This window comes from Bacillus sp. 41-22, assembly GCF_025809295.1.
GTDB lineage: Bacteria > Bacillota > Bacilli > Bacillales > Bacillaceae_G > Bacillus_A > Bacillus_A mycoides.
In genome coordinates this window covers 3953287-4068629 of sequence record NZ_CP084035.1, presented here as the reverse complement: position 1 = coordinate 4068629, position 115343 = coordinate 3953287, and the positions used below count along the sequence as shown (strand labels likewise).

Below are 115343 nucleotides of genomic sequence, written 5' to 3'. Positions count from 1 at the left end.
CTAATTATCCTCTTGGCTTTATTGTTGCGCCAATTTATATGCATGAAGGGTGGGAAGAAGGGTACCGTGAATTGTTTGAACGATTGTACAATGAGTTAAAAGACATGACGATACCAAATTTAACGTTCGAATTAATTCAACATCGTTTTACGAAACCAGCCAAAAAAGTCATTCAAGAACGTTATCCGAATACGAAACTTGAAATGGATGAAGAGAAGCGGAAATATAAATGGGGACGATACGGTATTGGGAAATATGTATATCAAAAGGATGATGCAGAAGTATTGGAAGAAACAATACGAGGTTATATATATGAGTATTTTCCCGATGCAGAAATTCAATATTTTACATAAGGGGAATCTGGATTCTTTTTTTGTTTTATATATTTAGGCTCGTTTCCACCTTGTCACGTTATTCTTTCTGGTGTATCATTTTATTGATTGCTTCGTACGGAATAAGCAAAATGAAATTGGATGGAGGAAACCGATGCCTACCCCTAGTATGGAAGATTATATTGAACAAATTTATTTGTTGATTGATGAAAAGGGTTATGCCCGTGTATCTGATATTGCTGAAGCGCTTAGTGTACATCCATCCTCTGTAACAAAAATGGTACAAAAATTAGACAAAGACGAATATCTAATTTATGAAAAATATAGAGGGCTTGTATTAACATCAAAAGGTAAAAAAATCGGAGAACGTCTCGTATATCGTCATGAATTGTTAGAACAGTTTATGCGCATTATCGGTGTGGATGAAAGCAAAATTTATAATGATGTAGAAGGAATTGAACATCATTTAAGTTGGGAATCAATTGACCGTATCGGTGATTTAGTACAATACTTTGAACAAGATGAAGTTCGAGTAGAAACACTTCGTGGTGTTCAAAAAGCAAATGAAGAGAAAAGTAATTAAGGGGAACGTGTGGCGTTTCCTTTTTTATTTCAATCGAAAAGGACGGGAGAATCATGAAAGCGATTATTTTTGATTTTGATGGATTAATTGTGGACACAGAAACAATATGGTTTCACTCTTTCAGAGATGCTGTTCGTGAATACGGCAGCGAGTTACCTTTAGAGGAATTTGCGAAATGTATTGGAACGACAGATGAAGTGCTTTATGCATATTTAAAAGAGCAATTAAAAGAAAAGTTTAATGAGCATACATTAAAGGAAAAAGTAACAACTTTACATAAAGAAAAAATGAAAATACCGAAAGCACGTGACGGGGTAAAAGAATATTTAGAAGAAGCGAAAGAACTTGGATTGAAAATCGCATTAGCCTCTAGTTCATCTAGGGAGTGGGTCGTTCGTTTTTTAGAAGAGCTACAAATTAGAGATTATTTTGAAGTGATTAAAACGCGAGAAGATGTAGAGAAGGTAAAACCAGATCCAGCTCTTTATAAAGTTGCGATAGAAGAATTAGAAATTGAACCATCAGAAGCTGTTGTATTTGAAGATTCATTAAATGGATTGAAAGCAGCGGTGGCAGCAGGATTAAAATGTGTCGTCGTACCTAATGATGTGACAAGAAATTTACAATTTGAAAACCATCACCTTCGTATCGAAAGTATGAAAGATAAAAGTTTGAAAGAAGTACTTCAACATATAAAGTGAAACTTTAAACAGTCGGGGCTTTTCTCATCCCCACTGATTATTTGCCCATACTAATTGAGATAAAAAAGACCGTATTTCCTAAAAGGAAGCACGGTCTTTCTTTTTGTTTTTTTTACCTTCAATGACAGTTAAATGAGATTGTTTTCTTTTTCTTTTCAACGATGGAGAATTACCCTTTTTCCCCTTGTCATCAGAAGCATTTCGTTTCAAGAAAGAATTACTTAGGGGTGCTACATTTTGTTTCCCGTGTTTGCGGTTCGATTGTTTCGCTGCACGCTTATATGAGCTTTGCGAATTTGCAGAACCACTAGAGTTTGTAAACATTTTGTAGAGTAAGTAAAAGATACCGACGACAGCTAACATGATACCAATGTTTTTCAATACTCCCATTGGATCTGTAATAACAGATGAAACAAGGCCGAATATTGCTAATCCGATAATAAGCACAAATATAGCGAATGTAAACGAACGACCGTTCATAAGGGACACCTCCTAAAAACATATATTAAAATTAGTATATTAACGATGAGGAAAGGAGTTGAACACCATTTTTAAATAATTATTGTTTGTTTTCTAAACGTAATAATTCTTCAAACGATGCGATTGCAACTTCCGCTTGATCATCTGTTGGTTCTTTCGTTGTTAATAGTTGCAGCCATAATCCTGGATATCCAAGTACTCGCAAAACAGGGACATCTCGTAATCGATTGGTAAATTGTAATACTTCAAAAGAAATGCCGAGAACAACTGGAATTAATAAAATTCTGTTTACTACCCTTGCCCAAAGTGGATCTGTAGGAACTAGGAAATAAACAAACATTCCAATAATGACTGTAAATATTATAAAGCTACTGCCACAGCGATAATGGAGGCGAGTTTGCTTTTGAACATTTTCTACAGTCAGTGGAAGGTTATTCTCGTAAGCATTGATTACTTTATGTTCCGCACCGTGGTACTGAAATACCCGCTTAATAAGTGGGGTTAAAGAAATGAAGTATATATAGCTCAATAATAGCATGAGCTTAATGACACTTTCGACAATGATTTGCCCTGTATGAGATGGGAAAATCGGTCTCGTTAATTCAGCTAAAAGTGCAGGAACTGCTGTGAAAATTACTTTACCGAATATGAACGATAAAACGCCAACTGCTGCAACTCCTAATACCATCGTAAATTTTGATTGTTCTTCTTTTTTATTTGCAAGTTGTTCATCTTCTTCTGGGTGGACATCAAATCGTTCTGAAGCAAAGTTTAAATGTTTCGCTCCATTCGCACTTGCATCCACAATAGCGGCAATACCTCGTAAAAATGGAATTTTCTTTAGTAGAGATAATGCTTTATTACGAACGCGTGGTAAACGATAAAATTCAATCGATTTATCTTTACGACGAACCGCTGTAACAGTATATTCTCTACCGCCAAACATAACTCCTTCTATGACTGCCTGCCCGCCATATATTTGTTTTGACTCTTCTGCCATGTTAACACCAACCTGTATTTGTTTCTCTCTTATGTAGAAAAAGAGGCAATTGTCATACTTGGTTTTGTCATCTTGAAATAAGACAATCACCGAGTTTCCTTTATTTTATCGACAAATACAGGCAGATGACAAGGGAAAATGTTACGAGAGTCGGACATTTCTTATTCTTTTTATAGACAAATTTTGCAGGATTTAAACATGCCTCAAAATAGTTTCGGGCATACTAGTGAGCGGAGGTGTCAATGTGAATCAAGAACAATCAACAATAAGAAACTTTGTACAAATTGGTTTATTTGGTGGCTTATTTTGGGGAGGTATATGGTATTTCCTTCATATATTCTCATTTACAGAAGCTGGACCTAACTATTTACTTTTACCGTTTGCATTTGGAGATTGGAAAGAAGGGGTTTGGGGAAATGTACTAGGTATCGTTTGTATGGGACTTCTTTCAATTTTAGTGGCATTTCTCTATAAAGCCCTTTTTAAAAAGTTTGAAGGAGTATTCCCTGGCGTACTATACGGTTTGTTTTGGTGGGCATTATTATTTTTGGGGATGGGGCTAATGGCACCTGTTATTAAAAGTGCACTCCATTTACCGAAAGAAACAATTGTAACGACAATATGTATCTTTATATTATATGGTGTTTTTATTTCGTATTCTGTAGCATTCGAATCGAATAATACAAATAGAGGAGAAGGGGTCGAGAAGACAAACTATTCAAATAAGTGATTCCTATGTTAAAATGTCGTATAGACATTTTTTAATATTAAGGAGTTTTAAGAAAATGAAAAAGTTACTCCTCGTAAATGGTCCTAACCTAAATCGCCTTGGCGTTAGGGAAGTAAATGTATACGGAAAAGGAACGTTAGCGACGCTTGAAACAGATATGAAACACGAAGCAGAGAAAATGGGAGTGGAGTTAGAATGTTTCCAATCGAATCATGAAGGTGCTATTATCGATCGTCTTCATGAGGCTGAAGATATATATGAAGGGATCATTTTAAATCCTGGAGCATTTACGCATTATAGCTATGCGATTCGAGATGCAATTGCGAGCATTTCGATTCCTGTTATTGAAGTACATATTTCTAACATTCACCAGCGTGAATCGTTCCGTCACGAATCTGTGACGGCGGCTGTTTGTGCGGGACAAATTGTTGGATTTGGTTTTTATGGCTATAAGTTAGCGTTATTTGCATTAATGGAGAAATTGAGGGAGGCATAAAGTAATGGAAAAGATCGAGAGATTAAGAAGTGCGTTTGATGAGGCTGGTATTGACGGTATCGTATTAACGAATGAACATAGCCGTAGATATATGGCGAATTTCACAGGAACAGCTGGTGTTGTACTAATTTCAAAAGAGCGTGCTCTATTTATTACAGATTTCCGTTATGTAGAGCAAGCTAGTAAGCAAGCGGTTGGATACGAAATAGTGCAGCATGCAGGATTAATTCTTGATGAAGTTGCGAAACAAGTTAAAGAACTTGGAATTCAAAAGCTAGGATTTGAGCAAGATACTCTTACATATAGCTCTTACGTAACGCATAATGAAGCGATCGAAGCTGAATTCATCCCAACTTCTGGGCTTGTAGAAAAGTTACGCTTGATAAAGACTGATTCAGAGATTAAGATATTAAAGGAAGCTGCACAGATTGCAGATGCTGCCTTTGAGCATATTCTATCATTCATTCGCCCGGGAGTATCTGAAATTGAAGTGTCAAATGAACTTGAATTTTTCATGAGAAAACAAGGAGCAACATCTTCTTCGTTTGATATTATCGTTGCTTCAGGTCTTCGTTCGGCATTACCGCACGGCGTGGCATCTGAAAAAGTGATAGAAAAAGGAGATTTCGTTACATTAGACTTCGGCGCTTATTACAAAGGATATTGCTCTGATATTACTCGTACGATTGCAGTCGGTGAACCATCTGATAAATTAAAAGAAATTTATAATATTGTTTTAGAAGCACAACTACGTGGTGTGAACGGTATTAAAGCTGGTTTAACGGGTCGTGAGGCTGATGCATTAACGCGTGATTACATAACGGAAAAAGGATATGGTGAATACTTCGGACACTCTACTGGTCATGGAATCGGTCTTGAAATCCATGAAGCACCAGGTTTAGCGTTCCGTTCTGATACAGTACTTGAACCAGGTATGGCTGTAACAGTAGAACCAGGTATTTATATTCCAGGTGTTGGCGGGGTACGTATTGAAGATGATATCATTGTAACAAGTGAAGGTAATGAAGTAATAACGAAATCACCAAAAGAACTTATTATTTTGTAATACACAGGAGGATTTTTTTACATGATTTCAGTAAACGATTTTCGTACAGGTTTAACAATTTCAGTGGACAATGCCCTTTGGCAAGTAATGGATTTCCAACACGTAAAGCCAGGTAAAGGTGCTGCATTCGTTCGCTCTAAACTACGTAACCTTCGCACAGGATCTGTTCAAGAGAAAACATTCCGTGCAGGTGAAAAAGTAGAAAAAGCACACATCGAAAACCGTCGTATGCAATACTTATACGCGAGCGGTGAGTCTCACGTATTTATGGATAACGAAACTTATGAGCAAATCGAACTTGGTGAAAACCAAATCGAGCGCGAATTAAAATTCTTAAAAGAAAACATGGGAGTATCTATTATGACATACCAAGATGAAATACTTGGTGTTGAACTTCCGAACACAGTTGAATTAAAAGTTGCAGAAACAGAGCCTGGTATTAAAGGTGACACAGCTTCTAACGTAACAAAACCAGCTAAATTAGAAACTGGTCTTGTTGTACAAGTACCAATCTTCATTAACGAAGGCGAAATGCTTATCATCAACACTGGTGAAGGTAAATACGTTTCTCGTGCATAGTAGAAAAGCACTCGTGATTATCACGAGTGCTTTTTTTATAGGAAATAGGGCAGATAGTAAATTGCAGTTATAGCAAAACTAACTGTGACGAGTGAAAGGGTACCCATAATATATGGAGTCAAAACAATTTGAAACGGGCGTATTTCACCAGTTTCAATACCGGTAAAAGTTTTATTCGTTGCATGATCCATATTGTTATTTCTAAAGGTACTCATAATAATTAACCACGTAATTGCAAATATTGCTAGACTGCCAAGGAAAAAGCTCTCCATAAATGACCAGCCGACCATTTTTGAAAAAAGATAAATAATAGCTAATTCTACTACAATTGTTAAACTAATTTTCAATCCTTTCATATTTTCCCCCCTCATTTTGTACTTCCAACCAATTTGAAAATTTTTCGCATGATACAACATGCAGTACGCAAGGTGATTTTACTTCTTTCTCCAAAGCAGCGTGTACGTCTGGAAATTGTTTTTCCACATGTAATGAAATGTAAGATAGTTTCTCTTGTGCTTTTAAAGAGCGAATGTTATTCGTTTTAGCACCGGCAAATACGTATGTAAGTTGCAAGTCTAAAAAAGCGATTTTAAAGATCTCTTTTTTCGCAGATTCGTTATATCCTCTTCCCCAATATTGATAGCCGAGCCAACTTCCAATATGTGAGTGCTTTTGTTCGTAATTAATATGTTTAAGTGTCGTGAGGCCAATTATTTCATTTTCCTCACTTACAATCACTCTTGATAAGGAGTGTTTTTTTCGTTCCTCTCCAATTGCAAAAAGAATGAACGCCTTTGTATCTTCCACTGATTCTACTTTTATCCCTAATGCATTTTTTACATGTGGATTGCTTGATAGCTCAAAAAGCACATTTGCATATCGTAAATCGAGTGGTAGTAAAGTAACTTGCTTCATCATCTATGCTCCTTTTCTATTAAATATACCATATATTAATGAGAATATTCAGTTTTCTATAAAGTCGATAGAGAAAAATTATGTTTTTACTTCTGAAATAGACAACCTCTGCATATGGTTGTACAAATATATTCTTTTTCAGAATAAGGAAGTAGTAACTGTTATGGGAGAAGGTGGGAGAATGAAACAGTGGCTAGCGGCAATGGAAACATCCGTGCTTGTTATGGGGTTACTTCGGTTGTTTTCAGGAAGCGCGGAAATATTCGCCGCTCTGCTTATGCTTTACGTGAATGATGCGAAGAAAGCATTGTTTATAAATGGTATGTTGGCGTTTGTTGGACCGACCGTATTAATTTTAACAATGACAATTGGCATAGCGAGTGTAGCAAGTGAGATTTCTTTCTTGAAACTCTTTTTTCTAGCACTTGGAATTGGCTGCATTTTTATCGCGTTGTTGAAATAGTAAGTCGAGTATAGTGGGGAGAAGCTTATGAAAGAAGTATTAGAAGTTTTACCGAAAACGATAAAACAGTTAGTTGAAGGCTGTAAACAATACGATACTCTAGAGGAAATTCGCGTTCGAATTGGAAGGCCACTAGAGTGTATCGCACATGGAGAAGTGTTTTTCTATGACTATATCGCTACAGCGGAAGATGCGATCCATTTATTGAATAAATTAAGCCAATTCTCAATTTATACGATGGAAGAGGAATTGAAACGTGGATATGTGACACTACGAGGAGGACATAGAATTGGCCTAGCTGGAAAAGTCATTACAGAAAAAAGTGCAGTGAAAATGATTCGGGATGTCTCTTCTTTTAATATTCGTATTGCCCGTCAAAAAATAGGGATTGCTGAGCCGCTTCTGCCATATCTTTATGAATCGCGATGGTTAAACACGATGGTAATTGGCCCACCGCAAACGGGGAAAACAACACTTTTAAGAGATGTAGCACGCTGTATGAGTCAAGGTGTAAGTGCTTCGAAAATTCCTTCATGTAAAGTGGGGATTGTTGATGAACGATCAGAAATTGCGGGTTGTGTGAAAGGAATCCCGCAATATGACTTTGGCGTGCGAGTAGATGTATTAGACGCTTGTCCAAAAGCTGAAGGAATGATGATGATGATTCGTTCTATGAGCCCAGACATATTAATCGTAGATGAAATTGGACGTAAAGAAGATAGTGAAGCGATTATGGAGGCGGTACATGCAGGTGTTCAGCTTTTTATAAGTGCACATGGATTTTCTTATGATGACGTTGTGAAACGTCCATCGTTACAGGCGGTGCTGGAACTTGGTGTATTTGATAGGTTTGTGGAATTATCAAAAGCGAGAGGGCCAGGAACAGTTATGCAAGTGAAAGATAGAGATGGAAAACCAGTATTATCCCATAGAAAGGTTCAAGGCGTATGGTGAAAATATTTGGTGCGGTATTAATAGTTGCTGTTAGCACTTTTTTCGGATTTTCATACGCTAAAAGGTACAGTGAGAGACCGCGGCAACTTAGGTTATTGAAGGCAGCATTGCAATCATTAGAAGCTGAAATTATGTATGGACACACGCCGTTATCTGAGGCTGCAGAGCGTTTAGTCAAACAAATGCCGAAGCCGTTAAATTGGATATTTCAAAGCTTTTCGAAACGGCTAGAGGACGGGGAGCAAACAGTTAGAGAAGCTTGGATTGATAGTTTGAAGGAGAACTGGACGTTAACGGCGTTTAAACAAACCGAGTATGAAATCTTACAACAATTTGGTGAAACACTTGGACAACATGATCGTGAATCACAGCAAAAACATATTCGCTTATGTATTACACATTTGGAGAGAGAAGAAGGAGAAGCGAAAGCATTACAACTACAATATGAAAAAATGATAAAGAGTTTAGGGGTACTAGCAGGGCTACTTATCGTAATTTTACTGCTATAGGGGGGAGAAAGGCGATGTCCATTGATGTTGGATTAATATTTCAAATCGCCGGAATCGGCATTGTTTTAGCTTTCATTCATACTGTACTAAAAGAATTAAAGCGAGAGGATATTGCAAATTGGGTTATCCTTGTCGGTTTTGTCGTTATTTTGTTTCATGTTGCATTTTTAATTAATACTCTATTCGACAAGATTAAAAGTGTCTTTCTCTTCCAGTAAAGGAGGCGGTTCGAATCGAAATTATACAAATTGTCGGATTAGGCCTCGTTGCTACATTTTTAGCTGCTGTTTTAAATCAGCATAAGTCTAGTATTACATCGTTATTTATTGTGTTCATTGGTAGCATGATGTTTCTTCTCTTAATCGATCAAATTCATTCTATTTTACAAATGATTGAGAGAGTGGCGAGTGAAGCGAAGGTTAGCAACGTATATGTAGAAACGTTATTGAAAATTATAGGGATTGCTTATATCGCTGAGTTTGGTGCGCAAATTACAAAGGATGCTGGTCAAGGTGCAATCGCTTCGAAAATTGAATTAGCTGGGAAAATCTTAATTCTCGTCATGGCAATTCCTATTTTGACGGTTGTAATTGAAACAATTCTCGGTTTTTTACCTACGGGATAAGGGGGAGTGAATGTTGAGGAAGTTTGGAGCTAAGCTATTATTTGCTTGCTTCCTTTTCTTTTCTTTACCGATTGTTGTACAAGCTTCTCCTATAGAAACAAACGTCGTTGATCAACAATTGGATAAGCTCGGAATTGAAGATGTGAAGCAATTTTGGGACGGGCTTGTTACAAAGTATGGAGGCTATTTACCAGAGAGTCAAAAAGGAAGCTTTATGGAGTTTGTAAAGGGAGAAAAAGAGTTCTCCATAAAAGAGTGGATGATAGGTCTACTAAAATATTTATTTCATGAGCTTGTTGCAAATGGAAAGTTACTTGGAACGCTCATTATGCTCACGATTTTCAGTGCATTGTTGCAATCGTTGCAATCTGCTTTTTCAAAGAGTAGCGTGAGTAAAATCGCTGATGCAGTCGTATACATGGTACTTATTATTTTCGCTTTAAATAGTTTTTATGTCGTCATGACATATGCAAGAGAGACGATACAAACAATGGTAGATTTCATACTAGCGTTATTACCAATTTTACTCGCACTCATAGCAACAGGCGGCGGTGTTGTTTCTGTATCGTTTTTTCATCCGATTATCATTTTCTTAATGAATACGAGTGGGCTTCTTATGAACTATATCGTTCTACCACTTTTATTACTTGCAACTATATTAAGTATTGTAAGCACGATGAGTGATCAATATAAAGTTACGAAATTGTCCAAGCTTTTGCAAAACGTTAGTGTTGGGATTATTGGTATCTTTTTGACGGTTTTTTTAGGCGTATTATCTGTACAGGGAACAGCGTCAGCCGTTGCTGATGGTATAGCTGTGAAAACGGCTAAATTTGTAACAGGAAACTTCATTCCTGTAGTAGGAAGGATGTTTACTGAGGCGGCGGATACTGTTATTAGTGCATCTGGATTATTAAAAAACACAGTCGGAATTATCGGGCTCGTTATTTTATGCTTAATTGTCGCTTTCCCAGCGATTCAAATTTTTTGTATCGCGTTTATTTATAAATTCGCAGCAGCAGTATTGCAACCGGTAGGCGGAGGAGCAATTATTCAATGTTTAGATATCATTGGACGAAGTATCATTTACGTATTTGCTTGCTTAGCTATCGTATCATTTATGTTCTTTTTAAGTATCACAATTATTATTGCTGCCGGGAACATTACTCTCATGATGCGGTAGGAGGTGAAGAGTATGCAATTTGTTACAGAGTGGATTAGAAATATTATCGTTTTTTTACTCTTAGCGACAATGCTTCATCTTATTCTTCCAAATTCAAATTTGCAAAAGTACGTTAAATTCGTTGTAAGTCTATTGTTAGTCGTATTAATTTTAACGCCTCTATTTAAGTTGTTACAAACAGATGTAAATGAAGTTATCGCAAATTTCAATGAGGAAAAGTACGTAGCAGATGGATCTGTAAAAAATTCGATAGATTCGAAGAAAAAAGAAATACAAGCTCTAACACGTGCATATAGTTTAGAAGAGATGGCTACCAAAATGAAAAAAGACGTAGGAAAAGAGTTTGAGAAAAAGTATGGTATGACAGTCTCTGAAATACAAATAGTCGCAGTGGAACATGCAGAAGAAGTAAAGTCAGCGAAAGATATTCAATCTGTTGTTGTGACGTTGAAAGAAAAAGAACGTAGTAAAAATGATGCAATCGAAACAGTAAAGCCAATTGAAATTAATATGAAAGAACCTCCAAAAAAAATAGAAGAAACGAATGTAGAAATGAAAGATTTCTTTTCAAGCAGGTGGCAACTAGAGGATAAACAAATCCAAGTTCAGATGGAAGGGAGGACAGGTAGCGTAAATGGACAATAAAGATAAAAATTCGAGGTTCTCATTTTTTCGAAACTTATTAAATGGGGATGGAAAAGAAAGTAATGAGAAGGGGAAAAAGGTAACACCTAAGTTTTTGCTTGTCCTACTCATACTTGGGATTGCGCTTATGTTTTCTAGTAATTTCTTATCACCTAAAAAAGAAGAAGTGCCTGTGTTTAAAGAAAAGACAAGTCAAAGCCAAGATAAAGATGTACCAACTTTCGGTCAAAAAAACAATGATAATATGTCAAATGTAGAAAAATACGAAAAAGCGTATGAACAAGAATTGAAAGCTTCTTTAGAAGAGATAGCCGGAGTAAAAGATGTAACTATTAAAGTGAACTTAGATTCATCTGAAGAAAAAATACTCGAGAAAAATACAGTAAAACGTTCACAAACGACAGGTGAAACTGATAAAGCAGGCGGGAAAAGGGAAGTAGAAGACGAGTCTCTTGATGAAAAGACAGTCATTATACGTGAAGGTGATAAAGAAACTCCAATTGTTTTGCGAACAGAGAAACCGAAAGTACGAGGTGTTCTGGTCGTAGCAAAGGGAGTGGATAATATACAAATAAAAGCAATGGTAAAAGAAGCTGTGACGCGATTATTAGATGTACCAGCTCATCGCGTTTCAGTATCACCGAAAAATTGATAGGGAGGAAATAAAGTGTTAAAAAAACAAACGGTTTGGCTATTAACGATGTTAAGTTTAGTGGTTGTACTATCTGTTTATTACGTAACAACTCCTGATAAAATGAATACAGCAGCACCGGCAACGGGTGAAAAGATGGGACAAGAAAAGCAAGGTGTTGATAAAGCAGTTACAAAAGAAACAACGAAAGAAACTACAAATAAAGAGACAACAAAAGAAAATACAAGCAAGGAAACTACAAATAAAGAAACAGACAAAAAAGAGAATGACAAAAAAGAAACAAGTAAAAAAGAGGCTAGCGTAACAGTTCAATCAAGCGATGAGAATTTTACAGCGCTACGTATGCAAATGGAAGATCAGCGTAGTGTAGAGAAAGAAAAGTTACAAAATGTAATGAAGTCATCAAAATCTTCAGCAGAAGAAAAGAGTAAAGCGAAAGATAATCTTGATGCAATCACTACGATGGAAACGAAGCAACAATTACTTGAGACAGTGATTAAATCTCAAGGCGGATATAAGGATGCTCTTGTAAGAGCTGATGGAACGGACATTAAAGTAACAGTTAAATCGGCAAAGCATTCACAAAAAGAAGCGAATAAAATTATTCAGCTCGTAAGAAGTGAAGGTGGTTCAAAAGATGTAGGTGTGAAATTTGATCCATCAGTAAAATAAATTGAAATTATAATAGGTGTTGCTGCTTCAAATTAGATAAAAGAATAATAGAAAAAAGCTATCGTTTTCGATAGCTTTTTTCTATTTCATCTTTGCAGTTGTATTTAGTATTTTCAATTGGAAACGGGGAAATACGCTGTGAGTAAAAGATTAATGGTTCGTGATGATGGTGATTAGTTTTTCCAGATTTGACGTGAATGAAGAGGACCAATGTCCAAATCACTACGGCAGGCAAGAACAGGATGAGCCATATCATATGTCCGCACCTCACTACAATAAATTTGCTACACTTTGAACATACTATTCTTTTATGAAGGAAGAATGAACGGCGCGTAAACAAAAAAATAATATTTGGTAAAAATATGTTTTTTTACCGTAGATAAAATGAAGAATGCTGAGGGAATTACGTTTTTACACTTTGCAGTTTTGAAAAAGTAAAGAATGTTTTTTAGGAAGTGGTCTTGCCAATTTCGTGTGAAACTTGGTATTATTACTAGGTAATAATTTTTTAGTGGAATAATATTTTTACAGGAATTTCGATTTATAATAAAGAAATATAAATTGGAATGTTTAAAAAATTTAGCGTAAGATGGGAATAGTAAATGTCATAGGAATAAATTTTCTAATAGAATGCATCGTATTTTTACAGTAAATCAGTTTGATGCCAATCTGTAAAAACGGGACAAACAAGAGTATGGGAGTGGATTTTACATGTTTAAAATTCAAGAAGTTCGTGAATTAATTAAATTAATTGATAGCTCTAATATTGATGAATTTGAATACAAAAAAGACGGTACAACAATCAAAATGAAAAAACGTGGTAATGAAGTAGTTACTGTGCAAGCACCGGTAACGAAACAGGTAGTACAGCCAGCAGCATCTGTCGAAGTAGAAACAGCAGTAGCGGCAGCGCAAGTAGAAGCGCCAAAACAAGAAGAGAAGACAGCTGTTCAAAATGAAAACCTACATAAAATCACATCACCGATGGTAGGGACATTTTATTCCTCTTCTTCGCCTGATACACCTCAATATGTAAGTGTTGGGGACAGAGTATCGAAAGATTCTATCGTATGTATTGTTGAGGCTATGAAATTATTTAACGAAATTGACGCAGATGTAGAGGGCGAAATTGTTGAAATTCTTGTTAATAATGGACAGCTTGTTGAGTATGGACAACCGCTATTTCTTGTAAAAGCGTAATAAGGGAGTCTTTGTGATGATAAAAAAAGTATTAATAGCCAATCGTGGGGAAATTGCTGTACGAATTATTCGTGCTTGTAAAGAAATGGATATTGAAACAGTTGCAATTTATTCAGAAGCAGACAAAGAGTCACTTCATGTGCAAATTGCAGATGAAGCGTATTGTGTTGGACCAACGATTTCAAAAGAAAGCTATTTAAATTTGACGAACATTATTAGTGTTGCGAAATTAACAGGTTGTGATGCAATTCATCCGGGATATGGATTTTTAGCAGAGAATGCAGATTTTGCAGAATTATGCCGTGAGTGTAACTTGATTTTTATCGGTCCAAGCCCAGAAGCCATTTCAAAGATGGGCACAAAAGACGTTGCACGTGATACAATGAAAGAAGCAGGGGTTCCGATTGTACCAGGTTCACAAGGGATTATTAAAAATACCGAAGAAGCGATCGAGCTTGCTAATCAACTTGGATATCCAGTTATCATTAAAGCGACTGCAGGTGGCGGCGGAAAAGGTATTCGTGTTGCGCGCCATGAAGAAGAGCTTGTAAAAGGAATTCAAATTACACAGCAAGAAGCCAGTACCGCTTTTGGGAACCCTGGTGTATACTTGGAGAAGTACGTTGAAGATTTCCGCCATGTTGAGATTCAAATAATGGCAGATACACATGGAAATGCCATTCATTTAGGAGAGCGTGATTGTACAATTCAGCGCCGTCTGCAAAAACTATTAGAAGAAAGTCCATCACCTGCACTTGATGAGAATATTCGCAAGCAAATGGGTGAGGCAGCAGTTAAAGCGGCGGTAGCGGTTGATTATACAGGTGCTGGTACGGTTGAGTTTATTTATGAATATAAAACGAAAAGCTTTTATTTCATGGAGATGAATACGAGAATCCAAGTTGAACATCCAGTTACTGAAATGGTAACAGGGATGGATTTAATTAAAGAACAAATTCTTGTTGCTTCTGGAGAAAAGTTATCGTTACAGCAAGAAGAAGTACAATTTAATGGTTGGGCAATGGAATGTCGAATTAATGCGGAAAACCCTGCCAAAAAATTTATGCCATCTCCAGGTAAAGTAGAAATGTACTTACCACCAGGCGGATTTGGTATTCGCGTCGATTCAGCTGTATATCCGGGATATTCAATACCACCTTTCTATGATTCGATGGTTGCTAAATTAATTGTTCACGGAAAAACACGTGAAGAGGCAATTGCAAAAATGAAGCGAGCGCTCAGTGAGTTTGTCATTGAAGGCGTACATACAACAATCCCGTTCCATTTGCAATTGCTAGAGCATCCTGATTTTGTAAAAGGTGAGTTTAACACGAAATTTTTGGAAGAGCATGAACTTGTGACGCAGTGATACATTAAAGGAGGTTTTTTTCATGGCTGAACATATGTTAGATATGGGTCAAGATACAACTCTTGGAAAAGTAGAAATTGCACCAGAAGTAATCGAAGTAATTGCAGGTATTGCAGCTGCTGAAGTAGAAGGTGTAGCGGCAATGCGTGGTAATTTTGCTACAGATGTTGTTGAGAAGTTAGGTAAGAAAAATCATGGTAAAGGTGTAAAGGTTGAATTAGCAAACGAAGATATTATTGTTGACCTTTATGTTGTGATGTATTTTGGTGTAGCGATTCCGGTTGTTGCACAAAAAATTCAAGACAATATTCGCCAAGCACTCTTTACAATGACAGGACTTGAGCCAAAAGAAGTGAACGTTCACATCGTTGGCGTAACATTCGAAACACAAAAAACAGAAATCGAACCAGTGTAAGAGTGGAAAAAGGTGCCTAGTAAAATAGGCATCTTTTTTATCGTTTCATTTCTTCACAAATTAAAACCCTCTAATTATTATACTATTTCAAAAAAAAAGAAAAATAAAACGGTATGTTTCATTTTTCCAAAAAACGTACATTGTGATAAGATATGGAACTTGAAGTTAATCTTTTTATTATTTTTCAGCCTTGTACCCCGTGTGTGAAACGATAAATTGTGTTATTATCATTGTATTATAAGGTTGGAAAATCAATGAAAACTGCAAGAGTAAGTGAATTGACGGCTTATAAATTATAATAATATAACAAAACATAAGGAAAGACTTGAAGTATAAAGGAGAGTTACAATGAAACGTAGGACGGCTAGAGAAAGAGCAATGCAAGCATTATACCAAATGGATATTACAGGTGAATTAGAACCGAAAGTAGCGGTGGAAAATACGCTAGATGAAGGCGAAGAAACAAATGAGTTTCTAGAATCACTTGTTGTAGGATTTGTAGACAACAAAGAAGAGATTGACGCAGCAATTCGTCAAAATTTAAAAAAGTGGAAGCTTGAGCGTATTAGTATTGTTGATCGCAGTATTTTACGTGTAGCTGTGTGTGAGATGAAATACATGGAAGAAATTCCGCACAATGTAACAATTAACGAAGCAATTGAAATCGCAAAAACATTTGGGGATGAGGAATCTCGTCGTTTTATTAACGGCGTTTTATCTAATATAAAAGATACACTGTAATTTCTTTAAGGGGGAAACTTAAAATGGTAGCAGTAATCATCAAAGGAAATGAAGTTGCGGAGAAAAAACGAGCACAATTAAAAGAAAAAGTTGTGAAGTTAAAAGAGCAAGGGATTGTACCAGGATTAGCAGTTATTTTAGTTGGAGAAGATCCAGCATCTCGTTCTTATGTAAAAGGAAAAGAAAAAGGCTGTGAGCAAGTAGGAATCTATTCAGAGCTAATAGAACTTCCTGAAACGATTACTGAGGAGCGTTTGCTTGCTGAAATCGATCGCTTAAATGGAGACGACCGCATTAATGGCATATTGGTACAATTACCTTTACCAAAACATATTGAAGAAAAAGCTATCATTGAAAGAATTTCACCGGAAAAGGATGTAGATGGATTTCACCCAATCAGCGTAGGACGTATGATGACGGGACAAGACACATTCCTTCCATGTACACCGCATGGCATTTTAGAATTAGTAAAAGAAACGAATCTTGATATTTCTGGAAAGCATGTTGTTGTAATTGGAAGAAGTAATATTGTTGGTAAACCAGTGGGGCAACTGTTTTTAAATGAAAATGCAACTGTCACATATTGTCATTCTAAGACGCAAAATATAAAAGAATTATCGAAGTTAGCTGATATTTTAATCGTAGCCGTTGGACGACCGAAAATGGTAACAGCTGACTATATTAAAGAGGGTGCGGTTGTAATTGATGTTGGTGTTAACCGTTTAGAAACAGGCAAACTTTGTGGTGATGTTGATTTTGACAATGTATTAGACGTTGCAGGTTACATTACGCCTGTGCCAAAAGGAGTCGGCCCAATGACTATTACAATGCTTCTTCACAACACTGTGGAGTCTGCAAAGCGTGCAGGTGTTGTTTGTCAATAATTTGAATCGGCTATGAGGAGAGAGAAATGGAGAAACAATATTTAACCGTTACAGCATTAACACGCTATATTAAAACAAAAATAGAGTATGATCCGCATTTACAGTCTGTTTGGTTAAAAGGAGAAATTTCCAACTTTAAATATCATAGTCGTGGTCATATGTATTTTACATTGAAAGATGAAAATGCAAGAATTGCAGCGGTTATGTTTGCGGGTCATAATCGTAACATTAAATTCAGACCGGAAAATGGAATGAAAGTACTTGTAAAAGGAAAGATTTCTGTTTATGAGGCGAGTGGTTCTTATCAAATTTATATTCAAGACATGCAGCCTGACGGAATTGGAAACTTGCATTTAGCTTATGAGCAATTAAAAGTTCGTTTAGAGGAAGAGGGCTTGTTTTCTCAAGTTTATAAAAAAATAATTCCTCCGTATGCTAAAACAATAGGTGTAATCACGTCGCCAACAGGAGCAGCAATTCGCGATATTATAACAACAATTAAACGTCGTTATCCAATTGGAAATGTTATTGTGTTTCCTGTACTTGTACAAGGGGAGTCAGCAGCTCCCTCGATTGTACAAGCAATTCGTACAGCGAATGAAATGGGAGATATTGATGTTTTAATTGTTGGGCGTGGTGGAGGCTCTATTGAAGAATTATGGGCCTTTAATGAGGAAGTAGTTGCAAGAGAAATTTTCACAAGTGAGATTCCGATTATTTCGGCTGTAGGCCATGAAACAGATTTTACAATCGCAGATTTTGTCGCGGATTTACGTGCACCAACACCGACTGCAGCAGCTGAGTTGGCGGTACCTAATACTATAGAGTTACAAGAAAAGGTATTACAAAGAACTCTGAGATTGCAAAGAGCAATGAGAGAGAGAGTACATAAAAAAGAAGAAAAACTGCAAGTGTTACAAAAATCTTATGCGTTCCGTTATCCAAGGCAAGTGTACGAGCAAAAAGAAGAGCAGTTAGACAGGGCTCTTGAACAACTTGTTTTAGCGAAAGAGCGTTATATAGATAAAAAAGTAAATCAATTAAAGCAACTTTCATTTTATTTAGAAAAGCACCACCCATCTCAAAAAATTATACAAACGAAAACGGCAATTGAAACGTTGCAAAAGCAGTTGCAACGTGAAATGCAAACATTACTTCAAACGAAGGAGTTCGTATTTGTGAGAGCGGCTCAAAAGCTTGAGGTATTAAGCCCGCTTAAAGTAATGATGAGAGGGTATGGGCTTGTATACGATGAAGAGAAACAAGTATTAAAAAGCGTGAAAGATGTTAGCCTTGGAGATGCTGTTTCGGTTCAATTACAAGATGGAATACTAGATTGTAGTGTATCAAGCATAGAGGAGCGTGAATTGAATAATGGAAAATAAGTTAAGCTTTGAAGAAGCAATTTCGCAGCTTGAGCATCTCGTTTCTAAGCTTGAACAAGGTGATGTACCTTTAGAGGAAGCAATTTCTTATTTTAAGGAAGGCATGGAATTATCTAAGCTTTGTGATGAGAAATTGAAAGATGTACAAGAACAAATGGCAGTTATCCTTGGGGAAGATGGAGAGCTTAAACCGTTTACTGCTTTAGGAGATGAAGCATAGTGACACATATAGCTTTTGATGCTTTTTTGAAAGAGAGTAAAACTTTCGTAGAAGAAAAGCTTGTAAGCTATGCAAATGAATTACAATGTCCAAATGTGCTTCGTGAAGCGATGGCATATTCTTTGGAAGCGGGTGGGAAACGTCTCCGCCCGTTACTTTTATTTGCAACGTTACAAGCGTTTGGGAAAGAAAGAAATCTTGGAGTGGGTGCAGCTTGTGCCCTTGAAATGATTCATACATATTCGTTAATTCATGATGATTTACCTTGTATGGATGATGATGATCTAAGACGAGGAAAGCCTACAAATCATAAAGTATTTGGTGAAGCAATGGCAGTTTTAGCGGGAGATGGTTTGTTGACATATGCTTTTCAAGTTATTATGGCATATGAGCAAAAAGAAATCTCTGCTGAAAAAAAAGTAAGACTTGTACTTGAGCTTGCGAAAGCAGCAGGACCTGAAGGAATGGTTGCTGGACAAGTGGCAGATATGGAAGCTGAAGGAAAACGACTTACAATTAATGAATTAGAGTACATTCATAATCATAAGACAGGTAAACTGCTTGAGTTTGCTGTACTTGCAGGCGCGATACTTTCTGATGCTACAGAAGAGCAAGAAGAGAAGTTACTTGCATTTGCGAAATATATCGGTCTAGCTTTCCAAATTAGAGATGATATTTTGGATGTAGAAGGAACAGAAGAAGAGATTGGAAAACCGATTGGTAGTGATGCTTCCAACGAGAAGAGCACATATACGACGTTATTTACTGTAGATAGAGCAAAATCTATTTTAGAGGAGAAAATTGCAAAAGCAAAAGCTTCTATTAGCTCCTTACAATTACAAGATGAATATTTACTATCTATTTGTGATTTAATCGCAAAACGTAATAACTAATATAACAGCGTTTCCATTTGTTGAGTCATTCATCATTTTATGATATAAATGTAGGAAAAGGTTTTTCTTTTCTTGTTATTGGCAAAAATATATGTAGATTACATTGCCGTTATCACTTCGTGTTAGCGGCTATTTTTTTCATCACGTAAAGAAATATGATGTATAATATGATAAGTGAAAAAATGGAAGTGTTTTCTGAAAGCAGGACAAGATAAAAAGAATAGAAAAGATAATTTCTTGTGTTGTGTAAATGTTTCTTATAATATTTGACATGTTGACAGATTATGAAATGAAAGTGAGTGATCCATGTGGATCTAACGCAAATTCAAAACCCTAGTTTTTTGAAAGATATGTCTATCAGTGAACTAGAGGGGTTGAGTGAGGATATTCGTAAGTTTTTAATTGAAGAGCTCTCTCAAACAGGTGGACATATTGCACCTAATTTAGGTGTAGTAGAACTCACAATTGCTCTGCATAAATTATTTGATAGTCCGAAAGATAAGTTTTTATGGGACGTAGGACATCAATCCTATGTACATAAAATTTTAACAGGGCGTGCGAAAGAATTCGGCACATTAAGGCAATACCAAGGTCTATGTGGTTTTCCAAAACGCTGTGAGAGTGAGCATGATGTTTGGGAAACTGGTCATAGTTCAACGTCGTTATCTGCTGCAATGGGAATGGCTCTAGCACGTGATTTAAAGAAAACGGAAGAATACGTTATACCAATCATTGGCGATGGTGCATTAACAGGCGGAATGGCTTTAGAGGCATTGAACCACATTGGGCATGAAAAAACGGACATGATTGTTATTTTGAATGACAATGAAATGTCAATTGCACCAAACGTCGGTGCACTTCATAATGTACTTGGTCGTTTACGTACCGCAGGGAAGTACCATTGGGTAAAAGATGAACTAGAGTATATATTGAAGAAAATCCCAGCAGTCGGCGGGAAAGTTGCTGCGACAGCAGAGAAAATAAAAGATAGTCTAAAATATTTACTAGTATCAGGCGTCTTTTTTGAAGAATTAGGCTTTACATATTTAGGTCCGGTCGATGGGCATGATTATGAAAAGTTATTCGAAACGTTGCAATATGCAAAGAAAACAAAAGGCCCAGTACTTGTTCATGTTATTACGAAAAAAGGAAAAGGTTATAAACCAGCTGAAAGTGACGTTATTGGAACTTGGCATGGAACAGGATCGTATAAAATTGAGTCAGGTGACTTCGTTAAACCGAAAGAAGTTGCACCAGCATGGAGTGCTGTTGTTAGTGAAACAGTGCTTAAGCTAGCGAGAACGGATGAACGTATCGTTGCAATTACGCCTGCAATGCCTGTTGGATCGAAACTTGAGAAATTCCAAAAAGAATTTCCGGATCGCATGATTGATGTAGGTATTGCAGAGCAGCATGCTACAACAATGGCAGCTGGTATGGCAACACAAGGGATGAAGCCGTTCTTAGCAATTTATTCAACATTTTTACAAAGAGCATATGACCAAGTTGTTCATGATATTTGTCGCCAGAATTTAAACGTTTTTATTGGAATAGATCGCTCTGGATTAGTAGGAGCAGACGGTGAAACGCATCAAGGTGTATTTGACATCGCGTTTTTACGTCACTTGCCGAATATGGTGCTTATGATGCCGAAAGATGAAAATGAAGGTCAACATTTAGTATATACAGCGATGCAATACGAAGATGGGCCGATTGCTTTACGTTATGCACGCGGAAATGGACTTGGCGTTCAAATGGATGAAGAATTAAAGGCGATTCCAATCGGTACATGGGAAACGTTAAAAGAAGGCACACAAGCAGCAATTTTAACGTTTGGTACGACAATCCCGATGGCAATGGAAGCAGCTGAGCGTCTTGAACAAGCTGGAATATCAGTGAAAGTAGTGAATGCTCGCTTTATTAAGCCGATGGACGAAGCATATTTACATGAGCTTTTAGGGAAAAATATACCGATTTTAACGATTGAAGAGGCTTGTTTAATCGGTGGCTTTGGAACGGGAGTAGTTGAATTTGCTTCTGAGAACGGATACCATAGTGCTTTAATTGAACGAATGGGTATTCCTGATCGCTTCATAGAGCATGGTAGTGTAACAAAACTGTTAGAAGAAATTGGTTTAACAACAGATGCTGTTGTAGACCGTATTCATACAATGATTCCATCAAAACAAAAAAGGGCGTAACAAATGAGCGTAAAAAAAGAAAGAGTAGATGTACTATTAGTAGAGCGAGGGCTTATAGAAACGCGTGAGAAGGCTAAACGTGCTGTTATGGCAGGTCTTGTATATGCGAATGAAATGAGACTCGATAAGCCAGGGGAGAAAATCTCACAAGATACGGAGATTACGGTGAAAGGGCAAGTCATGCCGTATGTAAGCCGTGGTGGTTATAAGCTTGAAAAGGCATTAGAAACATTTCAACTTGATTTACAAGATAAGGTTATGATAGATATTGGTTCATCAACTGGTGGTTTTACAGACTGTGCGCTTCAAAATGGGGCGAAGTTATCCTACGCATTAGATGTAGGATATAATCAACTTGCGTGGAAATTGCGTCAAGATGAGCGTGTTGTTGTGATGGAACGAACGAACTTCCGTTACGTGACACCGGCAGATTTAGAGCGTGGTTTACCGCAGTTTGCAAGTATTGATGTTTCATTTATATCATTAAGGCTTATATTGCCGGTTTTAAAAACAATGCTTATGCCAAATGGTGATGTAGCTGCATTGATTAAACCTCAGTTTGAAGCTGGACGAGAACAAGTCGGGAAAAAAGGCATTGTTCGTGATAGAAAAGTACATGAAGCTGTCGTGGAAATGATTGTCGATTTTGCTCTTAAGGAAGGCTATAATATCGAAGGTTTAACATTCTCACCAATTACAGGCGGGGATGGAAATATTGAATTTTTAATTCATCTAAAGTGGCACGGTGAGCGTGAGAATGGCGAAAATCATTCTCCGGTTTCTATTGAGCAAGTTGTTACAGAAGCACATGATGTTCTAAAACAAAAAGGGAAAGGGGAATAACATATGTTGTTCCTCTTTTTGTTGTAATCGTATAATGATTATAAAAACAATTGTGTACAAGTAATGGATTATACGGTAACATAAATAAATGAAGTATACCAATGTTTAAACTATGGTAAGAGATAGTGTGAGGTGCAAATGTATGAATAAAGGTCAGCGCCATATTAAAATCAGGGAAATTATTGCTAACAAAGAAATTGAAACACAAGATGAACTAGTTGATATTTTACGTAATGTGGGGTTTAATGTAACGCAAGCAACAGTATCGCGCGATATTAAAGAACTGCACTTAGTGAAGGTGCCATTACATGATGGCCGCTATAAATATAGCTTGCCAGCAGATCAACGATTTAATCCGTTGCAAAAATTAAAACGAAATCTAGTGGATTCATTTGTAAAATTAGACACGGCAGGACATATGCTTGTGCTAAAAACATTGCCTGGTAACGCTCATTCACTTGGGGCACTCATTGATCATTTAGAGTGGGATGAGATTGTCGGAACCATTTGTGGTGATGATACTTGCTTAATTATTTGCCGTACACCTGAAGATACAGGTGTTGTCTCTGATCGTTTCTTAAATATGCTTTAACAGAAAAATCTTGTTTACTTTCCTCTGTAAAGTGGAAAGTAAACAAGATATTTTTATTGGCGAAAAATACGGATTTTCAAATACAATACATTATTTTTTTTGAATGAAGTTAGAAAATAGGTGGATTGACCCGTAAAACGAATGTTTGGTACAATGGAGCGGGTTAGAATAGTAATTTATACATACAAACATATAGTATAACTATTTGAATGAAGAATACTGAGAAAAGCCCTTAATAGGGGATTAGTTTATAACGAGGTGAATGGGGCATTGTTATCGGAATTATCGATCAGAAACTTTGCTATTATTGAGGCATTAAATATTTCTTTTCAAAAAGGTTTAACCGTTTTAAGTGGTGAAACAGGAGCTGGAAAATCCATTATTATTGATGCAATTAGTTTGCTTGTTGGTGGCCGTGGTTCAGCAGAATTTGTTCGATATGGAACAGAAAAGGCTGAGATAGAAGGCTTATTCTATGTAGAAGATGACAAACATCCATGTATCGCAAAGGCAGAAGAGTTAGATATAGAAATAGAAGATGGCATGATTATTTTGAAGCGTGACATCGCTGCGAACGGAAAAAGTGTCTGTCGTGTAAATGGGAAACTTGTTACACTCAGCATATTAAAAGAGATTGGAAAAACGCTAGTTGATATTCATGGACAGCATGAAACACAAGATTTAATGAATGAAGAGCGTCATATGTTTATGCTTGATCATTTTGATGGAAATCGCATTGTTAAACAATTGGGCATATATCAAAATGTATATACAGACTATGAGAAGTTAAAAAAACAGCTGAAATCTTTAAGTGAAAATGAACAACAAATGGCCCATCGTCTAGATTTAATTCAATTCCAACATGAAGAAATTCGTAAGGCGGATTTAAAAATGGATGAGGAATATGAATTGACTGAGGAACGATTAAAAATCTCCAATTTTGAAAAGATTTATAAAGCATTAGGAGATGCGTATCGTTCGTTAAGTGGAGACGGACAGGGATTAGATCACGTAAGAAATGCAATGGGACAAATGGAGAGTATTACGCACTTAGATGAAGCGTATCAAGAAAATCATGATTCTATTGCAAATAGTTATTACTTATTAGAAGAAGTTGCATACCAGCTTAGAGAAAAATTAGATATGATGGAATATGATCCGAAACGTCTAGATGAAATTGAAACACGTTTGAATGAAATCCGTATGTTAAAGAGAAAGTATGGAAATACTGTAGAAGAGATTTTAGCGTATGCTGATAAAATTGAACAAGAAATTTTTACGATTGAAAATAAAGACGTACATATTGAAACGACGAGAAAGCAGTTAACGAAATTAGAAGGTGTTATTGTAAAAGAAGCAACGTTGTTAAGTACTATGCGTCATGAGCTTGCAGATCATCTTACAAGCGCTATTCATCAAGAATTAAAAGAACTATATATGGAAAAAACGAAATTTGAAGTGAGAATTATGAAGAGGGTAGGAAATGTAGAAGAACCTCTCGTGGAAGGAACACCGGTAAAACTTACGGCGGATGGCTACGATCATGTGGAATTTTATATTTCAACGAATCCGGGTGAACCGTTAAAGCCACTTTCAAAGGTTGCTTCTGGCGGAGAGTTATCTCGTATTATTTTAGCTTTAAAAAGCATTTTTTCTAAGCATCAAGGTGTCGCATCTGTTATTTTTGATGAAGTGGATACGGGTGTGAGTGGTCGGGTTGCACAGGCTATTGCGGAAAAAATTTATCGTGTATCAGTAAACTCGCAAGTACTTTGTATTACGCACTTACCTCAAGTAGCTTCAATGGCGGACTCTCATTTATTTATTAGAAAACAAGTGGCGAATGATCGTACGATTACATCGGTTACTGTGTTAAGTACGGATGAAAAAGTAACAGAAATTGCTCGAATGATTTCTGGTGTTGAAATTACAGATTTAACGACAGAGCATGCGAAAGAGTTACTTACGCAAGCGCATCATTTCAAACAGACAGCAGAGGCTATCCAGTAATGGATAGCTTTTTTTTCTCAAATGACGATTTCTTAATTCTTCCGGTTATAAATAAAGCGCTGCAAGGAGAGATTAAAAAGTGAAGCCAAGAGGCTGAATGTGGGGTAGGAGCGAGGAGAGTGAACAAATTGAAATTAGAAAGATTTCGAAAAATAATAGGTCTTTGTCTCCTTGTTTCTCTAGTTTTTATTGGATGTTTTAAACCGCTTCGAACGTTTATTTCATCGCCGAAGCAACTTGTTGTTTTTGAAGGACAACAATCAGAAATAGCATCATTACCAGTTTTTAAGGCTGCATCTACAAATCGTAATGTATTTACTGTAAGTTCAAATGAACAAGAACTTATGGTAAATTCTCACCAAAATGGTGAAGCTGATATGGTGTTTCAACTTGCTGGTTTTCCAGTGAAAAAAGTAAATGTGAAAGTATTAAAAGATTTTAAAGTTATTCCAGGTGGACAATCGATTGGTGTAAAATTGAACACAAAAGGTGTACTTGTTGTAGGCCATCATTTAATTCAAACTGAAAAGGGTAAAGTATCTCCTGGTGAAACAGCTGGTGTACAGATTGGAGATATGATTACTGAAATCAATGGTAAAACAATTGAAAGAATGAGTGATGTAGCACCATTTATTCATAATAGTGGAGAAACAGGTGAACCGCTTAATCTTGTTTTATTAAGAGATGGAAAATATATTCGTGCTAAGCTAACACCACAAAAAGACAATGGTGAATCCTCTTACCGAATTGGACTGTATATTCGTGATTCAGCAGCTGGTATCGGAACGATGACATTCGTACATCCAGATTCCATGAAATATGGAGCGCTTGGTCATGTAATTTCCGATAATGATACAAAAAAGCCAATTCAAGTAGAAGATGGACAAATTATGCGTTCGACAGTAACGTCTATTGAAAGAGGAAGTCACGGGAACCCGGGAGAAAAATTAGCAAGATTTTCACCGGATCGTGAAGTGATTGGTAATATTACAATAAATAGCCCGTATGGTATTTTTGGGAAATTAAACACAGATATGACAAACGGCATAATGGATAAAGCAATGCCTATCGCATTATCCCATCAAGTAAAAGAAGGGCCAGCGAAAATATTAACAGTTATTGATCAAGATAAGGTGGAAGCGTTTGATATTGAAGTTGTTAGTACGGTACCACAAAAGTTCCCGGCTACAAAAGGTATGGTTATAAAAGTGACAGATAAACGTTTACTAGCAAAAACGGGTGGTATTGTACAAGGAATGAGTGGAAGTCCGATTGTACAAAATGGGAAAGTAATTGGTGCGGTTACACATGTATTTGTAAATGATCCAACGTCAGGATACGGTGTTCATATTGAATGGATGTTACATGAGGCTAGAATTAATATTTATGATCAAGAGAAAAAAGCGAGCTAATACATATTAGCTCGTTTTTCTTTTGAAAAATTCGTTGAAATTTTGTAAAAGCTCCGCAAGAGCTGTTTTTTGTTGTAAGATATAAGCAAAGGGTTGAACGTTTCGCTGTAATTCTATGATGGAATGTGTTGCGAAAGTAAAAAAATGAACGATAAACATATTTTTTTGTGATTTTATCGGAAAGTAAGAAACTTTAAAGGGAATTTTCACACAATTGTCGAACAATTCATGTAGCCTAGAAGCTTACACATGTCGGAAGAATCGATTCGGTAAGGGAGGAAAAACTGTGGAGAAAATTAAAGTATGTCTTGTGGATGATAATAAAGAATTGGTATCGATGCTAGAGAGTTATGTTGCTGCCCAAGATGATATGGAAGTTATCGGAATTGCTTACAATGGTCAAGAATGTTTAAACTTATTGAAAGAAAAGCAGCCTGATATACTCGTTTTAGACATTATTATGCCACATTTAGATGGTCTAGCTGTGCTAGAGAAAATGCGACATATTGAAAGGTTAAGACAACCTAGCGTTATTATGTTGACAGCATTCGGACAAGAAGATGTGACGAAAAAAGCGGTTGATTTAGGGGCATCATATTTCATATTAAAACCATTTGATATGGAGAATTTAACAAGTCATATTCGTCAAGTTAGTGGTAAGGAAAGTGCTACTATTAAACGTCCATTACCATCTTTCCGATCAGCAACAACAATCGATGGAAAACCGAAAAACTTAGATGCGAGTATTACAAGTATCATTCATGAAATTGGTGTACCCGCTCATATTAAAGGGTACATGTACTTACGAGAAGCAATCTCTATGGTGTACAATGATATCGAATTACTAGGATCTATTACGAAAGTATTATATCCAGATATTGCAAAGAAATATAATACAACAGCAAGCCGTGTCGAGCGCGCAATCCGTCACGCAATTGAAGTAGCTTGGAGCCGTGGGAATATTGATTCTATTTCGTCCTTATTTGGTTATACTGTATCCATGTCAAAAGCAAAACCTACGAATTCTGAGTTCATCGCAATGGTTGCGGATAAGCTAAGACTTGAACATAAGGCTTCGTAAACGCTGTAATATCAAGGTGTTAAGCGTATTTCATAACAAAATTTAATAACCAACGAATTACGTATGTAGGCAATAAAGTACATAGGTAATTGGCGGTTAATTTAAAAACCTTCTATTTATTGGATTGAAATTTTAATCCCAATAGCTAGGCGGTTTTTTTGTTGTATGAATAACTTTCAGATGAATGTTGAAAACTTTTTGCTTCATATTTAGAAAGAGAATTAAAAGTTACGGATGTTGATAAGGTAAAACCTCTTCATATTCGGACGTATATTAAATATTTAAGGGAACGTGGTAAATACACATTTACATCTAATACAGCTAGTGAACAAATTAATTATCCAACACGTAGAACTGATTATGGAAAGACCATTAGTGAAACAACGATTGCTAATTATCTTCGCAATATTATAGAACAGTATTGTGATAATACTGAAGCAAATTTAATAACAACGTATTTAGAAAGCCCACATTTATCATATAGAGATTTAGGATGTTTATACGGTATAAATCACCCTGAGAAAGTGAGGCGAATCCTTGAGTCTGCCAAGGAGAAGTTAAGGAAGGGTATATTTTGAAAGGACCGCCGTATATGTTCCTTTTATTTATATCGAAGAAAACTAGTTAATTCACCTCCTTTTTAAAGGAGGCATATTAAATTTTCATTAAAAAAACCAAGTATTTAGAACGGTGCAATAATTAAGCGTGGTATAATTTTCTTATGAAATACTAGGAAAATAAGGGGTATTATGGTTCAAATGAAAAGTGTCCTTTCCTATCAACAGCAACAATTAAAAAGGGAGGTCAATGCATGAGTTTAAATATGTATTTGGGAGAAGTACAAAACCAAACACAAAGCATGAACGCTGTATGTACCGCTACCATTCAAGGTATGGAACAAGTCATTCAGTCGATTGACACCTTTGCAATTGATACTGTTCTACAAGGACAAACTTATAGCAGTGCAAAATCATTTTTTGTACAAACCTTTCGTCCTTTAGCACAAGGAATCATTTATCTGTGTGAAGAGTTAATTCGTCAAAATGATGCTTTTCCAAGTCAATTTCAATCACAAGTCGCTTCCATAGATGTAATCGAACAAGAAATATTAGAACAAATTCGAGAAATTGACCGAATGAAAGCAAGTATGGAAGCCATCAGTCAAGCTATGCCAATCCCAGGTATGGACGCTATGGCGAATCTTTTTACTGTCATGAGGAAAAAACTGCAAGAAAAATTAGAACATCTATATGAATTTAATTATACTTCTAGTAATTGGACGGTAGTTTAAAACTAAATCAACCTAAATAATCTTAATTGTTTTACTAATTGAATTATAAAGGAGTAAAAGGTATGAAAATTTGGCAATTAAAAAGTTTATTTGATAACTATAAATCTTTTCAACTATTAAATTTGAAAGAAGACCGTAAAAAATATTTTGATGAAAAAATTGATTTGGCAATAAAGCTATCTGATTCATGGGGAGAAATTCTTGTTGAATGTGTAGAAGGAGATAACCATAGTGATTGTCCTATGTTCTGGGGGGAACTTGGCACGCCAATGGTTAGTAGAAAAGCAAAAGAGGTATTAGAACCTCTAATTTGTAATAATGTTGAGTTCCTTCCGCTAACCCATGATGTTACAGGTGAAGTTTATTACCTAATAAACGTTTTAAATACAATTGATGCAATTGACTACAATAAAGCAGTTTTTGAAAAACTAAGTACAGGATTAATAATAGGTTTCGAAAAATACGCATTTTTACCTAATATAGTTGAGGGGCAGATAATATTTAAAACCTATTTAAATCAAAGATTACACTCCTCTACTGTTTTAGTGTCTGACGAATTTAGAAATGTAGTTTTAGAGAGTGATTTAGAAGGTTTTGAATTTGTAGAGGTATGGGATTCAGAGGCAAATATGTAAAAGAAAGTTCTAAAATAACTGATAGAAGTTAGTAACATGGACACAAAGGTTTCAGAAATTCTAAGAATGTTAGACAATTATGAGGGAAACGAGAAAGAAATATTTGAAATGTTAGAACGTGAAGTAACGGCTAGAAAAGCTTTGAGAAAATCAATAAAAAAGAGGTTGCAGTCAATTGAAAACAATAGTTAAAAATATAGGTGGTAAAAATATAATAGCTACAGCAGAAGAACATTTAAGCCCTCAAATAGAAAAATTATTATATTTGCTAACTAAAGTAGAAGATAACAAATTAGTTGATGGATTTTCTATACAAGTTGGCTGGTCTCTTTTTATTCTATCCAAATGTGAAGATGGGTATCGTATTATTGTCCCAGATTATACAAAAAATCCTTTTAAGGATACTACAGAAGATTTAACAATTGCTTTATGGGTGCAATTAGAACAAGTACATTGTTTACGTCAGTTAAATATTGAGGGTGAAATGATAAAGTTTAGCGATAAAATAGTGACTGCAAAGAACGTGTTGCAACTAGATGAGGTTTATTTACAAAGGGCTAGTGATTGTGAAAAAGGTGATTCTGGTTGGTATATCGGTCCTGTCGAAGAAACAGAAGATGAATTAGAAGCATTTTACGCATATCAGCTATTAAAAATTAGACCTTCAATTATTCAAGTTTTAGCCTTACCTTATGAATATCTGGTAGTTTTTGAGAAAGATAAAATCAAGGAAATTTTAGATGATAAAGATGTCGATGTTTGGAATGGCGTTATAAACTGAGATTAGTTAAATTCTAAAATAACTGACAGGAGTTAGTAACATGGATGCAAAGGTTTCAGAAATTCTAAGAATGTTAAACAATTATGAGGGAAATGAAAAAGAAATTTTGAACAGATTCAAGCTGAAGCAATGGTGAAATCTAAACAATGCGAAGAAATGATAGATACGATACTGAATAATAAGTCCAAAACTGAAAAAGAAAAACATGAAGCTATAATGAGTATGATAGGACATATTTTCACTTGTGGCGTATCTTATGGGAGTGTTCAAGTTCCATTAGAAATGATTAAGAATCGTCAATCATCTATACATTGATTTATATTTTGAGATAAAGTCGTATCAGATAGTTGATGAAATGAATAATAGTACACGAATGTCATTTAATTTTATTGACGTTTGCCCCTGTGGTTATGTATCATATTCTTATACACATTAGTAACGTAATGTTACCAATGAATTAGGAAAAACTAAACCAATAAAGGGCGTGAAATTTAGCGTATTTATTGGACGAAAAGAAAATGTTAGAAACGTCTACATATCAACGTTTAAAGCTTTTGGTTATACTGTATCCATGTCAAAAGCAAAACCTACGAATTCTGAGTTCATCGCAATGGTTGCGGATAAGCTAAGACTTGAACATAAGGCTAGCTGAGAGGAAAAGTAGTAAGGGATTTAAGTTTTAGTAGAGCTTAATAATTCTTGAAATTTATACTCGATATCAATTTTAAAACCAATAAACTTTTATTTAATGACCAATGAATTTTAGAATTCGTTGGTCTTTTTATTTTGTTGAGAAAAAGAGGGAGAAGTGATATCGATTTTATCAAAATTATTTGGGTAGATAAAAAGGGTTGTTTGATATTATGGAAAATAAAACCTGTTTTTAGTAATATTACATATAAGTGAGTTTTTTAAGGTAATTAAATAGGTATACAGAGGGAGAAGGAAAATGAAAAACAAAATATTAACTTGGCTAGGAATAGTAGCAGCTATGGGAGTTCTTGCTGTTGCAGTTACATTTGGAATGTTAGAGCTTGCCGATAATCCAGTAGATAAAGAAGTGAGTGCTCAAATAGATAAAAAAGAAGACCCAACGATAGTAGGTAGAGAGGTAGATGGAGTCTTTGTTGATGTGTATGTTACTGAAAATTCTACTGAAAGCGAAGTCATTACAGCGATGTATCACATGACTCATCAAAAAGTAGTGGCAGAACGAAAATCGGGATCCATCCCAATGATTCAAAATAACGCTGAAAAATTAAAAAAAATCATAAATAAGAGTAGTTTTGCGAAGAAAAATGAGCTTGTAGCAATTGCTGATAGATGGGCGAAAAAAGATTTTAGTAAAATTGTAGAAGATCACAATTTTTTCTCGGATGCTCAAGAGGGTAATGTTTGTAAAGCCACTAGAGCGATGGATGCGGTAGAAGAGCAACATTATATTTTAACTACATTCGGGGAGGAAAAAGCGAAAGAACTATACGAATCAGGGGATACTCCGCACATTCAATAAAAAATAATATGAAGGGCTTCTAGTTTTTTTATTACCTTGCTTTAAGGGGGCAATGGTGACTTGTGAATAAATATTCTGCTTTCTTTATGACTTGTAACAAAAAAGAAGATATATAATTCATTATTAAATGATGAAGTAAAGGCTAAATCGCATCGTAGTACATCTGTTAAAGGATTTTAGCGGGGAAGTCATCCATGATATAATAGATGATAATAAAAAGCCCTGCAAAACAGGACTATATTATTCTTCGTCTTTATTTTGTTTTTCTAATTCAACTAACTTTTGGATTAAAATATGCTGTGGCATATGCATAAGTTGTTCAAGTGGAACACCTAACGCTTTTGATAGGCGGACTGCAGTGTCTGGAGAAATTTGTAATGGTCTCATAGAAGTACCTCCTTTTTCGTATAGTATAGCATAAGATTGGGGGAGTGAGGATGACTCTTATATTTGCGCATCGTGGTGCGGCGGGAACGTATCCGGAAAATACAATGATTTCATTTGAAGCAGCAGAGGCTTTCGGGGCAGATGGAATTGAACTCGATGTTCAATTCACGAAAGATGGAAAAGTTGTCGTTATTCATGATGAAACGGTGGATCGGACAACAAATGGAAAAGGTGCGGTTCGAAATTATTTATATGAGGATTTATGTAAGTTGGATGCGAGTTATAAATTCGGTGACAAAGTAGGTTTTTGCAAAATACCTCTTCTAGAAGAGGTGTTAGAATGGCTCGCAAAAACGAAATTGCTACTCAATATTGAACTGAAAAATAATAAAATCCCATACAGAGGTTTAGAAGAAGAGGTTATAACACTTGTACGTAAGTTTAGTCTAGAGGATCGGATTGTGTTTTCTTCTTTTAATCACTACAGTATGAAGCGATGTCATATGATGGCTCCTGATATTCAAACAGCTATTTTGTATCGTGAAGGTTTGCATAGCCCGTGGGCATATGCAAAAAAGATGGGTGCTACTGCAGTACATCCGAATTATCGTTATCTTCAAGATGCTATCGCTGAATTAACGATGGGAAGTGGTGTGGAGGTTCGTCCTTACACGATAAATGAAGAAACGCTTATGCGTAAATATTTTGATATGAATATATCAGCGATTATTACTGATTATCCTGAAACAGCAAGAACTTTATTACCGATAAAAAAATGAGACCTAATATAATGGTCTCATTTTTTATTTATGATATGTGAAAACTTTGTTTTATCTTCTGAAGCGTGCTTGTACTTTATTTCTCTTACGATCTCTGTGTAAGACGAAGCCGCCGAAGATATAAAACCCGAGTGCGAAGCAAAGAGCGCCGATTAAAAATTGTAACCATAATATAGGGATTGGGGAGAACAAAATCCCAAATACAGTATCTCTCATTAGTTTAATACCAAGCACGGCTAATGAAATGGGGATGAGTGCTAATAATAGAGCGAGGTAACGCTGCATACATAACGCTCCTTTTCAGATTATTTTGTGTATTTTAATGATGTTATATGGAATGGGGGTTTGTCAAGAGGTTGCTGAACGAGTAAGATAAGAATGTGAAAAATTTTGCAGAGATACTTCGAGAGGAAGTGTAATGTATGAAACAAAATGTGTTAATTGTTGGAGCAGGTGAAGGTGGGAGTACACTGCTGAGTCTGTTGCAAAATTCGAATATATTTCAAATTATAGGAGTTATTGATAGTAATCCAATTGCGAAAGGATTACAAATCGCAAAGGAATATGGGGTTCCGATTGGTGATAGTGTAACTCCGTTTCTTTCTATGCATATTGATGTAATGTTTGATATGACAGGTGATTATGATTTACATAAAGTTTTATTGGGAAGCAAGCATAAAGACACCCTTCTTATACCAGGGGATATTGCAAAAATTGTTACGAGACTAGCGCATGAGAAGGAAAGCTTAATTGGAAAGCTAGAAGAACAGACGCAACAAGGGAATTTAATTTTAAATTCAACGCATGACGGTATGATTGTTATAGACCAAGAGGGACAAGTTCGTCTGTTTAATAAAAGCGCAGAGCGTATTACTGGATATAAAAAAGAGGAAGCAATAGGGAAATATATTTTAGAAGTTATTCCAACGAGTAAGTTGCTTCGTATTATACGCACGAAAAAAATAGAAGTGAATCATGAACTGACGTTAGAGAATGAAAAAAAGATTATTACAACGCGTATTCCGATATTAAAAGAAGGTGGAGAGGTTCAAGGGGCATTTGCGATTTTTAAAGACATTACAGAAGTTGTAGATTTAGCGGAAGAAGTTACAGACTTAAAAGAAATTCAAACGCTACTTGAGGCGATTATTAACTCATCTGAGGAAGCAATTTCGGTTGTTGATGAGAAAGGAAGAGGACTAGTTATAAACCCTGCTTATACGAAGTTAACGGGTTTGACTGAAGAAGAAATTATTGGGAAGCCGGCTACAACTGATATTGTGGAAGGTGAAAGTATGCATATGAAAGTACTTCGGACGCGCCGAGCGGTACGAGGAATACATATGAAGATTGGGCAAAAAAAGCGAGATGTAATTGTAAACGTAGCACCGGTTATTGTCGATGGAATATTGAAAGGGAGCGTCGGGGTAATTCGCGATGTATCAGAAATTCAAAAGTTAACAAATGAATTGAATAGGGCAAGACAAATTATTCGAACGTTAGAAGCAAAATATTCATTTGATGATATTGTTGGTGATTCAGATGAAACGACGGCAGCTATTGAACAAGCAAAACTTGGAGCGAATACACCGGCAACAGTATTGCTTAGAGGGGAATCTGGTACGGGGAAAGAGTTATTTGCACACGCTATTCATAACAGTAGTAATCGAAAATACAATAAGTTTGTACGAGTAAACTGTGCTGCTATTTCTGAGACCTTATTAGAAAGTGAATTATTCGGTTATGAGGAAGGCGCGTTTTCTGGAGCGAAAAGAGGCGGGAAACGAGGATTCTTTGAAGAAGCGAATAATGGAAGTGTTTTTTTAGATGAAATCGGAGAGTTATCTGCAAATACGCAAGCGAAGCTCCTTCGTGTGCTACAAGAAAAAGAAATTGTGAAAGTAGGGGGAACGAAAGCGATACCTATTAATGTCCGGGTAATTGCAGCAACACATGTGAATTTAGAAAAGGGCATTCTAGAAGGAGAGTTCAGAGAGGACTTATATTATCGTTTAAATAAAATCCCGATTCAAATTCCTTCCCTTCGTCAGCGTAAAGGAGATATACCAGCGATTGCAGAAAGGTTAATTCAAAAAATTAATCAAGATTATGGTCGTAATGTAGAAGGACTCACCGATTCAGCCGTTTCGTATTTGCAATCATATGAATGGCCAGGGAATGTTAGAGAACTTGAAAATATTTTAGGACGAGCTATTATCTTTATGAATTATAACGAAATATATATTGATGTACATCATTTACCGCCTTTACATAAAGAAGAACAAGTAGAGACGAAACAAAATAATTTATTACCTGAATTAGAAGAGAAGGCCCTTGAACACCTAGTGACAGAATTTGAGGGGAATATTATCCGTGAATATTTAGAGAAATTTGATGGGAACAAAACGAAGACTGCAAAAGCGTTAGGAATTTCAGTTCGAAACTTATATTACAAGCTAGAAAAGTATGACTGTGCAAAAAATAGCATGCAATAAATTGCATACCGTGCAATTTATTGCGTGGTATACAAAAAGCGACAAAACGAGACAGAATATTTCGTTGTTTTTCAAAGTATTGATTTTACTGCATTTTGAATGCGTTTTCATTATTGGTAAGACCACTTTTGAAAGTTGGCACGGTATTTGCTTAATGAATAGACGAGGGACGACGGAAAGGGTTGATTACAAAATATGAAGTTAGAACACTTAATTGATCAAGCAGCAGGACAGCCTAAAAAAACTGTGGCTGTAGCAGTAGCTGAAGATCATGAAGTAATTGAAGCTGTAGCGAAAGCAATCAAGTTACAGCTAGCTCAATTTCGTCTATATGGAAATCAAGAGAAAATAATAGGGATGCTACAAGAGTATGGGTTACAAACTTCAGAACATATTGAAGTGATTGCAGCAGCGTCAAGTGCTGAGGCTGCAGAACTTTCTGTTAAATCTGTAAGCAATGGCGAAGCAGATGTGCTAATGAAGGGGAACATCCCAACAGCAAATATTTTGAAAGCTGTATTAAATAAAGAGTGGGGACTTCGTAAGGGTAGCGTGCTTTCACATGTTGCAGCGTTTGAAGTTCCAAATTACGATCGTCTTATTTTTGTTACAGACGCAGCGATGAACATTGCACCTGATGTAACACAAAAAGCTGCTATTATACAAAATACTGTAGAAGTTGCCCAGGCAATAGGAATTGATTTGCCAAAGGTAGCGCCAATTGCAGCGGTAGAGGTTGTTAATCCTGCGATGCAAGCGACAATTGATGCAGCGATGTTAACTCAAATGAATCGCCGCGGACAAATTAAAAATTGTGTCGTTGATGGACCACTTGCTTTAGATAATGCAGTATCACAAATTGCAGCAGAACATAAAGGCATAGTAAGTGATGTAGCAGGTAAGGCAGACATTTTACTCGTCCCAACGATTGAAGCTGGAAATGTGCTATATAAATCACTCGTCTATTTTGCAAATGCAAAGGTAGGAGCGATGATTGCTGGCGCTAAAGCACCGATTGTTTTAACATCACGTGCTGATTCAGCAGAAACAAAAGTATATTCATTAGCATTGGCAGTTGCGACTGCTTCAAAATAAACCAAATAGGGTAAAACAATTAGGGGGAAACGACAATGACATTAGAAATCTTCGAATACTTAGAAAAATATGATTATGAGCAAGTGGTATTTTGTCAAGATAAAGAATCTGGTTTAAAAGCAATCATTGCAATCCATGATACAACACTTGGACCAGCTCTTGGTGGAACAAGAATGTGGACATATGATTCTGAAGAAGCGGCGATTGAAGATGCATTGCGTCTTGCAAAAGGGATGACATACAAAAATGCAGCAGCTGGTTTAAACTTAGGTGGTGCAAAAACAGTAATTATCGGTGATCCACGTAAAGATAAAAGCGAAGCGATGTTCCGTGCATTAGGACGCTACATTCAAGGACTAAACGGACGTTACATTACAGCTGAAGATGTTGGTACAACAGTAGATGATATGGATATTATCCATGAGGAAACTGATTTTGTAACAGGGATTTCACCATCATTCGGTTCTTCTGGTAACCCATCTCCAGTAACTGCATACGGTGTTTACCGTGGTATGAAAGCAGCTGCAAAAGAAGCATTTGGTACAGATAACCTAGAAGGAAGAGTAATTTCTATTCAAGGTGTTGGTAACGTAGCGTATCACCTATGCAAACATTTACACGCTGAAGGAGCAAAATTAATCGTTACAGATATTAATAAAGAAGCTGTACAACGTGCAGTAGAAGAATTCGGTGCAACAGCAGTTGAGCCAAATGAAATTTACGGTGTTGAATGTGATATTTACGCACCATGTGCATTAGGCGCAACAGTTAATGATGAAACTATTCCACAACTTAAAGCAAAAGTAATCGCTGGTTCTGCAAATAACCAATTAAAAGAAGATCGTCACGGCGACCTTATTCATGAAATGGGTATTGTATACGCACCAGACTATGTTATTAATGCAGGTGGCGTAATTAACGTAGCAGACGAATTATATGGATACAATAGAGAACGTGCATTAAAACGTGTTGAGTCTATTTATGACACAATTGCAAAAGTAATCGAAATTTCAAAACGCGATGGCATAGCAACTTATGTAGCAGCAGATCGTCTAGCTGAAGAGCGCATTGCAAGCTTGAAAAACTCTCGTAGCACATACTTACGCAACGGTCACGACATTATTAGCCGTCGCTAATCATTCATATATAACTTTTACAAAAGGTGTGGTTACCTCTTATGAGGTTTCCACTTCCTTTTAAATTTATTAGTGGAGGTAGCAACATTGTCTGTAAATCGAATTCTTGTTATTAACCCAGGTAGTACATCCACAAAAATTGGTGTTTTTGATAATGAAAGACCCGTTCTAGAAGAAACTATTCGTCATGACGTAGAACAGATTGGAAAATATAAGCGAATTATCGACCAATATGAGTTTCGTAAAGAAACGATTTTAGAAGTTCTACATTCTCATGGTATTAACATTTCAAAATTAAACGCTGTTTGTGGGCGTGGTGGATTACTTCGTCCAATCGAAGGCGGTACGTATACAGTAAACGATGCGATGTTAGAAGATTTAAAAAATGGGTTTAGCGGTCATCACGCTTCAAACCTTGGAGGCATTTTAGCATATGAAATCGCTTCTGGATTAAACATTCCTGCATTCATTGTGGATCCTGTCGTTGTAGATGAAATGGAACCGATTGCTCGTATTAGCGGTATTGCTGGTATGGAACGTAAAAGTATTTTCCATGCATTAAACCAAAAAGCGGTTGCTCGTAAAGTAGCAGATGAATTAAATCACAAATATGAGGATTTAAATTTATTAGTTACACATATGGGCGGTGGTATTACAGTTGGTGCTCATAAAAAAGGAAAAGTTATCGATGTTAATAATGGCTTAAACGGAGAAGGACCATTTAGTCCAGAGCGTGCTGGTACAGTACCAGTAGGACAATTAGTTGAAATGTGTTTTTCTGGTGAGTATTACCGAGACGAAATGGTTAAAAAACTTGTCGGACAAGGTGGACTTGTAAGTCTTATCGGTACAAACGATGCAATTAAAGTAGAACAAATGGTTGAAAAAGGTGATCCTGAAGCAACTCTTATTTATAAAGCAATGGCGTATCAAGTTGCAAAAGAGATTGGCGGAGCTAGTGCTGTACTTCACGGGAAAATCGATGCAATCGTATTAACTGGTGGACTTGCGTACAGTAAAATTCTTGTCGATGAAATAAAAGAACGTGTTCACTGGATTGCAGATGTTATCGTACATCCAGGAGAAGATGAATTACAAGCGTTAGCAGAAGGAGCACTTCGTGTATTACGTGAAGAAGAAGCTCCAAAAGAATATATTGTACGAGAAAAACAAACAGTAGCTAGGGGTTGAGATAATGGCAAGAGAATATGATTTAGTCATCGTTGGCGGCGGTACTGGTGGATATGTTGCTGCTATTCGTGCATCACAACTAGGGTTAAAAACTGCACTTGTTGAAAAAGAAAATCTTGGTGGTACTTGTTTACACAAAGGATGTATTCCTAGTAAAGCTCTTTTACGTAGTGCGGAAGTATACGCAACTGCTAAAAAAGGAGAAGAGTTCGGAGTTATTGCAAGTAATGTAGAACTAAACTTTGCTAAAGTACAAGAGCGTAAAGAGAAGATTGTAACGCAGCTTCATAAAGGCGTTCAGCATTTAATGAAACAAGGTAAAATTGATGTGTTTGAAGGTATTGGCCGTATTCTTGGCCCATCTATTTTCTCTCCAATGCCAGGTACAATTTCAGTTGAACTTGCAAGTGGAGAAGAGAATGAAATGTTAATTCCAAAAAATGTACTTGTTGCAACAGGTTCTCGTCCAAATTCATTACCAGGATTAGAGTTAGACGGAGAGTATGTAATGTCTTCGGATCATGCCCTAAAAATGGAAACGCTTCCTAGCTCAATCATTATCGTTGGTGGCGGTGTAATTGGTATTGAGTGGGCATCTATGCTTGCTGACTTCGGTGTAGAAGTTACTGTATTAGAATATGCGAAAAACATATTACCACTAGAAGATAATGACGTTTCAAAAGAAATGCAACGTCTATTCAAGAAAAAAGGTATTAAAGTGGTAACTGGTGCAAAAGTATTACCAGAAACATTGGTAAAAGATAATGGAGTAACAATTCAAGCTGAACATAACGGTGAGAACAAAGCATTTAAAGCAGAAAAAATGCTTGTATCTGTAGGAAGACAAGCGAATACGCAAAATATGGGCTTAGAGAACACAGATATTGTTGTGGAAAAAGGATACATTCAAACAAATGAGTTTTATCAAACGAAGGAATCTCATATTTACGCAATTGGAGATGTAATCGGTGGCTTGCAACTTGCTCACGTTGCTTCTCATGAAGGAATTGTTGCAGTAGAACATATCGCTGGTAAAGAAGTTGCACCAATTGATTATTCTATGGTATCAAAATGCGTATATAGTAGTCCAGAAGTTGCTTCTGTCGGCTTAACAGAACAAGAAGCAAAAGAAAAAGGCTATAAGTTAAAAGTAGGTAAGTTCTCATTCCGTGCAATCGGAAAGGCACTTGTATACGGAGAATCAGACGGTTTTGTAAAACTTGTAGTTGATGAAGAAACAAATGACATTCTCGGTGTTCATATGATCGGACCACATGTAACAGATATGATTTCTGAAGCTGGTCTTGCAAGAGTACTTGATGCAACACCTTGGGAAGTAGCACATACAATTCATCCGCATCCATCATTATCTGAGGCGATTGGTGAAGCTGCACTTGCTGTAGATGGAAGAGCGTTACACGCATAAAAATGTGGATTTAGGAGGTTATGAAAAATGGCAGAAGTAAAAGAAAAGCGCCATGAAGAGCTTGGCTTAAGTGATGAGCAAGTATTAGAAATGTTCCGTACGATGTTACTTGCACGTAAAATTGACGAACGTATGTGGTTATTAAACCGTGCAGGTAAAATTCCATTCGTAATTTCTTGTCAAGGACAAGAGGCTGCACAAGTTGGAGCGGCGTTCGCTCTTGATAGAGAGAAAGATTATGCATTACCATACTACCGTGATATGGGTGTTGTACTAGCGTTTGGTATGACAGCTAAAGAGCTTATGTTGTCTGCTTTCGCAAAAGCTGGAGATCCAAACTCTGGTGGTCGTCAAATGCCTGGTCACTTCGGTCAAAAGAAAAATCGTATTGTTACAGGCTCATCACCAGTAACAACGCAAGTACCACATGCAGTTGGTATTGCACTAGCTGGAAAAATGGAGAAGAAAGATTTAGTAACGTTCGTTACATTCGGAGAAGGCTCTTCAAACCAAGGTGACTTCCATGAAGGAGCAAACTTTGCTGGTGTACACAAACTACCTGTTATTTTCATGTGTGAAAATAATAAATACGCAATCTCTATTCCAGTTGAAAAACAATTAGCATGTAAAAACGTATCAGACCGTGCAATTGGTTACGGTATGCCTGGATATACAATAGACGGAAACGATCCGCTTGCAGTATATAAAGCTGTAAAAGAGGCAGCAGACCGCGGCCGTCGTGGTGAAGGCCCAACTTTAATTGAAACAGTATCATATCGTTTAACAGCACATTCTAGTGACGACGATGATCGTGTTTATCGTGATAAAGAAGAAGTAGAAGAAGCAAAGAAAAAAGATTCAATTATAACATTTGCAGCTTATTTAAAAGAAGCTGGCGTGTTAACTGAGGAATTTGAAAAACAAATGTTAGACGAAATTATGCATATCGTAAATGAAGCAACAGAATATGCAGAAAATGCTCCGTATGCAGCACCTGAAGATGCATTGAAGCACGTATACGCAGAATAGGGGGGAACGTTTCATGGCTGTAATGTCTTATATTGATGCTATTACATTAGCAATGCGCGAAGAAATGGAACGCGATGAGAAAGTATTCGTTTTAGGAGAAGATGTTGGTAAAAAAGGTGGCGTGTTTAAAGCGACACACGGTTTGTATGATCAATTTGGTGAAGATCGTGCGCTTGATGCACCGCTTGCAGAATCTGCAATTGCTGGGGTAGCAATTGGTGCGGCAATGTATGGTATGCGTCCAATCGCTGAAATGCAGTTTGCTGATTTCATCATGCCAGCAGTAAACCAAATTGTTTCTGAGGCAGCAAAAATTCGTTATCGTTCTAATAACGATTGGACTTGTCCAGTTACAATTCGTGCGCCATTTGGCGGCGGTGTTCACGGTGCATTGTATCATTCACAATCTGTAGAAGCGATGTTTGCAAACCAACCAGGTTTAAAAATTGTTATCCCTTCTACACCATATGATGCAAAAGGCTTATTAAAAGCTGCAATTCGTGATGAAGATCCAGTATTATTCTTTGAGCATAAGCGTGCATATCGCTTAATTAAAGGTGAAGTGCCAGAAGATGACTATGTATTACCAATCGGAAAAGCAGATGTAAAACGCGAAGGTGATGATATTACTGTTATCACTTACGGATTATGTGTTCACTTTGCTCTTCAAGCAGCTGAAAAGTTAGCACAAGATGGAATCTCTGCACACATTCTTGATTTAAGAACGGTATATCCGTTAGATAAAGAAGCAATTATTGAAGCGGCTTCTAAAACAGGTAAAGTTCTTCTTGTAACAGAAGACAATAAAGAAGGAAGTATTATAAGTGAAGTGGCAGCTATTATCGCTGAAAACTGTCTGTTTGATTTAGATGCGCCAATCGCACGTCTTGCAGGTCCAGATGTTCCAGCAATGCCATATGCACCAACAATGGAAAAATTCTTTATGGTAAATCCAGATAAAGTTGAAAAAGCAATGCGTGAACTTGCGGAATTTTAATCGGGGGGACTATACATGGCTGTAGAAAATATCACAATGCCTCAGCTCGGGGAGAGCGTTACAGAGGGTACAATTAGTAAATGGCTCGTTAATGTTGGCGATCACGTAAACAAGTATGATCCGCTTGCAGAAGTAATGACTGATAAAGTAAATGCTGAAGTGCCATCTTCTTTCACTGGTATTGTGAAAGAATTAATCGCTGGTGAAGGTGAGACGTTAGCTGTAGGTGAAGTAGTTTGTGTTATTCAAGTAGAAGGCGCAGATGAAGTAGCAGCGACAGCTGTTGAGGAAAAAACAAAAGAAGAACCAAAGGCAGAAGTAGCTACGCCTGAAAAAGCACCGAAAGCAAAACAACCAACTGATGGAAAACCACGTTTTTCACCAGCTGTTTTAAAACTTGCAGGTGAGCATAATGTTGATTTAGATTTAGTAGAAGGTACGGGAGCAAATGGCCGTATCACTCGTAAAGATATTTTAAAGCTGGTGGAATCTGGAAATATTCCGCAAGCAGGTGCGAAGAAAGAGGAAGCGGTAGCAGCAGTAGTAGAAGCGCGTCCAGAAGCACCAAAAGCAGCGCCAGTAGCACAAAAAGTAGAAGCTGTAAAATCAGTTTCTGTACCAACAATGCCTGGCGATATCGAAATTCCAGTAACAGGTGTGCGTAAAGCAATTGCAGCGAACATGTTACGTAGTAAACACGAAGCGCCACATGCTTGGATGATGATTGAAGTAGATGTGACAAACCTTGTGTCATACCGTAATTCAATTAAAGGTGATTTCAAAAAGCGCGAAGGCTTTAATTTAACGTTCTTTGCTTTCTTCGTAAAAGCAGTAGCGCAAGCGTTAAAAGAGTATCCTCAAATCAATTCAATGTGGGCTGGCGATAAGATCGTTCAGAAGAAAGATATTAACCTTTCTATCGCTGTTGCAACAGAGGACGAACTATTTGTACCAGTAATTAAACACGCGGATGAGAAGACGATTAAAGGTATCGCTCGTGAAATTACAGAGCTTGCAGGAAAAGTACGTACGAAATCGTTAAAAGCGGACGAAATGCAAGGCGGAACATTTACAATTAATAACACAGGATCATTCGGTTCTGTTCAATCTATGGGTATTATTAATTACCCACAAGCGGCTATTTTACAAGTTGAATCAATTGTAAAACGCCCAGTAATTATGGATAACGGTATGTTCGGTGCTCGCGACATGGTTAACTTATGTTTATCACTTGACCACCGTGTACTAGATGGCCTAATTTGTGGTAAGTTCTTAGGACGTGTAAAAGAAATTTTAGAAAATACGTCAGAAAATAATACATCTGTATATTAATAAAAAGCTCGCTTATGCGAGCTTTTTATCATCTTATTTCTTCATTTGCATCCTACTATATGTACAACACTTTTCCCAGCAATCTTACAATGAACGAGTATGTATTAGAAATTTACGAAAATACATTGCTGATATATGGTATATAGATATAAAATAAGAAAAGAATAATTTTTTTGGCAAATCTTACTGACGAAACTGTAGTATAATATATTGTATTGTATGAAAAAGAGAGTTATTCTATATAAGTGTTTTATAGATAATGTGTAATCAGTCGTCAAAACATGAAGAATGTTGACTCCTGGTTTTTTATTTTGCTGTAACAATGTTTCAGGAGGATGTCATGAAAAGAAGTACCGAGTTTCTAAAAAGTTTAGATGTAAAATTAATTTTAATTTTGTGTGCATTTTGTGTTATAAGTATAACTGCTATATATAGCAGTCAGCAAACCGGACAGTATGGAGATGCAAACTTTGCTATGAAGCAGGGAGTTAACTACATAATTGGGGTTGTATTGTTACTTCTTGTTGCTAGCATCGACTTAGATCAGTTGCAAAAATTGTCTTGGCCGCTTTATATTGCTGGGTTTGCTTCACTTATTCTTTTGAAAGTATTACCACCATCAGGTTTCACACCTGAAAAGTTAGGGGCAAAAAGGTGGTTCGTTTTTCCAGTACTTGGACAAATTCAGCCATCCGAGTTTTTCAAAATCGCATTGCTTCTCGTAGTAGCAAGTATAGCAGTGAAACATAATGCACAGTATATGGCAAGGACATTCCAAACGGATTTACAATTAGTAGGTAAAATTATGCTAGTATCCCTCCCGCCTATGGCCGTTGTATATAGCCAACCGGATACAGGGATGGTGTTCTTATATGCAGCAGCTATCGCATGTATTTTATTTATGTCAGGAATTCAAAAGAAATTAATTGCGTTATGTACAGTCATTCCGGTGACCATATTGTCTACATTAATATTTATATTTGTAAAATATCCAGATTTCTTCTTTAATAAATTAGTTACTTTGTTAAAACCTCACCAACAATCACGTATTATAGGTTGGCTAAATCCATTTGAGAATGCAAATGAAGGCTATCAAACACAGCAATCGATTTTAGCTGTAGGTAGTGGAGGTATGGAAGGGAAAGGATTTGGTGAAGGGAACGTCTATATTCCAGAGAAACACACTGACTTTATTTTCGCTACAATTGCCGAAGAAGGTGGATTTATAGTAGCGGCGTTAGTTGTGTTCTTGTTCCTGTTACTACTATATCGAACAATTATTATCGGTTATTCTGCTGATAATTTATTTGGTACATTATTATGTGCTGGATCAATAGGAATACTAACGGTTCAAATATTCCAAAATATTGGTATGATCGTTGGATTAATGCCTGTAAAAGGGATTGCATTACCTTTCTTATCGTATGGGGGAAGTTCCTTATTCTCGAATATGATTATGATGGGGCTCATATTATCGGTACGGAAAACGTATAAAAAATATATGTTTTCAGTTAAGTAAAAAAGCTGGTTCGTTTTTAAACGAACCAGCTTTTTTACATATATGCTCCTAAACGTTGCAAACTAAAACAGACTAGCAGTTTGGGATGTAAGGAGTGCAAAGTGATGCATATGCATATTTTTGAAGGAGCACGGCATCTTTCTAATGGTGAATGGGTTGTTCGAGCTATTATAGCGTACACATTTTTAATATTAGTTGCGAAATCGATGGGACAAAGATCCATCGCACAACTTCGCTTTTTAGATGTTGTATTAGTGTTATTACTTGGTGGTAATATTTCTAATGCGCTATCTGATGAAAAGGTCGGATTACTCGGTTCAATGATTACAACTTTTATACTAGTTGTACTTCATATTATAAGCTCTGTTTTAATGTTGAAATGGGATAGATGGAGACGCTTTTTAGAGCCTGCACCTATTATTCTTATACACAATGGTGCCATTGATTTTAGCAATTTGAAAAAGGCGAGAATTACGGCGGAATATTTATTTTCGGAACTTCGCATGCGAAATGTGAGCGATATTCAAACGATTAAATTAGCATTATGGGAAGCAAGTGGTGTTGTTTCTATATTTCAGTATCCAGAATATGAAGCAGTTTCTCGGCTTGATCTTAAAGTGGCGGGGAAAAAATCTCCAGTTGCTTTTATTTTAGTGAAGGATGGAAGAATTCAGCAGGACGTTCTCGCTTTAGTAGGAAAAACAGAAGAGTGGGCGAAAGAGTTTTTAGAGAAGAATGCAGAAATTGAATCCATTATGTTAGCTACAGTAGATGAAGCACATAAAATAAATATTTTGTTAAAAAAATGAAAAATATACGCATTTTGTCGTTTCATACATATGATACAATAGTGTGGACAACGAAAAAGGAGGCGATACGATGGGATATGTAGAAGAATTACGAAAAATAGTTGGTCATCGCCCTTTAATTTTAGTTGGTGCTGTTGTACTCGTTATAAATGAAAGTGGATATGTATTATTACAGCAAAGAACAGAGCCGTACGGAAAATGGGGGTTGCCTGGCGGACTAATGGAGCTTGGTGAATCACCAGAAGAAACAGCTTACCGTGAAGTATATGAAGAGACAGGAATAGAAGTAAAGAACCTCCGATTAATCAATGTATTTTCTGGAGCGAACTATTTTTCAAAATTAACAAACGGTGATGAGTTTCAATCCGTAACGACAGCCTATTATACCGATGAATACGAAGGGAATTTTGTTATGAATAAAGAAGAAGCGGTTCAGCTTAAATTCTTCCCGGTAACAGAGCTACCTGATTATATTGTAGGATCGCATAAAAAAATGATTGGTGAATATATGAAAATTATGGAAAAAGAGATATAATAATGGTGAAAGAAATACAAAAACACAGCTCTGGTTGGTAGTCCAGACGCATGATTTTATGTCAGTAACCTTCCCCTCCGGGATGTCCAGTATTTCTAATTTTTTTAAAGGAGGGGCTGTCAATGGATTTGACAGTATATCACGATGGTCAATTTTTTGTAGGAATTATTACATGTAAAGAAAAAGGGAAGTTGTATGGAGCAAGGTATATTTTTGGAACGGAACCTTCAGACGAAGAAGTACTTATATTTGTGAATGGTCCAATGTTAGCATATTTCCAGCATGTTGCAAAATGTGGTGTGGAAGTGGAAGAAAAACAGCGTCCCAAAAATATAAAACGTATCATACGACAAGCGGCAAAAGAAGTAAATGTAAAGCGTTTTACTAAGGCACAAGAAGCGATTAGTTTATCTTATGAATTGTATAAACAAGAAAAGAAAGTGCAGTCTAAAGAGAAGCGAGAAGCTGAAAAACAAAGAAGACGTTTAATTAAAGTACAAAAAGCAAAGCAAAAGCATCGTGGCCATTAAAAAAAAGGTGTTAGAGCAAGGGCTCTAACACCTTTTCTATGCCTAAATACAAGTAAACTTACTTGTATTTCATAAACATTAACTGGTAAGATACAAATAGATAGTTTTAGAGGAGGGAAAAGATTGATTAATTTTAACTTTTTTATGAATGATGTTGTCCGCCAAGCGCGTGAAGAGATTGTCTCTGCTGGATATACAGAATTGACGACGCCGGAAGCAGTAGAAGAAGCGTTTAAAAGAAATGGAACAACACTTGTAATGGTAAACTCTGTATGTGGTTGTGCAGGTGGTATTGCTCGTCCTGCTGCTGCGCATTCCGTACATTATGATAAACGTCCTAACCATCTTGTAACGGTGTTTGCAGGTCAAGATAAAGAAGCAACAGCAACAGCTCGTGAATATTTCGAAGGATATCCACCTTCTTCTCCATCATTCGCTTTATTAAAAGATGGAAAAATTGTAACGATGGTAGAACGTCATGAAATTGAAGGTCATGAACCAATGCAAGTTATTGCAAAACTACAATCTTATTTCGAAGAGAATTGTGAAGAACTATAAATATAAGCGAAAAGGCGGTACGTCCACAATGAAGTGGATGTACCGCCTTTTTTATTTAGTTTTTAAAATAATTAAACATGCAGGAAATTGTTGTTTTATGCATGTTTTCATGCATTAACAACAGCTTTAATGCTGTTTTTTTATTTATTTTTATTTTAAATATTGCATAAAAATGAAAGTGCTGATACAATACAAACATCGAATAAATATTCTATTAAACTTTTAAATATACATTATTAGGGGGAAGAAAGATGAAGAAGTTGTTATCAATATCGTTTGCACTTATTTTAATTGTAAGTATATTCAGTGCTTGTAGTAATGGGGAAGAAAAGGCTACTGGAAAAAATAAAAAAGTACTCGTTATGGGGACGTCAGCAGACTATAAACCGTATGAATACGTAGAAGCTTCAAAAAGTGATGAAATTATCGGCTTTGATGTTGATATTGCCAAATATATCGGAAAAGAACTTGGATACGAAGTGAAAGTGAAAGACATGGATTTCGGCGGATTATTAGCATCTCTTAATTCAGGAAAAGTTGATTTCGTTATGGCGGGTATGACGCCAACTGCAGAGCGTAAAAATAATGCTGATTTCACAGATATATATTTTGTTGCAAAAAATATGATCGTTTCAAAAAAGGGCTCTAATATTAAATCGTTAGAAGATTTAAAAGGGAAAAAAGTAGGAGTACAAACAGGATCAATTCAAGAAGAAAAGGCAAAAGAATTTCAGAAACAAGTCGATTTCAAAGCTGAGGGACGTGACCGTATACCAGAAATCGTACAAGAAATTAAAGCTGGTCGTTTTGACGCTGCAATTATAGAAGACACAGTTGCAAAAAATTATTTAGAAAAAATGAAAGAGCTACAAGGAATTGAAATTCAAGAAGCACCAGAAGAAGTAGGTGCAGCAATTGCTCTTCCGAAAAATAGTGATAAAACAGAAGAATTTAATAAAGTAATTAAGAAAATGCAAGAAAATGGAGAAATGGATAAATTAGTGAAGAAATGGTTTGGCAGCGGAAAATAAGCTGCCTTTCACTTTTCTGTGAGGGGAATGAAAAGGATGAATCTAGATTTTTCGGCAATTACGCCTTCAATACCATATATATTAAAGGGATTAGAAGTTACATTGAAAATTGTAGCTGCATCAGCTGTGGTAGGATTTATTTTAGGAACGTTATTAGCACTTTGCAAAATTGCTAGAATACGAGTATTAAATATTGCAGCAGATATTTATACGTCAATATTTCGTGGCACACCGCTAGTATTACAATTAATGATTATTTATTTCGGTGTTCCGCAAATGATGGGTTATGAGATACCGGCCTTTTTAGCAGCTGTACTTGCATTTAGCTTAAATTCAGGTGCATATATGTCAGAAGTAATTCGTGCCGGCATTCAAGCAGTCGATAAAGGACAAACAGAAGCAGCAATGGCTTTAGGTATTCCGTACAGTAAAATGATGAGAAATATTATTTTTCCTCAAGCTTTAAAAAATATATTACCAGCACTTGTGAATGAGTTTGCGACACTTACGAAAGAGTCGGCTGTAGTAACCGTAATAGGAGCGACTGATTTAATGCGCCGTGCTTATATTGTAGGTGGTGAAACATTTAAATATCTTGAGCCATTACTTTTTGTTGGACTTATTTATTATATATTAGTAATTATTCTTACATTAGTCGGGAAAGCCATTGAAGGGAGAATGAAGAAAAGTGATTAAAATTGACAACCTTCATAAATCATTTGGGAAAAATGAAGTATTAAAAGGAATTACAACAACGATTGAGAAAGGAGAGGTTGTTGCAATTATTGGACCGTCTGGATCTGGAAAGTCAACGTTTTTACGCTGTATGAATGTATTAGAAGCGCCGACAGATGGTCACATTTGGATTGGAACGGAAGAAGTAACGAATCCGAAAACAAATATTATGCACGTTCGTGAAAATGTCGGAATGGTATTTCAACATTTTCACTTATTCCCTCATATGACTGTATTAGAAAATATTACGTATGCTCCTATCAATGTAAAAGAAGTAACGAAGCAAGAAGCTGAAAAAAAAGCTGAGAAACTTCTAGAAAAAGTGGGGTTATTAGATAAGAAAGATGCATATCCAAATCGTCTTTCAGGAGGACAAAAGCAACGTGTAGCAATTGCAAGAGCGTTAGCGATGGAACCGGAAGTTATGTTATTTGATGAACCTACCTCTGCGCTAGATCCAGAAATGGTGAAAGAAGTGTTAGAAGTTATGAAATCATTAGTTACGACAGGAATGACGATGGCAATCGTTACACATGAAATGGGATTTGCAAAAGAAGTAGCAGACCGTGTTCTCTTTTTAGATGGTGGAAAGCTCGTAGAAGATAGTAATCCGGAAGAGTTTTTTACAGCACCAAAAAGTGACCGTGCAAAAGAATTTTTGCAAAAGATATTGTAATATGTGAAGGGTACGTGAATAATAGGTAGAAAAGGATGACATTGCGTCATCCTTTTTTTATACTATTTTTAAATACATTTATACATATAGGAGTAATGATATGTTTAAAATTGGATATAGAACAGTGAAAACAGCGCTTGGAACGGGAGCGGCAGTTTTTATTGCTCAGTTATTAGGATTAGAATTTTATAGTTCAGCTGGTATTTTAGTCATTTTATGTGTGCAAAATACGAAACGAAAATCCGTTCAAGTATCGTTGCACCGTTTTTTAGCTTGTGTATTATCGATGGTATTTGCGTTTTGTATTTTTGAAACGATTGGTTATACACCACTAGCGATTAGCGTATTACTGCTTACCTTTATTCCAACTGCAGTTATGTGCAAAATTCAAGAAGGGATTGTCACGAGTTCGGTTATCGTTATGCATCTGTATTCATTAAAGCAAATTACATGGTCTATAGTTGGTAATGAAATTGCTATATTAACGATTGGAATTAGTGTCGCTTTATTAGTAAACATGTACATGCCAAGCAGTGAGAATAAACTGAAAGAGTATCAAGGAAAAATAGAAGAGCATTTCAGAACGATTTTGTTTGAAATGGTCGTTTATTTACGGAATCGAGATAGTAATTGGAGTGGGGCCGAATTAATTGAAACAGAAATGATGCTGAAAGAAGCGAAAGATTTATCATTTAAAAAACTTGAGAATGAATTTATGCGTGAAGATGACTATTATTATCGGTATTTTGATATGCGTATGCAACAATTTGAAATTTTGGAGCGCATGATACCATTAGCTGCATCACTATCTTGGACGTATGAACAAGCTGATATGATTGCAGACGTAATTGAAAATATAGGGAATTCTATTCGACCTGAAAGTACAGGGGTCATTTCGTTAAGACAACTTCAAGAAATGCGAGAAGTATTTAGAGAAATGCCTTTACCAGTCTCGCGAGAAGAATTTGAAATACGTGCAAAACTTGTTCAACTTGTTTATGAGATGGAGCAATATTTACTCATTAAAAGTCGTTTTAAGGGAAAGGATAATATAAAAGAACTTATTTAGAAGGTAGGAACTATATATGCCGTATCTTCTTTCTTTATTATTATGTCTTTCTCTATCACCGATCTGGCCTCTTGGTGATAACCCACGTGCTGGAGATCCTTTTATAATTGTAAATAAAGCAACGAATAAACTAGCTTACATCGATGATGGGAAGATCCAAAAGGTTTTTCCAGTAGCGACAGGGAAAACAAATGAATTAACCCCAGAAGGAACTTTTGACATTGTATTGAAGGCGAAGGATCCCTATTATATTGCGAAGGATATTCCTGGGGGCTCTCCAAAAAATCCACTTGGATCGAGGTGGATGGGATTTAATGCAAGAGGAACGGATGGAAGTAAGTATGGGATACACGGGACAAACCAGCCTAGTTCAATTGGAAAATATATTTCGCAAGGATGTATAAGAATGAAGAAACATGATGTGGAATATTTGTTTGATCGTATTCCAATTGGAACGAAAGTATCGATTGTGAAATCGAAAAAAACATTTCAGCAATTGGCGAAGGAAAAAGGGGCCATAGTATTTGGAAAAGTCAACGAAACGGTTGGCTTTTTCTTTTATTATAAGTTGTCTTGACATGTGTACATAACCATGCGTTAATGAGAATATATAAAGATAATTGAGTAAAGGGGTTGCTCATATGTATTTAAATCCAAAAATTTCTTACATGCAGTTTTGTGTTGGTTTTCTATTTGTTATTACATTCATATTGGCAACTTTTAATATATGTTCTTACGTTGTAGCGATTGTATTTATGGCATTACTCAATCTTACTTTTGTTATTGGGGCATTTCAGCAGAAACAATATACAAGTTTTGTAATAGCACTTGTAATGGCCTTTTCCTTTAGCATTGTAGCAATTGTAATATATATAAAATAAAATGTTCATTACAAGATAGACTATCTCGATTTCGAGATGGTCTATTTTGTATGTGTAAGCAGTAAAAAAAGGACGAGTGAATCGTCCTTTTTACCAAAACATACTTGCGCCAGTAAGTAATGTTGTTACAAGCATAGAAATTAGCATTATATAAACCATAATTTTTTGAGCTTTTTTATGCATCGTTAAACCTCCTTGCAAATCAGTACAATTTCATTGTAACGAGAAATGAAATTGTGGACAAGGGGAGAGAAAGGACAAAATTCGGGAAGGGGGTGCAAAATATTACAGGAAATTTGAGCATACGTAGAGAATATGTTAAAAGATAGATTATTAATTTTTTTTTATGCAAGCTGAAGAATGGAGATACAATGATGAAAATATACGAGACAGATCGTTTACATTTAAGAGAAATTGATGAGTCGTATGCGGAAAAAGTTCTTCAATATTACGACAAAAATCGTGAATTTTTAAAAGCGTGGGAAGAGTATAGACCGGAGGGGTTTTTCACGTTAGATTATCAAAAGAAAAAGTTACAAAAGGATAGAAAAGAGTTCGCGGAAGGCAAGATTATCAGGCTTTGGATTTTTAAAAAGGGTGATGATACAAAAATTATTGGATGTATTTCATTTAATCTAATTGTTCGCGGAATTTATCAATCTTGTGTACTCGGTTATAAATTAGATAAGGAAGAATTGAATAAAGGTTACACAACAGAAGCGCTTAGAAAAGCAATTCAAGTTACCTTTGAAGAATTTCATTTACATCGTATAGAAGCACCAATTATGCCACGAAATTTAGCATCTATACAAGTAGTGACGAAGATAGGATTTCAATATGAAGGTGTATCTCGAAAAATGCTAATGGTAAATGGCATCTGGGAAGATCATATGCGCTGGGTATTGTTAAACGAGTAATAGAAGGCAGATGGGTATCTAGATGTGTTAACCATCTGTTTTTTGTCTTGTATTTCGAAACTTTTGCGAAATTCTGTTATAATTAATGTTGTTACATACATAATGGTAGTGCAGGAGGCGCAGTCTTATGATTAATCAAGAACGTTTAGTAAATGAATTTATGGAGTTAGTACAAGTAGATTCTGAAACAAAATTTGAAGCAGAAATTTGCAAAGTGTTAACAGAGAAATTTACTGCTTTAGGTGTAGAAGTATTTGAGGATGACACGATGGGTGTGACTGGTCATGGTGCAGGTAACTTAATTTGTACTTTACCAGCAACAAAAGACGGTGTTGATACAATTTATTTCACTTCTCATATGGATACAGTAGTTCCTGGTAATGGAATTAAGCCTTCTATTAAAGATGGATATATCGTATCAGATGGTACTACAATTTTAGGAGCCGATGACAAAGCAGGATTAGCATCTATGTTTGAAGCAATTCGTGTCTTAAAAGAGAAAAACATTCCTCATGGTAAAATTGAATTTATTATTACAGTTGGAGAAGAATCTGGTCTTATTGGCGCAAAAGCGTTAGATCGCGAGCGCATTACTGCAAAATATGGTTATGCATTAGATAGTGATGGAAAAGTTGGTGAAATTGTAGTTGCAGCGCCAACACAAGCGAAAGTGAATGCGATTATTCGCGGGAAAACAGCTCATGCTGGCGTAGCACCAGAAAAAGGTGTATCTGCAATTACTATCGCAGCAAAAGCAATCGCAAAGATGCCACTTGGTCGTATCGATTCTGAAACAACTGCAAATATTGGACGTTTTGAAGGTGGTACACAAACAAATATCGTTTGCGATCATGTTCAAATCTTTGCAGAAGCTCGTTCTTTAATAAATGAGAAAATGGAAGTACAAGTTGCAAAAATGAAAGAAGCATTTGAAACAACTGCAAAAGAAATGGGTGGTCATGCAGACGTTGAAGTAAACGTTATGTATCCAGGATTTAAGTTTGCTGCTGGCGATCACGTTGTAGAAGTTGCGAAACGTGCAGCTGAAAACATTGGTCGTACGCCTTCTCTTCACCAAAGTGGTGGCGGAAGTGATGCGAACGTAATCGCAGGACATGGTATCCCAACAGTTAACTTAGCAGTTGGTTATGAAGAAATTCATACAACAAATGAAAAAATTCCTGTTGAAGAATTAGCGAAAACAGCAGAATTAGTTGTAGCTATTATCGAAGAAGTAGCGAAGTAAGTAATAAAGTCAAAAAGACGTGTGAACCAATTATGGTTTACACGTCTTTTTTTATTTTGATTCAATTGCTTTCACAAGGCGGATAAGCCAATATAAGAAGACCCACGGAAGTACATAAGTTGTTGCAAAACGTATGAAATGAGAGAAGATTCCTAAAGCGTAAATGTTAATGTTAAAAAGGGGAAGTAACAAATAATTAATCGCAAGGATTACTATAATAATAATAAATACATAATTGAGTTTATTATGTTGTTTCATAACGATTCACCTCCTTTACAATAATATCCATTTGTTACGTGCAGTATAGCAAAAAATAGATAGAGAAAAGCCAATAATTATTATAACGTGTAAAGAAATTTGATATAATGAAGGAACAAATGTTCTTTAAGGGGTGAGTAGTATGCGAGAAATGTATCCGAAAAATGGACGTGTTATTTTACATGTAGATATGAATTGTTTTTTCGCATCTGTCGAAATTGCTCATGACCCATCATTACAAGGAAAGCCATTAGCGATTGCGGGGAATGAAAAAGAGAGAAAAGGGATTATCATAACATGTAGTTATGAGGCGAGAGAATATGGAATACGTACGACGATGCCTCTATGGGAAGCGAAGCGATTATGCCCGCAATTAGTTGTGAGGCACCCTAATTTTACATTATATCGAGAAGCTTCATTTCAAATGTTTCAAATTCTTTCCCGTTTTACAGAAAAAATACAACCGTTTTCTATAGATGAAGGGTATTTAGATATTACAGATTGCTATGTGCTCGGTTCGCCTCTTGAAATAGCGAAGATGATTCAACAAGCGTTACTAACAGAGTTACAGCTTCCATGTAGCATTGGGATTGCCCCAAACCTTTTCCTAGCAAAGACTGCTTCAGATATGAAAAAACCTCTTGGAATTACAGTACTTCGAAAACGTGATATCCCAGAAATTATTTGGCCACGATCAGTTGCAGAGATGCATGGAATCGGAGAGAAAACAGCTGAAAAACTAAAAGACATTCATATACATACAATTGAACAGTTAGCAAAAGGAGACGAGCATATCATTCGCGCTAAAATTGGAAAGCACGGTGTTGATTTACAAAAACGTGCAAAAGGTATGGATGACAGGGAAGTTGATCCGAATCAAATGGGACAACATAAAAGCGTTGGAAATTCGATGACTTTCTCAAAGGATATGGACGAAGAAAAAGAATTACTTGATATGTTAGAAAGATTATCGAAATCAGTAAGCAAAAGGCTACAAAAACGAACTCTCGTTAGTTATAACATTCAAATTATGATTAAATACCATGATCGTCGCACGGTAACACGGAGTAAACAATTGAAAAATGCAATATGGGAAGAACGGGTTATTTTCCAAGCAGCATCACGTTTATGGAAGCAACACTGGGATGGTGATTCTGTTCGCCTGTTAGGTGTTACAGCTACTGAATTAGAGTGGAAGACAGAATCAGTGAAACAGTTAGATTTGTTTTCATTCGAAGAAGATGCGAAAGAAGAGCCGTTACTTGCTGTTATTGATCAAATTAATGAAAAGTATGGAACACCTCTTTTACAGAGAGGTAGTCAATTATTGCGTAAGCAAGAAAAGTCGTTTCAGCAAAAATTAGAAAATAAGTTTATGTAGAAGGTTTTAGAGATTTAAACCCTTCTTTTTTAGATGGAAGAGAGGGTCCAGCCATTCGATGTCTCCATTGTCTTTCCATTCCGATGCAAGCTCCTACAATAATTGCTATAAATAACCTTAATACGATGTCATACCATATCATCATGGTTACCTCCATACATATAAGTACATGTTTATATTTTTTGAGAATGAGTGAGAAATACCCACTCATTCTCATTTTTACAACCAGCTGTGGAATTTTTTAATATAAAGCTTTTTCAGGAATTGTGTTAAGAAAGCATAGCCTAATAATATTCCTATGAGCCACGGGAAGTAGCTTAGTGGTAATGCTTGTAAACCAATTGCTGCACCAAGTGGTGAGAATGGAATGTAAATTCCGATTGCCATAATACAAGCGGTTAATATAAGAACTGGTATTGATGCTGTACTTTGAATGAACGGAATTTTCTGTGTTCTAATCATATGGACAATTAATGTTTGAGTTAGCAACCCAACGACAAACCAACCAGATTGGAATAGCGATTGTTCTCCAGGTGTATTTGCACCGAACACATTCCACATGACAACGAATGTGATAATATCGAATATAGAGCTAATTGGACCGATGCCAATAATGAAGTTACGCAAGTTTGCAGTATCCCATTTTCTAGGCTTCTCTAGAAATTCCTTATCCATTTTATCCCATGGAATTGAAAGCTGTGAAATATCATAAAGTAAGTTTTGAATTAAGAGATGAATTGCAAGCATCGGTAAAAATGGAATGAAAGCACTTGCCACTAATACACTAAATACATTTCCAAAGTTAGAGCTAGCTGTCATTTTTATATATTTTAAAATATTGCCGAAAGTAGTGCGTCCTTCTAAAATACCTGCTTCTAATATAGTTAAACTTTTTTCAAGTAAAATAATATCGGAAGATTCTTTTGCAATGTCAGTAGCAGTATCAACAGATATTCCAACATCAGCATCACGTAGTGCAACGGCATCGTTAATACCATCCCCCATATAACCTACAGTATGACCATTACCTTGCAATACGCGAATGATGCGGGACTTTTGCATTGGATTTAGTTTTGCGAACACTGTTGTTTCTTCTGCCAGTGTTGCTAATGTTTTATCTGGTAAAGAATCAATTTCGTAACCGAGGACAGGCTCACCTATATTTAATCCCACTTCTTTACAAACTTTTTTTGTAACAATTTCGTTATCGCCTGTTAAGATTTTCACTTGTACGCCATGTTTTTGCAATGCTTGAATTGCAGAAGCAGCAGATGGTTTAGGTGGATCTAAAAAGCCGATATATCCAGTAAGGATCATAGTGGATTCATCTTGTACTGCATAAGCTTTATGATAAGGTTTGTTATCGTTCTTGTATGCTACAGCGATGACACGCATTCCTTCACTATTTAAAGTTTCGCTGAGATGTTTTACATTTACTCTCATTTCTTCAGTGAGAGGGACAATTTGTCCATCAACTTCAGTGTAGTTACAAATTGATAAAATTTCTTCTACGGCACCTTTACAAACCATTGTATGTTCACCTAAAATATTTTTCACGATGACAGACATGCGACGCCGAGCAAAATCGAATGGAATTTCATCTAGCTTTTGAAAAGCTGATGGATCAAATTTATGGTTCTCCTCTGTATGTTCAATAACAGCTTTATCTATTAAATTTTTCAATCCAGTTTGATAGAAGCTATTTAAATAGGCAAAGTGTAATACACGATCGCATTCATTTCCGTTAGGATCTAAATGACGAACTAGGACAACTTTATCTTCTGTTAAAGTTCCAGTTTTATCTGTGCAAAGAATGTTCATAGCACCTAAGTTTTGAATTGAGTTGAGCTGTTTTACAATTACTTTTTGTTTAGACATGTTCACGGCGCCTTTAGCTAAATTAGCAGTTACAATCATTGGCAGCATTTCAGGTGTAAGGCCAACTGCAACAGCAATAGCAAAGAAGAAAGCTTCTTGCCAATCTCCTTTTGTGAATCCATTAATGAGAAGGACAATGGGTGCCATAATAAGCATGAATGTGATTAAGAGCCAACTTACTTTGTTTACGCCTTTATCAAAGTTTGTTTCTACACGTTTTCCGATAACCTTTTTTGCTAAAGAGCCGAAATACGTATCCGTACTAGTTGAAACAACAACAGCTTTTGCGCTACCGCTAACAATATTTGTACCCATAAAGCAAAGGTTTTCCATATCGAGCGGATTGTAATTTTTTTTCATGTTTTTCGGTAATATATGTTTATTTTCCGTATGGTAGCAGTTTTCGTATTTTTCTACAGGAAGTGCTTCCCCGGTTAAAGAAGACTGATTAACAAATAAATCTTTTGCGGATAAAATACGCACATCAGCTGGCACGATATCACCAGCTGAAAGTGAAATAATATCGCCAGGTACAAGTTCTTCAATTGGAATTTCTGTTGTGTAATTTCGATTTAAATTTGTTACGTTTTTTGTTTCGTGTACAAATCCATCTATTCTAAAGACACTCGCAGTTGTTCGAACCATAGCCTTTAACTTATCCGCCGCTTTCTGAGAGCGGAATTCTTGTAAAAAGCGAATCGTTGCACTTAGCAGTACCATTACAGATACGACAATTGTTCCTTGTATATCATCTGTGAAAAAAGAGAGTGCTCCAAGAGCTAACAAAACAAAAATAAATGGATTTTTAAATGCCAGCAGAAATTGAATGTACCACGGCAATGTTTTATTATGAGCGATTTCGTTCGGACCATATAAAGAAAGTCTACGAGACGCTTCTTGTTTAGAGAGTCCATCTTGTGTTGTTTCTAAGAGTTTTAACGCAGAGTTTACATCCTGTGTTGCAACTTCCACTAATAATTCGTTATTTGCTTTCATGCTATCTTGATCGTAAGCATGCTTCGTTTCTTGTTTTTGTAAATTTAACATTGGTAGTTCCTCCCTTTCATGAAGGAGGAAACAATCTGTTACTCGACTATTTTAAACAGGGAGGAACAGCTTCTTTCCTACCTACATGATGAAATATAAATGTAAAACATATGGGTATCTGGGCCGAATCATCACTTGACACTGTTCCTCACCTCCATACAATTTAATAGTTTCTGAATATGCTATGTTTGTTTCATAGTAGGGTGCATAAAGATATAAAAAAGACCTTTACTCAAAACGAGTAAAGGTCTGAATTCATAGTCAAAAAGAGTCAACAACAAAGACTGTTAGTAAACATAGATAAAAACAGTTTTTGTGTATGACAAAACATACGCACCTCTCCCTCGTTGAGTTTTAGCACTGTATAGCATAGGTACTGAAACCAGCTACGTTAAGAAAGGCCTTCATTCCGACCTTTCCTGTTGACCCATTGGCGTCTCTCGACATTTTTGGGCAGCAGCGTTTCTCTATACAGGAGCCTCACCTAACAGAGACCATATTCAATTACACGTTGAATATTAGCACTGTAAAATCGTAGTGTCAATATCTTTTTAATCTGTTTTTTTGAAAAATCAAATAGATTTATGATGGCTATATAGTAGGAAATAAGCGGAGTTTTTTGAAATAAGGCGGGAAAATAAATACTTTAATGAACATAAATAAAAAGCACTGATTACAGTGCTTTTTATTATAGATTATGAGATTGTAGGATTTTCAAAAATAACAATTTCTGAGTTACTTGTTGTTGAAACGCGTTGTGCGTAATATGTTAAAGCTGAAGAAATATATGTTGGTAACGTCTCATTTGTATGTGATGTTGTATATTCATGGATTAATTCTTTTAAAGTCGTCCATTCTAATTGTGCTGGGTGATCAGAAACGAAAGAACTTACCCAGCGATCAAATGAAGATGAAAAATCAGTTTGTAAACGAAATACTTCTTTCATAATAAAACGCTCCCTTAAAATGTAGTACAATCATTTTACCACAAAATACGAACGATAGCTAAATTTTTTAAGTATAATGTTCGTGTTATATAGTTGTCTAGATGATTGGTTATACAAATTCAATTTGCCATTTGAAATAACATTCCGTAAGATGAAAGATAGATTATATAAAGAGCTGGAGGAAAGAAAGTGGAATTTGTATTTTTAGGGACTGGTGCAGGTGTTCCTTCAAAAGGAAGGAATGTTTCAGCAATTGCTTTGCAGTTGTTAGAAGAACGAGGACAGACTTGGTTATTTGACTGTGGCGAGGCGACGCAACATCAAATACTACATACGTCTGTACGTCCACGCCGCATTGAAAAAATATTTATTACGCATTTACATGGCGATCATATTTTTGGATTGCCGGGTTTATTGGGTAGCCGTTCGTTTCAAGGTGGAACAACAAAATTAACAGTGTACGGACCAAAAGGAATTAAACAATTTATTGAAGTGGCATTATTAGTAAGTACGACACATGTTAAATATCCACTTGAAATCGTTGAGATTACGGAAGAAGGTATTGTGTTTGAGGATAATGAATTTTGTGTAGAAACAAAAAGGTTATCACATGGAATTGAATGCTTCGGATATCGAATTGTAGAGAAAGATATACAGGGAGCTCTTTTAGTGGATAAGTTACTGGGAATGGGTGTGAAACCTGGTCCAGTTTTTAAACGCTTAAAAGATGGTGAAGTAGTTGAATTAGAGAATGGCACAGTGTTAGATGGAAAAGATTTTATTGGCCCGCCTCAAAAAGGAAGAGTTATTACAATTTTAGGCGATACACGATATTGCGAATCGAGTAGAGAGCTTGCGCAAGATGCTGACGTACTTGTTCATGAAGCGACTTTTGCGGCAGAAGATGAACAACAAGCGTATGATTATTTTCATTCCACATCTAAGCAAGCTGCGAGTATTGCACTTCAGGCAAATGCAAAACGCTTAATATTGACTCATATTAGTTCTCGTTATCAAGGAGATACATATAAGGAATTATTGAAAGAGGCAAGAGAGCTATTTTCTAATACAGAAATAGCTACGGATTTAAAATCATTTCCAGTAGAAAGATAATAATGTTGTGAAAAAATGGTGACGATAGGTTGCCATTTTTTTTATTTCTAAAAAAAATTAAAAATAAAACTGTTATCATTTTATTTTTATATAGGATGACACAGAAAGTTTTAATGATGTGAAGATATAGGATAAAAATACATAATGCCGATTATTTAGAAAAACTGTTATATAAGTCAGACGACATACGAGTGGTACAAGTAGCGAAAATGGATTTTTATTCAGAACTTTTAAAATTCATTAAAAGTAAGCGTTTTATTAAAAACAAGCTATAATGAGGGCAGATTATAATTTATTGTAGGCTACATGCGTTTTAGCCATTTGTCATAACAAGTGAAGTTGACTAAATCGTGAGAGAGCAACATGGAAATTATAATAGGAAGGATATTACTATTATTTGTACTAAGTCTTTTTTCCTTTTTAGCTTTAAAATATCAAAAGGTATGAAAGCAATGGGAGTTTCACTTGTTTATGCTATGCTTGTAAGGGGTTCTGTGTTAAACTTTGGATTGCTACCAGACTTTATTGTGGACTATCTTATATTATTTTTAAATGCAGGTAATGCTAAGTTTCTTATTTATTATTATAACTGGTATTATTTCAGGATATATTGCTTCACTGTTATTCAAAAACTATCCAATTCTTACAGCGGAACAAATTCGTGGTACGACTGGAACAGCAACCGATTCGGTAGCTTAATAGAATAGTAAATAATTTTTTCATAGAGGTTTAGGGGGAGTTATGATGAAGTATCGCTCAGTGTTTGATATTATTGGTCCGGTTATGATTGGTCCATCAAGTTCACATACAGCAGGCGCGGCAAGAATGGGGCAAGTTGCTCGTCAGCTGTTTCGTCATGAACCAGAGAGAGTTAGCATTTCATTATATGGTTCATTTGCAAAAACATACCGTGGTCACGGTACGGATGTAGCGCTAATCGGTGGAATACTAGGATTTGAAACAGATGATTTACGTATTCCAAGTGCGTTAGATATTGCAAAAGAACGCGGGATTGAAGTGGAATTCATTGAAGAAGATGCAAATGCTCCGCATCCAAATACAGCGAAAATTCGTCTGTATAAAGGTGAAGAGGAAATTGAAGTTGTTGCTTGCTCAATTGGTGGCGGTAAAATTGAAGTTGTAGAATTAAACGGATTCGATCTTCAATTAACAGGCACGAGTCCAGCACTACTTATTGTAAATAACGATCGCTTTGGTGCTATCGCAGCTGTAGCTTCAATCCTTGCTAAGCATGAGATTAACATAAGTACAATGAGTGTTTCTCGTAAAGAAAAAGGAAGAAGAGCGCTTATGGTCATTGAAACAGATGAATTATTAGCAGATGAAGTAATTGCGGAAATAAATGGGCAACAAAATATTTGTCAAGTAACTATTATGGATTAATTGCAGGGGGGACACACCATGTTTCGGAACGCAGCGGAACTAGTGGCGCAAGCTAAAGAGCAAAATGTAAAAATCGCAGAAATTATGATTCAATGTGAAATGCAAACAAGAAATATCTCACGTGAAGAAGTAATTGCTGGAATGGAAAAGAACTTAGTCGTGATGGAACAAGCAGTAGAACGCGGTATTCGTGGTGTAAAATCACCGACTGGTTTAACTGGCGGGGATGCTGTGAAAGTCCAAGCGTATATGCAGAGTGGAAAAGGTTTATCTGGAGATACGATTTTGGACGCAGTGAGTAAAGCTGTTGCGACAAATGAAGTAAATGCGGCGATGGGAATTATTTGTGCAACACCAACAGCAGGATCTGCTGGAACAGTGCCAGGTGTACTGTTTGCACTGCAAGAAAAATTACAGCCGACACGCGAAGAAATGATTGAATTTTTATTTACAGCAGGAGCTTTCGGTATGGTTGTTGCGAATAATGCTTGTATTTCTGGCGCGGCAGGAGGTTGCCAAGCTGAAGTAGGTTCAGCAAGTGGAATGGCAGCTGCAGCAGCAGTTGAGATGGCTGGTGGAACACAAGATCAAGCAGCTACAGCGATGGCGATTTCATTAAAGAATATGCTTGGTTTAGTATGTGATCCTGTTGCAGGGCTTGTAGAAGTACCTTGTGTAAAACGTAATGCAGCAGGAGCTGCGAATGCCATGATTTCAGCTGATTTATCATTAGCTGGTGTAACTAGTACAATTCCATGTGATGAAGTCATTGAGGCGATGTTTAGAATTGGACAAACGATGCCAGTAGCACTTCGTGAAACAGCAGAAGGTGGCCTTGCAGCAACACCGACAGGTCGTCGTTTGCAAGAAGAGATTTTTGGTAAGAGTAATAACTAAAAGCATATCATATGATTAAAGTAAAAACGGAGCTCAAATAAAGTTGAGCTCCGTTTTTTATTTTTCTTTTGCTATTTCTTCTAATGTTTTTCCAAGATCGTGTGATCGTTTCGTTGCTTGTGTAATACATGAGATTAATGCTTGTTGAAAATTATGCTCCTTTAATACTTCAATACCTGCTTCAGTTGTTCCGCCAGGAGAAGTAATTTCTTTTCGCAAAATAGAAGGGTGTTTTTCGCTTGCTTTTAGCATTTCAGCAGAACCAATCATCGTCTGAAGAATAAGAGATTTTGCAACATCTTCTTTTAAACCAATTTTTTTTGCTGCCTCTTCCAGTGCCTCTACCACGTAATAAATATAAGCTGGTCCACTTCCAGATAATGCAGTGATAGCATGCATATCTTCTTCTTCTACAACAGAGACGAGACCAATCGTTTCAAATAAAGATGTTGCAGTACGAATATGTTCCTCCGTTGTGTGTTCTGAAGGTGAGATAGCGGTAGCGGATTTTAAAATGGCTGCAGATGTATTTGGCATTGCACGAATAATCGGAACGTCTTTTTGAAGTAGGTTTCTAATTGAATGAGTAGAAACACCTGCTAATAACGAAATAATAAGCAAGTCATTATTTATGTATTCTTTAAGAGGAATAACCGCTTCTGCGACATCTTTTGGCTTCATAGCTAGAAAAAGAATATTTGCATCAGCAAGTAATTCCTTTTTATTATGTGTACCTTTGACACCGTATTTTTTATGTAACTCCTGTAATCTTGTCTCGTTAGAACGATTACTTACAGTGACGTGTTCTCCCTTAACAACATTTGCGTTTAATAAGCCACCAATAATCGCTTCGGCAATAGAGCCTGCACCGAGAAAGGAAATGTTTTGCATAGACATGATGTGCCTCCTTTAAATTTGGTTAGAAATACTTATAAATGTACATACATTCGTTTTTTTATGGAAAAGACCTCTTTTTATCTGAAAATAATGACAAATTTATAGGGAAGTTGTAAACTGAAGAGGTATTCATTTTTGAACCGGAAAAAGACAGGGGGGCTAAGCATGACGGCGATTCATCGAATGGAGATTCCTGTTCCATTTGCAGTTGAGACAGTGAATGTGTTTTTAGTTGAGGGAGAAACATTAACGTTAATTGATACAGGGACAAATACAGAAGAAGCAAAGAAAGCACTAGAAAGTCAATTAGGTGCATTAGGATATAAGATAGAAGATATTGAAACGGTAGTGATTACGCATCACCATGCGGATCATTGCGGACTTTTAAATACATTTTCTGAAAAAGTAAAGATTATCGGACATCCTTGGAATGAACCGTGGATTACACAGAATGCTGAATTTTTAAAGAGGTATCATGAATTTTTTAAAGAGACAGCCTTGCAGTTCGGCGTTCCAGCAGTATTTCTGAATGGTGAGGCGTTATTGACGACGAAGACACTTAAATATTCTTGTAATAGATCGTTAACACATACCGTGAGAGAGGGAGATCGTATAGATTCGTTACCTGGATTTACAGTGATTGAAACCCCGGGTCATGCTTCCACTCATATTTCATTATATAGAGAATCTGATGGAATATTAATTGGTGGGGATGCTCTCATTAGTCATATTTCTTCAAATCCAATATTAGAACCACCATATGAAGGGCAAACAGAAAGAGCGCATCCCTTATTGCAGTACAATCAAACGTTAAAACGTTTAAGTGAAATGAATATTTCACGGATTTTATCAGGGCATGGGGAAGATGTTCTGAATGTGAAACAACTTATTGAAACAAGATTACAAAAGCAAGAGACACGTGCTTTTAAAGTGCTTGAACTATTAAAGGAAAAGCCAATGACAGCATTTGAGGTGTGTGTAAAACTATTTCCGGTATTATATAAAGAGCAATTACCACTTACTATCTCAGAAACTGTTGGACAATTAGACTTTTTAGCATATAATCAACAGGTGATGATTGATGAATCTTCACAACAATTGATTTATTATGCAAAGTAGGTGACAGCAATGACGGGACGTTTACAAGAAAAAGTAATCGTCATTACAGGTGCTTCTAGTGGAATTGGAGAGCAAGTTGCAATGCAGGTTGCAGAGCAAGGGGCGACGCCGGTATTAATGGCTCGAACAGAAGAGAAGCTACAAGCATTAGCAGACAAAATTAAAGTAACTTATAATACGCCTTGCTATTACTATGTATTAGATGTAAGTGAAGAAACGAAAGTACAATCTGTTTTTTCAAAGGTATTACAAGAAGTAGGCCGTATTGATATATTGGTAAATAATGCTGGGTTTGGTATTTTTAAAACGTTTGAAGATGCTTCAATGGATGAAGTAAAGGATATGTTTCAAGTAAATGTATTTGGATTAGTAGCTTGTACGAAAGCGGTATTACCTAATATGGTAAAAAGGAACGAAGGACAAATTATTAATATTGCTTCATTGGCTGGAAAAATTGCAACTCCGAAGTCGAGTGCTTATGCAGCAACAAAACACGCTGTATTAGGATTTACGAATAGTTTACGTATGGAGTTATCTAACACAAATGTGTATGTAACAGCAATTAACCCAGGACCGATAGAAACGAACTTTTTTGAAATAGCCGATCAATCAGGTACATATGTGAAAAATATGGGACGTTACATGTTAAAACCAACATATGTAGCAGAACAAATCGTAAAGGCGATGCAAACGAAAAAACGTGAAGTAAACTTGCCGAAGTGGATGGGAATGGGGCCAAAGCTCTACGCATTATTCCCAGGTTTATTTGAACGCGTTGCAGGCAAATCATTAAGTAAAAAATAGGAGATTTCCATATGGAAATCTCCTATTTTTTATTTTCCAGTCACATAATCGTAAACGATATCCTCAACAGCCTCGTATACATCAATTTCAGTATTTGAATGAATTATCATTTGAATATGTTTAATTAGCATTTCCTGATCCTCTTTTGAAACAGGATTACATTGATATTGCCGAAAACTTTTTATAATCATTTTCTCAATTAATTTTTTATTCATGTTTTTCCCCGCCTGTATGTATACATGTATTGTTTTATTGTACTTGAAGTGAAATGAAAATACTACTATGCAATATTTTTGCATAAAAATCCACTTGTGTATATTGTTTTTATAGCGAGAATAATATTTTGAAGTTTTTTAAAATTATAAATATTTAATTGACTTTATAATTATGCAATATTATAATCAAACTTAATTTAAAGAATAGATATGAGGAGGAGCTTATGAAAGTCGCAATTATTGGAGCAACTGGATATGGAGGTATTGAGTTAATTCGGTTATTAGAGCAACATCCATATTTTTCGATAGCATCTCTCCATTCTTTTTCACAAGTTGGTGAATTTATAACAAATGTATACCCGCATTTTCGAAATGTTCTTGTCCATACGTTACAAGAAATTGATGCGGAGAAAATAGAGAAGGAAGCTGAAATTGTATTTTTAGCAACTCCAGCGGGAGTATCGGCAGAGTTAACACCAAAATTATTGGCAGTAGGTTTAAAAGTAATTGACCTATCTGGAGACTTTCGTATGATAGATCCCTCGTCATATGAATTGTGGTATAAAAGGCCAGCTGCACAGGAAGAATTTCTTAGGAAAGCAGTATATGGATTAAGTGAATGGAAAAGGCCTGAGATCCAAAATGCAAATTTAATTGCAAACCCAGGATGTTTTGCTACAGCTGCATTATTAGCGGTAGCGCCGTTAGTACGTAGCGGCATAATTGAAGAAGCTTCGATTATTATTGATGCGAAATCAGGAGTATCTGGAGCGGGCAAAACGCCAACAACAATGACTCACTTTCCTGAGTTATACGATAACTTACACATTTATAAAGTTAATCAACATCAGCACGTTCCTGAGATTGAGCAAATGCTTGCAGAGTGGAATCATGAAACGAAGCCAATCACGTTTAGTACACATTTAATACCGATATCACGAGGGATTATGATTACACTTTATGCGAAAGTGAAAGAGGAAATGAAAATAGAGCAACTTCAAAAATTGTATGAAGAAACGTATGAATACTCAGCTTTCGTTCGAGTTCGCTCGCAAGGAGAATTTCCAAGTCCGAAAGAAGTAAGGGGCTCAAATTATTGTGATATTGGGATAGCTTACGATGAAAGAACAGAAAGAGTTACGGTCGTTTCTGTTATAGACAATATGATGAAAGGTGCGGCAGGGCAAGCAGTTCAAAATGCAAATTTATTAGCGGGGCTAGAAGAGACAACGGGTTTACAGCATATGCCGCTTTATCCATAAGGGGGAAATTATGATTAAAGCATCGTCTATTAAAAAATTAGCAAATGGTTCAATTGTTACACCAAAAGGCTTTTTGGCAATCGGTACTGCAAATGGTCTGAAAAAGGTGAAAAAGGATATGGGTGCAATCGTTTGTGAGGTGCCAGCATCATGTGCCGCTGTGTATACAACAAATCAAATACAAGCAGCGCCGTTGCAAGTAACGAAGGATAGCATAGCAGCAGAAGGGAAATTACAAGCAATTGTTGTAAATAGCGGCAATGCAAATGCTTGTACGGGGATGAAAGGATTGCAAGATGCTTATGAGATGCGAACATTAGGAGCGGGACACTTTGGAGTAAAAGAAAAGTACGTCGCAGTCGCTTCAACAGGTGTAATTGGAGTACCTTTACCGATGGATATCATTCGAAAGGGAATTGAATCTCTTGTGCCAACAAAGGAAGTAAGTGAAGCTTATTCTTTTTGTGAAGCAATTTTAACGACAGATCTTATAACGAAAGAAACTTGCTATGAGATGATAATTGATGGGGAAGCAGTGATCATTGCTGGGGTCGCAAAAGGTTCAGGGATGATCAAACCGAATATGGCAACGATGCTTAGTTTTATTACAACAGACGCCAATATAGAGCATGAAGTATTGCAAACAGCATTATCACAAATTACGAATCATACGTTTAATCAAATTACGGTGGACGGAGATACTTCTACAAATGATATGGTCATCGTTATGGCAAGTGGATTATCAGAAACGAAAACGATGAATATGGAACATGAAGACTGGGAAACTTTCGTAGTTGCTTTACAAAAGGTATGTGAAGATTTAGCGAAAAAAATTGCACAAGATGGTGAAGGTGCTACGAAGTTAATAGAAGTAAACGTGTTAGGGGCTAGAACAAATGAAGAAGCAAAGAAAATTGCAAAACAAATAGTCGGTTCCAGTCTTGTGAAAACAGCGATATACGGTGAGGACCCAAATTGGGGACGAATTATTAGTAGTATTGGACAGAGTGAAGTAATTATTAACCCAAATACAATTGATATCACTCTTCAATCTATCGCTGTATTAAAAAATAGTGAGCCTCAAATGTTTTCTGAAGAGGAAATGACAAAGAAATTACAAGAACATGAAATAAAAATTGATGTGTGTTTACATTTAGGAAATGAAACGGGATCAGCTTGGGGCTGCGACTTAAGTTATGAATATGTGAAAATAAATGCTTGTTATCGTACATAAGGAGAGAGAAGATGAGTGATTATATTGTAGTTAAATGTGGCGGTAGCATGTTGAATCGATTAAATAGTGTCTTTTTTGATTGTATAAAGAAATTGCAAAATAAGTATAAGGTTGTTATTGTCCATGGTGGTGGCCCAGAAATTGATGCCAAGTTAGAAGACTCTAATATCGAGATAGAAAAGAAAGATGGATTAAGAGTAACGCCGAAAGAGGTTATGGATGTTGTTCAAATGGTGCTATGCGGAACTACGAATAAAAAATTCGTAATGAATTTACAAAAACATGATTTACTTGCGGTGGGGCTTTCAGGATGTGACGGTAGTTTACTTCAAGTTCAACCTGTTGGCGAAGCGATAGGATATGTAGGAGAAGTAAGTTATGTAGAAACAGCCCTATTGAAAGGGTTGATAGATATGAATTATATTCCTGTCATTGCCCCGATTGGGATAAATGGTAATGAGGTTTATAACATAAATGCAGATACCGCTGCAGCCGGAATTGCAGCCGCACTATCCGCAAAAGAACTCATTTTTATAACGGACGTAGATGGAGTATTACACGAAGGAAGATTGGTAAAGAAAACGGATGAATATGAAATTCTTACTTTTATAGAACAAGGCGTCATTACAGGTGGAATGATTCCGAAAGTACAGGCGGCACTTACATCGTTAAAAATGGGAGTGAAAAAGGCTAGTATCGTAAATGGTACAAAGGATTTTACTGAGGTTACAGGAGAGTGTGTTGGAACTACGGTAACAAAAGGAGTGAGTATCGTATGACAAACCATCTTTTTCAAACATATGGAAGAAGAGAAATTGAATTTCTAAAGGGCAATGGGGCGAAAGTTATTGATAAAAGTGGTGAGCAATATTTAGATTTCACTTCTGGTATTGGAGTATGTAACTTAGGACATTGTCACCCTACGGTTGTAAAGGCAGTAGAAAAGCAACTTAGAAATATATGGCATATATCTAACTTATTTACGAACTCCTTACAAGAAGAGGTCGCATCATTATTAACAGAAGATACAGCATTAGATCATGTGTTTTTTTGTAATAGCGGGGCGGAGGCAAATGAAGCGGCTTTAAAACTAGCACGTAAGCATACTGGAAAATCTCTCGTAGTAACATGTGAGCAATCTTTCCACGGGAGAACATTTGGAACGATGAGTGCAACAGGGCAAGATAAAGTGAAAGAAGGATTCGGTCCATTACTTCCGTCTTTTTTACATATACCATTTAACGACATACGAGCATTAGAGGAAGTAATGAATGAAGAAGTTGCGGCGGTAATGGTAGAAGTTATTCAAGGAGAAGGAGGAGTAATATTAGCTGATCCATCCTTTTTGAAGGAAATTGAAAAACTATGTAATCAGTACAATGCTCTTTTTATTATAGATGAAGTACAAACTGGAATAGGCAGAACAGGAACACTATTCGCTTATGAGCAAATGGGAATAGTTCCTGATATCGTTACCATCGCAAAGGCGCTTGGGAATGGTATTCCAGTTGGAGCGATGATTGGCCGAAAAGAACTAGGTTCTTCTTTTACTGCCGGGTCACACGGTTCAACTTTCGGTGGGAATTATATTGCTATGACTGCAGCGAAAGAAGTATTGCAATTCATTAAGGAGCAATCGTTTTTTAAAGAGGTACAGGAAAAGGGCGAGTACGTATTAAAGAAATTGCAAGAAGAATTACGACACGTTGAATGTGTTCAAAATATTCGTGGTAAGGGACTTATGATTGGAATCGAATGCAAGCATGAGGTTGCAAATGTCATAGAACAACTAGAAAAAGCAGGACTTCTCGTATTACAAGCAGGGCCTAATGTTATAAGACTACTACCACCACTTATTGTAACGAATGAAGAGCTAGAACAGGCAATATATATGATAAAAAGAGTGGTTTGTACAAAAAATGCATCAATAATATAAGGGGGAAATTTCATGTCAACTGTACAAGTACCGAAATTAAATACGAAAGATCTTTTAACGTTAGAAGAATTGACGCAAGAAGAAATCATTTCTTTAATTGAGTTCGCTATATATTTAAAAAAGAACAAGCAGGAGCCTTTATTACAAGGGAAAATATTAGGTCTCATTTTTGATAAACATTCAACCCGTACTCGCGTTTCTTTTGAAGCAGGAATGGTACAGCTCGGAGGACATGGAATGTTTTTAAGTGGAAAAGAGATGCAAATTGGCAGAGGAGAAACGGTGTCAGATACTGCGAAAGTACTATCTCATTATATTGATGGAATTATGATACGCACATTTTCGCATGCGGATGTAGAGGAGCTTGCAAAAGAGTCCAGTATCCCAGTTATTAACGGTTTAACTGATGATCATCATCCTTGCCAAGCATTGGCAGATTTAATGACGATATATGAAGAAGTTCATACGTTTAAAGGAGTTAAATTAGCTTATGTAGGTGATGGGAATAATGTATGTCATTCACTATTGCTAGCGAGTGCAAAAGTCGGAATGAATATGACTGTTGCAACTCCTGTAGGGTATGGGCCGAATGAAGAAATTGTTAAAAAAGCATTAGCGATTGCTGATGAAACAGGGGCTGAAATTGAAATTTTGCATAATCCTGAATTAGCGGTAAGTGGAGCAGATTTTATTTATACTGACGTTTGGATGAGTATGGGCCAAGAAGGAGAAGCAGAAAAATATACTTTATTCCAGCCTTTCCAAGTAAATAAAGAGCTTGTTATACATGCAAAGCAAACATATCGTTTCCTGCACTGCCTGCCCGCTCATCGTGAAGAAGAAGTAACTGGAGAGATTATAGATGGGCCACAGTCTATCGTTTTTGAGCAAGCTGGTAACAGGTTGCACGCGCAAAAAGCTTTATTAGTGAGTTTATTTAAAAATATAGAAGAGCCTTCCTAAAAGGGAGGTTTTTTTATATGGAAATGTCGGATGTATATTTAGTTAATTATCTCTATATCATTTATAATAAAAAGAGCAAACTAACTTTGTTTTTCATATCATGTAAGGACATACTAGATAAAAAATATAGTTAAAGAGATGATGAATTTGAAAACAACTAAGAAAACATATTCGTTTTTTCAGCGGATGTGGAGAATATTAAAGTTTCAATATTTTAAGTTGCTTCGATCGCCAGAAGGAGCAAAGAAAGTGTCGCTAGGTTTTGCTATTGGATTTGGTTTAGAAATGTTGGTGATTTATACGGCATCGCTCGTATATTTAATATTTTATCCAATTGTAAGGTTAGCAAAGGGATCTTTTCCAGCCGCAGTCATTGGTAATATTATTGGGAAAATATCGTTTCTCCCAGTATTTTTATTTCCGTTTGCTTATGCGCTAGGAAAAATGATTTACCCATTTCATGTACAGAAAATACATCATGAACCATTTACGATATCAGATTTGTTTTCGAGCCATATTTTTACGATGTTAAAGAGCTTATTACAGAGTGAAGTATATGTATTAATTGGTATGACGATAATAGGAATTGTGTGTGGGGTAATTTCATATTTCGTTGTGCATTATTTATATGAAAAGAATCGTAAGTTACGTTTGAAGAAAAGAAAGAAACAAGTGAGAGAACCACTTGTTCAAATATAAAGAATGTCACATTCATTTTCTCCTTTGAATATGTTTAAGAAAAAGGGGGAGAGAATGAATGTATTATTATTACGTACCGCAAGTATACCCATATGTAAATTATTATCCGGTTTATGATATGAGTAGACAATACGAGTTATATCGACAACAACAATTACAGCAAATACCACAAATACCACAACAACAGCCTACGCAAGAACAAAAACCATATTTAACGACATGGCCGTATTCAAATGTATACTATGGTAATTATTACGAATCATAAAGCTGCTTCTATTTAGAAGCAGCTTTATGCGTTTGTTTTCAAAATTAAATTTTGAATGGTTTTAAGAGAATAAATGAGCTTTTCACGCTCTTCCTCAGATAATGTTTGAAAATTTTCTTTTAGTTTGCCTAAAATGAATTGCTGATACTGACTTACTAACACTTTCCCTTCAGTTGTTAGGGAAATTAAAATGACCCTTCGATCTTTTTCGCTATAATGACGCTCTATTAGCTCTTCTTGAATAAGTTTGTTTAATAGAGGGGTCATGTTAGGCCGTGAAATCGCTAGCCGCTTGCCAATTTCTGAAACTGCTAATGTACCATTTTCATGCAAAAGCAGTAACACTTGCGTATGCGATGGCGGCATATGTCTTTGAGAAGAAAACTCTCCAGGAAGCATAAATTTGCGATAAAAAAGAGGCACTAGCGAAAGAAGATGATCAACAATACGTTCCCACTCGCGTGATTCCATATAACGGCCCCCTTCCACTATCATTGTAACAAAAAAGACAAGGTATAAAAATAGAATTGTTTCATGGTAGCCTTAATATTTGTAGGATAACACTTGCTTTGTAAATGTATTGGCAATAATCGCATAACCGTTATCATTTGGGTGTACTTGGTCAAATAGTAACTCTTTTTTATCATTCGATATTAATTTGCGAATTGGTAAAACGATCGACGGTTGATGTGCTTTTGAAATAGAATAAATAGAATCATTCCAACCGTCTAAAAACATATCTGCATAACTTGCGATGGAGTCCTCTAGTTGTAAAGGGTTATAGAGTTCAGAGAGAATGAGTAAAGCATTCGGATTTTGATCTCGAACGGTCTTTACAATATTTTTTACATCCGTTTCAAAACGGGCTTTTTCTTTATTTAACATTTTAATACCATCTATAACACCTACATCACGATTTAAGCGGAATAAATTATTTCCTCCAATACTAATAGTAATGATATTTGCTTCCCTAATTTTTTGTTGAACATCTTCTGATTGAACTTTTTTTGCGAGACGATCTGTAGTAAGACCGTTTATCCCAAGGTTTTCTACTGTAATTGGTTTGTGAATTTGTGTTTCTATTTGTCTAGAAGCTAATTCGGCAAATCCCCCTTGTGTAGATCCATATCCTTTTGCAAGTGAATCACCTAATACGAGGTGATAAAAAGAGTCATTCGTTTGCTTATAAATCCAACTGGGAGCAGATGTTTTTTCTGCTTTTCCTTCAGTTTCTTTTTGTTCTATCTCATCGTTCTTTTCAAAATTAGAACAAGAAATGATTAGAAGGAGGAGACAAACAATTGTTAAGATGATTTTTTTCATAAATTCATCCTCCTTGTAATTGGTAATTGTATCATATTCAGCAGTATAAGCAATGTAAGGGCATATTATATATTTATGAAAAATTCACAATAACTTTACAGAAAATTTGTAGAAGTATGTCAAAAAATATTGACGGTATGAAAGAACTTTAGATATGATAATGTCAGATAAGGTGAAAATCATCGCTCTAATAGAAGAAAAAGGTATGTGATTAGGGACTGATAGAGATTCATTTCATTATTTTGGGGTAATTGTATAAGGGGGATCTTTTGTGAAAAAGTCAAAAAAAATGCTAGCTGGAGCAACACTTGCTATTGGCGTTATAGCACCGCAAGTGTTGCCGACAACAGCTCATGCAGAGGAAAAAGCTGGGGAGAGTACAGTTAACTTACGAATTTTAGAAACATCAGATATTCACGTTAACTTAATGAATTACGATTATTATCAAACGAAAACAGATAATAAAGTAGGTCTCGTGCAAACTGCAACACTTGTGAATAAAGCACGTGAAGAAGCGAAGAACTCTGTCTTATTTGATGATGGGGATGCATTACAAGGGACACCGCTTGGAGATTATGTAGCGAATAAAATAAATGATCCGAAGAAGCCTGTGGATCCTAGTTATACACATCCATTATATCGTGTAATGAATTTAATGAAGTATGACGTCATCTCTCTTGGGAATCATGAATTTAACTACGGTTTAGACTATTTAAACAAAGTAATTAGTAAAACAGAGTTCCCGGTTATTAACTCGAACGTCTATAAGGATGATAAAGATAATAATGAAGAGAACGACCAAAACTACTTTAAACCATATCATGTTTTTGAAAAAGAAGTAGAAGATGAATCAGGTCAAAAACAAAAAGTGAAAATTGGCGTAATGGGATTTGTTCCACCTCAAGTTATGAACTGGGATAAAGCGAATTTAGAAGGAAAAGTGAAAGCGAAAGATATTGTTGATACAGCGGAAAAGTTAGTTCCAGAAATGAAGGCGCAAGGTGCGGACGTTATTGTTGCATTAGCCCATTCAGGTGTCGATAAGAGCGGCCGTAGCCCCAAAATGGAAAATGCTTCATATTATTTAACAGAGGTTCCTGGTGTAGATGCAGTATTAATGGGACATTCACATACTGAAGTGAAGGATGTATTTAATGGTGTTCCTGTTGTAATGCCTGGTGTTTTTGGAAGTAACTTAGGTATTATTGATATGCAATTGAAAAAGGTAAACGGAAAATGGGAAGTACAAAAAGAGCAATCGAAGCCGCAACTTCGTCCGATTGCTGATAGTAAAGGGAACCCATTAGTACAATCTGATCAAAGATTAGTTAATGAAATTAAGGATGATCATCAAGCGACAATTGATTATGTGAATACAGCTGTAGGAAAAACGACAGCGCCAATTAATAGTTATTTCTCATTAGTACAAGATGATCCTTCTGTACAACTTGTGACAAATGCACAAAAATGGTATGTAGAAAAGCTATTCGCTGAAAACGGACAATATAGTAAATATAAAGGAATTCCAGTATTATCTGCAGGAGCACCATTTAAAGCGGGTGGCCGAAACGGTGCTACATATTATACGGATATTCCAGCAGGGACGTTAGCAATTAAAAACGTAGCGGATTTATATGTATATCCAAATACGTTATATGCTGTAAAAGTAAACGGGGCACAAGTAAAAGAATGGCTTGAAATGTCTGCTGGTCAGTTTAATAAAATTGATCCAGCGAAAACAGAAGAGCAGCCACTAGTAAATATAGGTTATCCTACATATAATTTTGATATTTTAGATGGTCTAAAATACGAAATTGACGTGACGCAACCAGCGAAATACGATAAAGATGGTAAAGTTGTAAATGGAAATACGAATCGTATTGTAAATATGACGTATGAAGGTAAGCCTGTAGCTGACAATCAAGAGTTCATCGTAGCTACAAATAACTATCGTGGAAGTAGCCAAACGTTCCCTGGTGTAAGTAAAGGGGAAGTTGTATACCAATCACAAGATGAAACACGTCAAATCATTGTGAAATATATGCAAGAAACACCAATTATTGATCCAGCAGCAGATCAAAACTGGACATTTAAGCCGATTGTTGCAGATAAATTAAATACAACATTTGATTCTTCACCAAATGCACAAAACCATATAAAGAAAGATGGAAAGATATCATATGTTGGACCATCTGAAAATGAATTTGCTAAATATGCAATTGATATAACGAAGAAGAATGATGATAAGGAAACTGGTGGAGAGAATCCAACGATACCGCCAACAGGTGAAGGCAATAACGGAGAGAATCCAACGACACCACCAACAGGTGAAGGCAATAACGGAGAGAATCCAACAACACCGCCAACAGGTGAAGGCAATAACGGAGAAAATCCAACGACACCACCAACAGGTGAAGGCAATAATGGAAATGAACCAAAACAAGATGGAAATAATACAGGATCTGGACAAACTACAACGGATAATCAAAACTCAAAAGAAACAACAACTGTAAGTGAAAATAAAGAAGAACGTGATTTACCGAAAACAGGTACAAGTGTTGCTTCTACAATTGGAGCAGGTCTGGCGTTTGTTGGAGCGGGATTACTTATGTTATTTAGAAGAAAGAAAGCGAATAGATAGCGGAGAAATATAAAAAGGATTACCGATTAAGGTAATCCTTTTTATTATATTATGAAACTGGTACTGCTTTTTCTTTCTTCCATGAAAGGCCAAATCCAGTAAAGCCGACGATAATCGTTAAGACTGGGCAAGCTAAACAGAAGATTGCGTATGGAAGGTAATCGAATGTTGGAACGCTAAGGACGTTTGTTAAGAATACGCCACTTACACCCCATGGTACGAGCGGGTTAATAACTGTACCTGCATCTTCTAATACGCGTGATAAATTACGACGTTCTAAACCGACTTCATCGTATTTGTTAGCGAATGCTTGTCCTGTTAAAACGATTGATAAGTATTGTTCGCCAAGTAGGAAGTTTACACCAATTGCAGTTGAAGCAGTAGAAATAATTAAGCGTGTGCTATTTTTTACAAAGCTAGAGATAATATTCATCAGCTGCGCTATAATACCCATTCCTTGTAATAATCCTCCCATACAAAGAGCTAGGAAAATAAGAGCAATCGACATCATCATACTTTGTAGACCACCGCGAGATAGTAAGCTATCAATGTCTTTAATACCAGTTTTAGAAACGTAGCCGTCTTGCATAATTTTCATTAAATCAGCTAAAGAAGTGCTAGGTTTAAAAATAAAGAGAATAATAATTCCTACAACAATTCCTGCAAGCAATGTTGGAACTGCTGGAACCTTTTTAAATGCGAATAGGAACAGTAATAAAATTGGAATAAGTGTAACGATAGAAATCGTTGTGTTTTTTTCTAACGTGCTAATAAAGTTTGTGAAGTCAACGTCTCCACTAATACCGCTTCCTAAAATGAAAAATGCGATAAAAGCAATAATGAAAGCAGGAACTGTTGTCCAAAGCATGTTGCGAATATGCTCAAATAAATCTACACCCGTTACAGCAGGAGCTAAGTTTGTTGTATCAGATAAAGGAGACATTTTATCTCCAAAGAATGCGCCAGAAATAATTGCACCAGCGATTAGAGCTGGATCGTATCCGAGAGCACTACCCATACCCATAAAGGCAAGTCCTACAGTTGCGGCAGTTGTAAAGGCACTACCGATACTTGTTCCAACAATTGCACAAACTACAAAAACAGTTGGAACGAAAATTTTAGGAGATACAATCTGGAAGCCATATACCATTAAAGTTGGAATTGTTCCAGCAGCGATCCAAACACTAATTAATACGCCTACAAGTAAGAAAATAAAAATAGATGGAATACCAGCTGAAATACTACTGATCATCCCTTTTTCCATAGTAGACCAAGAGATTTTTTTCATAAATCCAAATGCTAATAAAAGAACGATACCAAATAAAATTGGGATGTGTGGTGAAACTTCTAATTGGATAACACTAAAGCCAATACAGAAAAAGATAAATAATGTTAAAAGAACAGATTCAATTTTTGAAACCATTGTTTTTCCCTCCTAAGTAATCTAAAATAGCTCTTTTTTATATAAAATTCGCCAATATTGTATATTTCCTTCTAAAATTTAGAATTTTGTGACGAATTACCGGTAATTGTCAACATCTCAATATGATACGGAAATGATTGGATAAAAAAACGCCCCTGCATATAATTATGCAGGGACGAAGAAATCGCGGTACCACCCTAGCTTGTGAAAGGAATGTATCACAAAATAAAGGGTCATATGATATGCGCTCATAAAATAAAAACGCCCCTGCAATATATGCAGGGACGAAAAATTCGCGGTACCACCCTAAATTGTGAAACAGTTTCATTTCACCACTCTTTAGACATAACGGTCTAAACCGTCTTTCACTACTCCTCACGTTTCGTAAAAGAAGCTCCAGGGGGTAATTCATAAATCGCTCTGTACTGGTTCGCACCGACCACCAGCTCTCTGAAATCAGAAAACGAAATACTACTAAATCCTATCAACGCCGATTCATATGATGTTAGTTAAATTTTTATCATATATTCATCATACATGTCAATAAAAACATTCGATATTTTTTTAGGGAAATAAAGGAGAAATGTTTTTCATACTGTAAAAATGTGCGTTATAATGAATTTGAAAGGGGAGGAAAGAGTGAAGAAAAAAATAATTCTTTTTACCACCTTACTAGTCGTTGGCGGAAGTGCTGGAATTTACACAGCTTTTGCAGCTGAATCAGAGCAGTCGAAACAAAAGCAAATACAGCAGTCAGAAGTGAAGAAAGTGAAAGAAACTGAAGAGAAGAAATCGATGGAAAAAGCAGCTACGAAACTAGGAGTTTCTACTGAGGGGAAAACAAAAGAAGAGGTTACAAAAGAAGTAGATACCGCTAGATTTGAGCAGCGCCATGATTTGTTAATTGAGCATGCTAAGCAACTTGGAATTGATACAGAAGGAAAAAAAGATGAAGAGATTATTTTAGAAATTGGAAAGATACAACATGGAAAGTAGAACAACTTATCGTATGATAGGTTGTTCTTTTTTGAGAACTATTTGATTTAAAAATAATTGACAGTCATTTGTTTTTAATGTTAACTATATTTATAAATAAGTTAACATTAGGGGTGACAATTGTGGCTGTTAATAGTAACACGAGTGAAAAATCGTTTTATACATATGAAGAATTATCGAAGAAGAATAAAGATTACGTATGGCACCCATTTACACAAATGAAAGATTATTTAGAAGAAGATCCTGTCATTATTGAACGTGGAGAGGGAAGAAAGCTATACGATGTAAATGGAAATGAATATTGGGACGGTGTTTCATCTATTTGGTTAAATGTTCATGGGCATCAAGTACCAGAACTTGATGAGGCAATTCGCGAGCAATTAAATAAAATTGCTCATTCTACTATGCTAGGACTTGCTAACGTTCCATCTATTTTATTAGCAGAAAAAATAATTGAAGTTGTACCAGAAGGTTTGAAGAAAGTATTCTATTCAGACTCTGGTTCTAGCGCCGTTGAAATTGCAATTAAGATGGCCTTTCAATATTGGCAGCATAAAGGAAAACCGAAAAAACAAAGATTTGTTACATTAAAAGAAGCATATCACGGTGATACGATAGGTGCTGTTTCAGTAGGAGCAATAGACTTGTTTCACCAAGTGTATAGTTCACTATTATTTGAGGCAATTAAAATGCCGTATCCATATACATATCGTTCTCCTTATGGAGATAATAAGGAACAAATTGTAAAGAAACATTTAGAAGAAATGGAAGAAATGCTACAAGAAAAACATGAAGAAGTAGCAGCTATTATTGTGGAGCCATTAATGCAAGGTGCTGGTGGGATGATTACAATGCCAAAAGGATACTTAAAAGGGCTTCGCGATTTATGTACAAAATACAATGTATTATTTATTACAGATGAGGTAGCGACTGGATTTGGGCGTACCGGGAAAATGTTTGCATGTGAACACGAGGATGTAACGCCAGACATTTTAACAGCCGGAAAAGGTTTAACAGGTGGTTATTTACCGGTGGCAATTACGGTAACGACAGATGAAATTTATAATGCCTTTTTAGGAGGCTATGAAGAACAAAAAACGTTTTTCCATGGTCATAGTTATACAGGGAATCCGTTAGGGTGTGCCGTAGCAATTGCAAATTTAGAACTATATGAAAAAACTAATTTAATAGAAGATGTTGCGCATAAAGCAGAATATGTAGCGGCACAATTAGAAGCTCTTAATGAATATAAGCACGTAGGAGATATTCGTCAGTGTGGGCTAATGGTTGGTATTGAACTTGTGAAGAATAAGGAAATGAAAGAATCGTTTGAATGGACAGAAAGAGTCGGTGTTCAAGTGTGTAAACGCTCAAGAGAGCTGGGCATGATTTTGCGACCACTCGGTAATACGATTGTATTTATGCCTCCTCTTGCATCTACGGTGGCTGAGATTGACGAGATGTTACGCATTTTATATAAAGCAATCTCGGATGTTACGGAGGGAGAGTAATGAGTGGTTTCTTTATAACAGCAACGGATACAGAAGTTGGCAAAACGGTAGTGACAGGAGCATTGGCAGGTATATTTCGAGAGCGTGGACATAATGTTGGTGTATATAAACCGTTGCAAAGTGGACATGTTGCATCAAATCCTGAGGGTGATGCAGCAAGATTAAAAGCATTATCGGGTGTACCGACAGAAGAAGATGAAATTTGTCCTTATTCCATTGAAGAACCACTTGCTCCGAGACTTGCCATGAAAAGAGCTGGAAGGACAGTAACGTTAAAAGAAATTACTGATCACTATAATGAACTACTAAAAAAGTTTAATAGCCTATTTGTAGAAGGGGCTGGTGGGCTTGCAGTTCCATATACAGAAGATGCTTTAGTGATTGATTTTGCAAAAGAATTACAGCTTCCTCTTATTGTAGTAGCGCGTCCTACGCTTGGGACAGTTAATCATACTATTTTAACAATTTCTTATGCAAAAGCACATGGATTAAAAGTAGCAGGTGTAATTTTATCTGGATGTAAAGGATATGAAAAAGAAAGAGTGCAAGAAAATAAAATAATGATTGAGGAGTTAAGTGGCGTGCCGGTTTTAGGGTTATTACCATTCCTTGAAGGAGAGTTTACAAAGGAAGAATTATTAGGGGCGGCAAAAGAGCATATTATGATTTCAAAATTAGAGGAGCTCATCCAAAATGAATCAAATGTGGCACACGCATCTTCAATCTAAAGTAGAACAATTAAAGGAACAAGGGCAGTATCGTAATTTACATGTAACAGAGAAAGCGGAAGAGACATGGCTTATTCGAAATAAGAAAAAGATGCTAAATTTAGCATCGAATAATTATTTAGGATTAGCTGGAGATGAAAGGTTGAACGAAGCTGCTATTGCCTGCACGAGAAAATATGGAACTGGAGCGACAGCATCTCGTCTCGTTGTAGGAAATTATCCATTGTATGAAGAGGTTGAGAAAATTATATGCAACTGGAAAGGTACTGAAAGAGCATTAATTGTAAATAGTGGGTATACAGCAAATGTAGGTGCTATATCTGCTTTAGCCTGTCGTCACGATATGGTTTTTAGTGATAAATTAAATCACGCAAGTATTGTTGATGGAATTATATTAAGCGGAGCAGAGCATAAAAGATATCGTCATAATGATTTGGATCATTTAGAAAAGATGTTGCAAATAGCGTCACCAGAAAAGAGAAAATTAATCGTAACAGATACTGTTTTTAGTATGGATGGAGATATTGCATATTTGAGAGGCTTAGTTCAGCTGAAAGAGAAATACGGGGCAATCATTATAGTTGATGAAGCACATGCAAGTGGAATATATGGAATCGGTGGAGCTGGACTATCTCATATAGAAAAAGATATCGCTCAAAAAATTGATATACATATGGGGACGTTTAGTAAGGCTTTAGGGTGTTATGGTGCGTATTTAACGGGTGATTCCATTTATATAGAGTATTTACAAAATATGATGAGAAGCTTGATTTTTACTACAGCTTTACCACCAGGAACATTAGGGGCGATCCGAAAAGCAATTGAAATTGTGAAAGAAGATAACGAAAGAAGAGAGCGACTTATAGAGAATGGTGCATATTTCAGGACGCATTTACAAGAAGCTGGTTTTGATATTGGGAATAGCTCAACTCATATTGTACCGATTGTAGTTGGGTCAAATGAAAATACTTTACGGTTTAGTGAAAGGTTACAAGAGGTAGGTATCGCAGCCATTGCAATTCGTCCGCCGACTGTTCCGGTTGGTAGTTCTCGAGTCCGTTTTGCAGTTACGTCACAACATACAATAGCCGATTTAAAATGGGCTATTCAGCATATTATACGCATTGGTAAAGAAGAGGGGTTTTTAGTATGAAAGAGCTAAAGCTTATTTTTATTCCAGGATGGGGAATGGAAGAAGATGTTTGGACTTTGGTTCTGCCGTATTTTAAAGGATATTCTGTTCAATGTATAGATTGGCGTAACGTGAAAGAACAAAGTGAATTTGCGGGGCGAATAATAGATATAGCGCAGGATGAAAATGTAATTTTAGTTGGATGGTCACTAGGAGCGTTAGCGGCAGTACAAGCTTATAAAAAGATTAAGGCCCAAGGTATGGTACTAATTGGTGGTACCGCTAAATTTACCAATACAAGTGACTATACAAGTGGATGGAATTCCTTGCATATAGAACGTATGAAAAAGAATTTAACGAGAAAAAAAGAAGATACTTTGAAGCGTTTCTATGAAAATATGTTTACAAAAAGTGAGCTGAGGGAGAATACGAGTTTTGAAGAGATTGCGCAGAAGTTTAAAGGAGACTCGATTCAGTCTTTACAATTAGGCTTAGATTATTTAATAGAAACAGATATGAGAAATGAAGTAATAGATATGAAAGCCCCGCTGTTACTCCTTCATGGAGAGCAGGATGTAATATGTCCATTGTCTGCAGCCCATAGTATGGCGAATAATACGAATGCCAATCTAAAAGTAGTAAGCGGTGCTGGGCATGCATTATGTGTAACGAATTTTGAATATTGTGCAAATGAAATTATTCAATTTGTAGAGGGGATACGACATGATCAACAAAACGTTACTGCAAAAACGGTTTAACGGGGCGGCTATATCCTACGATCAATATGCAAATGTACAAAAAAAGATGGCGCATTCGTTACTTTCTACATTGAAGGAACGATATAGTGAAACATCATCGATACGTATTTTAGAACTTGGATGCGGGACAGGATATGTAACAGAGCAATTATCAAATTTATTTCCGAAAGCTCATATTACAGCTGTGGATTTTGCTGATGAGATGATTGCAGTCGCGAAAACTAGAAAAAGTTTGGAAAATGTGATGTTTCGATGTGAAGATATTGAACAATTAAAATTAGAAAATCCATATGATGTCATCATTTCAAATGCTACATTTCAATGGCTTAATGATTTAAAAGAGACAGTGAAAAATTTATTTAACTATTTGTCTGAAGAAGGAATATTATTATTTTCCACGTTTGGTAATACGACTTTTCAAGAATTGCATACGTCTTTTCAGCGTGCTAAGAAAGAAAAGGGGATACACAATTGTACTTCAATAGGACAACGATTCGTTTCGAAAGAACAGTTAGTGAATATATGCAAAAATCCATTAGGAAATGTACATGTTTCTGAAACGTGTTACATAGAAAGCTTTACAGAAGTTAGGGAGTTTCTACATTCTATTCGAAAAGTAGGGGCAACCAATAGTAATGAAGAGTCTTACTGTCAAAGCCCTTCACTCTTTCGTACGATGCTTCGTATATACGAAAGAGACTTCACGGGAAAAGAAGGGATAATGGCAACATATCATGCTTTATTTACGTATATAACAAAAGAGGGGAAGAGATGAAATGAAACAAGTACAAACAAAAAGGGATTGGAAAAAACTTGCATACGACGTAGTAGAAGAGAAAATGATTACGAAAGAAGATGCAATTGCAATATTAGAAGCTGATGATACAGAGGTTTTAGAAATTATGAATGCAGCTTACATCATTCGCCATCATCATTTTGGTAAGAAAGTAAAGTTGAACATGATTATAAATACGAAATCTGGATTATGTCCTGAAGATTGCGGGTATTGTTCACAGTCTATTATTTCAGAAGCACCGATTGATAAGTATGCATGGTTAACACAAGAGAAAATTGTTGAAGGAGCGCACGAAGCAATTCGTCGTAAAGCAGGTACATATTGTATTGTTGCATCTGGTCGTCGTCCGACGAATAAAGAAGTAAATCACGTTATTGGAGCAGTTAAGGAAATTCGTGAAACGACAGATTTAAAAATTTGCTGTTGTTTAGGATTTTTAAATGAAGATCAAGCAGGTCAGTTAGCAGAAGCTGGTGTGCATCGTTATAATCACAATTTAAATACGCATGCCAACAATTATGATAGCATTTGTTCAACGCATACGTATGACGATCGTGTTGATACAGTCCAAAAAGCGAAGCAAGCCGGTATTTCTCCATGCTCTGGAGCAATTTTCGGAATGGGAGAAACGATTGAACAGCGCGCTGAAATTGCATTTGAATTACAACGTTTAGATGCAGATTCTATTCCATGTAATTTCCTTGTTGCTGTAAAGGGTACTCCGCTTGAAGGACAAAAAGAATTAACACCTGTAGAATGTTTAAAAGTGCTGGCGATGATGCGTTTTGTAAATCCAACAAAAGAAATTCGTATTTCAGGTGGTCGAGAACTTAATTTACGTTCTGTACAGCCACTTGGTTTATTTGCAGCAAACTCTATCTTTGTCGGGGACTATTTAACAACAGCTGGACAAGAGCCGACTGCGGACTGGGGTATGATTGAAGATTTAGGATTTGAGATTGAAGAATGTGCGCTATAAGATAGATGAAAAGCAAACTCTTTAAAGGGTTTGCTTTTTTTGTAAATAAAATGTAATAAAAGTCCATTAACGCTTGATAGTAGTCACTTTTGGACGAGAAAAATAATTTTGTGGACGAATTTTCCAAGCCCTAATTGTACATAGTAAAAATGTAATTTATATCGGGTTGGAGGATTTTACATGTACAAATACATATTAACTATTATGACCTGTCTGATTTTAATAAAAGCGATAAGTGCTGATCCAGTTAAGGCGGCTGAAAATCCTGAACAAAAAGAAATGCAACAAAGAATTGAACAGCATTTTCGAACGAAAGCTGAACATTTTGGGCTTGAAACAGAAGGAAAAGATTTAAAAGAAGTGAGGAAGGAAATTTCTATTATAGAAGAAGCGGAAAAGAGAGAAAATGTGTGGAGAACAGCACAAGCTCTTCGTATAAAAACAGAAGGAAAAACGATGGATGAATTAATAGAAGATGTACGAAAAAAGGTGAGAAAATAAAAAAAGAGGCCGTAGCCTCTTTTTTAAGCCCATTGTTTTGATAAATGAGCCATTTCGATCGCAGCAACTGCCGATTCATATCCTTTATTACCAGCTTTTGTACCTGCACGTTCAATCGCTTGTTCAATTGTTTCTGTCGTTAATACACCGAAAATAACTGGAATGTCCGTTTGTAGTGATAAAGACGCAACACCTTTTGCTACTTCATTACAAACGTAATCGTAATGTGTTGTAGCACCGCGAATTACTGTACCTAATGTAATAACAGCATCATATTTTCCGCTATTGGCCATCTTTTTAGCGATTAAAGGAATTTCAAATGCACCAGGAACCCATGCAACATCAATATCATTCTCTTCTACACCGTGACGCTTTAATCCATCTAAAGCTCCGCCAAGTAACTTACTTGTAATAAACTCATTAAAACGTCCAACAACAACCCCAACTTTTAATCCTGTACCAACTAAATGACCTTCGAATACCATAATGTATCTCTCCCTTAATTATAAGTTTAGTAAATGTCCTAATTTGCTTGCTTTCGTTTGTAAATACGTTTTATTTTCTTCTTTTGTTGGCATTTGCAACGGTACACGCTCGGTTACTTCTAAATCGTAACCTTGTAAGCCAGCAATTTTTCGTGGATTATTCGTTAATAATCGTAAACTTTGTAAGCCTAAATCTTTTAAAATTTGAGCGCCAATACCGTAATCACGAAGATCAGCTGGGAACCCAAGTTTTTCATTTGCTTCTACAGTATCTAACCCTTCTTCTTGTAACTTATAAGCGCGAAGCTTATTCAGAAGGCCAATTCCTCGTCCTTCTTGTCTCATATAGAGAAGAACACCTTTTCCTTCACGCTCAATTTGAGCAAGTGCAGCATGTAGCTGTGGTCCGCAATCACAGCGGCACGAACCAAATACATCTCCTGTTAAGCATTCTGAATGAACGCGTACAAGTACAGGTTCGCCTGTTGAAATATCACCTTTTACGAGCGCGATATGTTCTTTCATATCTAATGAGTTAGAATAGCCAATTGCATGGAAAGTACCGAAATCTGTAGGTAATGTAATTTCCACTTCTCTCGTCACAAGTGTTTCGTGATGGCGGCGATAAGCAATTAAATCTTCTATTGTAATCATTTTTATATCAAATTGTTTTGCGCACTCTAGTAAATCAGGTACACGTGCCATCGTACCGTCCTCATTTATAATTTCGCAAATGACTCCAGCTGGTTCTGCTCCGCAAAGTTTGGCTAAATCGACAGCGGCTTCTGTATGACCAGCACGGCGCAGTACACCGCCTTCTTTCGCAATTAATGGAAAGATATGTCCAGGGCGATTGAAATCAGCGCCTTTTGATGCAGGGTTTAACAATTCTTGTATCGTAGTTGCACGTTCATGAGCGCTAATCCCTGTTGTTGTAGAAACATGATCAATGCTCACTGTAAACGCAGTGTGATGTGAATCTGTATTATGAGATACCATTGGTTCTAACTGTAGACGTTCTGCGTACTCCTCCGTAATGGGTACACAAACGAGACCACGACCGTGTGTAATCATAAAATTAATCGTTTCTGGTGTAATGTACTCTGCTAAAGCAATAAAATCGCCTTCATTTTCTCGGTTTTCATCATCACATACGATAACAACTTTTCCTTGTTTTAAATCTTCTAGAGCTTCTTCAATACGATGAAACATTGTGCTTCCTCCTTATAGAAATCCGTTTTCTTGTAAAAAGCTTTCGGTCATTGAACCAGTTCTTTTTGCGGGCTTTGAGATAAAGCGTTCAATATATTTTCCAATCATGTCACACTCAATGTTTACGATGTCCCCGGCTTTTTTTTCTCCGATTATAGACTCGCTTACTGTGTGGGGGATGAGTGAAATTGTAATTGAAGATTCGTCTATATCAAATATTGTTAAGCTAGTGCCATCAACAGCAACGGATCCTTTATGCAAACAATAGCGTAGTAATTCATCAGAAATTGCTATTTTGTAATAGATGGCATTGTAATGTTGTTTTTTAGTTAAAATCGTACCGATGCCATCGATATGTCCGGTGACGAAATGTCCACCGAATCGTCCGTTCGCAGCCATCGCCCGTTCTAAATTCACTTTGGCACTTGGCTTTAGCATACGAAGTGATGTTGCTTTCATTGTTTCAGGCATTGCGTCGACAGTGAATGAAGTAGTCGTAAAAGTAGTTACTGTTAAGCAAATGCCGTTAACTGCGATACTATCACCCAATTTGACATCCGATAAAATTTGCTTTGCGCTAATAGTTAGCTTCATTGCTTCACCACTTTGAGTCATGCTTGATATCGTTCCTAACTCTTCTACGATTCCTGTAAACATTCCGTCACCTCGCTTTTTAAGGTTGCAACAATTTTTATATCATTACCGATTTGTTTCATCTCTTGAATTGTTAAGGAAAGTGCATCTTGTAACTTCGAAAAACCAGCTCCGCCAAATAAGGTGGGGGCATCTTTTCCACCAATTAATTTCGGGCTTATATAGGTCACGATTTCATTAAAACTATTTGTTTTTAAGAAGTTTGCATGCACCGTTTGACCACCTTCAACGAACAGAGAAAGAATTTGTTTCTCACCGAGTAGGGATAGGACATCTTGTATTTCAATTTGCTGTGTTTTCATTTGGAATACAGCTATATTGTTAGATTCATAAGACGCTATTTTCTCTTTGCTTACATCCTTACCGACAATAATCCATGTCGGAGTTAAGCCATCTGTTATGACATGAGAAGATGGCGGCGTTCGTAAGTGGGTATCTAAAATAACGCGTATAGGATGTTTACCTCCGTTTGGAATTCGTGTTGTTAAGTGTGGATTATCAGTTAGAACTGTATTCACACCGACTAGGATAGCATCATGTATATGACGATATTGGTGAACGTCAGCGCGTGCTTCTTCGCCTGTAATCCACTTACTTTCACCGGTTACAGTTGCTGTTTTTCCATCTAAGCTCATTGCTGTTTTTATTGTTACAAAGGGACGTTTCGTTTTCATATAGTGAAAAAAGTATCGATTTAATAAAGTGGCTTCCGCCCCAAGAACACCAGTAGTTACCTTGATTCCAGCTTCTTCCAATATTCTTTTTCCATTGCCGGAAACGAGTGGATTGCAATCAAGAGTAGCAATTACAACACGCTGAACTCCTTTTTCAATGAGTAATTCACAGCAAGGGGGTGTTTTTCCAAAATGGCTACACGGTTCAAGTGTTACATAAACGGTAGCGTCTTTTGCTCTTTCACCAGCCATGTGAAGAGCATGAACTTCAGCATGTTCTTCACCAGCACGCATGTGGGCACCCATTCCAACGATTTTCCCATCTTTAACAACAACGGCACCAACCATAGGATTTGGGCTTGTTTGTCCCGATGTTCCTTGTGCTAACTGCAAGGCAATCCTCATATATTCTTGATCTGTCATTCTTTTCACCTCTCCTGAAAAAATCAAAAAACCCCAAGGATTTTATATCCTTGGGGTTTGGGAGACGTGATTTCTAGAAATATAGTTCGAATACGAAAGTATAGGAAAGAAACCTAACGATGACTGATATTTTGGCATAAGGAAAAAACCTAGCAAAATATCAAATTCTTTCAACGCTAGTCGTATCTTTTTATTTCAGTATAGAAACATAACTATACAAAATAAAACATATATAAAGATTCAAAATGAAACTTTAAAAATATGCATACTGAAATAAAAGTGTATTCGCTATATAAAATTACTAGAAAACATATCCTTCTCCCATCCAGACTATACTGTCGGCCCTAGAGTTTCACTAGATCCACCGTTTTCGCGTTGAAAACGGGTCACGGACTTAGAAGCTATCGCTTCATCACCGCCGGTTGGGAATTTCACCCGACCCCGAAGGATGTTGTTTGCTCACATTATAGCACAAAAAAGAAAAAAGCATAGTAAAAAATGTTCGAATGTGAAGAATTGTTTGAAAATATATGCCGATTTGAATGGGGACGAAAGTAATAGAAATGTTGAAAGGGGAAGGGCTGTATAGGCTTTGATCAAAAGAAAAAACATACACAAATAAATGTGCATGCTCTTTAAATATTTATTCTGCCTCTGGTGCTCTAACAACAGACTCGAATTTGCCTTTATGCGAAGCATCGCAATAAGGCATGTTTTTTGATAAACCACAACGACATAAAGAAAATGCTGGTTTTGCTGGGAATACATTCCCTTGTGAGTCAACTAATTCCACGTCCCCTGTAACGCGAAAAGAGCCATTATCATTCACTTTAATTTGTACTTTTGCCAACGTTATCCCTCCTTTCCAAACGCTTACTCTCATCATATAATTAGGGAGAGTACTTGACAATATAAAAAGAGCACTTTGTTTGAGAGAGAAGAGAGTGTTATAATAGTTTTTATAACTGACTAGAGTAAGGTGACGAAAGATGGATAAAAAATTACACACACTACAAAATATTGCAAATGAGCGCACATGGGCATCATTTTTGAATGATAATCATCCATATAGTTTACTTCATTGGTCAATCGCAGGTGTAGGACAAGAACCGAAAGATGTTTGGTTACTTCAAGATGAGGTAACTTTTCAAACGACGGAATTCCCAACGCTAGACGAGGCAGTAAAGTGGATTTCTGAAAATATGGAACAAGTTACAGACGTTTTAGCGCAGTAAAAAAACAGGCTTATGCAAGCCTGTTTTTTGTTTCTTTTACATATGTGTTTAAAAATTGATCGATGGCATCTTCGTACTCTTCTTTATTTTCATTATAAGAGCAAGCGTGTGCACCATGTTCTGCAATATAAAGCTGTTTATTATTTTCTTTCGCTTCATAAAGTGATTTCGTCATATCAGATAAAATATAGTCATCATCTTTACTATGAATAAAGAGAACCGGATTGTTAATATTTTTTATACAATCAATTGGTGAAACTTCACGGATTGTATAGCCATCACGAACTTTTAAAAAGGCATTTGCTAAAGGTAACAAAGGCCATTTTGGCAAATGAAACTCAACTTTCAAACGATGTTGTAACTGTCCATAAAAATCAGAGAAAGGACAATCAGCAATATAAAAATCAGCACCATCTTCTACAAGTCCTGCATATTGAAGAAGAGTTGCAGCACCCATAGATTCACCATGAATTCCGAGTGTAATATTCGTTCCGAAACGATCTTTTAGCCAGTCAACTACTGACTTTAAATCATGTTTTTCATAATAGCCATAACTTGTTGTTTTACCACCGGTTTTACCATGACGGCGATGATCATAAATAAATACGTTATATCCTCTATTTAAAAATAAGTTTGCATATTTAACGGAATTCATTTTATTTACAGTCACACCGTGGCAAAAAATCATAAATTTATTGGAATGACCAGCTGGCATGTAATATCCGTGAAGTTCGTATCCGAATTGAGAAGGGATGTGAACCTCTTCTTTTTGAATAGCCTTAAAATCGTCCAAATGAAAATGCTTTTTCGTTTCGCGTTCTAAAACTTCTTCCTCTGTTTTTTTCTTCAAGTACATAACTTTATTTGTAAAGAAAATCCCAATCGCAGTTAGTGCACCTAGTATAGTAAACAATGCTGTAAAAAAACGTTTCATACTTTACCTCATCCTCCAAATACCTCTACATGTGATACACTAACATTGTATCACAATGATGTGAAAAGGGGAGAAATCGTGTATGGTTCATATACAAAAAATCACACCAGAAATGAAAGAAGCAATTCAGGATTTTATGTGTGAAAACTGGGGAAGCTCAATGATGGTCTCGCGAGGCAGAGTACATCAATTAGAAGAATTACCTGGTTTTATTGCACTTAGAAATAACAGAATAGTGGGAATTATAACATGTAAAGTGATAGAAAACATGTGTGAAATTGTATCGTTAAATAGTTTTGAGGAAGGGAAGGGGATTGGTACAAAACTGGTGGATTGTGTATTGCGAGTGGCAAAAGAGAACGAATGTAAAAAAGTGTGGCTTATTACGACGAATGATAATATGAACGCACTTCGTTTTTATCAAAAACGTAACTTCATGATGACGAACTTGTATATTGATGCGGTAAAGGAAGCACGAAAAATAAAGAAAGAAATTCCGTTTATTGGTTATGATAATATCGCGATTTCACATGAAATTCAGCTGGAGTATATTTTCTGAGTAGAGTGGAAATTGTGTAACAATTTTCAGAAATATAAAACAATAACCTTGACGAATGTTATATTTTGGTTTAATTTAAAATTGTAATCTATTACCATATTAAGGGGTGACGATGTGGCAACTATACGTGATGTTGCAAAATTGGCCGGTGTTTCAGTTGCAACCGTTTCAAGAGTCATTAACGAAAAAGGATATGTCCATGAAGATACGGTGAAACAAGTAAAAAAAGCAATTGAAGAATTACATTATAGACCGAATGCTACAGCAAAGCCTTTATTTAAACAACCTTCAACGGTGATTGCATTACTTGTAGATAATTTGCATAATCCATCATACATCACTTTGCTCCGTTTCGTTGAGGAAATAGCATACAAAGAAGGGTATCAAGTAATAGTTTGTAATATAGAAAATAAGAATAGATACATAGATATGTTGGAGCAAAATAACATTGCAGGCGTTATAATGACGAAATCTGTTTTTCGAAGTATAGGAGAAATCTCACTTCCTTTCGCTGTGCTTGAAGAACGACAATCTCTTATGAGCTATTATGAAAGTGGACAGAAAGCTGTTTCTTTATTAAAAGAGAAAGGCTGCCAGTTTCTTGCTTATATCGGTGAGGGAGTAGAGAGTGAAGAAATGGAAGAGCATGTGGCAGGATTTCTAGATACTGCTTGGAAAGAAGGACTTTCTTATCGAGAGGAAATTGTACAAGGGTATACGAATCAACAGTTTCTTGAATTGTTACAAAAGCATCCATACATAGATGGGGTTGTAGCTTCAAGTGATAAGGTCGCTATTGAGCTAATCAGGGCGGCGAAAACTCTTAATATTCATATACCAGGTAAGTTACAAATCATTGGATTTAACGGGAGTGTAGAGGGTGAATGGATAAGTCCATCATTAACGACGATTGGAAGTTATATCGAAGAAAATGGGGAAATAGCTTTTCAACAGTTAATAGGAAAAATAAAGAAGAAACAAGTGCGACAAGAAGAAGTGGAAACAGAATTTAGGTGCATTGAGAGAGAAACAACAAAGTAAAAGGTGCGTTTTTAAAACGCACCTTTTATAGTGTAATTGCGGCAATAAAGCCGAATATAAGTAACGGTATATTATAGTGTAGAAATGTTGGGACACATGTATCCCATATATGATGGTGCTGACCATCAGCATTTAAACCGGACGTTGGTCCAAGTGTACTATCAGATGCTGGAGAACCTGCATCACCAAGTGCACCAGCTGTACCGATAATTGCGATTGTAGCCATGGGACTAAATCCGAGCTGGACGCATAATGGTACGAAAATTGTTGTTAAGATTGGGATGGTTGAAAAGGAAGAGCCAATTCCCATCGTAACGAGAAGTCCAATAATGAGCATAAGAAATGCAGCAAGCGGTTTATTATTTCCGATTATATGTGCACTCGTTTGCACAAGAGATTCAACATGTCCAGTTTTTCGAAGAACAGCGCCAAATCCAGCGGCAGAAATCATAACAAATCCGATAAAGGACATCATACGCATTCCACTCGTTAAAATAGCATCGGCTTCTTTAAGAGGGAGGCTACCGCTAACTGATAAGACGATAATACCTGCTAAAGCACCAAAAATCATTGATTCTGTTGCTAATTGCACAGTTAATGTAGCGAGTATTGATAATAAACCCAAAGTAATGCTTCTTTTCGTATAGGGAACGATTTCATTCTGTGCAGAATGAATTTGTTCTGTTTCATATGTACGTGGTTTTCGGTATGTAATGAAAACCGCTACACATAATCCGATAATCATACCGATTGCTGGAATAGTCATCGCTTTTGGAATAAGTGCGACATCAAATGTAAGACCGCTTTGCGCAGCATTTGTTTGCAATACGTCATGATAAATTTTTCCGAACCCTGCTGGAACCCACATGTAAGGGGTAATTAACCCAAATGTAATAAGACATGTTACAAGCCTACGATCCACCCTCAGCTCATTTAATACTTTTAAAAGTGCTGGAATTAAGATTGGGATGAAGGCGATATGAACAGGGATAATATTTTGTGAGAAACAAGCCATTGTTAAAATGATAAATAATATAAGTATTTTAGAATAGACTTGTTTTTTCGTGTCTTGTTCGTTGCCGATCCATTTTAAAGCTGATTGGATCATTGCATCAGGAAGTCCTGTTTTTGAAAGGGAAATAGCAAATCCACCGAGCATTGCGTAGCTTAATGCGATAGGAGCACTGTTCCCAAGACCGGCTGTAAAAGTACTAATTGTTTCTGAAATACCGAGTCCGCCGATAAGTCCGCCTGTTAAAGCTCCAACGATAATGGCGACAATGACTTGGACACGTAACAAACTAAGCAGTAGCATGACTGCTACTGCGATGAGTACAGCGTTCATAATAAATGTAATCTCCCTAATTTTTATTCTGTTAAGGCAAGCAAGTGTTTGTAGTGACATATACTTGCGACATATCATTATAAAATGTTTTCTATGAAATGTAAAAGCGCCTTTTGTTATTAATGTTGAAAAGATAGTTCTTGTTTAATTGATTGTAAAGATTTAGCGAATAACTCAGGCTCTTCTAAATCTGGAGAATGTGCCGAGTTTGGAAACCAAATCATCTTTTTAATAGGAGCTTGAATGATATCGCAATATTGTTGAACGAGTGCATAAGGAGTTTGATAATCATAGCGACCAGAACAAAAATAAACAGGAATAGATAAACTTGAAATAGATGAAAAGAAATCGATTGTCAGCATCTCTTCCCATAAAACTCCGGATTTTAAATTTCCTGCGAGAAATTTGAACCAATCTAATAGCGTATATTCAGGAGAAAAGAAGCCTTTTCGTATGAAAGAAAAGGAAGATCCATTTTGGATTGCTCCTCCGAATGTACCAAGCCACTTTCTTTGAATAATGAGGCGTCTCGTATCTAAAAAGGGTGGTTTCCCTAATTTTAAAAGAGAAGCTAATGCCTTTTTATGGTCATGTTTTTTGGCAGAGCTAATTAAATGTTGATATAGTAATTCTTCATTTTGCTTCATATGTACGATTTGACCGATGCCGATGTATGCTTCTATATATTCGGGACATTGATTAGCGATTTGTAGTCCGATAATACTTCCCCAAGAATGACCTGCGAGAAATAGTTTTTGCTTATTAAAGCGTTTGAGAAGATATTGAATAACCTTTTTTGCATCTGAAAAAAATTGATCAATCGTAAGATTTGTTTGGATGTCCCGCCATAAAAAGGATTTACCTGCCCCTCGCTGATCCCAATTAATAACGATAAAGTGCTTTTCTAACTCTTTTTGAAAATGGCGAATAAAGCCGATTTGTGCCATACCAGGGCCGCCGTGACAGCATAATAAAATAGGCTGTTCCACGTTTTGACCGCGTATAAGGAGAGATTGTTTCCGGTCATTAATCATAACGCTTTCTATCGTAGCGATACTGTTAGGGATTAGTTGCTTCTTTTCGTTGTAAAACTGAGGGGTATGGCTACGAAAAAGCATATGTAAACCTCCTTTTCTTAAATGGTATGAATCGCACAGGCTCTTTCTTTTGCATATACTACTAGAAAATCATTGTATCATAACATACTGGTTTGATTTCAAGTTTAGGCGATTAAGAGAGGAGGGAGAATGTGACGATTGGAGAAGTTATTGATTCTTTAAATAGACGCGAATCAATCGCTATTATAGCGAAACGGCTTGAAATGAGCCCATATACATTATCAAAGAAATTAAGGGTGATTGGATATGAATATGATGGAGAGCAGAAAAAACGTATCTTTATAGGTGATGGCGAAGAGCCACGTCATTTGCAAATCCAAGAAGCTACTGCCCTTCAATATGCAAAAACAGACTATCAATTACTAATTTATGAACAATTACAAAGCATTTATGAATTGCTAAGAAAAAGAGAAGAAGTAAGTGTTCAAATTATAAGTAAGAGCACAGAGAAAAAGAAACGAACCTTTTCGATTAATATAGAAGTATTAGCAAGACTAGATGTTATATCGGAATCAAAAGGGATTCAAAAGTCTAAAATTGTAGAAGAAGCACTACAGGAATTTTTGCAACGGTATGATGTTAATCATGAAACGTATCCAGAGAAATAAAAGAAAGGATACTATGTTCCATATAAGAGCGTGTATCCTTTCTTTTATTTCATTTTTTGTTTTGTTTCGAAAAGTAATATAGGAACCAAACGGCATGATTTTGTTCATCAGCTGCTGCGCGCCGAAATGTTTCTTTCACTTGTTGATTTGTCGTTTTGTCAGCAATTTCTAAGTAAAAATCAACTGTTCGTTGCTCATCTTGCCGAATTTCAAGGATTTGAGTTCGTTCATTTATGTCTGGAGCTAAAGTAGCTAATCTAGCATAAAAATGAATGGCGCTATATTCTCCGTTAATTGCTTTCTCAATACTACGAATGTGTTTGTCGTTTTGTCGATACAATGTATCGTCATTGTTTGATAGAAATACATACAAATCTTCCTATTATAGTTTTCTATATACTACGAAGAAACAAGGGGCTATGTGCGTATCCTTTACTGCACTAGAAGAATGACAATACGTATGACTCTAAAAGAAGAAGCTCCTTGCATATAAAAGGAGCTTCTTCTTTCGAGTGTCACGCACTAGTTTGAATAGTATTTAATTGTTTTTTTGAATACGTCCATCAATAATCGGCTGAATTGGTTCTTTCACTTGTTTTACATAATCGACTAATGCTTCAAAATCGTTTGGACCAGTTTCAGCATTTTTTCCATTTTTAAAGGATACGAATCCATCACCGCCAGAAGCTAGGAAAGCATTTGCAACTACGCTATACGTTTTAGAGGGAACTAATTCTTCACCATTTGTTAAACGGATATTCGTAACCTTTTCGTTATTTGGTTTATTTGCATCCCAAGTGTATTGAATACCTGAAATTTGAAGCATTCTCGTTGCTCCTTTTTGCCATTGTTGATTTAATATATCACGAATATCTTGACCTGTTAGATCTACTTTAATTAATTGGTTTCCGAAAGGCTGAATGCCGTATAATTCGCCCCATGTAATATCTCCAGCGTCTAGATCATTACGAATTCCACCAGGATTCATAAGAGCGATTTGTGTTTGCATAGTTTGGCGCTGGGCATCCGCAACTAAATTTCCAAGTGTAGATTCACCAGCATCGTTTTGTTTACGTTCGATAGGTGCTGTAGATTTTCCGACTACTTCATTTACAAGAGGTGCGATTTTTTCTTTATATTGATCTAACTTTTGTTTTACTTGTTTATCAGGCTCTACACCTTCATGGTACGTTGTAATAACTTCAGCTTTTTTCTTCACAATATCTTTTGTTTTTCTATCAATCGTTACATCTACATCAGAGAAAGCCATCCCGTAAGAGTTCGCTTGCACGATAAGTTTATTATTTACAGTACCATTTACGTACGTATGACTATGTCCGCCGAAAATAACATCAACTTCGGGATCTGTTTCATTTGCAATGCGAGTAAGGTCACCGTTTGTTACACCAGTGTCATCAGTTGTACCTCCAACGTGTGCAAGGACTACGATAGATTTAACACCGAGACGCTTTAATTGCTGAGTAGATTTATTAATAGCTTCTACTTCATCAGTAATTTGTACATTCTTTAGCATAGTTGGCATAACGACATTCGGTGTATCCGTTGTAACAACTCCGATGAATCCTACAGGAACTCCATCTACCATTTTTACAGTAAATGGTGGTAAAAATAAGCGGCCAGTTGATTTATTATAGAAGTTTGCAGCGACATAAGGGAAGTTTGCTCCTTTGAAATTCCCTGTTTTTTCATGATATCCACCATAAATGAGGCGTCGCATTTCATCAATGCCTTCATCAAATTCATGATTTCCAATTGTACCAACATCAAACTTTAAGTCATTTAAAAATTCAATAGTTGGTTCGTCCTGTAATAAAGCAGAAACTGGTGGGCTAGCTCCGACGATATCTCCAGCATGTACAAGAAGTGTATTAGGGTTTTGTTTTTTGCGTTCTTTTAAATAAGTAGCTAAATAATCAGCACCACCAGCTTCTTTATTGTTAATTTTTTTTACAGTATCTAGTTGTCCATGGAAATCATTAATACCAAGCATTTGTACGTCTATGTATCGGTTTTGTTCGGCAGGAGCCTGAGATGGAGGAGCGGCGAATACGCTTGAAAAAGTAATAGTGCTTAAAACAGCAACAGCAGGAATAATTTTTTTCCACATAATTAATTTCTCCTTTTTTTATAATCTGACATCATACGACATAATTTTAATAGATTACTAGGATTATATCTATATAAAAATTTAGTTTTTTCGAAAAATTAACATATTTACAAAAGATAAATAATAGAGTAGGGAACCTTTTTTATTGTCGATTTCGCCGTGTATCCTCTATAATGGAGAAAAAAGTAAAAGGTGAGTAGTATGAAGAAAAAGAAGCAAAGACAAACACAAAGACACTCTCAAATGAATCAACCAGAGAAAGAATCACTTACACTAGGTGATCAATTGAACGATTCGTTAATGCAACAATTAAAGAATAAGAAAAAAGAGTTGCAAGTGAGAGAAGAGAAAAAAGAGGCAGCAGAACAAGAAAGAAAGCGTAAGGAACAAAAAGAACGTGAAAAGAATAAATCATTTGAAGAACTGTTAAGTGAAAGTAGCCTTACTTGGAAAGACTTTAAATAATAAAAAGATGATCAGTGAAATGCCGCTGATCATTTTTTTGACGAGTTTGTAAGAAAAGGGGAGTTAGAATGAGGGAAATTGTAGTCGTTCCGTATGAAAATCATTGGAGTGAGAAATTCCAAATGGAAGCCGAAAGATTAAAATCGGCGATGCCAGAAATGGTGAAAGTCCATCATATTGGAAGTACGTCAGTGCCAGGACTGGCAGCTAAACCTATTATAGATATGATTATGGAAGTAGAAAGTATCGACAGAGTAGATCATTGGAATGAACGTTTTAAAGAGCTTGGTTACATCGTAAAAGGGGAAAATGGTATTTCAAGACGTCGTTATTTTATTCATGGGACTGAGGAAAAACGCTCGTATCATTTGCACGTATTTGAAAAAGGGAATCCTGAGATAGTAAGGCATTTATCGTTTCGTGATTACATGATGGCTCATTGCGAAGAAGCAGAGGCATATGCAAATTTAAAGAAAGAACTAGCGGAAAAATATACATATGATGGCACGATGTATACGGAAGGAAAAAATGAGTTTGTACGTAATGTTGATGAAAAAGCGAAAGAATGGAAAGGAAATAACGTGAATGACTGAGTTCACGTTATTTTTTTAAATGTGTATAAAAGTATTATGTAAACTGTACGTATGTTTTGACTTTTTGGATGAATCTTGTTGAAATAAAGTGGTGGTTTATAAAAATGTAACAATGAAAGGGAGAACGAGTGTGCATATTCCAACAACTACACTTCATAATGGTGTGAAAATGCCGATGATTGGTCTAGGCGTTTATAAAGCGAAAGAAGGCAACGAGGTTAAACAAGCAGTAAAAACAGCATTAGAATTTGGATACCGTTCGATTGATACAGCAACTGTATATGAAAATGAAAGCGGTGTCGGAGAAGCGGTTCGTGAATCAGGGATTCCGAGAGAAGACATATTTATTACAACAAAAGTTTGGAACGACGATCAAGGATACGAGGAAACACTTGAGGCGTTTGAAAAAAGCTTAAAGAAATTACAAATGGACTATGTAGATTTATATTTAATACATTGGCCAATAAGAGGGAAGTATGTCGATACGTACCGAGCGCTAGAAAAATTGTATGAAGAAGGTAAAGTGCGCGCGATTGGTGTTTCTAATTTTCATAAACATCATTTAGAACTGTTATTACCAAATTGTAAAGTGAAGCCGATGGTCAACCAAGTGGAACTTCATCCGATGTTAGCGCAATTTGAATTGCGTGATTTCTGTCAAGGTGAGCAAATTCAAATGGAAGCGTGGAGTCCTTTAATGAGAGGCGGCGAAGTATTCCAGCATCCAATTATTCAGGCTATTTCTAAAAAATATGAAAAGTCACCTGCACAAGTTATATTAAGGTGGGATATTCAAAGTGGGATTGTGACTATTCCTAAATCTGTTACGCCATCTCGTATTAAAGAGAACTTTACTATTTTTGATTTCTCATTAACTGAAGAAGAGATGGATCAAATTAATACGTTAAATCGTAATTTACATGTAGGAACGAATCCTGATAAATATGATACGTTATAAAAAAAGACTGCCGCCTAGTGTTGGGGGCAGTCTTTTGCTTTTATCGGTATCAATATTTTAGCGATGCAAAGCATATGAATCATACTTAACAATCTTTTGAAGTTGTACATATTCTTCTTTTGTTAAAGATAACTGTTGGCTAGCTTGTATATTTTCTTGCAATTGTTGAATAGAGCTTGCACCAGGTATAACAGCTGCAACAGTTTCGTTATGTAAGCAATATTGAATAGCCGTTCCTGTTAAAGAACTTTCTCCGATTATTTCTTTTACACTCGCGAGTGTCGAATATAACTCATCGTAAGAATAAGAGAGGTAATCTTTTTCTTTTATTCTTTCTATCTTTCTTGCATTATTGTTAGTTAAAATCCCTTTTGCAAGTGGTCCGCGAGCAATAACGCTAATTTGCTGTTCATTAAGAAGCGGGAACCATTCTTCAGGGCGACGATTTAAAAGGCTGTATTCCATTAATATGCTAACGATATTTGATCGTTTTGCATACTCACGAATGACATTTGGACGTATAGAAGAGATACCATAATGACGAATAATCCCTTCTTTTTTTAATTCTTCAAAGGCTTCAACTGTTTCATCTATAGGATCTTCAATCGTCCCGCCATGCAGTTGATATAAATCAATATAATCTGTTTGAAGTCTACGTAAACTCTCTTTTACTTCGGCCTTTATATAAGCTTTAGAAGGATCCCAAGACCAACCGTTTTTTTCTTCTGTCCATCGATTTCCAACCTTTGTTGTAAGAACAATTTGGTCACGTTTTCCTTTCAGAGCTTTTCCAACAAATTCTTCATTTAATCCATAATCGTATAAGTCCGCTGTATCAAAAAAATTAATTCCTAAATCGATTGCCTCATCGATAATACGCATAGCTTCAGCCTCAGATGCACCGAGAGACATACAGCCAAATCCAATTTCCGTAACATATAAATCTGAGTTTCCTAATTGACGTTTTTTCATAGGTCAACCTCCTTACCTTTATTGTACGAAAGGGGAAGGAGGTTGACAAACGTTTACTTTTTGCCCCGCATTAACTGCCCGTAAAAGCCCGATTGGTTCAACTAATAATCAGAGGGGATGCCCCCCCTCTGATTAAAGTTTCACTTTATTTGCTGTAATCCACTCTTGTACAGTTGTATACTCTTTTCCATATTGTTTTAGCTTATGACGAATTTGCCATGCTTTGCCGACTAAAGTGACGCGATTTGGTAAAATGTAAACTTTCATTTCTATCACGCTCCTTTCAATGTGGTAAAATGTATGAAGAACGATTAGGAAATAGAACAGGGAGATGAAGTAGTATGAGTAATCTTGCAGAAAGAACAGTAAAAACTGAACCGATTTTTGATGGTAGAGTTATAAAAGTTCGTGTTGATGATGTAGTATTACCAAATGGAGAAATGAGTAAACGTGAAATCGTAAATCACCCTGGGGCAGTTGCTATTATTGCTATTACTGATGAGGGGAAAATTGTACTCGTTGAGCAGTATCGTAAAGCTCTCGAAAAGGCAATTGTGGAAATTCCTGCTGGGAAGTTAGAACCTGGGGAAAAGCCAGAGGTAACAGCAGTTCGTGAATTAGAAGAAGAAACAGGATATGTATGTGAAAATATGGAGCTTATTACATCTTTCTATACATCACCTGGTTTTGCAGATGAGATTTTATATGTATATAAAGCGACAGGATTAAAACAAAAAGAAAATAAAGCAGCTTTAGATGAAGATGAATTTGTGGAATTAATGGAAGTGTCATTAGAAGAAGCGATTGATCTTATGAAAGACCTTCGCATACATGATGCTAAGACGATGTTTGCAGTACAATATTTACAATTACAAAAATAAACACTCGCCTAAGGCGAGTGTTTTTAGTTGATTTTTGCATATACACGTGCATCGCGTAAGCTGCCATCGGGTGCTAGGAAATCATTTTCCATTGTACCTTCTAAAATAAATTCTAGACGTTCTGCTAAGTTACATGCATTTATATTTGTTGCATCAGTACGAATTTCAATTCTTCTAGCACCTAGTTTATCAAATGCAAATTGAATCGCACCTTTAATGGCTTCTGTCATATAGCCATGCTTTGTATAAGCGCTATGTAGCCAAAAGTGAAGTGAAAACTTTGGAATATCCCAGTTTTCAGGCTTGAGCGTAATAGCTCCGATGAATGTACCAGATACTTTATCGTATAAGTGGAAATCAAGTGTTTCACGAAGTAAAAACTGTCCGTGAGCTTCGCGAACAATTTCTTCAGCACGTTCTTCTGTTTCAGCTGTAATTGGCATCCATGGTAATAAGTCTTCTAGCGAAGCTTGGATTGCTTCATATACTTCTGTGCCATCACCTGGAAACGGCTTACGTACTTGCAAGCGCTCAGTTTGAAATAATGTTGGAAAATCTAATAATAATGGTTTCAAGAGAAATCCCTCCTATTCTCTACTTTTTAGTTTAGCAAAGTAGAGCGGAATTTCAATGCTAATTCGTCATACTTTTTTTCTTTCTTTCATACATTTTTAGTAAGAGTGTGAACGGAGGGAAGGAAAATGTGGCGAAAAACGTGGCAAGACCGTGTAATGTCTCACATACAGGAAAATTCTTCACTATATATATTTAATGCGGTTTTATTACTGATGGGAGTAATATTTGGAGCGATTCTTGTGAATAGTTTACAAATAAACCAAAAGCAAGATTTATCATTTTATTTACAGCGTTTTTTTGGACAAGTTTCTAAAGGAGAATTTGCTGTCGCAGGCGAAATGTTTCGAGAAAGTTACTTTTCGCAATTAAAATATATCGGTTTTATTTGGATTTTGGGGATTTCAATTATTGGGTTGCCGCTCATTTTTATCTTACTATTTTTAAAAGGGGTAGTTGTTGGATTTACAGTAGGTTTTTTAGTAAGTCAGCACGGATGGAATGGACTATTATTAGCATTTGTATCTGTATTGCCACAAAATTTAATTATAATTCCTGTATTTCTCGTAATGACAACAATTGCTGCAAGCTTTTCCTTACGCATGATTAGGCATCAATTTATTCGGAAAATAACTGAGCCACTATTACCGTTATTAATTCGCTATACATGCTTTTTTCTCGTGATTGGAGCGGTATTAGCTATTGCTTCCAGTGTCGAAGTGTATGCATCACCAGTTTTAATGAAAGAAGTTGTGGAGGCTATTAACAAACAATAAATACTTTTTGAGAATAATTATCAATTTGTTTTTATTGTTTTTCTTTTGACAGGAGCCCTTCTTCTGATATAATGGTGTAAGAGTGGCGAGGAGGGAGTAGTACCGAATGGAAGAAAGAATTGAACGAATTAAGAAGCAATTACATGCAGCGAGCTATAAATTGACACCACAACGTGAAGCAACAGTTCGTGTGCTGCTAGAAAATGAAGAAGATCATTTAAGCGCAGAAGATGTATACCTCCTTGTAAAAGAAAAGTCGCCAGAGATCGGATTAGCAACCGTTTATCGAACTTTAGAGTTATTGTCTGAGTTGAAAGTTGTCGATAAAATTAACTTTGGAGACGGTGTTTCGCGTTATGACTTACGCCAAGAAGGTGCACAGCGTTTCCATCATCATTTAATCTGTACACAATGCGGTGCTGTACAAGAAATACAAGAAGATTTACTTGGTGAAGTGGAGAATAAAGTGGAACGAGACTGGAGCTTTAAGGTGAAAGATCATCGTTTAACATTCCATGGGATTTGTAAAAATTGTCAAGAAAATGAAACGGATGAAAAATAACCTTTTCCTATTTAACTAGGAAGAGGTTTTTTATTTGAATAAGGTATAAATTGGTGAAAGCTTGGCATATGTTGTAATAACTTATATTTTGGAGGAATTTACAATGCGCCGAGCTTTAAAATTAACTTTTGATGGGATGAAAGTATTTTTATTATTTACAAGTTGTACGATTTTGTTTTATTTCGCTATACTATGGATAAATGAAGAATATGAAAGTTACCATCGTTATGAAAAGCCAAAAGAAGAGACTGTAGAAAAAGTATCAGGGAATGAGGAGCCGGAAAAGGATACTTTCGTAAATAGAATGATGTTTTTCTATGAAAATGGGGAGTAGTGTAGATTGGAAGATCAATTAAAAGATTTTATTCATTATATGATTGTTGAAAAAGGTTTAGCAAAAAATACAGTTGTATCTTATGAACGCGATTTAAAAAGCTATGTGAAGTATTTGCAAAATGTAGAACAAACGAAGACGTTTCATGAAGTGACACGCTTGCATATTGTTAACTTTTTGCAGCATTTAAAAGAAAACGGGAAATCTTCAAAAACATTGGCGCGTCATATTGCATCGATTCGTTCGTTTCATCAATTTTTACTTCGTGAACGAGCAGTGGAGCATGACCCATCGGTACATATTGAAACGCCACAAGGGGAACGAAAATTACCAAAAGTATTATCGGTCGACGAAGTGGAAGCATTGCTTCAAACACCGAAAACGGCAAGTGCTTTTGGGATTCGTGATAAGGCAATGTTAGAGTTGTTGTATGCAACAGGACTTCGTGTTTCAGAATTAATTGCATTAAATTTAGAAGATGTGCACTTAACGATGGGATTTGTTCGCTGTATCGGGAAAGGGAACAAAGAAAGAATTATTCCACTAGGAAGCTTAGCGACAGAAGCGATTCAAAAGTATATTGAAAAAGGAAGAAGAGAATTGATGGGTAAAAAAGCAGTAGATGCGCTCTTTTTAAACCATCATGGTAATCGATTATCGAGACAGGGATTTTGGAAAATTTTAAAACGGCTAGCGAAAGAAGCGAATATTGCAAAAGAGCTTACACCGCATACGTTGCGTCACTCTTTTGCTACGCATCTATTAGAAAATGGGGCAGATTTGCGTGCTGTACAGGAAATGCTTGGACATGCAGATATTTCGACGACACAAATTTATACGCACGTTTCAAAAACTAGATTAAAAGATGTATATAAACAGTTTCACCCGAGAGCATAGTCACTATGCTCTTTTTTCATAGATTAAGAAGAGTGAACCATTTCACAGAAACTTCACAAACATTTCGTACATTGTTTTCAGCAGAAGACTAGAATATTACAATGTATTTCCTCTATACTAAGGAAAGTATGAAGGAGGAAATGAAGATGAAAAAACTTATTATTACATTATTTATCGCGATGCTAGCATTGGCTGGCTGTAATACAAACAAAGAAGAACCGAAAAAAGGACAGAAACTTGAAGGTATAGACGTAGCGGTTCAAACGAATCCGAAAGAAATTAAACCTGGTGAAAAAACAGAAGTACAAGCACTTGTTACACAAGGAAAAGAAAGAGTAACGGATGCTGATGACGTAAAGTTTGAGATTTGGAAAGATGGCGACGAGAAACACGAGATGTTAGATGGTAAGCATAAAGGAAAAGGTGTTTATGCAGTAGAGAAAACATTTGAAACTGATGGAGTATATCATATTATTCCTCATACAAATGCACGTGATATACACGTTATGCCAGAACACAAAGTTGCTGTAGGGAATGCGAAAGTAGAAGATGCGAAAAAAGAAAGTGGTGATCATAATGCAGGACACGGTGATCATAAAAGTGACACAATGATTCATCTTATGGCCGGTGACATAAAAGCAAATGCTGAATCAACAATGAAAGTCCATTTAAAACAAAAAGAAGAAGCGTTAACTGGTGCTGAAGTACAACTTGAGATTTGGAAAGACGGCGTTGAAAAACACGAATTTATTCCGGCGAAAGAAGGGAATAAAGGGGAGTATGAAAGTAAACATACTTTCAAAGAGAATGGTGCTTATAAAGTGAAAGTTCATGTAAGAAAAGGTGAACTACATGAACATAAAGAAGAAACAGTAGAAGTAAAATAAAAAGTAGCTCTTTAGAGCTGCTTTTTATTTTTATATTAGGAAATATGTTATAAAATGATTAGCACTTCTTTGCAGAATGGATTACAATAGAAGGGTAAAGAAAATGAGAAATTCTACGAAAATGTATTAAAAAGAAAGCGTAAACATGGTATGATATCAATATCAGATGTCTGACATCTGACTTAGAAAAAACTAGAAATTTTTTTGATTCGTTTGAAAGTAAAACGAAAAAGTTAGAGACTGGTTTAAAGCAGTACTGTTTGATAATGAGGACGAAAGATAATTCCCATTGATAACAGTTTCACTTTATAGCGTTTTGAACATACTACAAGAAGTAGAACTGAACATATAGGAGGTTGCAGTTATGAATAAATATAAACGTATTTTCCTAGTCGTAATGGACTCTGTGGGAATCGGTGAAGCACCAGATGCTGAGCAGTTTGGTGATTTAGGTTCTGATACAATTGGTCATATCGCTGAACATATGAATGGATTACACATGCCAAACATGGTGAAATTAGGCCTTGGTAATATTCGTGAAATGAAAGGAATCTCTAAAGTAGAGAAACCGCTTGGATATTATACAAAAATGCAAGAGAAATCTACAGGTAAAGATACAATGACAGGTCACTGGGAAATCATGGGCCTTTACATTGATACACCATTCCAAGTGTTTCCTGAAGGATTCCCGAAAGAATTACTTGATGAATTAGAAGAAAAGACAGGTCGTAAAATTATCGGTAATAAACCAGCCTCTGGAACAGAGGTACTTGTTGAGCTTGGTCAAGAACAAATGGAAACAGGTTCTTTAATTGTTTACACTTCTGCTGATAGTGTATTACAGATCGCAGCTCATGAAGAAGTAGTACCACTTGAAGAGCTATATAAAATTTGTAAAATCGCACGTGAATTAACATTAGATGAGAAGTACATGGTAGGGCGTGTTATTGCTCGTCCGTTTGTTGGAGAGCCAGGAAACTTCACACGTACACCAAATCGTCATGACTATGCGTTAAAACCATTTGGTCGCACAGTAATGAATGAACTTAAAGATAGCGATTATGATGTAATTGCTATTGGTAAAATTGCTGACATTTATGATGGAGAAGGTGTAACTGAATCACTTCGTACGAAATCAAATATGGATGGAATGGACAAGCTTGTAGATACATTAAATATGGACTTTACAGGTATTAGCTTCTTAAACTTAGTTGACTTTGATGCCTTATTTGGTCATCGTCGTGACCCACAAGGGTACGGAGAAGCATTGCAAGAATATGACGCACGTCTTCCAGAAGTATTCGAAAAACTAAAAGAAGATGATCTATTATTAATTACAGCAGACCATGGTAATGATCCAGTACATCCTGGTACTGATCATACACGTGAATATGTACCGTTATTAGCATATAGCCCAAGCATGAAAGAAGGCGGACAAGAGTTATCACTTCGTCAAACATTTGCTGATATTGGTGCAACTGTAGCAGAAAACTTTAATGTTAAAATGCCAGAACATGGAACAAGCTTCTTAAACGAGCTAAAGAAATAGGGGGATAAACAGATGAATCGTGAACTAATTACAAAATCAGCTTCATACTTAAAAGAGAAATTTCAAGAGACACCACAAGTAGGACTAATCCTTGGATCTGGACTAGGTGTATTAGCAGATGAAATCGAGAACGCAGTAACAGTACCATACAGTGAAATCCCTGAATTCCCAGTTTCAACTGTAGAAGGACATGCAGGTCAACTTGTATTCGGTACACTTCAAGGTGTAACAGTAGTAGCAATGCAAGGACGTTTCCATTTCTATGAAGGATACGATATGCAAAAAGTAACATTCCCAGTTCGTGTTATGAAAGAACTAGGTGTAGAAACAGTTGTTGTAACGAACGCAGCTGGTGGTGTAAATACATCATTTGAACCAGGCGATCTTATGTTAATTTCAGACCATATTAACTTCATGGGTACGAACCCATTAATCGGACCAAATGATTCTGAAATAGGTGTACGTTTCCCTGATATGTCTACATCATATACGCCAGAACTTCGCGAAATGGCGAAACAAGTTGCAGCAGATTTAAATATTAAAGTACAAGAAGGTGTATATGTTGGAATGACAGGTCCTGTATATGAAACACCTGCTGAAATTCGTATGCTTCGTACACTTGGCGGAGATGCAGTTGGTATGTCAACAGTACCAGAAGTAATTGTAGCTCGTCATGCAGGTATGAAAGTACTAGGTATTTCTTGTATTTCAAATATGGCAGCTGGTATTTTAGATCAACCACTTCACCACGATGAAGTAATTGAAACGACAGAACGTGTTAAAGCTAATTTCTTAGCATTAGTAAAAGCAATTGTAAAACAAATGAAGGGGTGACTTCACAATGAGAATGGTGGACCTAATTGCAAAAAAACGTGATGGACATGCATTAACGACAGAAGAAATTAACTTTATCGTTGAAGGATATACAAATGGTAGTATTCCAGATTATCAAATGAGTTCACTTGCAATGGCAATTTTCTTCCAAGATATGAATGATCAAGAACGTGCAGATTTAACGATGGCAATGGTAAATAGCGGTGATACAATTGACTTATCAGCCATTGAAGGGGTAAAAGTAGATAAGCATTCAACGGGTGGAGTTGGTGATACAACGACACTTGTATTAGGTCCATTAGTAGCTGCTTTAGGTGTACCAGTTGCGAAAATGTCTGGACGAGGTCTAGGACATACGGGTGGTACAATTGATAAATTAGAAGCAGTACCAGGATTCCATGTGGAAATTGAAAATGATGAATTCATGCGTCTTGTAAATGAAAATAAAATCGCTGTTATTGGTCAAAGTGGAAACTTAACACCTGCTGATAAAAAGTTATATGCGCTTCGTGATGTAACTGCAACAGTAAATTCAATTCCTCTTATCGCTAGCTCAATTATGAGTAAGAAAATTGCTGCTGGTGCAGATGCAATTGTTCTTGATGTAAAAACTGGAGCAGGCGCGTTTATGAAAACGGATGAAGATGCAAAGCGTTTAGCAGAAGCAATGGTACGCATCGGTAATAACGTTGGTCGTAATACGATGGCGGTTATTTCTGATATGAGTCAGCCGCTTGGTGAAGCAATTGGTAATGCATTAGAAGTACAAGAAGCAATTGATACATTACAAGGTAAGGGACCGAAAGATTTAGAAGAGTTATGTTTAACACTTGGAAGTCAGATGGTGTACCTTGCTGGACAAGCTTCATCTTTAGAAGATGCACGTGAAAAGTTAATTGAAGTAATGAACAATGGTAAAGCGCTAGAATCATTTAAAACGTTCTTATCCGCGCAAGGCGGCGATGCATCTGTTGTTGATGATCCTTCTAAATTGCCACAAGCACAATTTAAAATTGAAGTGGAAGCGAAAGAAGACGGTTACGTATCGGAAATCGTTGCAGATGAAATCGGAACAGCAGCAATGCTTTTAGGAGCAGGGCGTGCAACGAAAGAGTCTGAAATTGATTTAGCAGTTGGTCTAATGCTTCGCAAAAAAGTAGGCGATAGCGTGAAAAAAGGTGACTCTCTTGTTACAATTTACGCAAACCGCGAAAATGTTGAAGACGTAAAAGCGAAAATTTATGAGAACATGAAAATCGCTAAAGATCACGTAGATGCACCAACTTTAGTACACGGTATTGTAACGAAGTAATAAAGTGAAACTTTAATCAGTGGGGGCTTTATCCCCACTGATTATTAGCCTTCACCAATCGGGCATTTACGGGCAGCTCGACCCAGACCTAACTTCTTTGCTTTCGCTGAATTTTGAGGTAGGGGTCTTACTGCCCGCAAATAGCGGGATAAAAAAAGCTGAGGAGATTTCTCCTTGGCTTTTTTTACTATTTTTTGTTTATAATAGTAATGGGTGAAATTATGATTAGAATTTGTGCAATAACGAAAAAAAATGAAGTTTTATATGATGTTTCGCTAGAAGAAACGAAAAAAGAGAACATCATATGGTATTGGCTTGATTTATATAAGCCAACGAAAGAGGAGTATACATATATTTTACAAGATCACTTCAAGTTCCATCCCCTTGCAATTGAAGATTGTGTAGAGTATGTACAGAGACCAAAGGTAGATTTTTATGATGGATATAACTTTTTAGTTCTTCATGCATTCGGAGAAGACGGATTAGAACCGCATGAAATCGATTTATTTATTAGTGATCGATATATAGTCTCTTTCCATTTCTCTCATAATAATGCGATTGAAAGAGTATGGAAAACGCTCGGTGAAAAGAAACGTATTAAGAAGAGTCCTTTGCATGTAGCACATACAATTATTGACCAAATTGTAGATGATTATTTCGCACCTGTTTATTACATCGAAGACCATTTAAATGCAATTGATGATAATTTAACGGGTGAGACAGCAGGAAGTGTGCTAGAAGAAGTATTTGATATTCGTGCAGATTTATCTAAGCTAAGGCGTACGATTATTCCGATGCGTGATTTATTGTATCGTATATTAAATTCAACACGTTTTTACGGTATAAGCGATCATGAAATTTATTTTAAAGATATACATGATCATTTGCTTAAACTGACAGAGATGATTGAAGCGAGCCGTGAATTAACAGCAGATATTCGAGATAGTTACTTTTCGTTGAATTCCCACCATATGAACAATATTATGAAAACATTAACTGTTTTCTCAACTATTTTCATGCCGTTAACATTTATTGCAGGGGTATACGGCATGAACTTCGCACATATGCCAGAGCTTGGCGGGAAGTATAGTTATTTTATTTGCTTAATTTTAATGGCATTAATTGGTGGCGGAATGATGGCTTGGTTTTATAAAAAAGGTTGGTTTAAGTAAAAAAACACCGAGGATTTCCTCGGTGTTTTTTTCTTAGCCAATAGCGTGTAATACGAACATGGCTAAGAATAAGCATGTAATAATATACATGGACGGTGCGACTTCTTTACGCTTTCCAAGTGCAACTTTCAAGATAGGATAAGCAATAAATCCGAACGCAATGCCATCAGCGATACTATATGTGAGCGGGATCATAACGATAATTAAAAACGCTGGAAATCCTTCTGAAAAGTCGTTCAGAGGAATTTGTTGAATGCTTGTAATCATCAGCCCGCCAATAATAATTAAGATTGGTGCAATGGCACTGTCAGGAATTATTTTGACAAACGGAAGCGCAAACAGTGATGCGAAGAATAACAACCCTGTAACGATAGACGTCAGACCTGTCTTTCCGCCTGCAGTAATACCTGCGGCACTCTCTACTGTTGAAACGGTAGGGCTTGTGCCAAATAGACCACATGTCATTGCTGAAATTGCATTTGCTTGGTAAGCACGTGGGAATTTACGATCATCTTCTAATAAACCATGTAAAAGTCCCATGTTCTCAAAAATAAGCACCATGCTTAAGGAGAATGTTGCAATCCAAAATGGCAAGGAAGAAAGTTTCCCAAATGACATAGCTCCAAACACATCGCCATAATTAGCGAATGAAAACGAACTATTTCCCATTTGACTCGTATCAACAAGACCAAACAGCCATGCAATACCAGTTCCAATTGCAATCGTCCATAAAAAGCTTCCACGTACGTTACGCGCAAATAGTACAAGTGCGACAATAAGAGTAAGTAGTGTGGCAAGAACGACAGGACTACTTAATTTTCCCATTGCAACAGCAGTATTAGGATGCGAAACGACTAAACCACCTTTTTGCAAGCCGATGAAAGCTAAAAACAACCCGATACCGACAGTGATCGCTTCCTTTAATGACTTTGGAATCGATACCGAAAGCACGCGAGCAATCGGTGTAAAAGCAGCAATTGCAAAAATAATACCGGCGATAAAAACAGCTGCCAATGCTTCTTGCCAAGTTAAACCGAGCGTATGCACAGCAGTGTACGTGAAGAATGCATTTACACCCATACCAGGGACAAGAATAGCAGGTGCATTTGCCCAAAATGCCATGAGTAGACATCCGACAAATGAACTAAAAACAGTTGCCAAAATTCCTGCCTCAAGAGGAATGCCGGCATCTGATAAGATTGACGCATTTACAATCATAATATAAACAATTGTGAAAAATGACGTGACTCCAGCTAAAACTTCTTGTTTTGGTGATGTTTGGTGTAAGTCTAATTTAAATGTTCTTTCAAGTATTCCTTTCATGTTAAACCTTCTTTTTCATATCCCTCTCCCACCCGTGATATCTCTTATGTAAGAGCTCACCGTCCTTTATTATATCAGAACATCATGTTTTTACAACAACGAAAATGATAACGGTTACTTATAAACGAGTTTATTTATAAATACGTAAAGATTGCCCTTATAGATGAAATGATTTCTAGTTCTCCTGATTGAATGGGCGGAGCTGCTTGCGCATGCAAAGTAGCATATGATGAGATCTCCCGTGGTAATTGGGCAGATTCTTCAACGAGTGAGAGGGGAACAGGATTAATATTTAAATTGTAGGTACTCGCAATTGTACGAGCTTTGTCTACTGCTTGTTGCAGAGCTTGAATGAGAGCTTGCTCATAATATTTATTTGGATGAGATATTCGAAAACGTAATCCTTTTGCTACGTTTGCACCATTTGTAACGGCTATATCATATACTTCCCCTGCTTTTTGCACATTTAAAACGGTAATTTCATACAAATGCTCCACACGGTAGCCTTGTAGTAATGCTTTATCATTTACATATTCGTATTGAGGAGTAATTGTATAAGAAATGGTTTCTATATCTTTATCGGCAATACCTAGCTGTTTGAGGGCATCAAGCAATTGTTTCGATTGCACTGCATTTTCTTCTTGCGCCTGTTTTACATTTTTACTATCTGTTCGAATGCCCAGTGTTAATATGACAACATTTGGTTTTGCCTTTATAATGCCTTCTCCTTGTACAGTAATAGTAGCTTCTTTACCAGTATTCGTCGTACGGATATTATGTAAATACGGATTCATTCCACTTTGCATTTATGCTCACCATCCTTTTTTATATGTATATGTGTGAACAAAAAAGAAAATCTTATGAAAAAAGTTACATAAATGAGAATGTTGAGGGAAGAAAGCATATACAATATAGGTATTTATAGATTATAATATGTGTAAATATGATAAAAAAGGGACGAGGCTAGTGAACGAAAATAGAGAAACACTGATTTTAGATCTATCTGCATCATTTCGAAAGATGATACGTTTATTACAAAATGATATTAATACACGTTTTTCAGAGCATATGCCATATAATGAATTCTCTGTATTACGTGCGTTATTTTTAAAAAGTCCACAGATGGCTTCGCAAATTGCGAGTGAAGTAAACGTAACCTCCAGTCATATTACAGCTGTAACAGATCGTCTCGTGCGAAAAGGGTTTGTTGAAAGAAAACGTTCAAATTCGGACCGTCGTATCGTATACTTAGAAATTACTGAAAACGGACGAGAAGTAACTGAAAAGCTTGAAGCTGTGCGTAAAGAATATTATAAAGAGAAATTTAAAGGTTGGAGCGACCAAGAGATAGAAATGGTTTTAGAACTATTTGGCCGCGTATTATAATAAATGAGGATAGGAAGCGAGAGCTTTCCTATCCTTTTTCTTTTGAATAAAAATATTTTGAAACTCCGATACTTTAATTAAACAGATCGGAGGAAAGATTATGAAATATATTGCTGCACTTACCATTTTACTTGGAAGTTTTTTCTGCTTTCATACATTCATGTACGCTGATAGCCCTATCCAAGTGGTGCAAAAAGAAGTGAAGTACATTGAGAATGATAATACCGTCTTGTATTCGAAATTATGGGTTCGTTCTATGCAAAACGCAGTATTATTTCATCATAGCGATAATGTTCGTAATCAGGACACTTTGCGTAATGTAACAAGTTCATCGCTCGTTAAAGCGAAGCAATTACCATTTAAGAAAGCATCAATGTACATTCCAAGATTATCGCAATACGTATCAAAAGCAGGGAAAGAAAATATTCAAGTGCACTACATTGCGGTGCACTATAATGTGAAAAAAGAAAATGCGTATCAATTAAATGGTATGAACTATTTTCTGCAAGTATTTGTGAAAGAGCGCGGCGAATGGAAAATTGCTGAAAGTGTAGTCGCGCCGACAGAGCAAATTGTGCAAAACGGTGATGGGTTTGGGATGAAAGAAGAGATGGTGTATGGGGATAGGAGAGAGAATGTAAAATAACCTCCTCTTAGTGAGGAGGTTATTTTATTTGAAATTCCAAGAGACCTTCAATCTCAATATTTTAGATAGAAGAAAATAGCTAATTATGCTTGTTCCGAACAAACCAATGTAAAAATTAAGCAACGAATGGGTCCCACCAATTATTAAACCACCGCTAATTCCAATACAGAAAATAGCGCAGACCATAAATGTTTTTTGAAGCTTTGGATATAGTAAGAAACTACCATTCCGCTCATTGACTGAACGAACATATAAATATATACCGAGTGGTAATAAAATAATTATATTTACAATAGGTCCAATCAATGTTTTTACTGAAGGAATTTTTGTAAAGTTTGGTTCATTATGACGCACTCCATCAGGATCGGTATAGGCATTTTGCGGATTATAATCAAATCTAATATGAAAATCTTCTGCTGGACCTGAAATGCGTATGTTTTCCATAACACGATGCATATTGCCATTGTCCTCATGAAAGTCAGTATTTGAGTGAACAGCGATGACTGCTGAGATAAGGGATGGAAATAACAATGGAAACATGAATATAGCTGCAGTGAGAAGTCCCTGCGAGAGAATATTCCCAGTAATTGTTCCTATACATAAAGCAAGTGTATAAATAGCAATTAATACAATTAACATGTATATAAAATAAGAATGAAATGGGGAAAATACTTGATACTTATTATGAAAAGTTGTTTTTTTCATAATGGCGAATAGTCCCCAGTTTAATACGATTATTGCTGCAATGTTGCAGATTCCAAACAACCACTTTGTTATATAGAGGTGTGAACGTTTAAAGGGCATAGACCACAACAAGTCACTAGAGTTATTTTGTCTTTCCCATCCGATTAATGTGCAGGCTAGAACGATAAGTACACTACCTAATAATATGACAGGGTCTATAAGTGTTAAATCAAAGTGGTAATGATATACATAGTTCCACTGTTTATTTTCTTTTAGAAAGTATAGCTGTTGAATAGAAGCCATATAGTATTTATATGATAAAGTATAGAAGCTAACGAACCAAAACAACCACACAACATATTTACTTTGTTGATATGTTCTTAGCCATAGTGCTTTTTGAAACATAGGCCCCCTCCTTTAAAAAACTTTATAATTTGTTAGACGTGATAGTACAACATAAGTAATGATTCCAGCGAGAAGCAAACTGATGTAATAGTTAAGTAAGAAATTAAATTGATTTATTTTATAGCCACCTAGTAATGCAAAATAAATGGTTGTCCCCCATATCCATATTCGTAAATGTTTTTGGAAA

The 115343-nt window shown here is 36.2% G+C and carries 132 protein-coding genes, 3 pseudogenes, 2 riboswitches and 1 other annotated feature (2 of these 138 only partly in view); of the genes and pseudogenes, 101 read left to right on the top strand and 34 right to left on the bottom strand.

The window, feature by feature from the left end; translation table 11 throughout:
- From splB to LCF45_RS20775, 3 genes are all read left to right on the top strand, one after another.
- A protein-coding gene (gene splB / locus LCF45_RS20785) for a spore photoproduct lyase (protein ID WP_002067092.1) crosses the window boundary here: on the top strand, nt 1-353 show its 3' portion. Its footprint begins 673 nt before the window's first position; only the last 353 of its 1026 coding nucleotides appear in the window; its start codon lies beyond the left edge, outside the window; it ends in the stop codon at nt 351-353.
- Nucleotides 354-486: 133 nt separating this feature from the next.
- Nucleotides 487-915, top strand: coding sequence for a transcriptional regulator MntR (gene mntR, locus LCF45_RS20780; RefSeq protein ID WP_001143080.1), 429 nt, complete (start codon nt 487-489; stop codon nt 913-915).
- A 53-nt stretch (nt 916-968) separates the two neighbouring features.
- Nucleotides 969-1616 (top strand): HAD family hydrolase, encoded by a 648-nt coding sequence (locus LCF45_RS20775; RefSeq protein ID WP_002184986.1) that lies wholly within the window; start codon nt 969-971, stop codon nt 1614-1616.
- A 78-nt stretch (nt 1617-1694) separates the two neighbouring features.
- Here LCF45_RS20775 and LCF45_RS20770 read toward each other — a convergent pair whose 3' ends face one another.
- Both LCF45_RS20770 and LCF45_RS20765 read right to left on the bottom strand, forming a co-directional pair.
- Entirely contained in the window at nt 1695-2096 is a 402-nt protein-coding gene (locus LCF45_RS20770; protein WP_002129056.1) for an SA1362 family protein, read from the bottom strand.
- 79 nt (nt 2097-2175) lie between these two features.
- Nucleotides 2176-3096, bottom strand: coding sequence for a DUF1385 domain-containing protein (locus LCF45_RS20765; RefSeq protein ID WP_078206279.1), 921 nt, complete (start codon nt 3094-3096; stop codon nt 2176-2178).
- Between the two features lie 244 nt (nt 3097-3340).
- On the opposite strand from LCF45_RS20765, the gene LCF45_RS20760 reads away from it, so the two are divergent.
- Genes LCF45_RS20760 through efp form a run of 4 tightly spaced genes read left to right on the top strand, consistent with a single transcriptional unit; the run spans nt 3341 to nt 5967 of the window.
- Complete coding sequence (locus LCF45_RS20760) at nt 3341-3826, top strand: YqhR family membrane protein (RefSeq protein ID WP_002015048.1); 486 nt, start codon at nt 3341-3343, stop codon at nt 3824-3826.
- 55 nt (nt 3827-3881) lie between these two features.
- Entirely contained in the window at nt 3882-4322 is a 441-nt protein-coding gene (gene aroQ / locus LCF45_RS20755) for a type II 3-dehydroquinate dehydratase (RefSeq protein ID WP_002015049.1), read from the top strand.
- Between the two features lie 4 nt (nt 4323-4326).
- Nucleotides 4327-5388 (top strand): Xaa-Pro dipeptidase, encoded by a 1062-nt coding sequence (pepQ, locus tag LCF45_RS20750; RefSeq protein ID WP_002015050.1) that lies wholly within the window; start codon nt 4327-4329, stop codon nt 5386-5388.
- Between the two features lie 21 nt (nt 5389-5409).
- Nucleotides 5410-5967, top strand: coding sequence for an elongation factor P (gene efp / locus LCF45_RS20745; RefSeq protein WP_002129052.1), 558 nt, complete (start codon nt 5410-5412; stop codon nt 5965-5967).
- 35 nt (nt 5968-6002) lie between these two features.
- On the opposite strand, the gene LCF45_RS20740 is transcribed toward efp, so the two are convergent.
- Nucleotides 6003-6323, bottom strand: coding sequence for a hypothetical protein (locus LCF45_RS20740; protein WP_002129051.1), 321 nt, complete (start codon nt 6321-6323; stop codon nt 6003-6005).
- Complete coding sequence (locus tag LCF45_RS20735; protein WP_002129049.1) at nt 6304-6885, bottom strand: GNAT family N-acetyltransferase; 582 nt, start codon at nt 6883-6885, stop codon at nt 6304-6306. The genes LCF45_RS20740 and LCF45_RS20735 overlap by 20 nt, the downstream gene beginning before the upstream one ends.
- 178 nt (nt 6886-7063) lie before the next feature.
- Between LCF45_RS20735 and LCF45_RS20730 the strand changes: the two genes are divergently transcribed.
- From LCF45_RS20730 to LCF45_RS20690, 9 genes are read left to right on the top strand one after another with little or no spacing between them, the layout of a single operon-like run.
- Complete coding sequence (locus tag LCF45_RS20730) at nt 7064-7345, top strand: YqhV family protein (RefSeq protein ID WP_000816054.1); 282 nt, start codon at nt 7064-7066, stop codon at nt 7343-7345.
- Between the two features lie 27 nt (nt 7346-7372).
- Nucleotides 7373-8299: a stage III sporulation protein AA gene (gene spoIIIAA, locus LCF45_RS20725; protein ID WP_078203148.1), complete on the top strand. Its 927-nt coding sequence runs from the start codon at nt 7373-7375 to the stop codon at nt 8297-8299.
- Nucleotides 8293-8808 (top strand): stage III sporulation protein SpoIIIAB, encoded by a 516-nt coding sequence (gene spoIIIAB / locus LCF45_RS20720; RefSeq protein WP_002088574.1) that lies wholly within the window; start codon nt 8293-8295, stop codon nt 8806-8808. Before spoIIIAA ends, spoIIIAB begins: the two co-directional genes overlap by 7 nt.
- Before the next feature lie 14 nt (nt 8809-8822).
- Nucleotides 8823-9026, top strand: a complete 204-nt coding sequence (gene spoIIIAC / locus LCF45_RS20715; protein WP_000020914.1) for a stage III sporulation protein AC — start codon at nt 8823-8825, stop codon at nt 9024-9026.
- Nucleotides 9027-9049: 23 nt separating this feature from the next.
- Nucleotides 9050-9433, top strand: a complete 384-nt coding sequence (gene spoIIIAD, locus LCF45_RS20710; protein ID WP_078172833.1) for a stage III sporulation protein AD — start codon at nt 9050-9052, stop codon at nt 9431-9433.
- Nucleotides 9434-9443: 10 nt separating this feature from the next.
- Nucleotides 9444-10616: a stage III sporulation protein AE gene (gene spoIIIAE / locus LCF45_RS20705; RefSeq protein WP_002033983.1), complete on the top strand. Its 1173-nt coding sequence runs from the start codon at nt 9444-9446 to the stop codon at nt 10614-10616.
- Nucleotides 10617-10628: 12 nt separating this feature from the next.
- A complete protein-coding gene (gene spoIIIAF / locus LCF45_RS20700; protein WP_002015059.1) occupies nt 10629-11261 on the top strand; it encodes a stage III sporulation protein AF in 633 nt (210 codons plus the stop codon).
- The gene (gene spoIIIAG / locus LCF45_RS20695) at nt 11251-11913 is read left to right on the top strand and encodes a stage III sporulation protein AG (protein ID WP_002088572.1); all 663 of its coding nucleotides are present in this window, start codon (nt 11251-11253) and stop codon (nt 11911-11913) included. Before spoIIIAF ends, spoIIIAG begins: the two co-directional genes overlap by 11 nt.
- A gap of 15 nt (nt 11914-11928) precedes the next feature.
- Nucleotides 11929-12585: a SpoIIIAH-like family protein gene (locus LCF45_RS20690; protein ID WP_002015062.1), complete on the top strand. Its 657-nt coding sequence runs from the start codon at nt 11929-11931 to the stop codon at nt 12583-12585.
- A gap of 58 nt (nt 12586-12643) precedes the next feature.
- Here the strand turns inward: LCF45_RS20690 and LCF45_RS20685 are convergent, their stop codons facing one another.
- Nucleotides 12644-12841: a hypothetical protein gene (locus tag LCF45_RS20685; RefSeq protein WP_012261697.1), complete on the bottom strand. Its 198-nt coding sequence runs from the start codon at nt 12839-12841 to the stop codon at nt 12644-12646.
- Nucleotides 12842-13296: 455 nt separating this feature from the next.
- Here LCF45_RS20685 and accB point away from each other — a divergent pair, with 455 nt between their 5' ends.
- The 21 genes and pseudogenes from accB to LCF45_RS20585 all read left to right on the top strand — a co-directional run bounded on the left by accB (nt 13297) and on the right by LCF45_RS20585 (nt 32051).
- Nucleotides 13297-13785, top strand: a complete 489-nt coding sequence (gene accB, locus LCF45_RS20680; RefSeq protein ID WP_002129047.1) for an acetyl-CoA carboxylase biotin carboxyl carrier protein — start codon at nt 13297-13299, stop codon at nt 13783-13785.
- A gap of 16 nt (nt 13786-13801) precedes the next feature.
- Complete coding sequence (accC, locus tag LCF45_RS20675; RefSeq protein ID WP_002015065.1) at nt 13802-15154, top strand: acetyl-CoA carboxylase biotin carboxylase subunit; 1353 nt, start codon at nt 13802-13804, stop codon at nt 15152-15154.
- 22 nt (nt 15155-15176) lie between these two features.
- Nucleotides 15177-15569, top strand: coding sequence for an Asp23/Gls24 family envelope stress response protein (locus LCF45_RS20670; RefSeq protein ID WP_000807630.1), 393 nt, complete (start codon nt 15177-15179; stop codon nt 15567-15569).
- A 348-nt stretch (nt 15570-15917) separates the two neighbouring features.
- Complete coding sequence (gene nusB / locus LCF45_RS20665; protein ID WP_002067080.1) at nt 15918-16310, top strand: N utilization substance protein NusB; 393 nt, start codon at nt 15918-15920, stop codon at nt 16308-16310.
- Nucleotides 16311-16333: 23 nt separating this feature from the next.
- A complete protein-coding gene (folD, locus tag LCF45_RS20660) occupies nt 16334-17194 on the top strand; it encodes a bifunctional methylenetetrahydrofolate dehydrogenase/methenyltetrahydrofolate cyclohydrolase FolD (protein ID WP_002067081.1) in 861 nt (286 codons plus the stop codon).
- Nucleotides 17195-17220: 26 nt separating this feature from the next.
- Nucleotides 17221-18579 carry an exodeoxyribonuclease VII large subunit gene (xseA, locus tag LCF45_RS20655; RefSeq protein WP_002015068.1) on the top strand — a complete coding sequence of 453 codons (1359 nt, stop codon included), beginning with the start codon at nt 17221-17223 and terminating at the stop codon, nt 18577-18579.
- Nucleotides 18569-18799, top strand: coding sequence for an exodeoxyribonuclease VII small subunit (xseB, locus tag LCF45_RS20650; protein WP_000428422.1), 231 nt, complete (start codon nt 18569-18571; stop codon nt 18797-18799). Before xseA ends, xseB begins: the two co-directional genes overlap by 11 nt.
- The gene (gene ispA / locus LCF45_RS20645) at nt 18799-19692 is read left to right on the top strand and encodes a (2E,6E)-farnesyl diphosphate synthase (protein ID WP_002129045.1); all 894 of its coding nucleotides are present in this window, start codon (nt 18799-18801) and stop codon (nt 19690-19692) included. Before xseB ends, ispA begins: the two co-directional genes overlap by 1 nt.
- 308 nt (nt 19693-20000) lie before the next feature.
- On the top strand, nt 20001-21893 hold the full coding sequence (dxs, locus tag LCF45_RS20640; RefSeq protein ID WP_002129043.1) for a 1-deoxy-D-xylulose-5-phosphate synthase: 1893 nt from the start codon (nt 20001-20003) through the stop codon (nt 21891-21893).
- A 3-nt stretch (nt 21894-21896) separates the two neighbouring features.
- Nucleotides 21897-22736 (top strand): TlyA family RNA methyltransferase, encoded by an 840-nt coding sequence (locus tag LCF45_RS20635; RefSeq protein ID WP_002015074.1) that lies wholly within the window; start codon nt 21897-21899, stop codon nt 22734-22736.
- 142 nt (nt 22737-22878) lie between these two features.
- Nucleotides 22879-23328: an arginine repressor ArgR gene (gene argR, locus LCF45_RS20630; protein WP_002015076.1), complete on the top strand. Its 450-nt coding sequence runs from the start codon at nt 22879-22881 to the stop codon at nt 23326-23328.
- Between the two features lie 270 nt (nt 23329-23598).
- Complete coding sequence (recN, locus tag LCF45_RS20625; protein WP_002088564.1) at nt 23599-25338, top strand: DNA repair protein RecN; 1740 nt, start codon at nt 23599-23601, stop codon at nt 25336-25338.
- Nucleotides 25339-25457: 119 nt separating this feature from the next.
- A complete protein-coding gene (spoIVB, locus tag LCF45_RS20620) occupies nt 25458-26750 on the top strand; it encodes a SpoIVB peptidase (RefSeq protein WP_002129041.1) in 1293 nt (430 codons plus the stop codon).
- Nucleotides 26751-27036: 286 nt separating this feature from the next.
- Nucleotides 27037-27831 (top strand): sporulation transcription factor Spo0A, encoded by a 795-nt coding sequence (spo0A, locus tag LCF45_RS20615; RefSeq protein ID WP_002015081.1) that lies wholly within the window; start codon nt 27037-27039, stop codon nt 27829-27831.
- 811 nt (nt 27832-28642) lie between these two features.
- A pseudogene (locus LCF45_RS20610) lies at nt 28643-29107 on the top strand (T7SS effector LXG polymorphic toxin); the annotation flags it as partial.
- A 77-nt stretch (nt 29108-29184) separates the two neighbouring features.
- Nucleotides 29185-29757 (top strand): imm11 family protein, encoded by a 573-nt coding sequence (locus LCF45_RS20605; RefSeq protein WP_002138281.1) that lies wholly within the window; start codon nt 29185-29187, stop codon nt 29755-29757.
- A gap of 36 nt (nt 29758-29793) precedes the next feature.
- Complete coding sequence (locus LCF45_RS20600) at nt 29794-29949, top strand: hypothetical protein (RefSeq protein WP_002129038.1); 156 nt, start codon at nt 29794-29796, stop codon at nt 29947-29949.
- The gene (locus LCF45_RS20595; protein ID WP_078203130.1) at nt 29933-30538 is read left to right on the top strand and encodes an immunity protein Imm33 domain-containing protein; all 606 of its coding nucleotides are present in this window, start codon (nt 29933-29935) and stop codon (nt 30536-30538) included. Before LCF45_RS20600 ends, LCF45_RS20595 begins: the two co-directional genes overlap by 17 nt.
- 40 nt (nt 30539-30578) lie before the next feature.
- A pseudogene (locus LCF45_RS27080) lies at nt 30579-30853 on the top strand (hypothetical protein).
- 238 nt (nt 30854-31091) lie between these two features.
- Nucleotides 31092-31190, top strand: a pseudogene (locus tag LCF45_RS20590) (sporulation initiation factor Spo0A C-terminal domain-containing protein); the annotation flags it as partial.
- A gap of 297 nt (nt 31191-31487) precedes the next feature.
- Entirely contained in the window at nt 31488-32051 is a 564-nt protein-coding gene (locus LCF45_RS20585) for a PRK06770 family protein (protein ID WP_002167694.1), read from the top strand.
- A gap of 240 nt (nt 32052-32291) precedes the next feature.
- Here the strand turns inward: LCF45_RS20585 and LCF45_RS20580 are convergent, their stop codons facing one another.
- Entirely contained in the window at nt 32292-32438 is a 147-nt protein-coding gene (locus LCF45_RS20580) for a YycC family protein (protein WP_001247671.1), read from the bottom strand.
- 50 nt (nt 32439-32488) lie between these two features.
- Here LCF45_RS20580 and LCF45_RS20575 point away from each other — a divergent pair, with 50 nt between their 5' ends.
- Nucleotides 32489-33217 (top strand): glycerophosphodiester phosphodiesterase, encoded by a 729-nt coding sequence (locus LCF45_RS20575; RefSeq protein ID WP_002033957.1) that lies wholly within the window; start codon nt 32489-32491, stop codon nt 33215-33217.
- A 51-nt stretch (nt 33218-33268) separates the two neighbouring features.
- Here the strand turns inward: LCF45_RS20575 and LCF45_RS20570 are convergent, their stop codons facing one another.
- The gene (locus LCF45_RS20570; RefSeq protein ID WP_001190193.1) at nt 33269-33502 is read right to left on the bottom strand and encodes a DUF2627 domain-containing protein; all 234 of its coding nucleotides are present in this window, start codon (nt 33500-33502) and stop codon (nt 33269-33271) included.
- Between the two features lie 137 nt (nt 33503-33639).
- Here LCF45_RS20570 and LCF45_RS20565 point away from each other — a divergent pair, with 137 nt between their 5' ends.
- The 19 genes from LCF45_RS20565 to LCF45_RS20475 all read left to right on the top strand — a co-directional run bounded on the left by LCF45_RS20565 (nt 33640) and on the right by LCF45_RS20475 (nt 52261).
- The gene (locus tag LCF45_RS20565; RefSeq protein WP_002129032.1) at nt 33640-35712 is read left to right on the top strand and encodes a sigma 54-interacting transcriptional regulator; all 2073 of its coding nucleotides are present in this window, start codon (nt 33640-33642) and stop codon (nt 35710-35712) included.
- A gap of 195 nt (nt 35713-35907) precedes the next feature.
- Nucleotides 35908-36807 (top strand): phosphate butyryltransferase, encoded by a 900-nt coding sequence (gene yqiS / locus LCF45_RS20560; protein WP_002184992.1) that lies wholly within the window; start codon nt 35908-35910, stop codon nt 36805-36807.
- Between the two features lie 35 nt (nt 36808-36842).
- The gene (locus LCF45_RS20555) at nt 36843-37943 is read left to right on the top strand and encodes a leucine dehydrogenase (RefSeq protein WP_002015088.1); all 1101 of its coding nucleotides are present in this window, start codon (nt 36843-36845) and stop codon (nt 37941-37943) included.
- Between the two features lie 87 nt (nt 37944-38030).
- Nucleotides 38031-39134: a butyrate kinase gene (buk, locus tag LCF45_RS20550; RefSeq protein ID WP_002088555.1), complete on the top strand. Its 1104-nt coding sequence runs from the start codon at nt 38031-38033 to the stop codon at nt 39132-39134.
- Nucleotides 39135-39138: 4 nt separating this feature from the next.
- Nucleotides 39139-40560, top strand: a complete 1422-nt coding sequence (gene lpdA / locus LCF45_RS20545) for a dihydrolipoyl dehydrogenase (protein ID WP_002015090.1) — start codon at nt 39139-39141, stop codon at nt 40558-40560.
- 27 nt (nt 40561-40587) lie between these two features.
- Entirely contained in the window at nt 40588-41589 is a 1002-nt protein-coding gene (gene bfmBAA / locus LCF45_RS20540; RefSeq protein WP_000852549.1) for a 3-methyl-2-oxobutanoate dehydrogenase subunit alpha, read from the top strand.
- A 13-nt stretch (nt 41590-41602) separates the two neighbouring features.
- Complete coding sequence (gene bfmBAB, locus LCF45_RS20535) at nt 41603-42586, top strand: 3-methyl-2-oxobutanoate dehydrogenase subunit beta (protein ID WP_000290070.1); 984 nt, start codon at nt 41603-41605, stop codon at nt 42584-42586.
- A 15-nt stretch (nt 42587-42601) separates the two neighbouring features.
- Nucleotides 42602-43918: a dihydrolipoamide acetyltransferase family protein gene (locus LCF45_RS20530; protein WP_263893814.1), complete on the top strand. Its 1317-nt coding sequence runs from the start codon at nt 42602-42604 to the stop codon at nt 43916-43918.
- A 340-nt stretch (nt 43919-44258) separates the two neighbouring features.
- Nucleotides 44259-45437 (top strand): FtsW/RodA/SpoVE family cell cycle protein, encoded by a 1179-nt coding sequence (locus tag LCF45_RS20525; protein ID WP_002129028.1) that lies wholly within the window; start codon nt 44259-44261, stop codon nt 45435-45437.
- A gap of 104 nt (nt 45438-45541) precedes the next feature.
- Nucleotides 45542-46246: a DUF421 domain-containing protein gene (locus LCF45_RS20520; protein WP_002033965.1), complete on the top strand. Its 705-nt coding sequence runs from the start codon at nt 45542-45544 to the stop codon at nt 46244-46246.
- A 70-nt stretch (nt 46247-46316) separates the two neighbouring features.
- Nucleotides 46317-46781 (top strand): NUDIX hydrolase, encoded by a 465-nt coding sequence (locus tag LCF45_RS20515; protein WP_002129025.1) that lies wholly within the window; start codon nt 46317-46319, stop codon nt 46779-46781.
- A 122-nt stretch (nt 46782-46903) separates the two neighbouring features.
- Nucleotides 46904-47311, top strand: a complete 408-nt coding sequence (locus LCF45_RS20510) for a YjdF family protein (protein WP_002129024.1) — start codon at nt 46904-46906, stop codon at nt 47309-47311.
- 144 nt (nt 47312-47455) lie between these two features.
- Complete coding sequence (locus LCF45_RS20505; RefSeq protein ID WP_002008492.1) at nt 47456-47869, top strand: BrxA/BrxB family bacilliredoxin; 414 nt, start codon at nt 47456-47458, stop codon at nt 47867-47869.
- A gap of 251 nt (nt 47870-48120) precedes the next feature.
- Nucleotides 48121-48900, top strand: coding sequence for a transporter substrate-binding domain-containing protein (locus LCF45_RS20500; protein ID WP_002129023.1), 780 nt, complete (start codon nt 48121-48123; stop codon nt 48898-48900).
- A 36-nt stretch (nt 48901-48936) separates the two neighbouring features.
- The gene (locus LCF45_RS20495; protein WP_002067073.1) at nt 48937-49596 is read left to right on the top strand and encodes an amino acid ABC transporter permease; all 660 of its coding nucleotides are present in this window, start codon (nt 48937-48939) and stop codon (nt 49594-49596) included.
- Nucleotides 49589-50311, top strand: a complete 723-nt coding sequence (locus LCF45_RS20490; RefSeq protein ID WP_002088545.1) for an amino acid ABC transporter ATP-binding protein — start codon at nt 49589-49591, stop codon at nt 50309-50311. The genes LCF45_RS20495 and LCF45_RS20490 overlap by 8 nt, the downstream gene beginning before the upstream one ends.
- A 100-nt stretch (nt 50312-50411) precedes the next feature.
- Nucleotides 50412-51380 (top strand): aromatic acid exporter family protein, encoded by a 969-nt coding sequence (locus LCF45_RS20485; protein ID WP_002033971.1) that lies wholly within the window; start codon nt 50412-50414, stop codon nt 51378-51380.
- A 16-nt stretch (nt 51381-51396) separates the two neighbouring features.
- On the top strand, nt 51397-51957 hold the full coding sequence (locus LCF45_RS20480) for a L,D-transpeptidase (protein ID WP_002015103.1): 561 nt from the start codon (nt 51397-51399) through the stop codon (nt 51955-51957).
- 64 nt (nt 51958-52021) lie between these two features.
- The gene (locus tag LCF45_RS20475; protein WP_002088543.1) at nt 52022-52261 is read left to right on the top strand and encodes a DUF3894 domain-containing protein; all 240 of its coding nucleotides are present in this window, start codon (nt 52022-52024) and stop codon (nt 52259-52261) included.
- Nucleotides 52262-52351: 90 nt separating this feature from the next.
- Here the strand turns inward: LCF45_RS20475 and prli42 are convergent, their stop codons facing one another.
- Nucleotides 52352-52444 carry a stressosome-associated protein Prli42 gene (gene prli42 / locus LCF45_RS20470; RefSeq protein WP_000549036.1) on the bottom strand — a complete coding sequence of 31 codons (93 nt, stop codon included), beginning with the start codon at nt 52442-52444 and terminating at the stop codon, nt 52352-52354.
- Between the two features lie 188 nt (nt 52445-52632).
- Between prli42 and LCF45_RS20465 the strand changes: the two genes are divergently transcribed.
- The gene (locus LCF45_RS20465; protein WP_002015105.1) at nt 52633-53178 is read left to right on the top strand and encodes a GNAT family N-acetyltransferase; all 546 of its coding nucleotides are present in this window, start codon (nt 52633-52635) and stop codon (nt 53176-53178) included.
- A 127-nt stretch (nt 53179-53305) separates the two neighbouring features.
- Complete coding sequence (locus tag LCF45_RS20460) at nt 53306-54424, top strand: tripeptidase T (RefSeq protein ID WP_002111705.1); 1119 nt, start codon at nt 53306-53308, stop codon at nt 54422-54424.
- Between the two features lie 51 nt (nt 54425-54475).
- Here the strand turns inward: LCF45_RS20460 and LCF45_RS20455 are convergent, their stop codons facing one another.
- Entirely contained in the window at nt 54476-54682 is a 207-nt protein-coding gene (locus LCF45_RS20455) for a hypothetical protein (protein ID WP_002129020.1), read from the bottom strand.
- A 142-nt stretch (nt 54683-54824) separates the two neighbouring features.
- On the opposite strand from LCF45_RS20455, the gene LCF45_RS20450 reads away from it, so the two are divergent.
- The gene (locus tag LCF45_RS20450; protein ID WP_002129018.1) at nt 54825-56063 is read left to right on the top strand and encodes a DNA polymerase IV; all 1239 of its coding nucleotides are present in this window, start codon (nt 54825-54827) and stop codon (nt 56061-56063) included.
- Here the strand turns inward: LCF45_RS20450 and LCF45_RS20445 are convergent.
- The 3 genes from LCF45_RS20445 to LCF45_RS20435 form a co-directional block, all read right to left on the bottom strand.
- Nucleotides 56056-56205, bottom strand: coding sequence for a hypothetical protein (locus tag LCF45_RS20445; RefSeq protein WP_162208024.1), 150 nt, complete (start codon nt 56203-56205; stop codon nt 56056-56058). The two genes, LCF45_RS20450 and LCF45_RS20445, sit on opposite strands and share 8 nt — an antisense overlap.
- 77 nt (nt 56206-56282) lie before the next feature.
- Nucleotides 56283-58988: a magnesium-translocating P-type ATPase gene (gene mgtA, locus LCF45_RS20440; protein ID WP_088045137.1), complete on the bottom strand. Its 2706-nt coding sequence runs from the start codon at nt 58986-58988 to the stop codon at nt 56283-56285.
- Between the two features lie 333 nt (nt 58989-59321).
- Nucleotides 59322-59487, bottom strand: a riboswitch (M-box (ykoK) riboswitch).
- A 196-nt stretch (nt 59488-59683) separates the two neighbouring features.
- Complete coding sequence (locus LCF45_RS20435) at nt 59684-59935, bottom strand: DUF3932 family protein (protein ID WP_000665712.1); 252 nt, start codon at nt 59933-59935, stop codon at nt 59684-59686.
- A 189-nt stretch (nt 59936-60124) separates the two neighbouring features.
- On the opposite strand from LCF45_RS20435, the gene rnz reads away from it, so the two are divergent.
- The 4 genes from rnz to sdaAA all read left to right on the top strand — a co-directional run bounded on the left by rnz (nt 60125) and on the right by sdaAA (nt 63349).
- A complete protein-coding gene (gene rnz, locus LCF45_RS20430; protein ID WP_002184997.1) occupies nt 60125-61048 on the top strand; it encodes a ribonuclease Z in 924 nt (307 codons plus the stop codon).
- Between the two features lie 561 nt (nt 61049-61609).
- Nucleotides 61610-61747 (top strand): hypothetical protein, encoded by a 138-nt coding sequence (locus LCF45_RS20425; RefSeq protein ID WP_002066987.1) that lies wholly within the window; start codon nt 61610-61612, stop codon nt 61745-61747.
- Between the two features lie 45 nt (nt 61748-61792).
- Entirely contained in the window at nt 61793-62452 is a 660-nt protein-coding gene (gene sdaAB / locus LCF45_RS20420) for an L-serine ammonia-lyase, iron-sulfur-dependent subunit beta (protein ID WP_002088527.1), read from the top strand.
- 18 nt (nt 62453-62470) lie between these two features.
- Nucleotides 62471-63349, top strand: a complete 879-nt coding sequence (gene sdaAA, locus LCF45_RS20415; RefSeq protein WP_002033842.1) for an L-serine ammonia-lyase, iron-sulfur-dependent, subunit alpha — start codon at nt 62471-62473, stop codon at nt 63347-63349.
- A 57-nt stretch (nt 63350-63406) separates the two neighbouring features.
- Here the strand turns inward: sdaAA and proI are convergent, their stop codons facing one another.
- The gene (gene proI, locus LCF45_RS20410) at nt 63407-64246 is read right to left on the bottom strand and encodes a pyrroline-5-carboxylate reductase ProI (RefSeq protein WP_002066991.1); all 840 of its coding nucleotides are present in this window, start codon (nt 64244-64246) and stop codon (nt 63407-63409) included.
- A 165-nt stretch (nt 64247-64411) separates the two neighbouring features.
- On the opposite strand from proI, the gene LCF45_RS20405 reads away from it, so the two are divergent.
- Together LCF45_RS20405 and LCF45_RS20400 are read left to right on the top strand one after the other, a co-directional pair.
- Nucleotides 64412-65365, top strand: a complete 954-nt coding sequence (locus LCF45_RS20405) for an MBL fold metallo-hydrolase (RefSeq protein ID WP_002014957.1) — start codon at nt 64412-64414, stop codon at nt 65363-65365.
- Between the two features lie 9 nt (nt 65366-65374).
- On the top strand, nt 65375-66169 hold the full coding sequence (locus LCF45_RS20400; protein WP_002129013.1) for an SDR family oxidoreductase: 795 nt from the start codon (nt 65375-65377) through the stop codon (nt 66167-66169).
- A gap of 29 nt (nt 66170-66198) precedes the next feature.
- Here LCF45_RS20400 and LCF45_RS20395 read toward each other — a convergent pair whose 3' ends face one another.
- A complete protein-coding gene (locus LCF45_RS20395) occupies nt 66199-66384 on the bottom strand; it encodes a YqzH family protein (protein ID WP_002014960.1) in 186 nt (61 codons plus the stop codon).
- A 224-nt stretch (nt 66385-66608) separates the two neighbouring features.
- On the opposite strand from LCF45_RS20395, the gene argC reads away from it, so the two are divergent.
- The 7 genes from argC (at nt 66609) to LCF45_RS20360 (ending at nt 72743) form a co-directional block, all read left to right on the top strand.
- On the top strand, nt 66609-67646 hold the full coding sequence (argC, locus tag LCF45_RS20390) for an N-acetyl-gamma-glutamyl-phosphate reductase (protein ID WP_002129012.1): 1038 nt from the start codon (nt 66609-66611) through the stop codon (nt 67644-67646).
- Between the two features lie 10 nt (nt 67647-67656).
- A complete protein-coding gene (gene argJ, locus LCF45_RS20385; RefSeq protein WP_002129011.1) occupies nt 67657-68880 on the top strand; it encodes a bifunctional glutamate N-acetyltransferase/amino-acid acetyltransferase ArgJ in 1224 nt (407 codons plus the stop codon).
- Nucleotides 68881-68891: 11 nt separating this feature from the next.
- Nucleotides 68892-69659, top strand: a complete 768-nt coding sequence (gene argB, locus LCF45_RS20380; RefSeq protein ID WP_002033848.1) for an acetylglutamate kinase — start codon at nt 68892-68894, stop codon at nt 69657-69659.
- Nucleotides 69656-70816, top strand: coding sequence for an acetylornithine transaminase (locus tag LCF45_RS20375; protein ID WP_002129009.1), 1161 nt, complete (start codon nt 69656-69658; stop codon nt 70814-70816). The genes argB and LCF45_RS20375 overlap by 4 nt, the downstream gene beginning before the upstream one ends.
- 12 nt (nt 70817-70828) lie before the next feature.
- Entirely contained in the window at nt 70829-71779 is a 951-nt protein-coding gene (gene argF / locus LCF45_RS20370) for an ornithine carbamoyltransferase (protein WP_263893758.1), read from the top strand.
- 147 nt (nt 71780-71926) lie between these two features.
- The gene (locus tag LCF45_RS20365) at nt 71927-72478 is read left to right on the top strand and encodes a DUF2062 domain-containing protein (RefSeq protein ID WP_002167705.1); all 552 of its coding nucleotides are present in this window, start codon (nt 71927-71929) and stop codon (nt 72476-72478) included.
- A 58-nt stretch (nt 72479-72536) separates the two neighbouring features.
- On the top strand, nt 72537-72743 hold the full coding sequence (locus LCF45_RS20360) for a hypothetical protein (protein ID WP_002167706.1): 207 nt from the start codon (nt 72537-72539) through the stop codon (nt 72741-72743).
- 24 nt (nt 72744-72767) lie between these two features.
- On the opposite strand, the gene LCF45_RS20355 is transcribed toward LCF45_RS20360, so the two are convergent.
- Nucleotides 72768-73214: a MarR family winged helix-turn-helix transcriptional regulator gene (locus LCF45_RS20355; protein WP_002129002.1), complete on the bottom strand. Its 447-nt coding sequence runs from the start codon at nt 73212-73214 to the stop codon at nt 72768-72770.
- Between the two features lie 72 nt (nt 73215-73286).
- Complete coding sequence (locus LCF45_RS20350; protein WP_002129000.1) at nt 73287-74066, bottom strand: GDSL-type esterase/lipase family protein; 780 nt, start codon at nt 74064-74066, stop codon at nt 73287-73289.
- 271 nt (nt 74067-74337) lie between these two features.
- Between LCF45_RS20350 and cpdB the strand changes: the two genes are divergently transcribed.
- Complete coding sequence (cpdB, locus tag LCF45_RS20345; RefSeq protein WP_002131206.1) at nt 74338-76707, top strand: bifunctional 2',3'-cyclic-nucleotide 2'-phosphodiesterase/3'-nucleotidase; 2370 nt, start codon at nt 74338-74340, stop codon at nt 76705-76707.
- 49 nt (nt 76708-76756) lie between these two features.
- Here cpdB and nhaC read toward each other — a convergent pair whose 3' ends face one another.
- Nucleotides 76757-78130: a Na+/H+ antiporter NhaC gene (gene nhaC, locus LCF45_RS20340; RefSeq protein ID WP_002128996.1), complete on the bottom strand. Its 1374-nt coding sequence runs from the start codon at nt 78128-78130 to the stop codon at nt 76757-76759.
- Between the two features lie 277 nt (nt 78131-78407).
- Nucleotides 78408-78627 (bottom strand) — a binding site (T-box leader).
- Nucleotides 78628-78769: 142 nt separating this feature from the next.
- On the opposite strand from nhaC, the gene LCF45_RS20335 reads away from it, so the two are divergent.
- The 8 genes from LCF45_RS20335 to LCF45_RS20300 all read left to right on the top strand — a co-directional run bounded on the left by LCF45_RS20335 (nt 78770) and on the right by LCF45_RS20300 (nt 85531).
- Complete coding sequence (locus LCF45_RS20335) at nt 78770-79126, top strand: hypothetical protein (protein ID WP_002128995.1); 357 nt, start codon at nt 78770-78772, stop codon at nt 79124-79126.
- A gap of 77 nt (nt 79127-79203) precedes the next feature.
- The gene (bioA, locus tag LCF45_RS20330) at nt 79204-80637 is read left to right on the top strand and encodes an adenosylmethionine--8-amino-7-oxononanoate transaminase (RefSeq protein WP_002128994.1); all 1434 of its coding nucleotides are present in this window, start codon (nt 79204-79206) and stop codon (nt 80635-80637) included.
- Nucleotides 80637-81365 carry a dethiobiotin synthase gene (gene bioD / locus LCF45_RS20325; RefSeq protein WP_002128992.1) on the top strand — a complete coding sequence of 243 codons (729 nt, stop codon included), beginning with the start codon at nt 80637-80639 and terminating at the stop codon, nt 81363-81365. The genes bioA and bioD overlap by 1 nt, the downstream gene beginning before the upstream one ends.
- Nucleotides 81331-82518, top strand: a complete 1188-nt coding sequence (bioF, locus tag LCF45_RS20320) for an 8-amino-7-oxononanoate synthase (protein WP_002167709.1) — start codon at nt 81331-81333, stop codon at nt 82516-82518. Before bioD ends, bioF begins: the two co-directional genes overlap by 35 nt.
- Nucleotides 82515-83255 carry an alpha/beta fold hydrolase gene (locus LCF45_RS20315; RefSeq protein ID WP_002185005.1) on the top strand — a complete coding sequence of 247 codons (741 nt, stop codon included), beginning with the start codon at nt 82515-82517 and terminating at the stop codon, nt 83253-83255. The genes bioF and LCF45_RS20315 overlap by 4 nt, the downstream gene beginning before the upstream one ends.
- Nucleotides 83221-84030 (top strand): malonyl-ACP O-methyltransferase BioC, encoded by an 810-nt coding sequence (gene bioC, locus LCF45_RS20310; protein WP_002128987.1) that lies wholly within the window; start codon nt 83221-83223, stop codon nt 84028-84030. Before LCF45_RS20315 ends, bioC begins: the two co-directional genes overlap by 35 nt.
- 1 nt (nt 84031) lies before the next feature.
- Nucleotides 84032-85030 (top strand): biotin synthase, encoded by a 999-nt coding sequence (gene bioB, locus LCF45_RS20305; RefSeq protein ID WP_002014986.1) that lies wholly within the window; start codon nt 84032-84034, stop codon nt 85028-85030.
- A gap of 180 nt (nt 85031-85210) precedes the next feature.
- Nucleotides 85211-85531 carry a hypothetical protein gene (locus LCF45_RS20300; RefSeq protein WP_002088493.1) on the top strand — a complete coding sequence of 107 codons (321 nt, stop codon included), beginning with the start codon at nt 85211-85213 and terminating at the stop codon, nt 85529-85531.
- 23 nt (nt 85532-85554) lie between these two features.
- On the opposite strand, the gene ribH is transcribed toward LCF45_RS20300, so the two are convergent.
- From ribH to LCF45_RS20275, 5 genes are all read right to left on the bottom strand, one after another.
- A complete protein-coding gene (ribH, locus tag LCF45_RS20295) occupies nt 85555-86016 on the bottom strand; it encodes a 6,7-dimethyl-8-ribityllumazine synthase (RefSeq protein ID WP_000230892.1) in 462 nt (153 codons plus the stop codon).
- A gap of 18 nt (nt 86017-86034) precedes the next feature.
- On the bottom strand, nt 86035-87228 hold the full coding sequence (gene ribBA / locus LCF45_RS20290) for a bifunctional 3,4-dihydroxy-2-butanone 4-phosphate synthase/GTP cyclohydrolase II (RefSeq protein WP_002167711.1): 1194 nt from the start codon (nt 87226-87228) through the stop codon (nt 86035-86037).
- Nucleotides 87229-87240: 12 nt separating this feature from the next.
- A complete protein-coding gene (gene ribE / locus LCF45_RS20285; protein ID WP_002088492.1) occupies nt 87241-87885 on the bottom strand; it encodes a riboflavin synthase in 645 nt (214 codons plus the stop codon).
- Nucleotides 87867-88979, bottom strand: a complete 1113-nt coding sequence (ribD, locus tag LCF45_RS20280; protein WP_002167712.1) for a bifunctional diaminohydroxyphosphoribosylaminopyrimidine deaminase/5-amino-6-(5-phosphoribosylamino)uracil reductase RibD — start codon at nt 88977-88979, stop codon at nt 87867-87869. The genes ribE and ribD overlap by 19 nt, the downstream gene beginning before the upstream one ends.
- A 309-nt stretch (nt 88980-89288) precedes the next feature.
- A riboswitch (FMN riboswitch) is annotated at nt 89289-89432 on the bottom strand.
- 190 nt (nt 89433-89622) lie between these two features.
- Nucleotides 89623-89829 (bottom strand): CDGSH iron-sulfur domain-containing protein, encoded by a 207-nt coding sequence (locus LCF45_RS20275; RefSeq protein ID WP_001151582.1) that lies wholly within the window; start codon nt 89827-89829, stop codon nt 89623-89625.
- A 139-nt stretch (nt 89830-89968) separates the two neighbouring features.
- On the opposite strand from LCF45_RS20275, the gene LCF45_RS20270 reads away from it, so the two are divergent.
- A complete protein-coding gene (locus LCF45_RS20270; RefSeq protein ID WP_002014992.1) occupies nt 89969-90214 on the top strand; it encodes a DUF2552 family protein in 246 nt (81 codons plus the stop codon).
- A gap of 10 nt (nt 90215-90224) precedes the next feature.
- Here LCF45_RS20270 and LCF45_RS20265 read toward each other — a convergent pair whose 3' ends face one another.
- Nucleotides 90225-91148 (bottom strand): alpha/beta hydrolase, encoded by a 924-nt coding sequence (locus LCF45_RS20265; protein WP_002014993.1) that lies wholly within the window; start codon nt 91146-91148, stop codon nt 90225-90227.
- 82 nt (nt 91149-91230) lie between these two features.
- On the opposite strand from LCF45_RS20265, the gene LCF45_RS20260 reads away from it, so the two are divergent.
- Both LCF45_RS20260 and LCF45_RS20255 read left to right on the top strand, forming a co-directional pair.
- Nucleotides 91231-91707 carry a GNAT family N-acetyltransferase gene (locus LCF45_RS20260; protein WP_002128979.1) on the top strand — a complete coding sequence of 159 codons (477 nt, stop codon included), beginning with the start codon at nt 91231-91233 and terminating at the stop codon, nt 91705-91707.
- A 114-nt stretch (nt 91708-91821) separates the two neighbouring features.
- The gene (locus tag LCF45_RS20255; RefSeq protein ID WP_002014951.1) at nt 91822-92748 is read left to right on the top strand and encodes a LacI family DNA-binding transcriptional regulator; all 927 of its coding nucleotides are present in this window, start codon (nt 91822-91824) and stop codon (nt 92746-92748) included.
- A gap of 25 nt (nt 92749-92773) precedes the next feature.
- On the opposite strand, the gene LCF45_RS20250 is transcribed toward LCF45_RS20255, so the two are convergent.
- On the bottom strand, nt 92774-94093 hold the full coding sequence (locus LCF45_RS20250; protein WP_002014950.1) for a Na+/H+ antiporter family protein: 1320 nt from the start codon (nt 94091-94093) through the stop codon (nt 92774-92776).
- A 119-nt stretch (nt 94094-94212) separates the two neighbouring features.
- Nucleotides 94213-95211 (bottom strand): alpha/beta fold hydrolase, encoded by a 999-nt coding sequence (locus LCF45_RS20245; RefSeq protein WP_002128974.1) that lies wholly within the window; start codon nt 95209-95211, stop codon nt 94213-94215.
- A 131-nt stretch (nt 95212-95342) separates the two neighbouring features.
- Between LCF45_RS20245 and LCF45_RS20240 the strand changes: the two genes are divergently transcribed.
- Entirely contained in the window at nt 95343-95819 is a 477-nt protein-coding gene (locus tag LCF45_RS20240) for a ribbon-helix-helix domain-containing protein (protein WP_002088482.1), read from the top strand.
- Between the two features lie 49 nt (nt 95820-95868).
- Here LCF45_RS20240 and LCF45_RS20235 read toward each other — a convergent pair whose 3' ends face one another.
- The gene (locus LCF45_RS20235) at nt 95869-96192 is read right to left on the bottom strand and encodes a ferritin-like domain-containing protein (RefSeq protein WP_033731221.1); all 324 of its coding nucleotides are present in this window, start codon (nt 96190-96192) and stop codon (nt 95869-95871) included.
- A 165-nt stretch (nt 96193-96357) separates the two neighbouring features.
- Nucleotides 96358-97947, bottom strand: coding sequence for a bifunctional metallophosphatase/5'-nucleotidase (locus tag LCF45_RS20230; RefSeq protein WP_263893650.1), 1590 nt, complete (start codon nt 97945-97947; stop codon nt 96358-96360).
- A gap of 201 nt (nt 97948-98148) precedes the next feature.
- On the opposite strand from LCF45_RS20230, the gene LCF45_RS20225 reads away from it, so the two are divergent.
- From LCF45_RS20225 to LCF45_RS20215, 3 genes are all read left to right on the top strand, one after another.
- Nucleotides 98149-98412, top strand: a complete 264-nt coding sequence (locus LCF45_RS20225; protein WP_002014945.1) for a YqkE family protein — start codon at nt 98149-98151, stop codon at nt 98410-98412.
- Between the two features lie 68 nt (nt 98413-98480).
- On the top strand, nt 98481-99005 hold the full coding sequence (locus tag LCF45_RS20220) for a GrpB family protein (RefSeq protein ID WP_002167715.1): 525 nt from the start codon (nt 98481-98483) through the stop codon (nt 99003-99005).
- A gap of 130 nt (nt 99006-99135) precedes the next feature.
- A complete protein-coding gene (locus tag LCF45_RS20215; RefSeq protein WP_002128968.1) occupies nt 99136-99963 on the top strand; it encodes an aldo/keto reductase in 828 nt (275 codons plus the stop codon).
- A gap of 57 nt (nt 99964-100020) precedes the next feature.
- Here LCF45_RS20215 and LCF45_RS20210 read toward each other — a convergent pair whose 3' ends face one another.
- Nucleotides 100021-100935, bottom strand: a complete 915-nt coding sequence (locus LCF45_RS20210) for an aldo/keto reductase (RefSeq protein WP_263893643.1) — start codon at nt 100933-100935, stop codon at nt 100021-100023.
- 132 nt (nt 100936-101067) lie between these two features.
- Nucleotides 101068-101202 carry a Z-ring formation inhibitor MciZ gene (mciZ, locus tag LCF45_RS20205; RefSeq protein WP_000870297.1) on the bottom strand — a complete coding sequence of 45 codons (135 nt, stop codon included), beginning with the start codon at nt 101200-101202 and terminating at the stop codon, nt 101068-101070.
- 74 nt (nt 101203-101276) lie between these two features.
- Between mciZ and LCF45_RS20200 the strand changes: the two genes are divergently transcribed.
- Nucleotides 101277-101816, top strand: a complete 540-nt coding sequence (locus LCF45_RS20200; protein WP_002014941.1) for an NUDIX domain-containing protein — start codon at nt 101277-101279, stop codon at nt 101814-101816.
- A 23-nt stretch (nt 101817-101839) separates the two neighbouring features.
- Here the strand turns inward: LCF45_RS20200 and LCF45_RS20195 are convergent, their stop codons facing one another.
- Nucleotides 101840-102391 carry a GNAT family N-acetyltransferase gene (locus tag LCF45_RS20195; RefSeq protein WP_002033881.1) on the bottom strand — a complete coding sequence of 184 codons (552 nt, stop codon included), beginning with the start codon at nt 102389-102391 and terminating at the stop codon, nt 101840-101842.
- A gap of 126 nt (nt 102392-102517) precedes the next feature.
- Here LCF45_RS20195 and spoIIM point away from each other — a divergent pair, with 126 nt between their 5' ends.
- The 9 genes from spoIIM to corA all read left to right on the top strand — a co-directional run bounded on the left by spoIIM (nt 102518) and on the right by corA (nt 110712).
- Nucleotides 102518-103165, top strand: a complete 648-nt coding sequence (gene spoIIM / locus LCF45_RS20190; protein ID WP_002014939.1) for a stage II sporulation protein M — start codon at nt 102518-102520, stop codon at nt 103163-103165.
- A gap of 106 nt (nt 103166-103271) precedes the next feature.
- Nucleotides 103272-103727: a ferric iron uptake transcriptional regulator gene (locus LCF45_RS20185; RefSeq protein WP_000392654.1), complete on the top strand. Its 456-nt coding sequence runs from the start codon at nt 103272-103274 to the stop codon at nt 103725-103727.
- 103 nt (nt 103728-103830) lie between these two features.
- Nucleotides 103831-104061: a YqzK family protein gene (locus LCF45_RS20180; RefSeq protein ID WP_002167717.1), complete on the top strand. Its 231-nt coding sequence runs from the start codon at nt 103831-103833 to the stop codon at nt 104059-104061.
- A gap of 6 nt (nt 104062-104067) precedes the next feature.
- Nucleotides 104068-104958: a site-specific tyrosine recombinase XerD gene (gene xerD / locus LCF45_RS20175; RefSeq protein WP_002128966.1), complete on the top strand. Its 891-nt coding sequence runs from the start codon at nt 104068-104070 to the stop codon at nt 104956-104958.
- 146 nt (nt 104959-105104) lie between these two features.
- Nucleotides 105105-105845 carry a FixH family protein gene (locus LCF45_RS20170; RefSeq protein WP_002167718.1) on the top strand — a complete coding sequence of 247 codons (741 nt, stop codon included), beginning with the start codon at nt 105105-105107 and terminating at the stop codon, nt 105843-105845.
- A 364-nt stretch (nt 105846-106209) separates the two neighbouring features.
- The gene (gene deoB / locus LCF45_RS20165) at nt 106210-107394 is read left to right on the top strand and encodes a phosphopentomutase (RefSeq protein WP_002014935.1); all 1185 of its coding nucleotides are present in this window, start codon (nt 106210-106212) and stop codon (nt 107392-107394) included.
- A 12-nt stretch (nt 107395-107406) separates the two neighbouring features.
- Nucleotides 107407-108228, top strand: coding sequence for a purine-nucleoside phosphorylase (locus LCF45_RS20160; protein WP_263893622.1), 822 nt, complete (start codon nt 107407-107409; stop codon nt 108226-108228).
- Between the two features lie 7 nt (nt 108229-108235).
- Nucleotides 108236-109540 carry a pyrimidine-nucleoside phosphorylase gene (locus LCF45_RS20155; RefSeq protein WP_002067030.1) on the top strand — a complete coding sequence of 435 codons (1305 nt, stop codon included), beginning with the start codon at nt 108236-108238 and terminating at the stop codon, nt 109538-109540.
- 209 nt (nt 109541-109749) lie between these two features.
- Nucleotides 109750-110712, top strand: a complete 963-nt coding sequence (gene corA, locus LCF45_RS20150; protein ID WP_002067031.1) for a magnesium/cobalt transporter CorA — start codon at nt 109750-109752, stop codon at nt 110710-110712.
- Between the two features lie 33 nt (nt 110713-110745).
- On the opposite strand, the gene LCF45_RS20145 is transcribed toward corA, so the two are convergent.
- Both LCF45_RS20145 and LCF45_RS20140 read right to left on the bottom strand, forming a co-directional pair.
- Entirely contained in the window at nt 110746-112035 is a 1290-nt protein-coding gene (locus tag LCF45_RS20145; protein WP_002033892.1) for an NCS2 family permease, read from the bottom strand.
- Nucleotides 112036-112169: 134 nt separating this feature from the next.
- Nucleotides 112170-112841, bottom strand: coding sequence for an SIMPL domain-containing protein (locus LCF45_RS20140; RefSeq protein WP_002033894.1), 672 nt, complete (start codon nt 112839-112841; stop codon nt 112170-112172).
- A gap of 160 nt (nt 112842-113001) precedes the next feature.
- Between LCF45_RS20140 and LCF45_RS20135 the strand changes: the two genes are divergently transcribed.
- Nucleotides 113002-113421, top strand: coding sequence for a MarR family winged helix-turn-helix transcriptional regulator (locus LCF45_RS20135; protein WP_002088468.1), 420 nt, complete (start codon nt 113002-113004; stop codon nt 113419-113421).
- A 100-nt stretch (nt 113422-113521) separates the two neighbouring features.
- On the top strand, nt 113522-114067 hold the full coding sequence (locus tag LCF45_RS20130; RefSeq protein ID WP_002128961.1) for a hypothetical protein: 546 nt from the start codon (nt 113522-113524) through the stop codon (nt 114065-114067).
- A 24-nt stretch (nt 114068-114091) separates the two neighbouring features.
- On the opposite strand, the gene LCF45_RS20125 is transcribed toward LCF45_RS20130, so the two are convergent.
- Nucleotides 114092-115156, bottom strand: coding sequence for an ABC transporter permease subunit (locus tag LCF45_RS20125; protein WP_002128960.1), 1065 nt, complete (start codon nt 115154-115156; stop codon nt 114092-114094).
- Between the two features lie 12 nt (nt 115157-115168).
- Nucleotides 115169-115343: the 3' portion of an ABC transporter permease subunit gene (locus tag LCF45_RS20120; protein WP_002128959.1), read on the bottom strand. The gene runs 887 nt beyond the window's last position; the window shows 175 of its 1062 coding nt (coding positions 888-1062); its start codon lies off the right edge, out of view — the gene reads right to left on this strand; its stop codon occupies nt 115169-115171.

Coding starts and splice junctions, on each gene's coding strand:
- LCF45_RS20435 (WP_000665712.1), bottom strand. CDS start 59,935: ATGAAAGAAGTATTTCGTTTACAAACTGATTTTTCATCTTCATTTGAT.
- folD (WP_002067081.1), top strand. CDS start 16,334: ATGGTAGCAGTAATCATCAAAGGAAATGAAGTTGCGGAGAAAAAACGA.
- ribBA (WP_002167711.1), bottom strand. CDS start 87,228: ATGTTTCATCGTATTGAAGAAGCTCTAGAAGATTTAAAACAAGGAAAA.
- LCF45_RS20140 (WP_002033894.1), bottom strand. CDS start 112,841: ATGCAAAGTGGAATGAATCCGTATTTACATAATATCCGTACGACGAAT.
- LCF45_RS20130 (WP_002128961.1), top strand. CDS start 113,522: ATGAAATATATTGCTGCACTTACCATTTTACTTGGAAGTTTTTTCTGC.
- sdaAB (WP_002088527.1), top strand. CDS start 61,793: ATGAAGTATCGCTCAGTGTTTGATATTATTGGTCCGGTTATGATTGGT.
- spoIIIAB (WP_002088574.1), top strand. CDS start 8,293: ATGGTGAAAATATTTGGTGCGGTATTAATAGTTGCTGTTAGCACTTTT.
- LCF45_RS20230 (WP_263893650.1), bottom strand. CDS start 97,947: ATGTGGAAAAAAATTATTCCTGCTGTTGCTGTTTTAAGCACTATTACT.
- LCF45_RS20500 (WP_002129023.1), top strand. CDS start 48,121: ATGAAGAAGTTGTTATCAATATCGTTTGCACTTATTTTAATTGTAAGT.
- LCF45_RS20155 (WP_002067030.1), top strand. CDS start 108,236: ATGAGAATGGTGGACCTAATTGCAAAAAAACGTGATGGACATGCATTA.
- LCF45_RS20670 (WP_000807630.1), top strand. CDS start 15,177: ATGGCTGAACATATGTTAGATATGGGTCAAGATACAACTCTTGGAAAA.
- LCF45_RS20515 (WP_002129025.1), top strand. CDS start 46,317: ATGGGATATGTAGAAGAATTACGAAAAATAGTTGGTCATCGCCCTTTA.
- mntR (WP_001143080.1), top strand. CDS start 487: ATGCCTACCCCTAGTATGGAAGATTATATTGAACAAATTTATTTGTTG.
- LCF45_RS20565 (WP_002129032.1), top strand. CDS start 33,640: ATGAAACAAAATGTGTTAATTGTTGGAGCAGGTGAAGGTGGGAGTACA.
- bioF (WP_002167709.1), top strand. CDS start 81,331: ATGAATCAAATGTGGCACACGCATCTTCAATCTAAAGTAGAACAATTA.
- xseA (WP_002015068.1), top strand. CDS start 17,221: ATGGAGAAACAATATTTAACCGTTACAGCATTAACACGCTATATTAAA.
- LCF45_RS20570 (WP_001190193.1), bottom strand. CDS start 33,502: ATGCAGCGTTACCTCGCTCTATTATTAGCACTCATCCCCATTTCATTA.
- LCF45_RS20350 (WP_002129000.1), bottom strand. CDS start 74,066: ATGAAAAAAATCATCTTAACAATTGTTTGTCTCCTCCTTCTAATCATT.
- deoB (WP_002014935.1), top strand. CDS start 106,210: ATGAATAAATATAAACGTATTTTCCTAGTCGTAATGGACTCTGTGGGA.
- LCF45_RS20375 (WP_002129009.1), top strand. CDS start 69,656: ATGACAAACCATCTTTTTCAAACATATGGAAGAAGAGAAATTGAATTT.
- LCF45_RS20445 (WP_162208024.1), bottom strand. CDS start 56,205: ATGATATGGTATGACATCGTATTAAGGTTATTTATAGCAATTATTGTA.
- argB (WP_002033848.1), top strand. CDS start 68,892: ATGAGTGATTATATTGTAGTTAAATGTGGCGGTAGCATGTTGAATCGA.
- bioB (WP_002014986.1), top strand. CDS start 84,032: ATGAAACAAGTACAAACAAAAAGGGATTGGAAAAAACTTGCATACGAC.
- LCF45_RS20355 (WP_002129002.1), bottom strand. CDS start 73,214: ATGGAATCACGCGAGTGGGAACGTATTGTTGATCATCTTCTTTCGCTA.
- LCF45_RS20315 (WP_002185005.1), top strand. CDS start 82,515: ATGAAAGAGCTAAAGCTTATTTTTATTCCAGGATGGGGAATGGAAGAA.
- lpdA (WP_002015090.1), top strand. CDS start 39,139: ATGGCAAGAGAATATGATTTAGTCATCGTTGGCGGCGGTACTGGTGGA.
- LCF45_RS20455 (WP_002129020.1), bottom strand. CDS start 54,682: ATGAAACAACATAATAAACTCAATTATGTATTTATTATTATTATAGTA.
- LCF45_RS20180 (WP_002167717.1), top strand. CDS start 103,831: ATGCGCCGAGCTTTAAAATTAACTTTTGATGGGATGAAAGTATTTTTA.
- LCF45_RS20600 (WP_002129038.1), top strand. CDS start 29,794: ATGGACACAAAGGTTTCAGAAATTCTAAGAATGTTAGACAATTATGAG.
- LCF45_RS20395 (WP_002014960.1), bottom strand. CDS start 66,384: ATGAATAAAAAATTAATTGAGAAAATGATTATAAAAAGTTTTCGGCAA.
- proI (WP_002066991.1), bottom strand. CDS start 64,246: ATGTCTATGCAAAACATTTCCTTTCTCGGTGCAGGCTCTATTGCCGAA.
- LCF45_RS20210 (WP_263893643.1), bottom strand. CDS start 100,935: ATGAAAAAACGTCAATTAGGAAACTCAGATTTATATGTTACGGAAATT.
- LCF45_RS20125 (WP_002128960.1), bottom strand. CDS start 115,156: ATGTTTCAAAAAGCACTATGGCTAAGAACATATCAACAAAGTAAATAT.
- LCF45_RS20530 (WP_263893814.1), top strand. CDS start 42,602: ATGGCTGTAGAAAATATCACAATGCCTCAGCTCGGGGAGAGCGTTACA.
- LCF45_RS20505 (WP_002008492.1), top strand. CDS start 47,456: ATGAATGATGTTGTCCGCCAAGCGCGTGAAGAGATTGTCTCTGCTGGA.
- spoIIIAG (WP_002088572.1), top strand. CDS start 11,251: ATGGACAATAAAGATAAAAATTCGAGGTTCTCATTTTTTCGAAACTTA.
- efp (WP_002129052.1), top strand. CDS start 5,410: ATGATTTCAGTAAACGATTTTCGTACAGGTTTAACAATTTCAGTGGAC.
- LCF45_RS20735 (WP_002129049.1), bottom strand. CDS start 6,885: ATGATGAAGCAAGTTACTTTACTACCACTCGATTTACGATATGCAAAT.
- LCF45_RS20170 (WP_002167718.1), top strand. CDS start 105,105: ATGAAAAAACTTATTATTACATTATTTATCGCGATGCTAGCATTGGCT.
- LCF45_RS20740 (WP_002129051.1), bottom strand. CDS start 6,323: ATGAAAGGATTGAAAATTAGTTTAACAATTGTAGTAGAATTAGCTATT.
- LCF45_RS20475 (WP_002088543.1), top strand. CDS start 52,022: ATGTATTTAAATCCAAAAATTTCTTACATGCAGTTTTGTGTTGGTTTT.
- ribH (WP_000230892.1), bottom strand. CDS start 86,016: ATGGTATTCGAAGGTCATTTAGTTGGTACAGGATTAAAAGTTGGGGTT.
- LCF45_RS20605 (WP_002138281.1), top strand. CDS start 29,185: ATGAAAATTTGGCAATTAAAAAGTTTATTTGATAACTATAAATCTTTT.
- LCF45_RS20160 (WP_263893622.1), top strand. CDS start 107,407: ATGAATCGTGAACTAATTACAAAATCAGCTTCATACTTAAAAGAGAAA.
- LCF45_RS20555 (WP_002015088.1), top strand. CDS start 36,843: ATGACATTAGAAATCTTCGAATACTTAGAAAAATATGATTATGAGCAA.
- LCF45_RS20250 (WP_002014950.1), bottom strand. CDS start 94,093: ATGAACGCTGTACTCATCGCAGTAGCAGTCATGCTACTGCTTAGTTTG.
- mgtA (WP_088045137.1), bottom strand. CDS start 58,988: ATGTTAAATTTACAAAAACAAGAAACGAAGCATGCTTACGATCAAGAT.
- LCF45_RS20450 (WP_002129018.1), top strand. CDS start 54,825: ATGCGAGAAATGTATCCGAAAAATGGACGTGTTATTTTACATGTAGAT.
- spoIIIAC (WP_000020914.1), top strand. CDS start 8,823: ATGTCCATTGATGTTGGATTAATATTTCAAATCGCCGGAATCGGCATT.
- LCF45_RS20575 (WP_002033957.1), top strand. CDS start 32,489: ATGACTCTTATATTTGCGCATCGTGGTGCGGCGGGAACGTATCCGGAA.
- LCF45_RS20425 (WP_002066987.1), top strand. CDS start 61,610: ATGCTAAGTTTCTTATTTATTATTATAACTGGTATTATTTCAGGATAT.
- LCF45_RS20360 (WP_002167706.1), top strand. CDS start 72,537: ATGTATTATTATTACGTACCGCAAGTATACCCATATGTAAATTATTAT.
- LCF45_RS20400 (WP_002129013.1), top strand. CDS start 65,375: ATGACGGGACGTTTACAAGAAAAAGTAATCGTCATTACAGGTGCTTCT.
- LCF45_RS20765 (WP_078206279.1), bottom strand. CDS start 3,096: ATGGCAGAAGAGTCAAAACAAATATATGGCGGGCAGGCAGTCATAGAA.
- LCF45_RS20485 (WP_002033971.1), top strand. CDS start 50,412: ATGTTTAAAATTGGATATAGAACAGTGAAAACAGCGCTTGGAACGGGA.
- ribE (WP_002088492.1), bottom strand. CDS start 87,885: ATGTTTACAGGAATCGTAGAAGAGTTAGGAACGATATCAAGCATGACT.
- argJ (WP_002129011.1), top strand. CDS start 67,657: ATGATTAAAGCATCGTCTATTAAAAAATTAGCAAATGGTTCAATTGTT.
- LCF45_RS20465 (WP_002015105.1), top strand. CDS start 52,633: ATGATGAAAATATACGAGACAGATCGTTTACATTTAAGAGAAATTGAT.
- LCF45_RS20730 (WP_000816054.1), top strand. CDS start 7,064: ATGAAACAGTGGCTAGCGGCAATGGAAACATCCGTGCTTGTTATGGGG.
- LCF45_RS20145 (WP_002033892.1), bottom strand. CDS start 112,035: ATGAAAGGAATACTTGAAAGAACATTTAAATTAGACTTACACCAAACA.
- LCF45_RS20220 (WP_002167715.1), top strand. CDS start 98,481: ATGAGGGAAATTGTAGTCGTTCCGTATGAAAATCATTGGAGTGAGAAA.
- spoIIIAE (WP_002033983.1), top strand. CDS start 9,444: ATGTTGAGGAAGTTTGGAGCTAAGCTATTATTTGCTTGCTTCCTTTTC.
- LCF45_RS20260 (WP_002128979.1), top strand. CDS start 91,231: ATGGTTCATATACAAAAAATCACACCAGAAATGAAAGAAGCAATTCAG.
- argC (WP_002129012.1), top strand. CDS start 66,609: ATGAAAGTCGCAATTATTGGAGCAACTGGATATGGAGGTATTGAGTTA.
- LCF45_RS20770 (WP_002129056.1), bottom strand. CDS start 2,096: ATGAACGGTCGTTCGTTTACATTCGCTATATTTGTGCTTATTATCGGA.
- spoIIIAF (WP_002015059.1), top strand. CDS start 10,629: ATGCAATTTGTTACAGAGTGGATTAGAAATATTATCGTTTTTTTACTC.
- sdaAA (WP_002033842.1), top strand. CDS start 62,471: ATGTTTCGGAACGCAGCGGAACTAGTGGCGCAAGCTAAAGAGCAAAAT.
- LCF45_RS20185 (WP_000392654.1), top strand. CDS start 103,272: ATGGAAGAAAGAATTGAACGAATTAAGAAGCAATTACATGCAGCGAGC.
- LCF45_RS20225 (WP_002014945.1), top strand. CDS start 98,149: ATGAAGAAAAAGAAGCAAAGACAAACACAAAGACACTCTCAAATGAAT.
- bioA (WP_002128994.1), top strand. CDS start 79,204: ATGTTAACTATATTTATAAATAAGTTAACATTAGGGGTGACAATTGTG.
- LCF45_RS20245 (WP_002128974.1), bottom strand. CDS start 95,211: ATGCTTTTTCGTAGCCATACCCCTCAGTTTTACAACGAAAAGAAGCAA.
- prli42 (WP_000549036.1), bottom strand. CDS start 52,444: ATGCATAAAAAAGCTCAAAAAATTATGGTTTATATAATGCTAATTTCT.
- spoIIIAA (WP_078203148.1), top strand. CDS start 7,373: ATGAAAGAAGTATTAGAAGTTTTACCGAAAACGATAAAACAGTTAGTT.
- LCF45_RS20585 (WP_002167694.1), top strand. CDS start 31,488: ATGAAAAACAAAATATTAACTTGGCTAGGAATAGTAGCAGCTATGGGA.
- argR (WP_002015076.1), top strand. CDS start 22,879: ATGAATAAAGGTCAGCGCCATATTAAAATCAGGGAAATTATTGCTAAC.
- LCF45_RS20525 (WP_002129028.1), top strand. CDS start 44,259: ATGAAAAGAAGTACCGAGTTTCTAAAAAGTTTAGATGTAAAATTAATT.
- nhaC (WP_002128996.1), bottom strand. CDS start 78,130: ATGGTTTCAAAAATTGAATCTGTTCTTTTAACATTATTTATCTTTTTC.
- spoIIM (WP_002014939.1), top strand. CDS start 102,518: ATGTGGCGAAAAACGTGGCAAGACCGTGTAATGTCTCACATACAGGAA.
- LCF45_RS20460 (WP_002111705.1), top strand. CDS start 53,306: ATGATTAATCAAGAACGTTTAGTAAATGAATTTATGGAGTTAGTACAA.
- nusB (WP_002067080.1), top strand. CDS start 15,918: ATGAAACGTAGGACGGCTAGAGAAAGAGCAATGCAAGCATTATACCAA.
- LCF45_RS20495 (WP_002067073.1), top strand. CDS start 48,937: ATGAATCTAGATTTTTCGGCAATTACGCCTTCAATACCATATATATTA.
- corA (WP_002067031.1), top strand. CDS start 109,750: ATGGGTGAAATTATGATTAGAATTTGTGCAATAACGAAAAAAAATGAA.
- LCF45_RS20520 (WP_002033965.1), top strand. CDS start 45,542: ATGCATATGCATATTTTTGAAGGAGCACGGCATCTTTCTAATGGTGAA.
- LCF45_RS20685 (WP_012261697.1), bottom strand. CDS start 12,841: ATGATATGGCTCATCCTGTTCTTGCCTGCCGTAGTGATTTGGACATTG.
- ribD (WP_002167712.1), bottom strand. CDS start 88,979: ATGACAGATCAAGAATATATGAGGATTGCCTTGCAGTTAGCACAAGGA.
- argF (WP_263893758.1), top strand. CDS start 70,829: ATGTCAACTGTACAAGTACCGAAATTAAATACGAAAGATCTTTTAACG.
- aroQ (WP_002015049.1), top strand. CDS start 3,882: ATGAAAAAGTTACTCCTCGTAAATGGTCCTAACCTAAATCGCCTTGGC.
- LCF45_RS20480 (WP_002015103.1), top strand. CDS start 51,397: ATGCCGTATCTTCTTTCTTTATTATTATGTCTTTCTCTATCACCGATC.
- yqiS (WP_002184992.1), top strand. CDS start 35,908: ATGAAGTTAGAACACTTAATTGATCAAGCAGCAGGACAGCCTAAAAAA.
- LCF45_RS20270 (WP_002014992.1), top strand. CDS start 89,969: ATGGATAAAAAATTACACACACTACAAAATATTGCAAATGAGCGCACA.
- accC (WP_002015065.1), top strand. CDS start 13,802: ATGATAAAAAAAGTATTAATAGCCAATCGTGGGGAAATTGCTGTACGA.
- bioD (WP_002128992.1), top strand. CDS start 80,637: ATGAGTGGTTTCTTTATAACAGCAACGGATACAGAAGTTGGCAAAACG.
- LCF45_RS20580 (WP_001247671.1), bottom strand. CDS start 32,438: ATGAGACCATTACAAATTTCTCCAGACACTGCAGTCCGCCTATCAAAA.
- accB (WP_002129047.1), top strand. CDS start 13,297: ATGTTTAAAATTCAAGAAGTTCGTGAATTAATTAAATTAATTGATAGC.
- LCF45_RS20635 (WP_002015074.1), top strand. CDS start 21,897: ATGAGCGTAAAAAAAGAAAGAGTAGATGTACTATTAGTAGAGCGAGGG.
- pepQ (WP_002015050.1), top strand. CDS start 4,327: ATGGAAAAGATCGAGAGATTAAGAAGTGCGTTTGATGAGGCTGGTATT.
- LCF45_RS20265 (WP_002014993.1), bottom strand. CDS start 91,148: ATGAAACGTTTTTTTACAGCATTGTTTACTATACTAGGTGCACTAACT.
- LCF45_RS20405 (WP_002014957.1), top strand. CDS start 64,412: ATGACGGCGATTCATCGAATGGAGATTCCTGTTCCATTTGCAGTTGAG.
- LCF45_RS20510 (WP_002129024.1), top strand. CDS start 46,904: ATGGATTTGACAGTATATCACGATGGTCAATTTTTTGTAGGAATTATT.
- bioC (WP_002128987.1), top strand. CDS start 83,221: ATGATCAACAAAACGTTACTGCAAAAACGGTTTAACGGGGCGGCTATA.
- LCF45_RS20200 (WP_002014941.1), top strand. CDS start 101,277: ATGAGTAATCTTGCAGAAAGAACAGTAAAAACTGAACCGATTTTTGAT.
- mciZ (WP_000870297.1), bottom strand. CDS start 101,202: ATGAAAGTTTACATTTTACCAAATCGCGTCACTTTAGTCGGCAAAGCA.
- bfmBAA (WP_000852549.1), top strand. CDS start 40,588: ATGGCAGAAGTAAAAGAAAAGCGCCATGAAGAGCTTGGCTTAAGTGAT.
- bfmBAB (WP_000290070.1), top strand. CDS start 41,603: ATGGCTGTAATGTCTTATATTGATGCTATTACATTAGCAATGCGCGAA.
- LCF45_RS20300 (WP_002088493.1), top strand. CDS start 85,211: ATGTACAAATACATATTAACTATTATGACCTGTCTGATTTTAATAAAA.
- xseB (WP_000428422.1), top strand. CDS start 18,569: ATGGAAAATAAGTTAAGCTTTGAAGAAGCAATTTCGCAGCTTGAGCAT.
- LCF45_RS20775 (WP_002184986.1), top strand. CDS start 969: ATGAAAGCGATTATTTTTGATTTTGATGGATTAATTGTGGACACAGAA.